This window comes from Actinomadura chibensis NBRC 106107, from assembly GCF_001552135.1.
Classification (GTDB): Bacteria; Actinomycetota; Actinomycetes; order Streptosporangiales; family Streptosporangiaceae; genus Spirillospora; species Spirillospora chibensis.
This window is the reverse complement of the sequence record NZ_BCQP01000017.1, coordinates 112,798-225,660: the sequence shown is the minus strand read 5'-3', so window position 1 is coordinate 225,660 and position 112,863 is coordinate 112,798. Positions and strand designations below refer to the sequence as shown.

Here is a 112,863-nt window from a genome sequence, read left to right as displayed (position 1 = left end):
GAGATGATGGGACACAGTCGGCTTTTCCCAAGTGACAGCGGAAGCGGGCGTCCGGCGCTGGGCGCGGAACTCGCGGGGCTCGTCGCGGCCGCCGAGTACGCGGAGCGCACCGGCGTGTGCGACACCCGGGAAGGCGTCGCGTTGGCGCGGGCGGTGCTGCTGAGCCGGGAGTCGGGTTCGCACGCGGACGTGGTCTGCACCGCGCTCGCGACGTCGGCCGGCCGGCCAAGCGCGGAATTCCGAGCCGTTTACGCGGGCGCGGCCGAAGCGTACGGCATCGATCCCGACGTTCCGGTCGACCAGGTGGCCGACCGGCTCGAAGAAAGGGGAACGGACCTCGGCCAGGTCACCGAAGCCGTCATCCGTTTCGAGAGCTGCAAGTACCTGGGAATGGTCTGGCGGATCAGCCGCCGACTCGCGATCGACTACGAGCGGGACGCCCGGGAGTTCGTCGGCGAGGGATGGCGCGGCCTGCTTCTCGCGCTCCGCAGATACGACCCCTCGCGCTGCGAGTTCTCCACGTACGCCGCTCACCGGATAGCGGGCACGATACGCGACAGCATCCGGGACGAGTCCCCGGTGCCGAAACGGCTCCTGACGATCATCCGCAAGACGGCCAGGGTCGAAGAGGAGCTCACCGTGCGGCTGGCGCGGCGGCCGACCGCCATGGAGACCGTCCAGGCGCTGGGCGAGCACGCGAAATACCTGCGGCTGCTGCCGCGGTTCGCGCCGCCCGCCTCGCTCGACGAGTTGGGGGAGGGCGGGGCGAACGGCCGCGAGCCGCCGTCCGAGCCCGTCGCGCCGCTCCGGCGGGACGCGGCCGACGCCGCTCTCGACTCGGTATGCCGGCAGGCCATCCACTCCGCCCTGTCCGGGCTGCCCGAAGAGGAGAGCACGGCTATTCGGATGCTCTATCTGGAAGAGCTCAGCGGCCCGGAGGCGCAGCACCGCAGCGGGGTCTCCGCCCGGCTGATCCGGGTGCGCGCCGGGCGCGGCCTGGACAAGTTGCGGTGCACGCCCGAACTCGCCGGCTGGCGATGACGTGAGGGAAGGCCGGGGACGCTCATGAAAACCGCGATTCTTCTCATCGGGGCACCCGCGACGGGCAAGAGCACGCTCGCCCGCACCCTCGCGCTGTGCTTCGGCCTGCCGGTGATCTCGATCGGCGACCTGATCCGGGAGAGGCGGCGGACCGATCCGGCCTTTCGGCGGATGACCGACCGGGCCTTTCACGGGCACGAGGCATTCGGGGGCGGCGCCTACGACGACCTCGTCGCTCCCGAGGTGGAAAGGCTGGCGGCGCTGTCGCCCGTCATCGTCGACGGCGGTCCGGGCATCGAGGGCGTGATCGACCGCGTCCGCGACGTGAGCTGGCCGGTCGTCGAGCTCACGGCTCCGGCGGGCCACCGGGAGTCGCGGCGGTCCGAGCGGTCGAAGGCCGAAGGCCGGCCGGACGACCGCGCCGACTGGTTCGAGCGCAGGGCGGCCGTCTACCGCCGCTGGCGCTCGGCGTTCCACGTCGGGCCCGACGCCCTAAGAATCGACACCGCGACCCACGACAGCGGCAAGGCGGCGCTCGTGGCGGCCTCCTGGATCTCCGTGCGGCTCGTCGGACGAAACGGCGGTAGCCGATTCGACCGCAACGGCCCTGCGAGACCCGGGAAGTGGAACGACCCGGTCCTTCTGGTGAAGCCGGGATTCCATTACCGCACCAATGACCTCATGGCGGCGATTGAGAGGGTTCTCCTTCAGTACGACCTCCATGTCACGGACACCAAGGTGTGGGAGGGCGGTACCCCGCAAACCCGGAACAGTTGGATCGCCCATCTCGGAGATCATTTCTTCTGGTCCTCCGCGGGGTCGAGGCTCGACCCCTCGGGAAAGGTCGGCGGTTTGGAGCGCGCACGGAGGCACTCCGTTGCCGAGGTGGCAGCGCGCTGGCAGAACGCGAGCCTTCGGACGAAGGTGGGGCTCGGCCGCTGGGAGGCGCTTCTGGAGACCGGGGAATGGATGGTCAACGGTCACGTCCCGAAGCTCTACGAGGAATTCACCTCGACCGGCTCCATAACCCTTGCGCTGCGGCTCACCCGTGGCGGGGAGAGGCACTGCTCCTGGCGGCGGCTGCGGCGGTCGCTGCTCGGCGCGACCGATCCGGCCGAAGCCGATGCGGCGAGCCTGCGCGGACTCGCGCGCGCGGGGCGAATTCCGCTGCACGGGCGTGCCGTCACCTTCGGCAACAACGCCTTCCATCTGTCGGCGGGACCGCTTGAGGCGGTACGGGAACGACGTATCTGGGGGCTCGAATCCGCGGAATCAGCAGCCGAACCGGAGTGGAACGGATTTCAACCCGACGCCGGCATGCGCTCGTGGTTCGAAATGAGTTACGAGTCGGACGCGGGCAGAGCCGAACTGCTGCGGCTGTGCGACGTCACAGCGTACGGGAGATAGGAAGAGGCCATGGCGGCGGAGAACATTCGTGACGCGGATTGGACGAAGGCGCACACCTATCGAGGAATGGGGCCCGGCACGCGGCTGACCCGACCCCGCAATATCGCCGACCACCTGGAGTACAGGGCGCGGAAGACGCCGACCGCGCCGTTCATCACCGAGCTCACCGGCGGCAACGCGACCGGCCGCACTTACCGGGACGTATGGCGCCTTTGCATCGCCGCGATGGGACGCATCAAGGCCGCGGTTCCCCCCGACGCCCGCATAGGAGTGATCACAAGGAACGACAGCCGAACCGTCGCCCACATCATGGCCGCACTCGCTCTCGGCAACAGCGTCGTGCTCATCAACCCGGCCGATCCGGTCTCACGCAGCACGGCCCAGCTCGACGCACTCGGCTGCGAAATGGTGGTGGACTGCGCCGGAACCGGCACGATCCCCGGCGCGGTCGCGGCCGATGACCTGGGCGTCCCGGACGGGTCGGCGGAACCCGGTCCCTTCGCGCCCGGCGGGGACCGTCCCGCCCTCATCTTTCATACGACCGGGAGCACCGCCACGGCGAAGCCGGTACTCCAGAGCCACTACAACGTGCTGGTCAACAGCGGGGCGCTCGCGGAACTCCACGGCCTTTCCACCAGGAAACTGTTCGGCTGCCTGCCGGTCTGCTACGCCAACGGCCTCGACCTCAGCGTCATCGCGACGATGATCGCCGGCGGTCATCTGGTCCTCGCGGACGCCTTCGACCCGTTCACATTCTGGCGTGCGGTCCATCGGCACGGCTGCGACATCGCGAGCGTCGTGCCGTCCATGCTCGACGCCCTCACCGAGGGCGGGCCCGCCGGGGCGCCCATCGGCCTCGGCTACTTCATCTCGGCCGCGTCCGCCCTCGAACGGTCCACCGCGGAGACCCTCTGGCTCCGGCACGGCCTCAAGGTCATCCAGGGGTACGGGCTCTCCGAGACGACGAATTTCTCGACCTCGCTCCGCCCGACGATCGGGGACCGCGACTACCGGACGCTCGTCACCGAAGCCGAGATTCCGTCCGTGGGCGCCGCCGTTCACGGCAACGAGGTGTTCGTCGCCCGAGAGGACGGCACGCTCGCCGCGGAACGCGAAATCGGCGAGGTCTGCATGATCGGGCACAACGTCATGACCGAGTACATCGGCAACCCCGAAGCGACGGCGCGGGCATTCGAGGGCGGCATGTTCCACAGCGGTGACCTGGGCTACCTGGAGACCGTCGCCGGAGAACCCCAGCTGACCTTGGTCGGCAGGAAGAAGAACATGGTCAAGGTCGGCGGCGCCGCGGTCGGGCTGGAGGAGATGGAGCGGACCGTGCTCCGGCTGCCGTCCGTGCGCGAATGCGCGGCCTACAGCTTTCCATGGCGGCCCGGGCAGATGCGCATCGGCCTGGCCGTCGTCCCCAATGGGCGCACCAGTAGGGAGGCCATCGAGAAGGAACTCGGGCGGTGGTTTCGGCGAGAGCTGATGCCCAGCCGAATCGAATTCGTGGCGGAGATTCCACGGACCGCCAACGGAAAGCTGCTCCGGCACGAGTTGGCCGCCCGGCCGATTCCGGAGACCGAGCCGGCCGAGTCGTGACCAAAGGGGGAGAGTTGCGCGCCACGGGTTCGTCTGACAGCACCATCTGCTTCGTCGGTCTGGGCACGTTCGGGCTGCCCATCGCACTTCATTGCATGAACGCCGGTTTCGAGGTGGTCACGCTGGACACCGGCCACGACCGTGCCGGACGAAAAGCGCTCGCGGACGCCGGAGCCGGTGTCCTGTCGCCCGCGTCCCCCGAGTGCGAGGCGATGGTGCTGTGCCTCCCGGACGCACGCGCCGCGCAGGACGTCGTCGAGCGGTACCGGGACCGGTTGCCCGCACTGATCGTGGACCTGTCGTCGCACAGTCCGGGAGCCGCCCGCCGGCTGCACGCCCTTTGCGCGCGGGCCGGCTCCACCTATATCGACGCACCGGTCTCCGGGTCGGTGCAGGACGCCGCGCAGGGCGGGCTCACACAATTCATCGGAGCCGACCGGGGAGCCGATGTGCTCGCCGACGCCATTATGGAGACCGTCGCCGACAAGAGGTTCTACTTCGGGCGGGTCGGCCATGGCCAGGGCGTCAAACTCGTCAACCAATTGGTCCACATCTCGAACGTGGCCGTCCTGGGCGAGGGGCTCCGGCTCGCCCGCTGCCTGGGACTACCGGCGAGCGGCGTCCTGGAAGCGCTCGCCCATGCCTCCGCGGACAGCGCCATGCTGCGCCGCTTCGGCGATCGCCTGGTGGGCCCGGACACGTCGGCGGCCGCCTTCAGGACGGCGCTGGCGGCGAAGGACATGCGCAACGTCGCCGCGGAGTACAGGGCCGCGAAAGGCGCGGACCTCCCCATCCAGTCGATCGTGCGGGAGGCGCTGGAGTCCGCCGAAGCCGCCGGATCGGCGCGGGAGAACTTCACCCGGCTGATCGAATTCCTGCCCGGAACGGCGGCCCGCCCTTAACCCGGCCGACTCCGTCGATCCGGAAATACTTGACCGTTGGGAGAGGAAGACGTGCTCCTTCTCGGCTACACCTATGAGACGGCACAGAGCGTGAGGGTCAGACTACGCGACGCTGCCGCGATGGCCGGAGAGCGGACCGCGGCGATTCGCCGCGACGCCGCCGCCCACCAGGTTCCCATCTCGTGCGGGGACCGGAGCCTCACCATAACCGCGTGCAGGGAACGGGCGGGCCAAAGGCAAGGCGACTCCCTGTTCGCCGCGCTCGACCGTTACGCCTGGATACTCGACGGAAGCGGCGCGGACGGAGCCGACCTGGAACGACTGGCGGCGGGCACGGAGCTTTCGGCGCACTTCCGGTCGCTGACCAGGTTCAACGAGCTCGAAATGGCTGACATCGCTCAGCTCAACCCCTTGATATACCGCGTGGCGGCCGACTTCGCCGGCCGGGAGTTCGGCAATGCCGCGGTGCTCATTCGTGATCACGCGCTGCTGGAGAAACTGAACCTGGTCCGCGCCTTGCTGAACCACGGGATACCGGCGCACCGGCTCTGCTTCCTCAGCAAGCCGGACAACACGCGGTACCGGGAACGCACGTTGAACAGCATGCGGGACCTCGGCGTCACCGTCGTCGAGAACGCGAACCGGACCGACTTCGCCGACGTGTGCGAACGCATGTTCAGCGCGCTCGAATCCGCCGGCCCCGGGCGCCTGATCGCCGTCGACGACGGCGGTGAGCTCATCGAATACCTGTTGGACGGCGGCCCCCGCCGGGTGCCGTTCATCTCGGTCGAGACGACGGCCAAGGGGATGAAGCTCCTCAGCCGCCGCGGCTACGGCGAGGCCGTCGTCAACCTCTCCGACTGCCACATCAAGAGCAGGCTGAGCAGGGCCATCGCCTCAAGCTGCGTCAACGCGTTCTGGCGGCTGATGGCCCACGAGCCCCTCGACGGTCAGTGGTGCCACGTCATCGGCTTCGGCCGGATCGGCAGCCAGGTCGCGAGCATGCTGAGCGCGCTGGGGATGAGGATCTCGGTGTCCGAGCCGCGCGCGGACAGGCGGGGCGAGGCGACGGCGGCGGGCTTTCTGGCGCGCGAGTCCGTCGAGGAGTGCCTGCGCGAGATCGACCACCGGTACGTCTTCGGCTGCTCCGGGGAAACGGCGATGGGGCCGACCGAGCTGAAACTGCTGGGCGGGCGAACGGTCATGGCGAGTATTTCCTCCCAGGACTTTCGCCTGTTGCGCGCCGAACTGGAGGGCGACGGGGCTCGGCTGGAGCCCATGCCGTACGGCGATTCCTACACCACGTCCGGCGGCAGGGAGGTGGTCGTCCTCGGAGACGGGCACGCGATCAATCTCTTCAGATCGGAGGGAGTGCCCGAGCCGGACTTCGACGCCTTCTGCGCGCTGGTTCTCGGCGTGTGCCTGGAACTGCTGTCGGCGGATCCGGCGTCCACCCAACTCGATCCCGAGGTCGTGGCCGAGCGAGTGGGGATCTCGTGATGGAAACGGATCCGCGTGAACCCGCCGCTGACCGGCGGTTCGTCGTCTGCATTCCCACCTACCTCGAAGCGGCGAGCATCGAGAGGGCCACAAGGCTCGTGGACAGGGCGATAGCCGGGTCCCGGTATCGCGATGCCTGCCTGCTGGTCAATGTGGACAACAACTCGCCGGACGGGACCGCCGCACTGTTCGCCGCCACTCCGACGCGAACGCCTCGCCGGGTCATTACGTGCGACGCCGCGGAAGCGGGAAAGGGACGCAACCTTTTCGCACTGTTCCAGTTCTGTGTGCGGGAGGGCGCCACCGCGGCCATGACGGTGGACGCCGACCTGGAAGAGGTCGGCGAGGAATGGGTGGACCGCTTCCTGGGAGAAGCCGGCGGAGCCGACATGGTGCTTCCCGTGTACCCGCGGAGGTGGTACGAGGGAAGCCTCACCAACCAGGTCGTCGTGCCCTTGATCTACGCGGCCACGGGAAACGCGATCCGTCAGCCGATCGCCGGAGAGTTCGCCTTCTCCGCCCGCTTCATGAAGCACATGACCGGGGTGCCATGGCCGGCCGACGCGTGGGCCTACGGCGTGGACGTCTTTCTGACGATGACGGCCTTGGCGACCGCCGAAGTCAGCCAGATCGGGCTTCGCACGGGCAAGGTGCAGCCTTGGCGCAGCCGCTCCGTTCCAGGGGTCGAACGCGAGTTCCCGCCCAAGTTTCGGCAGGTAGTGAACACCTTGCTGGCGTGTCTGGGCGATGCTCCGCGGGTCGGCCGCGGTCACGTGCCGATCCCGCCCGCCACCGCCGAGGCCGTGTTCGAGACCCAGGATTGCGACCTGGATTTCATGAGAAAGGTCTCCCGGAGCGCGGCCGCGCGCATGCGCGGAAAGCCGGAATGGACGGAACTCGGGATCGGATTCCTCGGCGAACTTGACGACCCGTCGTGGGCGCGAGTCCTGAACCAGGTACTGGAGTGGGCCCGGGCCGGACGGCTCACCGAGGACCGGCTATCGGCGTTCTGTGCGGCCCTCTTCGTGCGGATCGCACACGTGCAGCCTCGCCTCAAGGGGCTGTCGCAGGCCGAGATCGACGAACACGTCTGGAGCCTTGGCCGCGCGGTGGCCGATCACGCGCGGACGGTTTCACACGGTCACCACACTGCTTGAGACGGAGAGAGGAAACCCGTGAGCACCGTGCTGGGAATTCATGGACATCCGGACTTCGGACATGACGGCGGCGTGGCCGTCGTCAGGGACGGCGCCGTCCTGATAGCGGTCGAAGAGGAGCGAACGAGCCGGCGGAAGCGCGCTCGCAAGACGCTTCCCAGCACCGCACTGCGCGAGGCCCTGACGTGCACCGGCCTCGACATCAGGTCCGTGGACGTCGTCGCGTACCCGTGGCAACCGAAACTCTTCGGGGAGTCCGAGCGCGACTTCGTCGAGGTGATCCAGGCTTGGCTCGCCGACGCGTGCGACGTCCCGGCGCACGCCCTTCCGCCGCTCGTCTTCGTCGACCACCACCTGGCGCATGCGGGGGTCGGGATGGCGTATGCCGGAGACCACGGGAAGGCGGCGATCCTTGTGCTCGATGGGCGAGGGGAGTGCTGCTCCGGCGGGGCCTATGTCGCCCAAGGCGGGACCGTCGAAAAGGTGTACTCGGTCGACCTGCTCGGCTCGCTCGGCCTGTACTACGAGGCGCTGACCCAGAGCGCCGGCTTCACCTGGGGTGAAGAGGGGAAGACCATGGGGCTCGCCTCCTATGGCCGCGATCTCGGGAACCTGCCGGCGATTCCGGACGGACGGATCGAGGCCGATGTGGCGCCGGCGCAGAGCCGGGCGGACGCCAAGGCCGCCTACAACGCCGAGCGCCTGCGGCTGTCCCGGCGGATCCGTGCGGACTTCGGCGCCTGCGACACCTTCAGGCAGCGCGCTGACCTCGCCGCCACGGGTGAGGCGCGGGTGCTGGAGCGCGTGTCGGCCTGGAGTGAGGAGCTGCTCGCGTTCACGGCCGACGTGCCGACCCTGGTCCTGTCCGGGGGCGTGGCGCTGAACTGCTCGATGAACAGCGTCATCGGCCGGCTGGCCGCCCGACGGGGAACGGCCCTCGTCGTTCCGCCGCCGGCCGGTGACTCCGGCATCGCGCTCGGCGCGGCCTGCGCCGTCAGCGCCTCGCTGGGCGAGCCCGTGGTGCTGCGCGACGCCTACCTCGGCCGGTCCTTCGGCTCCCTGGAGACGGCGCGCCTGCTGCGCCGGCAGGGCGTGGAGGTCGCGGACGCCACGCCCCGCGAGATCGGGCAGCGGTTGGCCGCCGGCGAGGTGGGCGGGTGGTTCGACGGCGCGGCGGAGGCCGGGCCGCGAGCGCTCGGCCACCGGTCCGTCATCGCGGTGCCGAACTCCGAGGCGATCCGCGACAAGATCAACTATCTCAAGGGGCGCGAGTCCTGGCGGCCGCTCGCGCCGTCCCTGACCCGGCGGGAGTTCGACAGGTCATGCGACGGGACACCGAACGCCCACATGCTGATGACGGTCATGATCAAGGAGAGCGCGAAGGACGCCCTCCTCGGCGTCCGCCATGTCGACGGCAGCGCCCGCCCCCAGGTGGTCGACGACCTCGACGGCTCGGGGTACGGCACGCTGCTCCGGGAGATGGGCGAACTCACCGGGACCGAGGCCGTGACCTGCACTTCGTTCAATGCCGCCGGTGAGCCCATCGTCCACGGCCCGGAGGACGCGCTCGCGAGCGCCCGCGCGATGGACCTGGACTTCCTGGCGGGCGAAGGGTGGGTCGTGCCGCTGCGGTAAGGCGGCGCGGCGGCCCGCGGAGTGGCCGGCCGGTTCAAGAAAGCCGGGAAAGCAGCACCCTGAGCAGGTCCGCGGCGTGCCCGGCGAGTGCGCGGTCGCCGGAAACGTCGGCCAGTACCCGGTGGAGGAAGAGCACACGGAAGGCGGGGACCAACTCTTGGAGCCAGCCGCCCCACTCCGGGGTTCCGAGCGCGGCCGTGTAAGAGCGGAGAAAGGCTTGGCACTTCTCTTCCGGGACGACGGTGAACGCACCGCCGGCGTCCCGTTCCAGGGTGAACGAAGCCAGGTCCCACAGCGGCGAGTCGAGTCGGCTGAACTCGAAGTCGATCAGCACGGGACCGCCCGCTCCGCGGCCGTCGATGATCACGTTCTCGGAGTTCAGGTCGCCATGGATATATCGGATTCCGAACTCGGAGGCCCCGGCCAGGGAGTGCTCCCAGAGGCGGCCGAGGACCTCTTCCTCCGCCGCGGTCAGATGCCGGGCCGCGGCCCCCAGGTTCACTGGAGGGCGTAGCGGCGGGCTCGCGGGAGCGGGGATGGAATGCATGGCCGCCATTAGGCGGGCGACGTCGTGGAGGTGCTCCGGCCGGTCGGAGTCCAGCGGTTCGCCCACCACATAGGGGTAGCTGGTAATGACGATCGCGGCGCCATCGTGGTGAATCACCGTCTTGTCGAGGAGCCGGGCCGCACCGGTGAAGCCGGCGGCGTCCAGCGCGCCCAGCACCGCGGCCTCCTGGTCGGCCCTCGCCCGCTCCGACTCGGTTCTCCACACCTTGTGGACGAGCGCGTCGGCGTCGGAGTGCCGGCCCGCGCGAAATACCCGGCACGCTCCCCAGGACGATCGAAGCGGCGTCAATTCGCGGTCACCCGTGTAACCCCGCAGCAGTTCGGTGCTCATGCATTCGCCTTCATGTCGGCACCGTGCGCGCTGCTCTTCGCCCGGGGCCTTTCGCCCGGCCCGCCGCAGGATATGCAAGTAGGAAGTGAACACGCTCGCCCACTCTCGCACCCAGGAGAATGAAATGACGGAGTTCGCTGCGCAACTCGATAAGCTTATCGAAGTCATCAGGCTCCAGCAACAGTCGCTCGAACGCCTGATCCATATCTTGGAGAAGGCCGAAACGCAGACCGCGAAAGCGCCCGCCGCCGCGCCGTCGAAAGGGGCGGATCCGGGGCCGGTCGATTGGCTCGTCCTGAGCGGGCGGGAACGGCTTGAGACCTGGCGTGAACTGGCGGCGTTCGTGGCGCGGCTCGTCGACAGATACGGCCTGCAACTTGAGATACTGCCGTGCTGGTGGCAGCACAATGTCGCGGTGGACGAGCTCACCGCGCTGTGGCAGTTCCGGCGGGCGACATTTCGCCGGGGCGCGGACCCGAAGGCGCCGATGGGCTGGCAGGACGCCGTGAACAGAAGCCGCGATCGGATGCGGCCGGTTTTCGTTTCCTGCCGGGAAGGGCATGTCGATACCACCATGAAGGTGTGGATGCGCGACGACGTCCAGGCCGCATTTGATCGAGCGGTGGCAGAAGACGTCATCGAGCACAGCGGGGGTCAATAGATGGATAAAGGCCGGTTCCCGCCGGACCCTGCGGGATCGCCACGGTTGTTCGGCGTGATGTGCTAGCCTTCGGGGCTGTGACGCGATACAAGAGAGTCGTCGTGAAGCTCAGCGGCGAAGCCTTGGCCGGTGAATCCGGTTGGGGTGTGAGCCAGGAAGAGCTGCAGCAACTCGCAGATGAGATCATTGCACTGCACGATGCCAATATTCAGGTGGCGGCGGTTGTCGGAGGCGGCAACTACTTCCGTGGCAGAATGGCGGCCAGTTGGGGCATCCCGCGGGCCGAAGCCGATAATATCGGAATTCTCGGTACGGTGATGAACGCCCTGATGCTGCGGGGCACCCTGACCGCGCGTACCAATGCCGACATCCGGGTCATGACGGCGATTCCGATCCAGTCGGTCGCGGAGCCGTTCATCAGACTCCGGGCGGTCCGCCACCTTGACCACGGATGCATCGTGCTGCTGGCCGGCGGGATCGGGCAGCCATACGTCACCACCGACTACCCTTCGGTCCAGCGGGCGCTTGAGTTGGAGGCCGATGCCCTGCTGGTGGCCAAGCGCGGTGTCGACGGCGTTTACGACCGCGACCCCAACGAGCACGAGGACGCGACCAAGTACGAGACGCTGAGCTATACCGAGGCCATTGGACGCGGTATTTCCATCATGGACAGAAGCGCCTTCGTGCTGGCGTATGAGCAGAACCTCACGATGCACATCTTCGATGCGACGCTGCGAGGTGCGATGCTCGCCGTCTGCAACGGCGATGACATCGGGACGACCGTACGCGAGTAGAACGCGAGGAGAACCCGTTCGTTCACCGGCCGCCGTCGGCGCCGTCCGCGGGCGGTGCGGCGTCGATCGCTCTCAGTATGTCGACGGTCGAGCCGACCGTCGCGAAACTCGCGGCCGTGAGGTGCTCTTCGGGAATGTCCCGACACAGCAGTTCCTCCAGGCTGGTGACGAATCTCAGCAGGTCGATCGAGCTGACCCCGGCTTCGCGAATCGTCGTGTCGGGATCGAGTCCGGCACTCGGCCGACCGGTGGTGTTCTCAATGGCCCGTGCCACGAGTTCGGTGAGTTCTGCCTGATTCATCGGCTCGCCTTTCTGTGATCCTCGGTCAGCCAGTCGGCCAGCGGCCGGAAGACTCGTTGTGCCGCATCCCGGTGGGACAGGACGTCGCCATGCCTCCAGGTGACGGGCAGTTCGACGACGGTGCGTTCGGTTTCCGCCCCCGCAAGGTTCCGGACGGACGAAAGCACGCGCCGAGCGCGGGAGGCGGTATGGACCGCGAACAGTCGGCGTATCCCGGGCTTATGGAGCCGTGTCCCCTCGAATGAGCCGCTGTTCGCGATGGCCTGTAGCTCGTGCACTTGTCTTCCGGGCCAGAAGGTGTACATCGCGCGTAGATAGTCGAGTTGGAGATCGTCCTCGGGAGTGCTGAGGAACAGTCGGCGGAAACGACCGGTGCCGGCCGCTCCACCATCCGGCCCGCCGGGCAGGGCCGGGACCGGGTTCCGGAGTACGGCGGATGTCGGCGGGTCCCCAGCCGCGGTGGCGCCTGCCTCCAGGCCCCCGTCGAGTAACACCAGGGCGTCCGGATAGGCGGACGAGCGCGTGCGCACCGCGAGTGCGGCGAGCGCGGCGCCGAGACTGAACCCCCCTATTCCGAGGGCGGGCAGCCCAAGCGTCTCCGCGCTCCACCGCGTGCACACCGAAAGGTCGTCCAGCAGGTCCTTTGTGCTGACCTTGGTGAGCGCGCCCTGGTCGTCCTGGAGGTCGGCACAGCGGTATTCGAGGCAGACGGTGGTGACGCCGGCGAGCGCCAACTCGGTGCGGATATCCCTTCCCGGTTCGGTCGTCCAGGGCACGGCGCGCTGCCAGCGTCCCGGCAGGTAGTAGAAGCAACCGACGGGGGAGCGGTCGACCGCCCGGGTCACCGTGCACGCCACGTGCTCGGCGAGCCGGAAGGATTCACACACAACGGCGGCGGCGGTCGTCATTCTCGATCCGCGTGCGTGGATGCGAGGTCCAGCCCGAGTTCCCTCCGCAAGCCGGCCGTGACGTAGTCGGCAAGCCGTCGCGGCCATTCCGCGCCGCATGCCTTGGCCAACGCCTTCGCACGCCGGATGAAGTCGTCCGACATCATCCGCGTCACTTCGAGCAGGCTTGCGGGATCCGCGGACCACACCGGATACCGCCCGAGTGCGGCCATCTGCTCCGCCGTCAGGTACTTGCGCAGCCGCTTGTTCGTGTGGCGGGCGACGATGCCGTTCTCGGCGAGCAGCAGGGGTATGTACGCGTAGTCGCGGCGATTGCCGGAGTTCCGCGCCGCCAGCAGGTACTCCTCCCTTTTCATCAACACCTTGAAGCTGTAGAGCGAGTAGAAGAAGACCTGCACGGCGTGGTCCGGGAAATAGGGGATCCCGAAGTCTTCGAGACGCTTGCTTCCAACGCTGGGCAGCCGGAACTCTGTGCTGTCGGTGAGCGGGTAGAAGCCGTGCAGTTCCGCGCTCTTCACTTCACCGGCCCGGTAGGTGACGATATCGATGTGCTCCAGGTCCGGGGTGAGCACGTATCCGCCGTTCGGCGCCTCACCGGTATCGGATCTCGGAAAGTTTCCGTGGTAGGAGCCCGGGAAGAGGTCGGCGGCTATCGCGCGCCACGGCTCGACGCCGGCGTTCTCGGCGTCGATCACGCAATGCAGGTCGATGTCGCTTTCCCGGTCCCAGGTGCCGTTGGCGAGACTGCCGACGAGAAACGTCGCCAGGACGTACGGGTGGTCCACCAGCCTTTCTTGCGCGTGGCGGATGAGCTGCATCTTTCTCGGTGGGACCTCGTTGAAGTGCCCCGGATCCAAGCCGAATCGACGTCTGCGATCTGCCATCCGAATCCGCCCCGATCAGGTGGTCTTGAAACCGACGAGCTTGGACCACCGGCTCTCGTCCGCGCCGTCCGCGGCGGTGCGGAAGATCTGGTCCATCGCGTCGTACAGGCCGCTCCGCGTCACCGCGCGGTCCCTATCCGCGCGACCCATACCCGTGCGGTCCAGCGACACCAGGTCCTCAAGGCGCGGCGACCCCAGGATCAGCCCGGTGAGCCGCGCCGCCGCCGAGATCTCGGCGGTATGGCCGAGCAGCCGGACCACGTCGACCGACTCGGCGAACTCGTCGTCGTCGAGGTGATCGACCCAGCGGGCGAGGTCCGCGAACTTCACCAGATTCGAACCCATTCCCCAGTGCCGGAACGATTCGTCGGTGAACTCCCGGTAGATGTGCAGGCCGAGTTGGGTGAGGACCGCGGCTCGCTCGATCGCCCAGAAGCGGTTCCTGCGGACGCGGCCGTCGAGAAGGACTCCGGCCGGTCGGGTCTTGCCGGTCTTCGTGTCGCCGAGGTGGAACTGGACCTGGCAGATCGAGTGATCGATGAGCCGTGAATCGGCGACTTTCACGAAGTTCGGCAGGCCGCGGGAGTGCAGCAGCCAGTTCCGGAGGTCGTCCTTGCCGATGCCGCGCAGGGTCCTGGTCCGGCGATCGTAGGCGCCCATCTGGTAGCCGATTCCCCGAAGGGCTTCGATGACGGCCTCGGAATGGGAGCGGTCGGCGAGCAGGTCGACGTCGTACATCTTTCGCTCGTAGGGCGAGTAGATCTCGGGGATGAGCAGCGGCCCTCCCTTGCCCACCGCGTACCTGACGCCGTGCGCGGTGAGGGCGGCGTCGATCTGCTCCAGTTCGGCCGAATGGTTCGCGTGGCGCACCTGGTTGACCGCCACGAGTTGCGACCAGTGGTTGGCGAGCAGCAGCGGAAGCCGGCCACTGCCGATCGCCGTGTCGAGGAGACCCGTGGTGCGCAGGCGTTCGTACACGATGAACGCCACCTTGTGCCACAGCGCGAGCAGGAATGTTCTGTTCCAGTCCACATCGAGGGACGCTCGGTTGAGATCGTCCTCCTTCTCGCTGACCAGCGCGACGATCGTCTCGATTTCCTTCGTAGCCATGTCGCTTTCCCGGAATCGGGGCCCGGCGGGCTCGTGGCGAAACTATCGGATGTCGTTCGTCAGGCATTCCCTGGCGGTCGCCCGGTGCTCGGAAAGGAAGATCGTTTGTGCCATCATCCGCAGCCCGGTCATCTTCTCCCGGAAGACCTCGATGCTTTCTTCGGGGTGCACGGTGTCGATGACCGCGTTGCTCCCGATGGCGTTGAACTGGTGGGAGGTACCGCGGGGGACCTGCATGTCCACGATGCTGTTCGCGGGGACGATCAGGTTGTGGCGCGTCCGTTCGCGACCCGGCGGAGTGCCGGGCATGGAGTCCCGGTAGGTTCGCGGGACGATCGTGGTCACTCCTTTGACGAAGGTCATCAGGAGTGGGCTGAGGCTGGAGACCTGGATCACCGTCTCCGGGCCCGTCATCATGCGAACGAGCCGGGCTCCCGTGTGGAAGTGCATTCGCGAGCAGATGTCCCGTGCCTTGGTGTCGTAGAAGTCCATGAGGTAACGGCTGGCGCTGTAGCCGTCGAAGGGCTTCTCGGTCATGTAGACGTCGCCCTCCTCGAAGGTCTGGGCGCGAATGACCGCGTCCTCGTCGGGCACGAGCGCCACCGGCGAGGCGTGTCCGCGCCGCACCACGGCGGAAAGCGCGTTCACAAGTGCTTCCGCCGCGGCCGGCGGAAGGGACGCGACGGGCGTCACGACATTCTGGGCCGGGTCGACGAAGTCTTCGAGGTCGTGGATCTCGTTCTCGTCGTCCGCGTTCCTCTTGATCGCCTCAACGACCATGATTCCCTCCCGTATGTCCGCGCCCCGGCCGACGAACTGGTCCGGCTGGGACCTCCCGGTCTCACAATTCAGTTATCGGAACATCAGCACGAGAAACGACGTCACGGCGCCGGACGATGGGCGGCCCGCGCGATCGGCGGTGGATCGAGGCGCGCGAACCCCTCCTGCAACTGGGAAAGGAAACGCGGGTAGGGGGCGATGACCTCGCTGGCGGCGTCCAGCCTGGAGACGTGCTCCGGAGAGAGCGTCCAGGCCATGGCGCCGAGGTTCTCGCGGAGTTGGGCTTCGTCGCGGGCCCCGATGATGACCGACGACACGGTCGGCCGCTGGAGAAGCCAGTTGATGGCGATCTGGGACGCGCTCTTGCCGGTCTCGGCCCCGATCTCGTCGAGGGCCTCCACCACGGTGAAGAGGCGTTCATCGTCGACCGGGGGGCCGTATTTCGCGGTGCGGTGGAGGCGGCTCCGCGCCGGCAGCGGTCGTCCGCGGCGCAGCCTGCCGGTGAGCCGTCCCCAGCCGAGCGGGCTCCAGACGATGGTGCCCACCCCCTGGTCGAGGGCGAGCGGCATCAGCTCCCATTCGAAGTCGCGGCCGATCAGCGAGTAATAGACCTGGTGGGCGGCGTAGCGGGGGCGGCCGTCGCGGTCGGCGATGGCCAGCGACTTCATCAGCTGCCAGCCGGAGAAGTTGGAGACGCCGACATGGCGGGTCTTGCCCGCCCTGATCAGGTCGTCCAGTATCGCCAGCACCTCTTCGATGGGCGTCCCGGCGTCGAAGGCGTGCAGCTGGAACAGGTCGACGTGGTCGGTGCCGAGCCGTCGCAGGGCGTCCTCGCATGCCTTGGTCAGGCGCTGCCGCGCCGATCCGGCGGCCGGGCGGTCCTCGCCCGTCGGCAACCCGACCTTGGTGGACAGCATCACCTGGTCGCGGCGTCCCTTGATGGCCTGCCCGAGCACTTCTTCGGACGCCCCCGCCGAGTAGCTGTCGGCCGTGTCGAACATCGTGACGCCGGCGTCCAGGCAGATGTCGACCAGTCGGCGGGCCGCGTCCGCGCCGGTGTCGCCCCATGCGCCGAACAGGTCACCGCGGCCGCCGAACGTGGCGGTGCCGAAGCTCAACGCGGGGACCCGAAGCCCGGACGTCCCCAGTTGCCGGTATTCCATGACCCAACCTCTCGCCGACGAACTCCCTTCGTAGGAAAGGCGCCGCGCGCGAGATTGGTGACACTGCGGTCGCCGAAGATGGCCGCCATGGGACGCGGGCCCGGCGGTCCCGCCCGGATCGGGGGTGGCCGCTCGCAGGGAAATGGCATGCCGAATTCGGCCGATCTCCCCCTCCGAAGATCGGCCGAATTCATTTCCGGTTCACCGCCGGAGGATCAGAGCCTGGTGGTCGTGTACGTCACGAACGTCTGCCAGGGCGCGTTCAGCGTGTAGTAGCCCACCGTTCGCGTCCGGCAATTGCTGTAGACGTGGTAGACGTAGCCCTTGGCCTGCTGCATCCGCCAGCCCTGGGCCGCGGTCATCTTGTAGCCCTTGCGGATCTTGACGGTGCGCCCGTAGCCCTTCTTCACCGTGGACGTCCGGTCGATCCCGGCGTTCACCTTCGCCTTGACCTCGCGGAAGATGAAGTCCTTGAAGTTCGGCCCGATCCCGCCCGAGACCGAGGAACTTAAGGTGGTCGTCCGCTCGAAGTGGACCTTGCGGGTAACGGTGCTCCGGCTGCGGTTGACGATGACGTCCGTCTCGTTGACCTTCGTGTACTTCCGTTTCGTGACGACCTTGGCGACGTCGTGCGGGTCGCAGCGGGGGCTGGACCGCAGGGCCGGGGCCGCGTGTGCGGACGGCGCGGCGGAGGCCGAGGGGACGGCGACGGCGAACGCCGACAGGGACATTCCGGCGGCGGTCACCGCTGCCATGACTTTGGTACGCATAATCACCTTTCCGTGACCATGGGTTTCGGAGGCGATCGTGCCCCCGACTCGTTGATGGCGCCAGGATAACCACATGTTCGAGCGAATGGAAAGGGCCTGCCAGTGACGACCCAAACTGGGTATGCAAGGGGTTGAGGAGCGAATCGTCCAATCTTCAACGAGACATTTGGGGAAGGTGTTTCGTTTGGGTGGAGGAATGTCCTTTTAGAGCGCGCCAAAAGGGTCGGGCAGGTCACATTCCGGGGTGGGCTGGGGTGTTTAGGGGTGGGCGCAGGCCGCGCCGCTAGTGGAGGAGTTTGACGAGTTCTCCGGCGACGATGCCGTGGAACGGGTTGGTGAACGCGGTGACCGTGTCCGACCCGCTCCACGAGGCCCGCGCCCGCGAGGACCGCCATCGCCGCGCCGAACAGCGCGCGGCGAGCACGGCGGCGACCGCGAACCCGAGCGTGGCCGCCCGCCCCCGGTAGCCGTGCCGGACGGCGTAGAGGCCCTCGCCGATCCCGTCGGCGCACAGCCCGAGGGCCGCGACGGCGGCACCGAGCATCAGCCGTCGCTGCCCGCCGCCGCGTCCCGCCGCTCGTCGATCTCGCGGGCGCGGGCGGTTCGCGGGGTGCCGTCCCGGTCCCGGCCGAGCCTGCCCGACGCGACCGACGATGCCAGCACCTCGCAGATCAGCCGGACGCCGAGCAGGCTCGTCACGTCCGACTGGTCGTAGGGCGGCGACACCTCGACGACCTCCATGCCGAGCAGCCCCTCGGCGGCGAACCGGCGGACGAGCTTCAGCACCTCGCGCGGGTAGAGTCCGCCGGGCTCAGGCCAGCCCGTCCCCGGCGCGAAGCCGGGGTCGACGGCGTCGATGTCGAACGACAGGTACACGCCCTCGGCGCCGCCGCCCCAGGCGACCTCCAGGGCGAGGTCGGCGGCCTTCTCCACGCCGAGCCGCTCGACGTCCTCGGCCGTCATGACGAGGGAGCCGCCGTCGCGGGCGGGGCCGACGCCGGGCCGCGGGACCTGCCAGCCGCCGATCCCGATCTGCACGAGGTTGCCGAGGTCGAAGTGGTGCTCGTGCGCGGCCCAGTACCAGGGCGTGGTGTGCATCCGCTCGTCCAGGTCGCGCTTCTGGGTGTCCAGGTGCCGGTCGAAGTGCAGGACGCCGATCTTCTTGCCGAAGGCGTTCATCACGCCCCTCGCCGTGGGGAAGCCGATCGAGTGGTCGCCGCCGAGCACCACGGGGAACGTCCCGTGCGCGACGAGGTGCTCGACGCCCTTGGTGATCTGGTCGAACGCCTTCTCGATGTTCGCCGGGGTGATGAAGATGTCGCCGACGTCCACCACGTCGAGCTGTTCGCGGAGGTCGATGCCCTTCTCGAAGTAGTAGGGCGAGTAGAGGGAGGAGATGCGCCGCATCGCCTCGGGCCCGAACCGGGGCCCCGGACGGTACGTCGCGCCGGTGTCGAGCGGCGCGCCGACGACGGCGACCTCGTGTTCGCCGACGCGGTTGACGTCCTCCAGGAACGGCGCCTTCAGGAACGTGTTGATGCCGGAGAAGTGCGGCAGCTCGCCCCGCTGGAAGGTGGAGGCGAGCTCCTTGTCCTCGATGGAGTCGGCCGGGGGCAGGCCGAGCCGGTGGATGCGGCGCAGCTCCTCCCGGTACCGCCTGTCGGTGAGCTCCGCCTCCAGGTGCTTGGCCTTCTCGCCCTCCAGCCCCGCGCGCGGGTTGTCCTCGCCGCCGCCGCCCATGGCCCGCCTTCCCGCTCGGGTGATCGCGTTCCAGCGCCGTACTGCCCGGTGGGCGTGCCGGTAGAGCAAAGAGCGGGTAGGGCTTTCCCCAGGTCAGGGGAGAGGGCCGGGGGTCAGATGCGGCGGAGGCGGACGCGCTGGACGGCGTGCTCCCGGTCCTTGTGCAGGACGAGCGTCGCCCGCGCCCGCGTCGGCAGGATGTTGGACACGAGGTTGATCTCGTTGACGTCCCGCCACACGCCGTGGGCGAACGCGGCGGTCTCGTCCTCGTCCAGCTCCTTCGCGTACTTGTGGAAGTAGGAGCGCGGGTCGGTGAACGCGGTGCGGCGCAGCGCGAACAGCCGGTCGACGTACCACTGCCTGATGTCCTCGACCCGCGCGTCCACGTAGATCGAGAAGTCGAAGAAGTCGGACACGCCGAGCGTCCCGGGCGGCGGCGCCTGCAGCACGTTCAGCCCCTCGACGATCAGGATGTCCGGCCGCGTGACGGTCTGCTCCGCGTCCGGGACGATGTCGTACTCCAGGTGCGAGTACACCGGGATCCGCGCCTGCTCCGCCCCCGACTTGATCGACGACACGAACCGGACGAGCGCCCGCCGGTCGTAGGACTCGGGGAACCCCTTCCGGTCGAGGATGCCGCGCTCGGACAGCACGGCGTTCGGGTACAGGAAGCTGTCGGTCGTCACGAGCTCGACCGAGGGGTGCTCGGGCCAGCGGGCGAGCAGCGTCCGCAGCAGCCGGGACGTCGTCGACTTGCCGACCGCGACGCTGCCCGCGACCCCGATGATGAACGGGGTGGGCCGCACGGCGCCGCCGAGGAAGTCGCTGACGGTGTCGCGCAGCCGGCCGTCGGAGAGGAAGAAGAGGTTGAGGAGCCGCGACAGCGGGAGGTAGACGTCCTCGACCTCGTTGATGTCGATCGGGTCGCGCAGGCCGCGCAGTGCGTCCAGCTCACCGGGGGTGAGCGGCAGCGGAGTGTTCTCGCGCAGGGCCCGCCAGGCGTCCCTGGAAAGCTCCACGTAGGGGCTCGGCACGCTGTCCCATCCGGGTGTCATGGTCTGACACTAACGGGGGTTCGCGGCCGGTCATGGTCAATTCACCTGTCGTCCACGCCCGGGTCATCCGGCTACGTCCCATGCGGGTGGGCCCTTGGCGGGACACCGAATAGAGTTGCCGCCATGTGCGGAATCGTGGGGTACGTAGGTGCGAAGCCGGCGCTTGACGTGGTCGTCGAGGGGCTGGCGCGGCTTGAGTACCGCGGCTACGACTCGGCCGGGGTGGCCGTGCTGGCCGACGGGAAGCTGGCGACGGCGAAGCGCGCGGGCAAGCTCGGCAACCTCCGCGCCGCGCTGGAGGAGGAGCCGCCGCCGGGCGGGACGCTCGGCATGGGCCACACCCGGTGGGCGACGCACGGCCCGCCGAACGACCGCAACGCGCACCCGCACGTCGACTGCACCGGCTCCGTCGCGGTGATCCACAACGGGATCATCGAGAACTTCGCCGAGCTGCGCGGCGAGTTGGAGGAGGCCGGGCACGGGCTCGTCTCCGACACCGACACCGAGGCCGTCGCGCACCTGCTGGAGGACGAGCTGAAGGCGGGCGGCGGCCTCGCCGAGGCGCTGCGCCGCGTCTGCCGCCGGCTGGAGGGCGCGTTCACGCTGGTCGCGGTGCACACCGGCGACCCGGACGTCGTGGTCGGCGCGCGCCGCAACTCGCCGCTCGTCGTCGGCGTCGGGGACGGCGAGAACTTCCTCGCCAGCGACGTCGCGGCGTTCATCGCGCACACCCGGGACGCGATCGAGCTCGGCCAGGACCAGGTCGTCGAGCTGCGCGCGGGCGGCGTGCAGGTCACCGACTTCGAGGGACGCCCCGCCGAGGTGCAGGAGTACCACGTCGACTGGGACGTCTCCGCCGCGGAAAAAGGCGGCTACGACTACTTCATGCTCAAGGAGATCGCGGAGCAGCCGCGCGCGGTCGCCGACACCCTGCTCGGCCGGATCGGCTCGGACGGCCGCCTCCGGCTGGACGAGATGCGCATGTCCGACCGCGAGCTGCGCGAGGTCGACAAGATCATCGTGGTGGCGTGCGGGACGTCCTACCACGCCGGGCTGATCGCCAAGTACGCGATCGAGCACTGGGCCGGGCTGCCCTGCGAGGTGGAGCTGGCGAGCGAGTTCCGCTACCGCGACTCGATCCTGTCCCCGACGACGCTGGTCATCGCGATCTCGCAGTCGGGCGAGACGATGGACGCGCTGATGGCCGTCCGGCACGCCCGCGAGCAGAAGGCCAAGCTGCTCGGCATCTGCAACGTGAACGGGTCGACGCTGCCGCGCGAGTGCGACGGCGTCCTGTACACGCACGCCGGGCCGGAGATCGCGGTCGCGTCCACGAAGGCGTTCCTGACCCAGCTCGTCGCCGTCTACCTCATCGCCCTCTACATCGCGCAGGTGCGCGGCACCAAGTGGGGGGACGAGGTGTTCGCCATGGTGCAGCTCCTGGAGCGGATGCCGGAGAAGGTGGATAAGGTCCTGGAGACGATGGAGCCCGTCCGGGAGCTCGCGCGGTCGCTCTCGGGCGAGCGGTGCGTGCTGTTCCTCGGGCGGCACGTCGGGTTCCCGGTCGCGCTGGAGGGCGCGCTGAAGCTCAAGGAGCTGGCGTACATGCACGCCGAGGGCTTCGCGGCCGGGGAGCTGAAGCACGGGCCGATCGCGCTGATCGAGAAGGACCTGCCGGTCGTGGTGGTCGTCCCGCCGCGGGCGCGGGCCGTGCTGCACGACAAGATCGTGTCGAACATCCAGGAGATCCGGGCGCGCGGCGCGCGGACGATCGTGATCGCCGAGGAGGGCGACGAGTCGGTCGGCCCGTACGCGGACACGCTGATCAGCGTCCCGGCGGTGCCGACGCTGCTGCAGCCGCTGGTGACGACGGTGCCGCTGCAGGTGTTCGCGTGCGAGCTGGCCACGGCGAAGGGCCACGACGTGGACCAACCACGCAACCTGGCCAAATCCGTAACAGTAGAGTAACCCCCCGAAAAAGAGGCCCCTCCCACCCGGGGGCGGACCCGCTACCTCCATCGTCAACCACCCCGGCCAGCCGGTGAACCCGCCCCCGAGAATGTGGATAACTCCGGATCCGCCCCGGAACCCGGCGGCGGCGTGCCGCGTCCGATGAAGATCGGATTGGGCCCCGGCGGCGGGAGGCGGCGTGACCGCAGCGAAGCGAGGATCACGGCGCTCCCGCGCCGGGGGTCTGGGGGCGCGCCCCAGGAAGGCAGGGCGGCGTGGCGGGAGACGACGGCTGGACGAGGGACGGCCGTGCTGAAGACGACCAGGCCGAGGACGGCTTGGTGAGTGGTGGCGAGGCTGGGGACGCTCAGGTTGAGGATGGCCTAGCAAGTGGCGGCCGGGCTGGAGACGACCGGGCCGCGGCTGGCTTGGTGAGTGGTGGCCGTGCTGGAGATGACCAGGTCGGGGATGGCCTGGCAGGTGGCGGCCAGGCTGGGGACGATCGGGTCGGGGGCGGCTTGGTGAGCGGCGGCCGTGCTGGAGACGACCGGGCCGAGGATGGCTTGGTGGGTGGTGGCCGGGCTGGAGATGACCAGGTCGGGGGTGGCCTGACAAGTGGCGGCCGGGCTGGGGACGATCGGGTCGGGGGCGGCTTGGTGAGCGGCGGCCGTGCTGGAGACGACGGGGTCGAGGATGACTTGGTGGGTGGTGGCCGGGCTGGAGACGACCAGGTCGGGGGTGGCCTGACAAGTGGCGGCCGTGCTGGAGATGACCAGGTCGGGGGCGGCCTTGCAGGTGGCGGCCAGGTTGGCGATGAGCGGGCCGGGGGCGGCTTGGTGAGCGGCGGCCGGGCTGGGGACGGCTTGGTGAGTGGTGGTCGGGGTGGCGACGGCCAGGGCGAGCGCGGCTTGGTGGGTGGTGGTTGGGCTGGGGGTGGCTGGGCGGGTTCCGGAGAACTCGGAGTTGAGGCGTACGGGGTTGCGCGGAGGTTTGGGGCCGTGCAGGCGCTTGGTGGGCTTGATATCACCGTCCCGTACGGGCAGGTCACGGCCCTGGTGGGGCCGAACGGCGCGGGGAAGACGACGCTGCTGCTGATCCTCGCGACGCTGCTCGCGCCCGATGCCGGGACGGTCCGGATCGCGGGCCACGACGCGCGCCTGCATCCGGCCAGGGCGCGGGACGCGCTCGGCTGGATGCCGGACACGTTCGGCGTCTACGACCAGCTCACCGTCGACGAGTACCTCGCGTTCTTCGCCGACGCCTACGGCCTGCCGAAGGACGAGCGGCCGCGCCGCATCCGGGCGCTGCTCAGCCTCGTCCACCTGGAGGACAGGCTCGGGCAGCCCGTCCACGCCCTGTCACGCGGGCAGAAGCAGCGGCTCGGGCTGGCGCGGGCGCTCGTGCACCGGCCCCGCGTCCTGCTGCTGGACGAGCCGGCGTCCGGCCTCGACCCGCGGTCCCGCATCGAGCTGCGCGACCTCCTGCGGTCGCTGGCCGCGGACGGCGTCGCGGTGCTCGTGTCGAGCCACATCCTCAGCGAGCTGGAGGAGATCGCGGACCGGGTCGTCCTGGTCGACCGGGGCCGCACCGCCGGGGACCACGCGATGGCGGACCTCGCGGGCGCGGCGGCGCGCGTCCGCTGGCGGGTCCGGTCGCTGGACCCCGAGCGGCTGACCGCCGCCCTCGCCGCCGCGCTGGACGGCCGGACGGGCCTCGACCCCGTCGCCGAGCTGCCCGGCGCCGTCGAGGTCGGTCCGCTCACCGAGGCCGAGGCGGCCGGGCTGCTCGCCGAGCTGGTCGCCCGGAAGGTGCCGGTCAGCGGGCTCGCGCCCGCGGGCAGCGCGCTGGAGTCGGCGTACCTCGCGATGACCGAGAGCCGGAGGTGACCCCGCGATGACCGCGCGCGGAGCCGGGCTGGTGGCCCGGCAGGAGATCAGGACGCGGCTGCGGACCGGCCGCTGGAAGACGCTGCTGGCCGTCTGGTTCGTGATCGTCAACGGGCTCGGGCTGCTGTTCCGGCTGGCGCTGGAGGCGGGCGAGACGTCCGACTTCGGCTCGGAGGGCGTGCCGATGTTCGGCGGCGTCCTGCTCGGCGTGCTGGTGCTGACGCTGCTCGTCACCCCGGCGCTCAGCGGCCAGTCGATCAACGGCGATCGGGAGCGCGGGACGCTCGCCGCCCTCCAGGTCACCCGGCTCACGCCCGGCGAGATCGCGGTCGGCAAGCTCGCCGCCGCCTGGGGGACGGGCCTGCTCACCCTCGTGCTGACGCTGCCGTGCGTGCTGTGGCCGGTGGCGGAGGGCGCGGTCGGGGCGGGCCGCGCCGTGGTCGTCCTCGCGGTGATCGCGCTGCTCATCGGCGTGGTGTGCGCGGTGTCGCAGGCGTGGTCGGCGCTGGTGGCGCGGAGCGTGACGTCCGTCCTGCTGTCGTATGTGACGGTGTTCGCGCTGCTGGCCGGGACGCCGCTGCTGTACTCGATCGGCCTCCCGCTCACCGCCGAGCACCGCCGCGCGACCGACTACGAGTACACGGTGGACCACAGCGAGTGGGTCTGGTGGCTGCTGGCCCCGAACCCGGTGGTGGTGCTCGCCGACGCCGCGCCGCGGCTGCCGAAGCGCCGGATCGTCATCGGCGACCAGGTGTACGAGCGGGCGCCGTCGTCCGACCCGCTCGGCGGGATCAGCCGCGAGGTGCGCGACGCCCGCGAGGGGCGCCGCGACGGTCCCTATTACGGTTCCTCGAATGAGGAGCGCGACAAGGGCAGCGTTTGGCCGTACGGTCTGCTCTTCGACCTCGCGCTCGCCGCGGGGGCGTTGCGGCTGACCGCCGCCCGGCTCCGCACGCCCCTTTACCGGGTGCCGCGAGGCGTCCGCGTCGCGTGAAATGCGCACGCCATTGTGCGCAATTCTCCGACCGTTTGAGAATCTCAGTCGGGATGCAATTTGCAGAGATTGTTTCAAGGACGTCCGGGCGGCGGCGTCAGGGCTGGTCGAAACGTCCGTCCTTGGCGTCCTCGATGAACTTGCGCCATTCGCCCAGACCAAACGAGAGATGCTCGGTGATGTCCTCGGTGTCCCGGACGGATATCGCGCCCAGGTCGAGTCTCGCGACCTCGACACACCCATTCGTCGCGCCGCATCGGGCGCTCCTTCGCCATCGGGCGGGCGGTCTTCCCTGGAAACTCATGCCGGCTCCTGCCTCGAAAGTTGCATTGCCCGCGGCCGCGCTGCCGGTGCCAAGCACACGGTAACAAGATCGCAAAAAACTTCTGATCACACGCGGTCTGCACGGTGCGTCTGTGGCGGAAGTGACGAAGAAGCAGCAGAGTTTCCGGTGCGCAGACCACGAGCCGAGTCCGATGCGGACCCGGCTCGTTCGCTGCGGCGTCCCGGGCGCCCTCGTGAGGCGTCAGACGGGACGGATCAGGCTCTCATCAGCCCAAATCGAATTCGCCTTTCTTGGCTCGCTCGACGAACGCCCGCCACTCTCCCTGGGAGAACGACAGGACCGGGCTCTGCGCTCCGTGCTTGGCGTCGCGCGCCCCAATGGATTGGGACGAACCGGCCAATGTTGCGACTTCGACGCAGGTGTTGCTCGCCCCGCAGTGGGCGCTTCTCCGCCAACGCGGAGCAGGAGTGGCGAAAGGGGACACGGGGTGCCTTTCACAAGGATTGAGCCCCTTTGCGGACCCCTCACCAGGCGTCTCTGGCCTCGACGATGCGCCGCCGGGATTCGGTGGTGTCCAAGGCCTGGTCCGCCAGGCTTGTATAGGCGAGCCTGTACATATACGTAACAGCCTCCTCCGCAAAGTGGCTGATCGTCAGTGATTCGGTGTGCACGATATCAGGGAAAACGATGTCGTGCACCGGTGAGAATTCCAGCAGGATAAAGGATTCGGCCAACACCGAGTGCGCGACGTCCAAGGGCAGGATCTGTACCGTGACGTTCGGAAGGTCGGTCATCCGGCAGAGATGTTCGAGCTGCTCCCGCATGACCTTCTGATCGCCGATCCGGCGCTGCAGAACCGCCTCGTCGAGAACGACGGACAGTTCCAGCGGACGCGCCTGCGCGAGCAGCTCGCGGCGGCGCATTCGGACGTCCAGCCTGCGTTCCAGTTCCTGCGGCGGCAGTGTGGCGAGGTCGCTCCAGCCGCCGATCACATTCCGCGCGTACGCCTCGGTCTGGAGCAGACCGGGGAACACCGTGCTGCCCCATTCCCGCATGGCCGTGGCCTCGGCCTCCAGCGCGATGAAGTCGGCGAGCTCACTCGGCAGGTCGCGGTATTCCTCCCACCAGCCGCGCTGCGCCGCGTCGTGCGCGAGCGATATCAGATCCTCGCGCCGGCCGCCGTCGATCTGGTAAAGGTCGAGAAGGCGCAGGACATCGCCGATCTTCGCGCCGGTGCGCGCGTTCTCGATGCGCGACACCTTCGCGGTGGACCAGGCCAACCGGTCGGCGACCTCGTCGCCGGTGAGCCCCCGCCGCTCGCGGAGCCTGCGCAGCTCGGCGGCCAGCCGCCGCTGCCGGACGGAGGGACCACGGGAAGTGCTCATTTGCTGGGGCCTCTCCAGTCCCGGCGGACTGATCTGGGCGCATTCTGCCGCACCTGAGTGCCGCAGTGCGAATACTTCGGACCGGCTGAGGAAGATTCTACGGCCGATGATTCTTTCGCGCACATGACACCGAAAGTTGCAGCGCAACGTGCGAATTGTGGAAGCGTCCACCGGGAGAGGCGGGTTGGACGGGGCGTGCGCGTGGGACGCTGAGGGTGTGATCTACGTGGGGAGCCGCCGATGAGGTACGCGCACGAGGTCGGGAAGGTGCGGGCCGCGGAGGGGGCGCTGAGGGCCCGGCTCCCGGACGGCGCGCTCATGCAGCGTGCCGCCGCCGGGCTCGCCGCGGTGTGCGCCCGGCTGCTGCCCGCCGTGTACGGGGCGCGGGTCGTCCTGCTGGTCGGCGGCGGCGACAACGGCGGCGACGCCCTCTACGCGGGGGCGCGGCTCGCCCGGCGCGGGGCGCGGGTGCGGGCCGTCCAGGCGGGCTCCAAGATCCACGAGGGCGGGCTGGCGGCACTGCGCGCGGCGGGCGGACGCCTGGTCGGCGCGCCGGACGCCGAGGCCGCCATCGCCGCCGCGGACCTGATCATCGACGGCCTCACCGGCATCGGCGGGACGGGCGGCCTCCGCGACCCGCACGCCCGGTACGCCGCGCTCGCGTCGCAGGCGTCGGGCGTCGTCGTCGCGTGCGACGTGCCGAGCGGCGTGGACGCCAGCACCGGGCGCGTCGAGGGCGCCGCCGTCCAGGCCGACGTCACGGTCACCTTCGGCACGTACAAGCCGGGCCTCCTGATCGACCCGGGCGCGTCGTACTGCGGCGTGGTCGAGCTGGTCGACATCGGGCTCGGCCCCGACCTGCCGGACCCGGACGTCGTCGCCGCCCGGCCGGCGGACGTCCAGCCGCCCGAGCCCGGCCCCGAGTCCGACAAGTACCGGCGCGGCGTCGTCGGGATCATCGCGGGCGGCGACGCGTTCACGGGCGCCGCCGTGCTCAGCACCGGGGGAGCCGTGCACGGCGGCGCGGGCATGGTGCGGTTCGCGTCGGTGGCCCACCCGGTCGAGCTGGTCCGGCAGCGCTGGCCCGAGGCCGTCACCACGGTCCTGCCGCCCGGCCCGCACGAACCGAAGATCCTTGAGCGCGTCGGACGCGTCCAGGCGTGGGTGGTCGGGCCGGGGCTCGGCACCGGCGACGCCGCCGAGTCGCTGGTGGAGGCCGTGCTCACGACCGACCTGCCCGTCCTCGTGGACGCCGACGGGCTCACCGTCCTCGCCCGCCGCCGCGACCTGCTGCGCCGGGCCGCGCCGACCGTCCTCACCCCGCACGCGGGCGAGCTGTCCCGGCTGGTCGACGCCGGACGCGACGACATCGAGGCCGCGCGGCTCGACCACGTCCGGCGGGCCGCCGCCGAGCTGTCGGCGACCGTCCTGCTGAAGGGGTCCACCACGCTCGTCGCGGAGGCGGACCGGCCCGTCCGCGTCAACCCGACCGGGACCCCGCGGCTCGCCACGGCGGGCACGGGCGACGTCCTGTCCGGGCTGATCGGGGCGCTGCTCGCGGGCGGGATGCCCGCCATCGACGCCGCCGCCGCGGGCGCCTACCTGCACGGCCTCGCGGCCCGCCTCGCCTCCGCCCCCGTCCCCGGCCCGGCGTCCCCGATCAGCGCGTACGACGTGATCACGGCGCTTCCCCACGCGTACCGCGCGGTGCAAGGGGGCGAGCCCCTGCCGTCCGCGCCGGTCGGATAGCCGCGGGGTTTCGGTGGGTGGTACGGCCGGGTTGAACCTCGGGTCGGGTATTCGTGTCTTATTGGACGAGAGGGTCAACGATGGCGCTCTTGGAACGGACGAACCGGCCATGAGCTGGGCGATGATGCTCCGGGCATGGCCGCGAGGACGGCACACTTGGTGTTCATGAAGGTTCCAGCGGAGGCGCGCGTCGATCTCGGCGCCATCGCCGACAACATCCGGCTGCTGCGCGAGCGCGCGGCGGGCGCCGAGGTCATGGCCATGGTCAAGGCCGAGGCGTACGGGCACGGGCTGGCCGAGGCCGCGCGGGCGGCGCTCGCGGGCGGCGCGACCTGGCTCGGCGTCGCGAAGCTCGGCGAGGCGCTGCGGCTGCGCGACGCGGGCATCGCCGTCCGGACGCTGGCCTGCGTCGGCGTGCCCGGCGAGCCCTACGAGGAGGCCGTGGCCCGCGACGTCGACCTGATGGTGGGCGCGATGTGGACGCTCCGTGAGGTCGCCCAGGCCGCCGAGCGGGCCGGACGGCCCGCGCGGATCCACCTGAAGGCCGACACCGGCATGTCCCGGGGCGGCGCGCGCGGCGGCGACGACTGGGAGGAGCTCGTCGACGCGGCCCTGACGGCGGAGGCGCTCGGCCACGTGCGCGTGGTGGGCGTCATGTCGCACTTCGCCTGCGCGGACGAGCCCGGGCACCCGTCCATCGCGGCGCAGATCGGCGCGTTCACCGACATGACCGAGTACGCGGAGAAGGCGGGCGCGCGGTTCGAGGTCCGGCACCTGGCGAACTCGGCGGCCACGCTGACGCTGCCGGAGGCCAGGTTCGACCTGGTCCGGCCGGGGATCGCGATCTACGGGCTGACGCCCGTGCCGCGCCTTGGCGACTTCGGGCTGCGCCCCGCGATGACGCTGGTCGCGGACGCGGCGCTGGTCAAGCGCGTCCCCGCCGGGAGCGGCGTGTCGTACGGCCACACCTACACGACCGCCCGCGACACGACTCTTGCCGTGGTGCCCGTGGGGTATGGAGACGGGATACCCCGGCACGGGTCGAACCTGCTGGAGGTCCTGGCGGGCGGCCGCCGGCGGACGATCGCCGGCCGCGTCTGCATGGACCAGTTCGTCATCGACCTCGGCGACGACCCGCTGTCGGCGGGCGACGAGATCGTCCTGTTCGGCCCGGGCGACCGGGGCGAGCCGACGGCGCAGGAGTGGGCGGACGCGCTGGGGACGATCTCGTATGAGATCGTCACCCGCATCGGGTCCCGGGTACCGAGGGCGTACCCGGGAGGGGCGCTGTAGGGGGCGCGTGGATGGGCACGATCAGCAGGCGCGGGCTCGGCCTCGCGGGCGCGGTGGCGGGCGCCGGCGCGGCCGGCGTGGGCGCGGCCGTCGGGCTGCGGCACATCGCGGTCGGCCGGGTGCGGCTGCGTCCCGACCCGGACGCGGGCGAGCCGTTCGGCGAGCTGCGCGGCGAGGTCGTGCCGGTCGAGGCCGACGACGGCGTCCCGCTGCACGTCGAGGTGGACGGCCCCGAGGACGCCCCGCTCACCGTCGTGTTCGGCCACGGCTACACCCTCAACCAGGACTCCTGGCACTACCAGCGCCGCGACCTGCGGGGCTCGCTGCGGATGGTGTTCTGGGACCAGCGCAGCCACGGCCGCTCCGGGCGCAGCGACCCCGAGCGGGCGACGATCGAGCAGACCGGCGAGGACCTGCGCGCCGTGCTGGAGGCGACCGTCCCGCCGGACCACCCGGTGGTCCTCGCCGGGCATTCCATGGGCGGCATGTCGATCATGGCGCTGGCGGACCGGCGCCCCGAGCTGTTCGAGCGGCAGGTGAAGGGCGTCGCGCTGGTCAACACGTCCTGCGGGGACATGGCGGAGATGACGCTCGGGCTGCCGCTGGCGCTGGCGAAGCTCGTCCGGCCGCTGGCCCCGCGGACGCTGCGCGGCCTCGGCCGCCGCGCCGAGCTGGTGGAGCGGGCCCGCGGGCTCGGCGCCGACCTCGCGTTCGTCGTGACGCGCAAGATGGCGTTCGCCGACCCGCACGTGAGCCCCACCGTCGTCGGCTTCCTGGAGGAGATGATCAGGGGGACGCCGATCGACGTGATCGCGGAGTTCTACCCGGCGCTGATCGCGCACGACAAGGAGGCGTGCCTCGGCGTCCTCGGGTCGGTGCCGACGCTGATCCTCGCGGGCGGGCAGGACCGGCTCACCCCGGCCGTCCACTCCCGCCGGATGGCCCAGGCGCTCCCGGACGCGGAGCTGGTGGAGGTGGACGAAGCCGGGCACGTGCTGCCGCTGGAGTACCCGGGCGTGATCACCGGCGGGCTGCGGCGGCTGATCGAGAGCGTCCATCCCGGCGCCGGAGGCGCGAAGAATACTGGGGGCACGAAGAATACTGGGGGCACGAAGGGCGTGAAGGGTGTGAAGGGCCGCCGCTCCCCGCGGAAACGGCCCCGCTACGACGAGGAGGAGCGCACCGCGTGAAGGCGACGACGGTCACCGTGCCCACGGCGGAGGCGATGCGGGAGCTCGGCGTCCGGCTCGCCGGGCTGCTGCGGCCCGGCGACCTGGTGGTGATGACGGGACATCTCGGCGCGGGCAAGACGACGCTGACCCAGGGCATCGGCGAGGGCCTGAAGGTGCGCGGCCCGGTCACCTCGCCCACGTTCGTGATCGCGCGGGTGCATCCGTCGCTGGCCGCCGGGCCGCCGCTGGTGCACGTGGACGCCTACCGGCTGGGCGGGTTCGCGGAGTTGGACGACCTCGATCTCGACGCCTCTCTCGACGAATCCGTGACGATCGTGGAATGGGGAGAAGGGCTCGCCGAGGGCCTCGCCGACGACCGGCTGGAAATGATCATTTCGCGCGGGGACGGCCCCGGCGAAGAGCGCGAAGTAAGGATCGTCGGGGTGGGGCACCGCTGGTCCGACCTGGATCTTCACGCGGATTGACCCCTTCTGGCTAAACCACTTTACGACGACATGTCGTACTCTTTGCCGGAACGAACCTCACTTTCGCGACATATCGATTGCCGTAAGCAGGAGTGGGATCCGGTGAGTGGTAGCCATCGCAGCGGCGAGTACCGTACGGGGAGCCACCGGGTCGTCCGGAAGCGGCGGAGCGGGCATCGGCTCGCGGCCGTCCTGGGCGTCGTCGGGGTCGGCGTCGGGATCTGCGCGCTCGCGGTCTTCGTCGTCCTGAGCGGCGTGGGCGCGAGCGGGGACGACGACACGGGGCGGGTCGTCGGCAGCGGCGCGACCGACACGCCCCCGGCCAAGGGGGAGCGGACCGCCGTCCCCGACTCCTGCGCGATCGTCCCGCAGGCCCTCGTCGACCGGCTCGCGCCGAAGGCCGAGCGCACCGAGGCAGACAACTACCAGGGCGGCGACCAGCAGAACCAGTGCGTGTGGGGCGCGTACGCGGGGTCGGGGAAGCGGCAGCTCACCGTCGAGCTGCGCGCGATCACCGACACCGGCGGCGGGACCCGGTCGCCCACGGCGGCGGCGCGGACGACGTTCGCGGCCGAGCGGACGGCCGACGAGTCCGGCAAGGGCCTCCTCGCGGGCCAGGAGCTGACCGACAAGACCCGGCTGGACGGCGTCGGCGACGAGGGCTACGTCGTCTACAGCGCGGACGACAAGCAGGGCTCCGGCGAGGCGATCGGGAACGTCCGGGTCGGGAACGTCCTGGTGACGATCCACTACTCCGGTTCCGACGACGGCGACCCGCTGTCGTCGCGCGCGGCGATGGACGGCGCCGTCGAGGCGGCCAAGGCCGCCCTCCAGGGTCTCGACCAGTCGTGACGCGACCGGCCGCGCGGCCGGTAGGCTTTCAACCCGTGCTGGTCCTGGCTTTCGACACCGCTACCGCCGCGATCACCGTGGCGCTGTACGAATGGACGCCCGGCGAGGGGGCGGTCCCCCGCGCCGTGGCCGAGACCGTCGACCGCCGAAGGCACACGGAGCTGCTCACACCGTCCGTCGCGAAGGTGATGGCGGTGGCGGGCGCCGCGCCGGACGACCTCAGCGCCATCGCCGTCGGGGTCGGCCCCGGCCCCTACACCGGGCTGCGCGTCGGGCTCGTCACCGCGCGGTCGATGGGGGAGGCGCTGGCCGTCCCCGTCCACGGCGTCTGCACGCTGGACGTGATCGCCTGGGCGAGCGGGCGCGAGGAGCCGTTCGCCGTCGCGACGGACGCCCGCCGCAAGGAGGTCTACTGGGCGCGGTACGACTCGTGCCGCGAGCGCGCGACCGGTCCGGCGGTGGGCCCGGCGTCCGCCGTCCTGGACGGCGCCCCGGCCGGGCTGCCGGTCATCGGCGAGGGCGCCGCGCTCTACCCGGACGTCCTCGGCGGCTCCGGGCACGAGCCGCTGCTGCCGGGCGCGGGCGCGCTCGCGGAGCTGACGGTCGCCCGCCTCTCGGGCCGGAAGGGCCCCGCCCTCCTGCCGCCCGAGCCGCTGTACCTGCGCAGGCCCGACGCTCGTGAGCCGGGGCCGCGTAAGAGGGTGACTCCGGTATGAGCGAAGCGAACCGGGGGGTGTGGGGGGTCGTCCCCCCACGAGGTGCCGGTATGAGCGAAGCGAACCGGGGGGTGTGGGGGGTTGACCCCCACGAGGTGCCGGTATGAGCGAAGCGAACCGGGAGGCGCGGGGCGTCGTCCTGCGTGCGATGGACCGCGCGGACCTTCGGGCCGTCCACGAGCTGGAGAAGGCGCTGTTCCCCGAGGACGCGTGGAGCATGGAGCTGCTCGGCGGGGAGCTCGACGACCAGCCGCGGACGCGGCACTATGTGGTCGCGGTGGAGCCCGGCGGCGAGATCGTCGGCTACGCGGGCCTCGCCGCCGCGGGCGGGCAGGCCGACGTGCAGACGATCGGCGTCCGCGCCGACCGGCGCCGGTCCGGCGTCGGCGCGCTGCTGCTCACCGAGCTGCTGGACGAGGCGGCCCGCCGCGACAGCGAGGCGGTGTTCCTGGAGGTCCGCGCCGACAACGACCCGGCCAGGCGGCTCTACCGCCGGTTCGGGTTCGCCGAGGTCGGGGTCCGCAAACGCTACTACCAGCCCTCGAACGTGGACGCGGTCGTCATGTGCCGCCAGTTGCGCGAGCGTCCGCCGATGGGCTTCAACAAGGAGGCGCTGTGACCGCCGCGAAGCGCGCGCGCCTCCCGCTGGAAGGTGGGAACAGGTGATTCGGGACGAGCCGCTGGTGCTCGGCATCGAGACGTCCTGCGACGAGACCGGCGTCGGCGTCGTGCGCGGGCACACGCTGCTGGCCGACGCGATCGCGTCCAGCGTGGAGGAGCACGCCAGGTTCGGCGGGGTGGTGCCGGAGGTGGCGTCCCGCGCGCACCTGGAGGCGATGGGGCCGACGATCGAGCGTGCCCTCGCCGACGCCGGGGTGGCGTTCACCGACGTCGACGCGTTCGCGGTGACGGCCGGGCCGGGCCTGCCGGGCGCGCTGATGGTGGGGGTGGCCGCCGCGAAGGCGTACGCGCTGTCGCTCGGCAAGCCGCTCTACGGCGTGAACCACCTGGCCGCGCACGTGTGCGTCGACCAGCTCGAACACGGGCCGCTGCCGAAGCCGTGCGTGGCGCTGCTGGTGTCGGGCGGGCATTCGTCGCTGCTGCTCGTCCCGGACGTGGCGGGCGACGTCCGGCCGCTCGGCGCGACCGTGGACGACGCGGCGGGCGAGGCGTTCGACAAGGTCGCCCGCGTCCTCGGGCTCGGCTTCCCGGGCGGGCCGATCATCGACCGGTCGGCCCGCGACGGCGACCCGGCCGCGATCGCGTTCCCGCGCGGCAAGTACGACGACGGCACCTACGACTTCTCCTTCTCCGGCCTGAAGACGGCGGTGGCGCGCTGGGTGGAGGCCAGGGAGCGCGCGGGCGAGCCGGTTCCGGTCGCGGACGTGGCGGCGTCCTTCCAGGAGGCCGTGGTGGACGTCCTCACCCGCAAGGCCCTCAAGGTCTGCAAGGACAACGGCGTCCACGACCTGCTGATCGGCGGCGGGGTGGCGGCGAACTCGCGGCTGCGGGCGCTCGCCAAGGAGCGCTGCGACGCGGCGGGCGTGCGGCTGCGCGTCCCGCGCCCGAAGCTGTGCACCGACAACGGCGCGATGGTCGCCGCGCTCGGCGCCGAGCTGGTCGCCACCGGGGCGGCGCCGTCCGACCTCGAACTCCCGGCCGACTCCAGCCTCCCCATCGAGTCCGTCACCCTCTGATCCCCGTACTCGGAATTCAGTAGCCCGAATGCCTTGACTGGCAGGACGACGCGACAGGGGGTCTCCGGAAAGCCTGGTGTGGTTCCCAACACCAGATTCGGAGATCCTCCATGGCGACCTTCCTGTACCGGCTTGGGCGCGGAGCCTTCAGATGGCGCCGCTGGGTGGCGCTGCTGTGGCTCGCCGCCCTGGCCGCCGCGTTCGCCGGCGCGCAGGGCGCGGGCGAGGCCCCGTCCGAGTCGTTCTCGATGCCGGGGATCGAGTCGCAGCGGGCCTTCGACCACGTCAACGCGAAGTTCCCGGGCGCGGCGGCGGACGGGGCGGACGCCCGGGTCGTGTTCACCGCCCCGCCGGGGCAGAAGATCACCGCGGCCGGGAACCGCGCGCCCGTCGACGCGCTGGTGACCCGGGTGGCCAAGGGCCCGCAGGTCGCCGGCGTGGAGAACCCCTTCAAGGAGGGGACGGTGAGCAAGGACGGCTCCACGGCGTTCGCCACGGTCGTCTACAAGGTGACGGCCGACGACCTCACCGAGGCGAGCAAGGACGGGCTGAGGGCCGCCGTCGAGCAGGCCCGGGCGACGGGGCTGACGGTCGAGGTCGGCGGGTCGGCGCTGGAGACCGACCCCGCGGGCGGGGCCGGCGAGATCCTCGGCATCGGCGTCGCCGCCGTGGTCCTGCTGATCACCTTCGGGTCGCTGGCCGCCGCCGGGCTGTCGCTGGTCACCGCGATCATCGGGGTGTTCGTCAGCCTCATGTCGATCACGGCGCTGCAGAACGTCTTCGACCTGTCCCCGTCGACGGGCGAGCTGGCCATGATGCTCGGCGTGGCGGTCGCCATCGACTACGCCCTGTTCGTGGTCTCCCGCTACCGGGAGGAGCGCGGCAAGGGCCACGAACCCCGGGAGGCGGCCGGGCTCGCCGCGGGCACCGCCGGTACCGCCGTCGTGTTCGCCGGGCTCACCGTCGTCATCGCGCTGATCGGGCTGTCGGTGGTCGGCGTCCCGATGCTGACCAGGATCGGCATGGGCGCGGCGGGCGCGGTCGTCGTCGGCGTACTGGTCGCGTTGACGCTGGTCCCGGCGCTGCTCGGGTTCCTGCCGGACTCCGTCCTCGCGCGCCGTGCCCGCAAGGGGCGCGTCGCCGGTGGGGGCGAGGGGTTCGGGGCGCGCTGGGCTCGGTTCGTCGTGCGGCGGCCGGTGCCGGTGCTGCTCGTCGCGGTCGCCGCGCTGGGCGCGGTCGCGCTGCCGTCGCTGGACATGCGGCTCGGCATGCCGGGGGACGAGGCCAAGCCCACGTCGACCAGCGAGCGGCGCGCCTACGACGCGCTCGCGAAGGGCTTCGGCCCCGGGTTCAACGGCCCGCTGACCGTCGTTGTGGACGCGGCCGCCGCCCGCGACCCGCAGGCCGCCGCCGCGGCGATCGGCGCGAAGCTCGCCGCGACCGAGGGCGTCGTCTCGGTGTCCCCGCCCCAGTTCGACGAGGCGGGCACGACCGCCGTGCTGACCGCGACGCCCGCCACGGCGCCGACCAGCCAGGAGACCAAGGACCTCGTCCGGGACATCCGGGCCGGGCGGCCCGCGATCGAGTCCGCCGCCAGCGCGACCTTCGAGGTCACCGGCGCCACCGCGCTGAACATCGACGTCGGCGCGAAGATGCAGAAGGCGCTGATCCCCTACCTCGCGACGATCGTGGGCCTGGCGTTCCTGCTCCTGCTGCTGGTGTTCCGTTCGGTGCTGGTGCCGCTCAAGGCCGCGCTCGGCTACCTGCTGTCGATCGGCGCGGCGTTCGGCGCGATCGTCACGGTGTTCCAGAACGGCCACGGGGCCGGGATCTTCGGCGTCGACCAGCCCGGACCGATCATGAGCATCCTGCCGATCTTCCTGGTGGGGATCAGCTTCGGGCTGGCCATGGACTACCAGGTCTTCCTGGTCTCGCGGATGCGGGAGGCGCACGTCCACGGGGAGGCGCCGGGCCGGGCCGTGGTCACCGGGTTCCGGCACAGCGGCCGGGTCGTGACGGCCGCCTCGCTGATTATGATGGCGGTCTTCAGCGGGTTCATGACCGGCGCCGGGATGATGGTCAAGATGGTCGGCTTCGGCCTCGCCGCCGCCGTGCTGTTCGACGCCGTCGTCGTGCGGATGGTGATCGTGCCCGCGGTCCTCGCCCTGCTCGGCGGGCGGGCCTGGTGGCTGCCGCGCCGGCTCGACCGGGTGCTGCCGCGCGTCGACGTGGAGGGCGAGTCGTTGCGCGACCGGGTGCCGCCGCTCGCGCCGGTCTCCGCCGAGCCGCCGACGGCGCGCGTCTGACCTGGCCCGACGTGGGGGCCGGCCGCGGGGTCGGCCCCCACCCGTCCGATGGGAGTACAGGGAATCCGGGAGAGGACCTCATGACCACAAGTTGGCGGCGGTTCGCCGACCGGCATCCCCGCGTCGCCGAGGCGGGCTTCCTGCTGCTCGTGTACACGATCACCATCGGGCAGTACATCGACACCGCCGCTGGCTGGTGGCCCGGCACGCTCCCCGCGACCGCCGCCTGCCTCTCCCTGGTGTGGCGCGACCGGCATCCGGGCGCGGTCGCCTCGTTCGTCGTCTTCTGCACGGTCGTCACCGGCGGCACGGGCTATCCGGTGACCCACAAGTACATGATTCCGCTGGTCGTCGCGTTCTACGCGCTGGGCGTCCGCGTTCCCGAGCGGGTCGCGCGAGTGTACGGCGTGATCGGCATCGTGGTGTTCGCGGCCGCGGCGCAGTGGGCCGTCGAGGACGACCAGGCCCAGAAGGTCGCGACGTTCGCCCCCGCGTTCTGGATCATCGTGGCGCTCGTCTCCGGCGCGGCCGTCCGGGGCAGGCGCGCCTACCTGGACGCCGCCCACGCCCGCGCCGAGCACGCCGAACGCACCCGCGAGGAGGAGGCCAGGCACCGGGTCGCGGCGGAGCGCGTCCGCATCGCCCGGGAGCTGCACGACGTCGTCGCCCACCACATGGCCCTCGCCAACGCGCAGGCGGGCACCGCCGCGCACATCGTCCGCACCGACCCGGAGCAGGCCGGGGAGATCCTCGGCGAGCTGAGCCGGACGACCGCCGCCGCGCTGCGCGAGCTCCAGGCCGCCGTCGGCCTGCTGCGCCGGTCCGACGATCCCGAGTCGCTGGAGCCGTCCCCCGGCCTCGGGCGGCTGGACGAGCTGGTCTCCGCGTTCGACTCGGCCGGGCTCCGCGCCACCGTCACGGTCGACGGGGAGCGGCGGCCGCTCTCACCCGGGGTCGACCTGGCCGCGTTCCGCATCGTGCAGGAGGCGCTCACCAACGTCGCCAAGCACGCCGGTGCGGACACCGCCGAGGTGAGGCTCTCCTACGACGGCGACACGCTGACCGTCACGGTCAGCGACGACGGCGGCGCAGGGCCCCGCCCCGCGGCCTCCGGCGGCGGGTTCGGCCTGATCGGGATGCGGGAGCGCGCGCGGTCGGCCGGGGGACGCCTCCGCGCGGGCCGTCGTCCCGAGGGCGGCTTCGCCGTCACAGCCGAACTACCCATCCATTCATAGGGAACTCGATGACCATCCGTTTGCTGCTCGCCGACGATCAGACTCTGCTGCGGGCGACCTTCCGGATCCTGATCGACTCGTCCGACGACATGGAGGTCGTCGCCGAGGCCGCGGACGGTGGGCAGGCCGTCGAGCTGGCGCGCGTCCATCGTCCCGACGTCGTCCTCATGGACATCCGCATGCCGGGCTCGGACGGCCTCGCCGCGACCGAGGCGATCTGCGCCGACCCCGAGCTGGCGTCCACCCGCGTCCTGATCCTCACCACGTTCCAGACGGACGAGCACGTCGCCCGCGCGCTGCGCGCCGGGGCCAGCGGGTTCCTCGGCAAGGACGTCTCCGCGGACGGCCTGCTCGCCGGGATCCGCACGGTCGCCGCCGGGGACGCGCTGCTGTCCGGCACGGCGACCCGCTCGCTGATCACCCGGTTCCTCGCCGTTCCCGAGCCCGGCGCGGGCCTCGCCTCGCCGGACGACCTCGCCGCCCTCACCGCGCGCGAACGCGAGGTGACGCTCCTCGTCGCGGACGGGAAGTCCGACGCGGAGATCGCCGCGGAGCTGTTCATCAGCCCGCTGACCGCGCGCACCCACGTCCAGCGCGCCAAGACGAAGCTCGGCGCCCGCGACCGCGCGCAACTCGTCGTCATCGCCTACCAGACGGGCCTCGCGCGCCCCGCACGCTAGGCCCGGGCACGCTAGGAGTGGCCTCGCTAGGCGTGGGCGAGGAGGTTGGAGAGGTAGTCCTCGTAGAGGGGGACGTGGGCCTCGTCCATGACGCGGTCGCCGTCCTCCGGGAGGAGGTCGAGGACGCTGCGGACGTCCCAGTACGGGTCGTGCGGGTGGCCGCCGGAGACCTGGTCGAACGCGGCGAGGAAGCGGTCGGCCACGGACGTGCCGTAGCGCAGGGCGAGGCCGCGGCGCATGCGGGCGATGTCGACGGCGATCGGGCCGGACGAGGCGTCCGACCAGTCGACCACGCCGGTCAGCTTGCCGTAGGACCACAGCGTGTTGTCGGCGTGGTAGTCGCGGTGGATGAACCGGGCGGGCGCCTCGGGCGCGGGCCGGGACGCGACCTCGAAGGCCCGCTCCCACAGCCGCGGGCGGAGCGCGTGCCGCGGCGGGACGCGGGCGTCCAGCCGGTTGTGCGGGACGTAGGGCGGCATCGTGGCCGCGCCGTTCAGCGCGTGCACCGCGAGCAGGGCGGCGGCGAGCTGGATGAGGTATTCGGGCAGGTCGTCCGGGGACGGCCGGGGCGGGTGCCCGCCCAGCCGGGTGATCAGCAGCGCGGGGACGTCGCAGTAGGCGCCCGCCGGGTCGGCCGCGACGAGGGCCGGGGTGGGGATCTCGCACCCGGCGAGCAGCGCCAGCGCGGCGATCTCGCGTTCCGGGGAGAACTCGGAGCCGTGCCGCCGCGCGGGCGCGGGCTCGCGGGCCGTCCAGCGGCGCAGGACGAGCCGGTGCGCCTCGCCAGAGCGGCTCTTCACGAGCAGCGCGTGGTTGGCGTGCGCGGCTCCGCCCGCGAGCGGCCGCACCATGCGGACCTCGGCGCCCCGGCCGAGACACTCCTCGACCCAGCGCAGCGTGCTGCGTCCGGGTGGGGCGCCGGTCGGCAGGCAGGGAGCCGGTGTGTGCGTCACCTGATCCATGAAAACGGATTCCGAAGGGTATTGGGAGTGATTTTGCGAAGACGGAACGTAACAAATTGCACGTCATCGCGGTGCCGTGACGGAATAGTTTTGGTGGTCTCACCCGAATGCCGGACAAACGTCGCGGATCCCGATGGGTATCGCGGCGCGGCACGCGCCGCCGCCCGGCCCGTCCGGCCCCGCCAGGACGCGTCCGGGCGGGGCCGCCTGAGCGGCCCCGCCCGTTCGTCGCGCCAGGCTCGCGCCGGTCAGTCCTTGGTGTCGCGGCGCGGCCGCAGCAGCGCCTCGGCGAGGGCGAGCATCGTCTCCTCCAGGTTGGAAAGACGCTTCAGCACGTCCTCGTGCACCGCGTTGACCTGCTTGGACACGTCGTCGTGGACGCCGTCGACCTTGCGTCCGACCTCGTCCTCGACGTGCGAGACCCGCTTGGCGAACTCGGCCTGGGCGGCGTCGGCGCGGCGGCCCGCCTCGTCCTGCATGCCCTCCACGCGGCGCGCGAACTCCTCCTGGACGCCGCCGACCTGGCGGGCCACGTCCTCCTGCATGGTGCCGACCTGCTTCGCGACGTCCTCGTGGATGACGCCGACCTGCCGGGTGACGTCGGCGTGGATGTCGCCGATCCGCTTGCCGACCGTCTCGTGGACGCCGCCGACCTGCCGCGACACCTCCTGGTGCACGGACTCGACCTGCTTCGCGACGTCGGCGTGCACCGACTCGACGCTGCGGGACACGAGGTCGACCTGCGCGGTGAACTCCTCAAGCGCGCCGTCGATCCGCGTCGCGACCTGCTCGTGGATGCCCTCGATCCGCTTGCGGACGTCCTCGTGCACGTCCTCGAAGCGGCGGGAGAACTCGTCCATGCGGCGCGCGACGTCGCTGTAGGCGGTCTCGGCGATCTCCGACATCGTGGCCTTGACCTCGTCGCGGTCCGGCCGGGCGCGCAGCTCCTCGATCAGCGGGTCGACGGCCTCGGCGAGGTGCTTCTCCAGCGCGTCGAACCGGTCGCCGTAGTCGGCCGCCGGGCGCCGCGCCAGCTCGCCGAGCAGCCGGTGCAGCTCCGCGATCTCCAGGGTGGCGGGGAGCCGGTTGATCCGCTCGGTGACGCCGTCGAGGCGGCCGTCGATGCCCTCGAACCTGCCGTCCAGGCCGTCGAGCTTGCCGGACACGCCTTCGAGGCGGCCGTCGACGCCGTCGAGCCGCCCGTCCAGGCCGTCGAGGCGGCCGCCGACGCCCTCGACGCGCCCGCCGATCGCGTCGAGGCCCTGCTCCATCCGCTCGGCCATCTCGCCGAGCGCCTGGTCGACCCGGGCCGTGACGCCGTTCACGGAGTGTTCGAGCCGCTCGGAGCGGTGGCCGAGCTCGGCGAGCGACTTGTCGAGCCGGTTGAAGCGGACGGACGCGGCCTCCATGCTGCCCTGGAGCTTGTCGAGCCGCTTCGTCATCTCGTCCATGCGCTGGGACGCCTGCTGGGTGGCGTCCGTGATCGCCTGCGCGGAGTCGAGGACGGCCTGGATCCGGGTCAGCCCCTCGTCGACGTTCTCGGCGACGACGCCGACGTCGGCCCACAGCGCGGGCAGCTCGGCGACCGGCTTGACCCGCTCGCCGAACGTCTCGATGTGCTCGGCGAGCCCCTCCGCCCACTCGGGGGGCTTGCCGACCATCTCGTCCACCTGCCCGCGGACGGTGTCGACCTGGCCGCGGACGGTGTCGAGCTGCCCGGTCAGCCCGGTCAGCTCCCGCTCCCGGACCTCGCGCAGCAGCCACTCCATGCCCTCCAGCCGCTGGCGGATCTCGTCCAGGACCTGGCCCTGGGAGCGCTGTTCATAGACGTGGTCCTGCGCCGCCCGGGCGAGCAACTCCCGCATCCGATCCGAGACCGGTTGACCCCCCGTCTGCAGGAAGTTGTGATTCGTTTCCACCCGACGCTCCTTCGTGTGCCGGCGCGACGAATTGACGCACGGCAATGAATCTCTGGAGAGGCCACTGTAGTGCGTGCGGAGGGCGCCGATAACGGCTAGCAGAGAACATTGTGAGTTCGGTGGAATGCGCCTGTTATCCAGCTGGGGCGGTTGGAGAGTCTTGGTGTTGGATCAGACTTATTCCCGCTTCGCGGCTATTGCGGTGATTACGTGGGTTATGTCCCTGGATGGGGGGTGGACGGGACGGGCATGCGACGGCGATCTATCCGTACATCTCGTCCAACGTCGGTCGTTCGCGGGGCGCCCCGGGATACGCGCGGCCGGCGGGCGCCGGATGGGCGGAGCCGCCGCGCGGCGCGTCCCCGGCCATTTTCGGCGGCGCATTCGGGGACGCCGAAGTGCCGCCGCTGAACCTGCCTTGGTGTTTCCCGGTCCGGCCGATCCCGGCGCGCCGATTCCGGCGCCCGGCGGGGGCCTTGCCCGCCGCCCGCAATCGCCGGTCAACGCAATGCCGAAAAGGCCGAGGATTTGCCCGGGCATGGCGCGTCGCGCGGCCCCGCTTGGCGTGCTCCGGCCGCGGGGAGATCTTTGGACTTGATCGGCGTCCGGCGCCGCTCCGGGCGGGTCAGCCCGGCGGCGCCTGCGGCACGGGACGCGCCAGCAGCGCGACCGGGTCGCGCCCGACCCGCGTCACCACCAGCGTCAGCTCGGCCGCGCCGTGGCCGGGGCGCCGCCCGCCGAAGCCCAGGTCGCGGCGCAGGCGCTCGACGTCCACCGCCGACCCGCGCTTCTTCACCGTGAGCACGCCGACCTCGCGGCGGCGCAGCTCCGCGCGCAGCCGCTTGACCGAGAACGGCACGACGTCCTCGACCTCGTACACGGATGCGAAAGGCGTGGGACGCAGCGCGTCGGACGTGATGTAGGCGATGTGCGGATCGGCGAGGCCGCCGTCCACCGACGCTGCGACCTCGCCCACCAGATGGGCGCGAATGACGGCCCCGTCTGGCTCGTACAGATAACGTCCCCATTCGCGTACATCGGGGACGTCCTGGCCAGACGGAGTCAGCGTCCACACCTGCGGATCGACGTCAGAGGTAAGCAGCGTGGCGCGGCGCCCCACGTCCCCGGCGAATTCGCCAAGCCACAGGGCCGCCTCCTTGACGTCGCCCCCGACCGACACCCATTCCGCTTCGGCGCCGTCCGGGACGGCCTCATGCGGTATCCCCGGAGCGACCTTGACGCAGGCGGCCCTCACCCGTCCGGCCTTCTCCAGGACGGCGTCCAAGGGCGGCTCGTAGGAACGCGGGTCGAACACCCTGCCCCGCGCGGTGCGTCGTCCGGGGTCGGCGAAAACGGCGTCGTACCCGTCCGGGTCTTCCTTGGTCGCGTCACCCACGCGGACGGACGCGAGGCCGTCCAACCCCAGCGCGGACACGTTGGCCCTTGCCACCTCGGCCGTCAGCGGGTCGATCTCCACACCGTCGCCTGGGAGACCGTCCCGTGCCCGTGCGATGAGGTCCGCGCCTATGCCGCACCCCAGTTCCAGGACACGTCCCCCAGGCAGACGGTCGGCGAACCGTCGCGCACGGTGGGAAGCCACGCTCGCACGGGTCGACTGCTCCAGCCCGTTCTGGGTGAAGTACATGCGGTCGGCGTCCGCGCCGAACTTGACCCGCGCGCGCTGCCGCAGCCGCACCTGGGTCAGCGCGGCGGCCACGAGCGCGGGGTCGTGCCGCTCGCGCAGCCGGGACGCCGTCGCGAGGAGGCCGCCCTCGCTCACGTCCGCTCCGGACGCCTCCGCGAGGACCGCCCGGCCGGACGGCCCGCGCAGGGCCGCGAACGACGCGATGTCCATGCGCCGAAGTTAGCGGCCGGTGAACGCGCAGGAACGGCTGACGTGTGCGTCCGTGTCCATGTTGACGGGTTACCGGGCACGGAATAGTCTCCATGACTGGCACTCTCCATACGAGAGTGCCAATACAGCGACGAAGGTCGGTCTGGCACCCGCGACGGCAGGCCGGTCCAGGGTCGCCTCTTCTGTCACATGTGCTGGCCGGCCCGATGTGGTCGGCCGAGGACCAATCGAAGGGGAGGTCAGATCGTGACGACCGCCACCAAGGTTGTTCTCAAGCCGCTTGAGGACCGTATCGTCGTCCAGCCGCTTGAGGCCGAGACCACCACCGCTTCCGGCCTGGTGATCCCGGACACGGCGAAGGAGAAGCCCCAGGAGGGCACCGTCATCGCGGTGGGCCCCGGCCGCGTCGACGACAAGGGCGAGCGCGTCCCCGTCGACGTCAAGGTCGGCGAGGTCGTGCTGTACAGCAAGTACGGCGGCACCGAGGTCAAGTACAACAACGAGGAGTACCTCGTCCTCTCGGCCCGCGACGTGCTCGCGGTCATCGAGAAGTAATCACCGAGAACGTGATGCACCCGCCCCGGTCGGCGCCGCCTTCGGCGGGGCTGCCGGGGCGGATCGCGTGAAAGAGGAGTATCCGCATGGCGAAGATCCTGGAGTTCGAGGAGGACGCTCGCCGGGCTCTTGAGCGCGGCGTCAACGCTCTCGCGGACGCCGTCAAGGTGACGATCGGCCCGCGCGGCCGCAACGTCGTCATCGACAAGAAGTTCGGCGCGCCGACGATCACCAACGACGGCGTCACGATCGCCCGCGAGGTGGAGCTGGAGGACCCCTACGAGAACCTCGGGGCCCAGCTCGCCAAGGAAGTGGCGACCAAGACCAACGACATCGCGGGCGACGGCACCACCACGGCGACCGTCCTCGCGCAGGCGCTGGTCCGTGAGGGCACCCGCAACGTGGCCGCGGGCGCGTCCCCGCTCGCGCTGAAGCGCGGCATCGACGCGGCCGCCCAGTACGTGTCCGACCAGCTCCTCAAGTCGGCCCGCGAGGTCGAGGAGAAGGGCGAGATCGCGCACGTCGCGACCATCTCCGCGCAGGACCCGAAGATCGGCGAGCTGATCGCCGAGGCGTTCGAGAAGGTCGGCAAGGACGGCGTCATCACCGTCGAGGAGGCCCACACCATGGGCCTCGAGCTGGAGTTCACCGAGGGCCTCCAGTTCGACAAGGGCTACCTGTCGCCGCACATGGTGACCGACGCCGAGCGCATGGAGGCCGTCCTGGAGGACGCCTACGTGCTCATCGTCGACGGCAAGATCTCCAACGTGCAGGAGTTCCTGCCGCTGGCCGAGAAGGTCGCCCAGACGAAGAAGCCGCTGCTCGTCGTGGCCGAGGACGTCGAGGGCGAGGCCCTCGCGCTGCTGGTCGCGAACAAGATCCGCGGCACCTTCCTGTCCGTCGCCGTCAAGGCGCCGGGCTTCGGCGACCGCCGCAAGGCGATGCTCGGCGACATGGCCACCCTCACCGGCGGCCAGGTCGTCAGCGAGGCGATCGGCCTCAAGCTCGACTCCATCGGGCTGGACGACCTCGGCCGCGCCCGCCGCATCACCGTCGACAAGGACGCCACCACGATCGTCGACGGCGAGGGCTCCGCCGACGACGTGAGCGCCCGGATCAACCAGATCAAGGTCGAGATCGAGAACTCCGACTCCGACTGGGACCGGGAGAAGCTGCAGGAGCGCCTCGCCAAGCTGGCCGGGGGCGTCTGCGTGCTGCGCGTCGGCGCCGCCACCGAGGTGGAGCTGAAGGAGAAGAAGCACCGCCTGGAGGACGCCATCTCGGCGACCCGCGCGGCCATCGAGGAGGGCATCGTCTCCGGCGGCGGCAGCGCGCTCGTGCACGTCGCCAAGGAGGGCTTCGACACCCTCGGGCTGTCCGGCGACGAGGCCACCGGCGCGGAGGCCGTCCGCAAGGCGCTCGCCGAGCCGCTGCGCTGGATCGCCGAGAACGCCGGCCAGGAGGGCTACGTCGTCGTCTCCAAGGTGCAGGCGCTGAACCCGGGCAACGGCTACAACGCCGCCACCGACGAGTACGGCGACCTGGTCGCCCAGGGCGTCATCGACCCGGTGAAGGTGACCCGCTCCGCGGTGACCAACGCCGCCTCGATCGCGGGCATGCTGCTCACCACCGAGGCGCTCGTGGTCGACAAGCCGGAGGAGGAAGAGGCCCCCGCCGGCGGCGGCCACGGCCACGGCCACGGGCACGGCCACTGATCCGCGTCCGATCCGCTTGTGATCACCGCGCCGGGCGCGGGCGAGCGGCTCGTCCCGCCTGGTGATCGTCGGCAGACCCCCGTCCGTCCGGACGGGGGTCTCGTCGTTTCCGCGGGCGGCCCGTGTTTCTGTGGGTAGCCTGTGGATAACCGGGCACGGGGCGCAGCGGACAGACCGCGATGCGTAGTATCCCCAGGGTTCATCCAGCACTGTGACCATTCTGTTGTACTCGGCGGTGGAGACACGCCCGAGACTGCTGGGCATCATGCTTGACGTGACCGAGGGAAGCTACGCCGGGACCATGACCGCGCGCACTGCCGAACCCTCGGGAGGGCTCGCCCCTCCACCCCACGACACCGGCCGTGGGATTCGGGTGCTGCGCGCGGCGAAGGCCGCCGACGGCGATCTCAGGGAATTGACGAACCTCGCCGTCCAGGGCGACCCGGGGGCCATCGAGGCCCTCATCGGCGAGGTGCGGCCGATGATCGTCCGGTACTGCCGGGCCCGGCTCGGCCGGGTGTCCGGGCAGTACCACATCGCGGACGACGTGGCCCAGGAGGTCTGCATCGCCGTCCTGTCCGCCCTGCCCCGCTACCGGGACATGGGGCGGCCGTTCGCGTCCTTCGTCTTCGGCATCGCCGCCCACAAGATCGCGGACGCGCTGCGCAGCGCCGTCCGCGCGGCCGTGCCCACCGAGGACCTCCCGGACGGCCCGGACGACCGGCCCGGGCCGGAGGAGACGGTCGTCCGCTACATCGAGGCGCAGCGCGCCCGCGACCTGCTCACCCGCCTGCCCGAGCACCAGCGCGAACTCGTGCTGCTGCGGGTGGTGGCGGGCTTGTCCGCCGAGGAGACGGGGAACGTCCTCGGCATGTCCGCGGGGGCGGTACGGGTCGCGCAGCACCGGGCCCTCGCCCGGCTCCGGGCCATGGCCAGAGAGGAGTCGATCGCTTGACGGAGCGAGGCCCCCGAACCGGCTCCCGGGGCGCGCCGATCCTCCCCACCGCCGACCTCGGCGCGGTACGGCGCAGCGACGCGATCATCGAGTCCCTGGCGGCGCGGCGGATCGCCGTCCCGTCGGCGGCGGTTCCGGAGGCGGCCGCGCCGGCCGAGGCGTCCGGTCCCGCGACGCCCTGCGGTTCGGCCCCGGCCCCGGCCGGTGGCGCGGCGGAGCGTTCCGGAGGCGAGTGCGGGCGCGGACGGCAGCAGGCCGACGAGCCCGATCCCGCCGTGCGGCTGCTGCGGGCACTGATCATCGACGTGGACGACCAGGGCGCCGGGTGCGAGTCCGGGCCCGAGCCCGCGCCGCCGCCGCCGTCCGGTCCCGGGCCGGGCCCGCGGCGGCGCGGCCCCCGCACGATCGTGGCGCTCGGCGTCGCCGGCGCCGTCCTCGCGGGCAGCGGGGTCGCGGCGGCGGGCGGCGCGGCCGCCGACCACCCCGACGCGGCGGCGCGGGCCCCGCGCGTGACCGGGGTCGCCGACGGGACGGACAAGCACGCCGGCGCCGACATCGAGGCCGTGGCCGAGCGACGGCGCCCGCCGGTCGTCCGCCCCCTGCCGGAGCGGCCCACTGCGCGCAAGCAGGGCGGCGAGACGCGCGAGTACGAGCCGTTCAGGGGACGCCAGCGGCACCCGTTCCCGTTCCCGGACCGTCCGCGCCCGCGGCGCCCGGACGACGAGGGCCGCCCCCCGCTCACCGGGACGACCCCGCTGCGCGGTTCGGACGACCCGTACCCCGGCTACAACGGCTGGCCCGGCTTCACCGGCCCGGGCGAACGCCCCCAGAAGCGCTTCGACCAGTACCGCGACCCCTACGCGGACCCCTACGCCGACCCGTACTCCGGCCGCGACTGACCGCGCGACCCGGCGCGCGGGTCAGTTCTCGTCGTGGCCCTCTTCGCTGTCGATCACGCCGTCGACGTAGCCGCGCGCGTACTCCCAGCTCACGTAGTCGACGGGGTCGGGGGCGAGGGCGGGCTCGTGGACGCGGGGGAGCCCCTGGTCGAGCAGGTGGCGCAGGTTGCCGTGCAGGAGGTCCCAGTCGATGTAGTGGAGCTTGCCGCAGTCGCCGCAGTCGACGGTCAGCCCGCGCACCCCGAGCGGCTCCAGCAGGGCACGGAAGACCTCCAGGTCGGCGAGGTCGGCCAGCACGTCCTCCCGCTCCGTCACGCTGAGCGGAGCGGTGTCGTCGCCGAGGTCGCCGAGCGCCGCCGCCGGATCCTCCGGGTCTCCGGCGAACGGGTCGATCGGAGCGTCGTCGTGCACACCCCCACGCTACTGCCACGCGCCCGGAGTGGTGCACCCCCCTGTCCCCTCCGTGCGCCGGCGATCACGCGGAGTCAACGCCGGAAAGGGACGGGCGGGGGGAATCGACAGGACCGTCCCGCGTGTTGCGGGATGTCACGAAGACCACGCGCCCGCGCCGCGCAACGACCCGTCCGGGCCCGGGGAGAGCCCCTACCATGGGAACAGGGTCCACCATGACCTGGCCCGATGCCGCCACCACCACGGGAAGGTACTCATGAACCCCGCCGCCGAGTCCGACAAGTTCCTCCCGCAGGGCCTGACCTTCGACGACGTGCTCCTGCTGCCGGGGTACTCCGACCTGCAGCCCGGCGAGGCCGACACCTCGACCCGGCTGACCCGCCGGATCTCGCTGCGCATCCCGCTCGTCTCGGCGGCCATGGACACGGTGACCGAGGCCCGCACGGCGGTCGCGATGGCGCGCCAGGGCGGCATCGGCGTCCTGCACCGCAACATGCCGATCGAGGAGCAGGCCGACCAGGCCGACCGGGTGAAGCGCTCCGAGGCCGGGATGATCACCAACCCGGTGACCTGCCTGCCGGACGCGACGCTCGCCGACGTCGAGGAGCTGTGCGCCCGCTACCGGATCTCCGGCGTCCCGGTGACCGACGTGCGGGGCGTGCTGGTCGGCATCGTGACGAACCGGGACATGCGCTTCGAGTCCGACCCGGCCCGTCCGGTCCGCCAGGTGATGACGCCGATGCCGCTGGTCACGGCCCCGGTGGACGTGACGCGCGACGAGGCGTACCGGCTGCTCGCGGGCAACAAGGTCGAGAAGCTCCCGCTGGTGGACGCCGACGGACGCCTCAAGGGCCTGATCACCACCAAGGACTTCACCAAGAGCGAGCAGTACCCGCACTCCACCAAGGACGCGGACGGGCGCCTGCTCGTCGCCGCCGCGGTCGGCGTCGGCGAGGACGCGATCGCCCGCGCCCGCGCGCTCATCGAGGCGGGCGCCGACGTGATCGTGGTGGACACGGCGCACGGCCACTCCAAGGGCGTCGCCGACACGATCGCGACGATCAAGGCGGGCTCCGGGGTCGAGGTCGTCGGCGGCAACGTCGCCACCTACGCGGGCGCGAAACTGCTGGTGGACGCGGGCGCCGACGCGGTCAAGGTCGGCGTCGGGCCCGGCTCGATCTGTACCACCCGGATCGTCGCGGGCGTCGGCGTCCCGCAGCTCACCGCGATCTCCGAGGCGGCCCGCGCGGCGCGGGAGGCGGGCGTCCCGGTGATCGGCGACGGCGGCCTCCAGTACTCCGGCGACATCGCGAAGGCCCTGGTCGCGGGCGCGGACACGGTGATGCTCGGGTCGCTGCTCGCCGGGGTGGAGGAGTCGCCGGGCGAGCTGATCTTCGTCCACGGCAAGCAGTACAAGTCGTACCGGGGCATGGGGTCGCTCGGCGCGATGCGCAACCGGGAGCGCGGCGCGTCGTTCTCCAAGGACCGGTACGCGCAGGCGGACGTGTCCGCCGAGGAGAAGCTGATCCCGGAGGGCGTCGAGGGCCAGGTGCCCTACCGCGGGCCGCTCGCCAACGTCGCGCACCAGCTCGTCGGCGGCCTGCACCAGTCGATGTGGTACGCGGGCACCCGCACGATCCCCGAACTGCAGGAACGCGGCCAGCTCATGCGAATCAGCGCCGCCGGCCTACGCGAAAGCCACCCCCACGACATCCAAATGACCGTAGAAGCCCCCAACTACCAGGGCCGCTAACCCCAACCCCCAGACCCACCACGCCCAAGCACCAAGCCGCCAGGCCCGCCGCCGCGTCCAACCGCCGAGCTGTCGGGGTCGAGCGCGGGGGGCCGTTGGCGGCCCCAAGCCCCGTGCCGCCGCCGCATCCAAGCGCGCCAGAGCCGCTGAGGCCGCTCGCGGGGGCCGCTGGCGCATCCGAGCACCAGGACGGCCGCCGCGTCCAAGCAGCAGGACCGCCGCGTCCAAGCGCCGGAGCCGCTGGGGCCCGATCGCCGGGGGGCTGGCCGTCCAAGGGCTAGGACGGCCGCCGCGTCCAAGCGCCGGGGCCGTTGGGGGACGATAGCCGGGGCCGTTGGCGCGTCCAAGGGCAACGCTGGCGCTCCTGGGTCTTGTGGGCCTTTCGTGGGGCCTTGCGGCCGTCCCCGCGGGATGGCTGGTCTTTTCGCGTCCACGCGGGCTTGCGGGTTTTTGCGTTCGGGCGGGGTTGTGGCGGCCGGTCGGGCGTCTGGGGAGGCGCGGTAGCTCGGTGCGGGTGGGGCTGACGTAAGCTCGTCCGGGGCTCGTTCCCGCCGCCTGCGGGAACACCGGACCACGTGGAGGAAGGGCGCAGTGGCTGCTGAGGTGGAGATCGGCCGGGGCAAGAGCGGCCGACGGGCGTACGCCTTCGACGACATCGGCATCGTGCCGTCGCGGCGGACGCGCGACCCCGAGGAGGTCAGCGTCGCCTGGCAGATCGACGCCTACCGGTTCGACATCCCGCTGGTCGTCGCGCCGATGGACAGCGTCGTCAGCCCGGCCACCGCGATCGCGGTCGGACGGCTCGGCGGGCTCGCCGTCCTCGACCTCGAAGGGCTGTGGACGCGCTACGAGAACCCCGAGCCGCTGCTCGCCGAGATCGCCTCGCTGGACACCGTCCGCGCCACCCAGCGCCTCCAGGACATCTACACCGAGCCGATCAAGGAGGAGCTGATCGGCCGCCGGATCGCGGAGGTCCGCGAGGCCGGGGTGACCGTCGCGGCGCGGTTGTCGCCGCAGCGCACCGCCCAGTTCCACAAGGCCGTGATCGACGCGGGCGTCGACCTGTTCGTCATCCGCGGGACGACCGTGTCCGCCGAGCACGTGTCGAGCCGCGCCGAGCCGCTGAACCTCAAGCAGTTCATCTACGACCTGGACGTCCCCGTCATCGTCGGCGGCTGCTCCACGTACACGGCCGCGCTGCACCTGATGCGCACCGGCGCGGCGGGGGTGCTCGTCGGGTTCGGCGGCGGGTCCGGGCACACGACGCGGACCGTCCTCGGCGTCGCCGTGCCGATGGCGACCGCCGTCGCGGACGTGGCCGCCGCCCGCCGCGACTACATGGACGAGTCCGGCGGACGCTACGTCCACGTCATCGCCGACGGCGGGATGGTCAACAGCGGCGACATCGCGAAGGCGTTCGCGTGCGGGTCCGACGCGGTCATGGTCGGGTCCCCGTTCGCCCGCTCCACCGAGGCGCCGGGACGCGGCTACCACTGGGGCAGCGAGGCGCATCACGGCGACGTCCCGCGCGGCACCCGCCTCGAACTCGGCACGATCGGCACGATGGAGCAGATCCTGTTCGGCCCGTCCCGGGTCGCCGACGGCTCGATGAACCTGATCGGCGCGCTGCGCCGCGCGATGGCGACGTCCGGATACACGGAGCTCAAGGAGTTCCAGCGGGTGCAGGTCGTCGTGGCCCACCGCAAGTCGAGCGACTGAGGACGGCTGAGAGCGAACCCACGCAGAATTGGTCGTTCCCAGTGTGGGGCCTTCCCTACTCTTGGGTAGGTAACGCTCGGAAACCGACCGCTGTGGGGGGAATCGCGATGACGGGATCACCTGTGACGGGGCTGGGGACCTCCCGGCTGGGTCCGGCCGAACGGGCGGCGTCGCTCGATCGGATGGCCCGCGAGGAGTTCGACGTCGTCGTCGTGGGCGGCGGCATCGTCGGCGCGGGCGCGGCGCTCGACGCGGCGACGCGGGGCCTGTCCGTCGCGGTGGTCGAGGCGCGGGACTTCGCCTCGGGGACGTCGTCGCGGTCGTCCAAGCTGATCCACGGCGGGCTGCGGTACCTGGAGCAGTACAACTTCGACCTCGTCCGGGAGGCGCTCACCGAGCGCGGCCACCTCCTGCAGCAGATCGCGCCGCATCTGGTGCGCCCCGTCCCGTTCATCCTGCCGACGACGCACCGCGTGTGGGAGCGCGCGTACTTCGGCGCGGGCGTGGCGCTGTACGACGTGCTGGCGTTCCAGATGGGCAACACGCGGGGCGTCCCGCACCACCGGCACCTGACCAGGCGCGGCGCGCTGCGGCTCGCGCCGTCCCTGCGCAAGGACGCCTTCGTCGGCGCCATCCAGCTCTGGGACGCGCAGGTCGACGACGCCCGCTTCGTCATGACGGCGCTGCGCACGGCCGCCGAGTACGGGGCGCAGATCGCGTCCCGCACCCAGTGCCTCGGCTTCCTGCGCGAGGGCGAGCGGGTGACGGGCCTGCGCATCCGCGACCTGGAGGGCAACACGACCAGCGAGGTGCGCGCCAAGCAGGTCGTCAACGCCACCGGCGTCTGGACGGACGACATCCAGCAGCTCGTCGGCGGCCGCGGGCAGATCCACGTGAAGGCGTCCAAGGGGATCCACCTCGTCGTCCCGAAGGACCGCATCCACTCCGCGACCGGCATCCTGCTGCGCACGGAGAAGTCGGTCCTGTTCGTGATCCCGTGGGGGCGGCACTGGATCATCGGCACCACCGACACGGCCTGGGACCTCGACAAGGCCCACCCCGCCGCGTCGAAGGCCGACATCGACTACGTGCTGGACCACGTCAACTCCGTGCTCACCACACCCCTCACCCACGACGATGTCGAAGGCGTGTACGCGGGGCTCCGTCCGCTCCTCACCGGCGAGACCGAGGAGACGTCGAAGCTGTCCCGCGAGCACGTCGTGGCGCATCCCGTCCCCGGGTTGGTGCTGGTCGCGGGCGGCAAGTACACGACGTACCGGGTCATGGCGAAGGACGCCATCGACGCCGTCGCGCACGGCCTCGACGGCAAGATCCCGGAGTCGTGCACGGACCGCGTCCCGCTCGTCGGCGGCGACGGTTTCCAGGCCATGTGGAACGCCCGGCACCGGCTGGCGTCCCGCTCCGGCCTGCACGTCGCCCGCATCGAGCACCTCCTGCGCCGCTACGGGACGCTCGTGGACGACCTCCTCGCGCTGATCGCCGAGAAGCCCGACCTCGGCAAGCCGCTGGCCGGGGCCGAGGACTACCTGCGGGCCGAGATCGTTTACGCCGCGTCCCACGAGGGCGCCCGCCATCTGAACGACGTCCTGGCCCGCCGTACCCGCATCTCCATCGAGACCTGGGACCGCGGCGTCGGCGCCGCCCAGGAGGCCGCCGACCTGCTCGCCCCCGTCCTCGGCTGGTCCAAGAAGCAGCGCGACCGCGAGATCGAGTACTACCGCAAGCGCGTCGAGGCCGAACGCGCCTCCCAGACCCAGGAAGACGACCAGGAAGCCGACGCCCGCCGCCGCGGCGCCCCCGACATAGTCCCCACCACGGCCCCGTAGCCGCGCCGCCGCCCCCGCAGTGAGTGCTTGATGTGGGGAGCACTCAACACAGGGTGTTCGGCGTGGGGGCGGCGGGGTGGGTGTTCGAGGTGGGGGCCACCGCCGTCTCCACCGCGCTCGACACCACGACCGGGAGCCCGCACGCCTCCGCCACCCGCAGCGCGGGTCAGGGGGTGCCGAGCATTAGGGTTTTGCCGGTTTTGTAGAGGTCGGCGGGGACGCGGGCCGGGTCGAGCAGGTGTTGGAAGGCGAGGCCCAGGTCGAGGGCCACGGCCAAGGCGGCGCGGTCGTCGGCGGCGATGCCGTCGGCGGGTTCGAGTTCGCTCGCCATCTGGGCGCGGCGTTCGGCGTACCAGTCGGCGATGCGCCAACCGGCCGCGTAGTCGCGCATGCCGTAGAGCCAGAACTCGACGAGGAGGAGGGCGAGGCGGCGTGGACGGTCGTCGGGGGCATGGCGGTTGGGACGGTCCGTGGGGTCGGCGTCCTCCTCCGCTGTGCGGATCTCGTCGCAGACGTCGCTGCAGGACGGATCGCTGGTGAAGCGCTCCATCAGGGCCAGGAGCAGGTCGGTCTTGCCCGCGAAGTTGGAGTAGACGGCGCCCTTGGTGAGACCCGCGGCCGCCGCGATGTCGTCGAGAGAGGCGCCGTGGATTCCGCGTTCCGCCCAGAGGCGCTCGGCGGCGGTGAGCAGGGCGGTGCGGGTCTGCTCGCGGCGGTCGCGGCGCGGCGGAGTGCCGCCGCCGGACGATCGCGGAGTGCGGTGGTCGCCCGCCCCGGTCGAGTCACCCTCGGGCCGGTTGTCACCGTGGGCGTCCGTCATGTGCTGTCCCTCCCAGTGTGGCCTGTGATACGCCCCTCGCCCCCTTGCGCCGCGCCCCCCGGATCCCCGCCGCCCCCGCTTCTTCCAGTCCCCCCAGCCGCCTCCGACCCCCGGGACGCCGCTCCTCCAGGCGGGAGTCCCCCGCGCCGTGTCCCGGACGCCTGCCTCAGGTCGGATGGGCTGGTCCTGATCGTGCTCCACCCTCCGATCAAGCCCCCGCCATCTCCAGTGGGAAGGACCCTTGGGCTTTGGGCCGGTCTTCGGGCCTCTGGGGTGGTCGGCTGGGCCTGGTGGCTGGGTGGTGTGTCGTGGTTGGTGAGCTTTGGTTCTCCTGGGACGGGGGCGGGTGGCGTGGGTGTGGGGCGAGAATCTCTCTTCGGAATACACCGGGCGGGCATGGTCAGTCCGTAGGTTGCGTAATTCGACCTGGGTTGGAACGGTCCGGTCACGGTGCGGTGTCAGCGCGGGGCCGGGACCGCCTCGGCGAGTGGGGCACATCACTTCCCGGGCTGCGTTACTTGCGGGTAGCCAAGAGTGGGCGGGGGGTCATACGCTGCCTGTATGGCAACCCCGACGGTCTCCGCCGAAGGCGCGGCGGAGCGCACGCTGCCGCAGACTCTGATCGACCGGCTGGTCTCGCATGTGGTGTCGGACGGAGCCGATACCGCGACGATCTCCGCGCCGTTCACCGGTGCGCCTCTCGCGACCGTTCCGCTGTCCAGCGCCGACGACGTCCGGAAGGCGTACGAGCGGGCGCGGGCGGCGCAGCGCGCCTGGGGGGCGCTACCGGCCGCGGAGCGGGTCAAGCCGTTCCTGCGGCTGGCGAACGCGCTGGTCGACCGGCGCGCGGAGATCCTCGACGTCATCCAGTTGGAGACCGGCAAGGCGCGCCGCCATGCGATGGAGGAGTTCCTCGACGTGGCGCTCTGCTCGCTCTACTACGCGCGGCGGGCCCCGAAGCTGCTGAAGCCGCGGCGCAGGCAGGGCATGATGCCGGGGCTGACGCGCGTCCACGAGTTGCGGCATCCGAAGGGCGTCGTCGCGCTGATCGCGCCTTGGAATTATCCGTTCGCGCTGGGGGCGAGTGATATCGCGCCCGCGCTGATGGCGGGGAACGCGGTGATCCACAAGCCGGACACGCAAACCTGCCTGTCCAGCTTGTGGGTGCTCGACCTGCTGATCGAGCTCGGGCTGCCGCGTGATCTGTGGCAGATCGTCGTGGGCGACCCGGCCGACATCGGCGACCCGCTGGTGGAGAACGCCGACTACGTGTCGTTCACCGGGTCGACGCGCGGCGGGAAGGCGATCGCGGAGAAGGTCGCGCCTCGGCTCGTCGGGTATTCGCTGGAGCTCGGCGGCAAGAACCCGATGATCGTCCTGCCGGACGCGGACGTGGAGCGCACCGCGCGGGGCGCCGTCCGCGCGTGCTTCACCAACGCCGGGCAGCTCTGCATCTCGATCGAGCGGATGTACGTGCACGAAGACATCTACGACCGGTTCGTCGCCCGGTTCGTCGAGCTGGTGAAGGGGATGCGGCTCGGCGCCGGGCTGGACTTCGAGGCCGAGATGGGGTCGTTGACCTACCAGCGGCAGTTGGACGCCGTCACCCGGCATGTCGACCAGGCCGTGGAGGCGGGGGCGACCGTTCTGGCCGGGGGCAAGGCCCGTCCGGACATCGGGCCGCTGTTCTACGAGCCGACCGTCCTCGCGGACGTCGACGGCGATATGGATCTCTGCGCCAACGAGACGTTCGGGCCGGTGGTCGCGGTCTACAAGTACCGGGACGAGGACGAGGTCGTCGCGCGGGCGAACGACACGCCTTATGGCCTCAACGCGTCGGTGTGGACGAAGGATCTGGCGAAGGGCCGCCGTCTCGCCGCCCGCATCCAGGCGGGGACGGTCAACATCAACGACGGGTACGGCGCGGCCTACGCGTCCTACGACTCGCCCATGGGCGGGATGAAGCAGTCCGGTGTGGGACGGCGGCACGGGGCCGAGGGGCTGCTGAAGTTCACCGAGGCGCAGACGGTCGCGAGCCAGCACATCATGGACCTGGAACCGCCGGGCGCGATCGGCTACGACAAGTTCGCCGACATGATGGCGACCGGGATCAAGCTCATGAAGAAGCTGCGGATCAAGTAGGGATCTCCCGTGAAGCATGACTTCGACGTGCTCGTGATCGGGTCGGGGTTCGGCGGCAGCGTGTCGGCGCTGCGGCTGACCGAGAAGGGCTACCGGGTCGGGGTGATCGAGGCGGGCCGCCGCTTCGACACGAACCCGTCCGGGGCGCCGGGGTCGCGGTATCCGGCGCTGCCCAAGACGAACTGGCGCATCGCCCGCTACCTGTGGGCGCCCGCGCTCGGGTTCACCGGCATCCAGCGGATGCACCTCATCCGCGGGGCGAAGTCGAGCCGGGTGCTGGTGCTCGCCGGCGCGGGCGTCGGCGGCGGCTCGCTCAACTACGCCAACACCCTGTACGTCCCGCCGGAGCCGTTCTTCAAGGACCGGCAGTGGGCGCACATCACCGACTGGCAGGACGAGCTGGCCCCCTACTACGAGCAGGCGAAGCGCATGCTCGGCGTTGTGCGGAACCGGACGACCACCGAGGCCGACAAGGTCATGAAGCGCGTCGCCGACCGGATGGGCAAGGGCGACACGTTCGTCAAGACGCCGGTCGGCGTGTTCTTCGGACGCGGCGCCGGGGTGGAGAGCGCCGACCCGTACTTCGGCGGCGCGGGCCCGCGGCGGCGCGGCTGCCTGGAGTGCGGCGAGTGCATGACGGGCTGCCGCCACGGCGCGAAGAACATGCTCACGGAGAACTACCTGTACCTGGCGGAGAAGGCGGGCGCGCGGGTGATGCCGCTCAGCCGCGTCACGTCCGTCAGGCCGCGGCGCGGCGGCGGCTACGAGGTCGAGATCGTCCGGACGGGTTCGTTCGGCCGCAACCGCAAGACGCTCACCGCCGAGCAGGTCGTGTTCGCCGCCGGGACGTACGGGACGCAGAAGCTTCTGCACAAGCTGAAGGCGACGGGCGCGCTGCCGCGGCTGTCGGACCGGCTCGGCGCGCTGACCCGCACCAACTCGGAGGCGATCCTCGGCGGCGGGCGGGCGAACGGCAAGCCGGGGCCCGACTTCTCCAAGGGCGTCGCGATCACGTCGTCGTTCCACCCCGCGCCGGACACGCACATCGAGCCCGTCCGGTACGGGCGCGGCTCCAACCTGCTCGCCGGTCTGCAGACCCTGCTCGTGGACGGCGATCGTCCGGGCGAGAGGCACAAGCCCCGCCTGCTGAAGTTCGTCCGCGAGGCGGTGCGCCGCCCGCGCGACCTGATGCAGCTCGCGGACCTGCGCCACTGGTCGGAGCGGACGGTCATCGCGCTGGTCATGCAGACCCGCGACAACTCGATCACGCTGCGCCCGAAGAAGGGCCCGTTCGGCTGGGACGTCCACGCGTCCGCCGGGCACGGCGAGCCGAACCCGACGTGGATCCCGGAGGGGCACGAGGCGACCCGGCTGATCGCCGACGAGATCGGCGGGATGGCGGGCGGCACCTGGGGCGACCTGTTCGACGTCCCGATGACGGCGCACTTCCTCGGCGGGTGCGCGATCGGCGACTCGGCGGAGACCGGCGTGATCGACGCCTATCACCGCGTGTACGGGCACCCCGGCCTGCATGTCGTGGACGGCTCCGCCGTCTCCGCAAACCTGGGCGTCAACCCGTCGCTGACCATCACGGCGCAGGCCGAGCGCGCCATGTCGCTCTGGCCCAACCGGTCGGAGGACGACCTCCGCCCCGCGCTGGGCGAGCCGTACCGGCGGCTCAGCCCCGTCCCGCCGAAGAACCCGGCCGTCCCGGCCGACGCGCCGGGGGCGCTGAAGCTCCCGATCATCGACATCACCTGACGCCGCCGTCCCCGCCGTCCCCGCTGACTCCGCCATCGCCGCCGCCTCCCCGAGCCGAACCCAACTCCTGAATTCTCGGCGGGGCGGCGACGGCACGGCACTAGAACGAGATTCTGTGGACAACGGGCCAACGGCCCCTGCGGAAGCGCAGCGCCAGGACCAAGGCTGACCGCCCAAGGGCTGCCACCTCCAAGGTCGTCGAGTTCGGCGGCAGCGTCTACGTCCCGCGTTAAGCCGCGCCCCTGGCGACAGGCGTACGCCGACCAGGGGACGCCCCAGGCCGGGCCCGTACGGGACGTACGCACAGCTAGCGCAGAACGGGCCGGGTGGGCTCGTTGGGCCCACCCGGCCCGTTCTACCGGGGGTTGATCGGTCGGACGGTCAGGGACGCCCGGCCGGGACGCGGGTCAGCTTCCTGACGCGCGGTACGCGGACCACTGGCTCTGCATGCGCGCCGTCTGGCCCGCCGTGAACTCGGTCATGCACGAGTCGTAGCTGTAGTCCATGTAGTTGTGGATCGGGTCCACCCCGGGCGAGGTGCAGGTGTCGCGGCCGGTGGGGCAGCCGGAGGCCGGGCTCTGCTCGGCGGGCGTGTCGGAGACCTCGTCTCCAGCGCCCGTGCAGCCGCCCTGGAACGTGTGGTACAGCCCCATCCAGTGACCCACTTCGTGGGTGCCGGTGTCGCCTTCGTTGTAGTTGCTGAGGGAGCCGCCCGGCACGCTCTGGTAGTGGATGACCACGCCGTCCATCTTGGGCTGCGAGCGGTAGCTGCTCGGGAACGTGGCCCAGCCGAGGAGGCTGTTGCCCAGGTCGGCGGTGTAGAAGTTGAGGTCCTGGGCGTTGCCGACATGCAGGGCGTTCTTCATGGCGGCTTCGTTGGCCTGCGGGTCGGAGAACCAGGCGGCGTTCTGCGTCCGCTTGATCTCGGCCAGGGTGAACGTCACACCGCTGCCCGCGTAGGCCTGGTTCATGACGTCGATCTGCTTGTTCAGGGTCGCGTCGGGCACGTTCCCCGCACTGCCGTAGACGACCTGGAAGTGCACGCGGACGGTGATGGCCGAGGTCTTCTTGTTCCGCAGCTTGCTGAGGCGGTTCTGGAAGTCCTTCTCCATCGCCGCGACCTGGGCCGTCCCAGGCTGGTTGGGTTCGACGGCGTGGGTCCCGGCGCGGACGCGGGCCGCCGACGACTGGTCGGCGCACAGGTTGGACGGTGCCGAAGGCGCCGCGAGGGTGGCGGGGGCGGTGGGGGCGTACGTCGTGACGGCTGCGGCCAGACCGAGAACGGCCGCGATTCCGGCGCGTTTCATGAAACTCCTTGGGGGTGACGCGAGCGGGAGCGCGCGCAGGGGAGCGGAGTCATCGCTGGAACCAGCCTGGATGCGAACAACCGAGGCGTCTTTGGCAAACCTGAACGAATCGGGTCGCTCAACGCTGAATGCGGCAACCTAGCGTCGCCGCGTAGCGTGACCCGCATGGACGTCGACGGGGAAGTGGAACGACTCCTGGCCGAATTTCGGGCACAGGCCGACCCGGTGCGGGCAGAGAGCGAGAAGCGCTATCTGAAGAGTGACTTCACCCATATCGGCGTCCCCGTCCCGGCCCTGCGGAAGGTCGCGCTGTCGGCGGTGAAGGCCAGGCCGACGCGGGACGAACTCGTCGCGCTGGCGGAGAGGCTCTGGGACGTGACCGACCAGGGCCGTCCCGTGCATGAGGCGCGCATGGCCGCGATCGTGGTTCTCGTCAAGCGGGCGGCCCTCCTGGAGCCGCCCGACCTGGCCCTGGGCGAACGCCTTATCCGTGACTCGTCGGGCTGGGTGTACGTGGACTATCTGGCCGAGAAAATCGTCGGCGGCCTGGTCGTCCGGTATCCCGACCTGGGGACGGTCCTGGACGCCTGGGTCAGCGACCCCTACATGTGGATACGCCGGACGGCGATGCTGGCCCTGCTCGCGGGCGTCCGCGCGGGAACCCCGGATCTGGACAGGATCGACCGGTTCGGGGACGCGCTCATCGGCGAAAAGGAGTTCTTCATCCGCAAGGCCCTCGGGTGGGTGTTGCGGGAGCTGTCGAAGAAGGACCCGGAGTGGGTGGCGGCCTGGGTCGAGCCACGCGTGGACGTCATGTCGGGCGTCACGCTAAGGGAGGCAGTCCGAAGACTGCCTCCCGAAGACGCGAAACGCATCACCGACCGGAAGAAGCGCTAGGCGCGGTAGGCCGTCCACACGTTGTGGATACGGCCGCCCTGCCCGGCGGTGAAGGACGTCATGCACGTGTCGTAGCTGTAGTCCATGTAGTTGTGGATGGGGTCCTCACCACTGGACGGGCACGTGTCCTTACCGGCGGGGCAGCCGTTGGTGGGGTCGCGCTCGGCGGGGGTGTCGGCGACGCGGTCGCCCTGGCCTCCGCAGCCGTCCTGGAACGTGTGGTAGAGCCCGAGCCAGTGGCCGACCTCGTGCGTGGCGCTGAACCCCTTGTTGAAGTTCTCGATGGATCCGCCCGGCATGCTGCCGTAGTGGATGGTGACGCCGTCCATCTTGGGCTCGGACTGGTACTTCCAGGGGAAGGTCGACCAGCCGAGGAGGTCGCCCCCGATACGCGCGCTGTAGAGGTTCAGTGTGTTCTTGCCGCCCTGCCGCAGTCTGGGCTTGTACGTCCTCTCGTAGCGTTCGGGGTCGTTGAACCAGTCCGCGTTGTCGGTACGGGTCACGGCTCGCAGGGTGAACGAGACGCGGGTGTTCGCCCCTCCGTTCCGTCCGCCGTAGGACGCGTTCATCGTGTCGATCTGGCTCGATATCGTCGCGGCGGACACGTTGCCCGCCGAACCGTCGTGCAGCACATGGAAGTAGACGGGAATGCTGATCGCCGCGGCGCCGCGCAGGTCCCGGCCGGTCGACTGCCCGCGCGGGTTCTCGGTGGGGGCGAGGCCGAGGCCGTCCAGGATCCGGTTGAGGTTCTGCTCCACGTCGGCGGCCTGCTCCAGGGAGAGGTCGTTGCGGTCCCTGCCGTGCGCGCCGGGCCGCAGCCGCGCGTTGGCGGGGGACGCGTCGGCCTTGACGCAGTCGCCCCTGCGCGCCGCCACCGGCCCCGGGGGCGAGGCGGTGGTGGACGGCAGCGCCGGTACGGCGGCGGCGAGCAGGACGGTTGCGGCGAGCAGCTTCACGGCACTCCTAGGGAGGACGCTTGCGGACGGGAACGAAATGAACACAGCGCGTCATCAACAGGTATCAGAGCGAAGTCCTGCCGCGAGTGTGATCAAGGTAAATGGATGCCGACCGTTATAGGACGATCGCACCATGTGATGGTCTCGTCCGAGACGTGCTCATGGTCCGCCCCGCCCGCCCCGACCGGGACGGGCGGGGTCGGCGCAGGCCGGGGGCCCGTAGACTGGGGGAATCGTTCCGGCCCGTGCGAAAGGCGTTCTTGGTGGCCGCAGACCAGTCCTTCGACACCGTTCTCGTCGTCGACTTCGGCGCGCAGTACGCGCAGCTCATCGCCCGGCGCGTCCGCGAGTGCCATGTGTACAGCGAGATCGTGCCGTCCACGATGACGGCGGCGGAGATGCTCGCCAAGCGGCCGAAGGCCATCATCCTGTCCGGCGGGCCGTCGTCGGTATATGAAGAGGGCGCCCCCGTCGCACCGGACGGGCTGTTCGACCTGGGCGTCCCCACGTTCGGCATCTGCTACGGGCACCAGGTGATGGCGCAGGCCCTGGGCGGGACGGTCGAGAACTCGAATGTCGCCGAGTTCGGTGGGGCGACCGTAGCCGTGACGTCCCCCGGCATGCTGTTCGCGGGGTTGCCGCATGAGCAGGCGGTGTGGATGTCCCACCGCGACTTCGTGAGCCAGGCGCCGTCCGGCTTCACGGTCACCGCCAGTACGGACGTCACCCCGGTCGCGGGCATGGAAGACATCGAACGTGGGTTCTTCGGTGTCCAGTTCCACCCCGAGGTGATGCACACCGAGCACGGCATGGAGTTGCTGCGCCGGTTCCTGTACGAAGGGGCGGGCTGCCGTCCCAACTGGACGATGGTCAACATCGCGGACGAGTCGATCGAGGCCGTCCGGCGGCAGGTCGGGCAGAAGCGGGCGATCTGCGCGCTGTCCGGCGGGGTCGACTCGGCGGTCGCCGCCGCGCTCGTCCAGCGGGCCATCGGCGACCAGCTGACCTGCGTGTTCGTCGACCACGGGCTGCTGCGCAAGGGCGAGCCCGAGCAGGTCGAAAAGGACTTCGTTGCCGCGACCGGGGTGAACCTGCACGTCGTGGACGCGCAGGAGCGCTTCCTCGCCGCCCTCGACGGCGTCGCCGACCCCGAGCAGAAGCGCAAGATCATCGGCCGCGAGTTCATCCGGGTCTTCGAGGAGGCGGCCCGCCAGGTCGTCGGCGAGGACGCGGCGGAGCCGGTGGAGTTCCTCGTCCAGGGCACCCTCTACCCCGACGTCGTCGAGTCGGGCGGCGGTACGGGCGCGGCCAACATCAAGTCGCACCACAACGTCGGAGGTCTTCCGGACGACCTCCAGTTCCAGTTGGTGGAGCCGCTGCGCACGCTCTTCAAGGACGAGGTCCGCGCGCTCGGTGAGCAGCTCGGTTTGCCGTCCGAAATCGTCTGGCGGCAGCCTTTCCCTGGGCCGGGCCTCGGGATCCGCATCGTCGGCGCCGTCACCAGGGAGCGCCTCGACATCCTGCGCGACGCCGACTTCATCGCCAGGACCGAGCTGAGCAACGCCGGTCTCGACCGTGACATCTGGCAGTTCCCGGTGGTCCTGCTTGCGGACGTCCGTTCCGTAGGGGTCCAGGGCGACAGCCGCACCTACGGCCACCCCATCGTGCTGCGTCCGGTGACCAGCGAGGACGCGATGACCGCCGACTGGGCGAAGCTCCCCTACGACCTGCTCCAGCGCATCTCCACCCGCATCACCAACGAGGTGAGGGAGATCAACCGGGTCACGGTGGACATCACGTCCAAGCCCCCGGGCACCATCGAGTGGGAATGACGGCATGAAAAAGGCCCGGACATCGTCCGGGCCTTAGCCTTCCGTCGTCAGACGGTGGCCGGGGCCAGCGCGGCCTCCGCGTCGAGCGTCGCGGCGGCGGCGTTCACCACGGCGGCTATGCGCAGCGCCTCCTGCACGTGCTCACGGGACAGGCCCGCCTCCCGGACGACCTTCTCGTGCGACTCCAGGCAGCGTCCGCACCCGTTCACGGCGGACACGGCGAGGCACCACAGCTCGAAGTCGGTCTTGTCCACGCCGGGCCGCCCGATGATGGACATGCGCAGCTTCGCAGGAAGGGTCGCGTACGTCTCGTCACCGATCAGGTGGGTGGCGCGGTAGTAGACGTTGTTCATGGCCATGATGGACGCGGCGCCCTTCGCGGCCTCGAACGCCTCGGCGGACAGGTGGTCGCCCGCCTCCTCGGCCAGTTCCCTGATGACGACCGTGCTTCGGGTGGCGAGCGCGCTGGCCAGGACGGCGCCCCACAGCTGCTGGTCGGTGAGCTGCGAGGTGGACGTCACCGAGCCCAGGTTGAGCTTGGTGTCCTTCGCGTATCCCGGGAGGGCGCTCTTCAGCGCGTCAACGCTCATTCTCATGCGTCCTTTCCAAGCGGATCCGTGCGGATCCGGGTGCTTGCGTGCGAACGGCCGGTCGCGCGCCCGCGCAACCGGCCGCCGTCCGTTCGGGTGGGTGGGGGCCCGTCAGGCTCCGGCACCGGCGAGCAGTTTGGTGGCGTCGAGCGTGTCCTCGCCCTTGTTCCAGTTGCAGGGGCACAGCTCGTCGCTCTGCAGCGCGTCCAGGACCCGCAGGACCTCCTTGACGTTCCGGCCCACGGAACCGGCCGTCACCATGGAGAACTGGATCTCGTTGTTGGGGTCGACGATGAACGTCGCGCGCTGGGCCACGCCGTCCGCGGTGAGGATGCCGAGCGACTCGCACAGCTCGCGCTTGACGTCGGCCATCATCGGGAACGGGATCTCGCGCAGGTCCGGGTGGTCCTTGCGCCAGGCGAAGTGGACGAACTCGTTGTCGACGGACGCGCCGAGCACCTGGGCGTCGCGGTCGGCGAAGTCCTCGTTCAGCCGTCCGAACTCGGCGATCTCGGTCGGACAGACGAACGTGAAGTCCTTGGGCCAGAAGAACACGACGCGCCACTTGCCCTCGTAGGACTTGTGGTGGATCGTCTCGAACGCGTTCTCGGGGTCGAGCGAGACGCAGGCGGTGAGCTCGTACTCGGGGAACTGGTCACCGACAGTAAGCACGCATGCTCCTTCGTCATGAGTTGAGGGGCGCCTCCGCAGGTGAGGCGCGCGAAAGCCGCGTTTGCTCCGAGCGGCTGATGTCACTCAGCGTGCCTCGACCCGGCTGAAAAGAGAAATCGATATGTCTCATCCAAGCGATAGGCAACGCCTATCAATGGCGTGCGCGACGCTGTGACCAGGGATGAGACCGAGTCATGACCGAAGGGCGCGGTTCGGTGGGTAGATGCAAATCACATTGATACGCCCAAAACGGACTTCGATGTCCGTGGCGGGCAAGTGTAGCGGCTCGCACGGTGACGCGGTATAGGGCGGCACGGCCATGGTCGTGCCGCCCTTCGGCCCGGGGATGGGTCAGTCGATGACCGGGATGATGTCCCACAGTTGGCCGTGCTCGGCGCCCGCGGGCTCCAGCACGGCCCTGTCCTCGTCCTGGGTCCAGACCAGGTTCCGGCCGGGCAGCCCGATGATGTACCGGCCCTGGGCGACCCGCCGCAGGGACCAGGTCGTCGTTCCTTCGTGGAGGCCGACCAGCCGACCGTCCCGCACGACCGCGCGGTTGTCCGAACCCACGTTGACGATGGTGTACGCGTTCTCCGTCCCGGTGATGCGCCAGACCTCGTGGTCGCCCGCGTGCTCGCGGTCGACGACTATCGGTGTGGGCGCGGCGGGGTTGATCCCGGGGAAGTTCTTCGCCGACTCGCCCTCGTCGGCGTTCACGATCCGGTAGGTCTGCGGGGCGCGGGCCAGGGCGTCCGGGCAGCCCATGGCCAGGGTGCTCACCAGGATGAGGGCGGCGGTCAGGAGTCTTCCGGCGGTGCGTACGGTGGCGCGCATGATCGTCCTCCAGTTCTGAGCGGAGATGCGTCACCGCCTGACATTACCCTCTGTATTTCGATCATGACTCTCAGTTTGCATAGCTGGCCGAGGCCCGCGCCGCCGCGAGGACGCGCCGCACCCACGTCCCCTAGGGCGAGACTCCGTTTTCGTGGGGCGGGTCTATGTCGAGTACGGCCCACACGCATTTTCCGTCGTGTTCTGGGCGGCAGCCGTAATACTTGGACAGGGAGGCAATGATGCCTAGGCCCCACCCCCCTGGGTCGGACGCGTTATCCGGAATGCGTTGGGTCGGCATGCTCAGGTCTGGGGCGGACGTCTTCGGTCTTTCCGGGGACGTGTCCCAGACCCCGATACGCAGACCCTCCTCCACGAGGGCCATGCGGAGACTGATCGGTGCATTCGGTGTGGCGCGGACGGCGTTCGTCAGCAATTCCGACGCGATCAGGACCGCGTCGTCCACCGTGCCCTGGGGGAGCTCCCATTGGAGGGTCTGCGCCTCCACGATGAGACGTCCTTGCCGTATGACGTCGGGTGTCGCCAGGAACCCGCGACGGAGTGCCAGGGGCCCGGCGGACGTCCCCTCGACCAGGGCCCTCACCACCCGCTCTCCCGTGCCAGGGCGTCCTGCTCGGCCATGAGGCCGCCCAGCGTGAACAGGTCGCCCGCGGTGAGCGTGGCGACCAGACGGCTGTCACGCATCCGGATGGACTCGGGGTTGCGGAGGTGCACCGTCCACAGGCCGTTCTCGTGGGCCTGATAAGGCTCCGCCCATCGCCCGCGCGGCGGCCCGACGGCCGGAAGGGGGTCCGATTCGTCTATGAAGTCATCCTTGCGGAATTTGTCGATGCCCATTCCGTGATCGCCTCTGCCATCGGTCATTTCTGTGATTTCGCGCAACAGATTGACGGCGACGACTTATGGTTGTCATCATTGCCGCGGACATCAGAAAAACGAGGAAGTGCGGAGGTGCCCCGACCGTGGTCCGCCCATCCCCCGACCCGCACGAGTCCATCCATGGCTTCTTGGCTTACTACCTACGGTTCCTGCGCACTCGGCACAACGCGACCCAGGCCGACGTGGCGAAGATCCTGAGCTGTTCGATCGGCCAGGTTTCCAAGTACGAGTCAGGCGACAAGCAGCTCGGCACGAACGAATGCAAGGCCCTGGACGCCGCCTGGAACACCGGCGGCGTCTTCAAGATCTGGCTCGGCTACGCCAAGCTCGGCATCGACGCCAACGCCCCGTCCCGGCTCCTGCGCTACCAGCGCAAGGCGATCGAGCACTGCATCTACTCCGCCAACGTGGTCCCGCTCCCGTTGCAGACGGAGGACTACACCAGGAGCTTGTTGGAGGCCGGGTACTCGGCCGGGCTCATCACGGACCTCGAGAAGACCCTCGCCCTGCGCATGGAGCTTCAGGACGCGATCCTGGACGGCCAGCCCGACATCTGGATCGTGATCGACCAGATAGCCCTGCGGCAGATGGCAAGTCCCCAGGTCATGGCCGCGCAGCGGGCCTGGCTGGTCGAGATGGGCAAGTTGCTTCACATCTCCGTCCGTATACTTCCGCTGTCGGCTGCGCCGCATACAGGCGTGGATGGTTCGTATTGGTCCTTCGTACTGCCAGGTCGGCGCATGGCGGCTTATTCCGGCAACGCGCTGGGAGTGGGCCGAGTCATCGACGACCAAGCGGAGGCTATCGGCGTGATGTCGCGCTTCCAGCGACTCGCGGCGCGCGCCTGGAACGAGGACCAGTCGCGTGAACTCCTAGAGCGAATGGGCGAGTCCTATGACGGCATGGCGCAAGAGTAGCTACAGCCAGTCTCACGGAACCTCTGACTGCGTGGAGTTGGCTGACTTGTCGCGGGGTATCGGTGTCCGTGACAGCAAGAACCCCTCCGCGCCTCACCTGGTGCTGAGTCGGGAAGGTCTTGCCGCGCTCCTCGGAAAGATCAAGGGCGAGGGGCAGTCGCGCTGATTCCAAAATAGGTGGGTGTGAAGCATGGCGGTCTGGCGCAAAAGTAGTTACAGCGGCGGTCACGGAGCCGAGGACTGCGTGGAGTTGGCTGAGCTGGCGCGGGGGGTCGGTGTTCGGGACAGCAAGGACCCTGAGGGGCTGCCCTTGATCGTGAGCCGGGAGCAGTTGGCCGCGTTGGTCGTCCAGATCAAGAACGGCGGCTTCGCCACCTCCTGAGCGTCCGCCCGTGGTGGGTTGGGGTGGTGTGGGGGGTGCGAAGGGGTGTGGGTAAAGTCGCTGGTGGGATGGTTAACAGTAGACCTACGGTGGCGCAGTTGCGGGCGTTTGTGGCGCTCGCGGAGCATCTGCATTTTCGGGATGCGGCCGCCGCGCTGCGGATCAGTCAGCCCGCGCTGTCCGGGGCCGTCGCCTCGTTGGAGGAGTGCGTCCGCGCGCGGCTCGTGGAGCGGACGACGCGGAAGGTCCTGCTGACGCCCGCCGGGGAGCGGGTCGCGCGGCGGGCGGAGGTCGTGCTCGCCGAACTCGACCGGCTGGTGGACGAGGTCAACGCGGTGCGGGGCCCGCTTGTCGGGCCGTTGCGGGTGGGTGTGATTCCGACCGTCGCGCCGTATCTGCTGCCCGTGGTGCTGCCTAGGCTCGCCAAGGAGTTCCCGGATCTGGAGCTTTCGGTGCGTGAGGAGCGGACCGATCCGATCGTCGCGGAGCTTCTTGCCGGGCGGCTCGACGTTGTTGTGCTTGCGTTGCCTACGCCTGCGGCCGGGGTTACCGAGTTGGCTCTCTATGACGAGGACTTCGTGCTCGTCGCGCCCGCCGACTTCGACCTCGGCGACCTGGAGCGGCCGGACGGCGTGCACCGGGAGGCGCTGTCGCGGCTGGACGTCCTGCTGCTCAACGAGGGCCACTGCCTGCGCGACCAGGCCCTCGACGTGTGCCGGGACGTCGGCGCCCGTCCGGCGGCGGCCACGTACGCCACGAGCCTCGCCACGCTGGTGCAGCTCGTGTCGGGCGGGCTCGGGGTGACGCTCGTCCCGGAGACGGCGCTGCCGGTCGAGACGCGCCGCGCCCCCCACCTGGGGCTGCACCGGTTCGCCTCGCCCGCGCCGTTCCGGCGGATCGGGCTCGGCTTCCGGTCGGCGTCGCCGCGCGCGGACGAGTTCGGGACGCTCGCCGCCAGCATCCGGACCGCCGTCGCGGAGGCGGGGCTCGCGGAGGGCGTCCGTCCCGCCTGAGCCCGGTTTTTCGGACCGCGCGGACGTTCAGCGGCCGGTAAAGCGCGGCCATGCAGGGTCAAGTCTGTGTCAGAGGACGGCCTGGCAATCGCGATGCGCTTTCGGGTGACCGCATCGCGTCACCATGCTCGTGGGGCGAGGAGGAGGCCCCATGTCCCCGAAGCTCAGCGTCGTGGTCCCGTTCCACAACACGGAGGAGTTCTTTCAGGAATGCCTGGAGTCCCTGGCGGGGCAGACGCTGCGCGACCTTGAGGTCATCCTGGTGGACGACGGTTCCACCGACAACGGCGCGGTTCTCGCCAAGGAGATGTGTGCGCGGGACCCCCGTTTCCGGCTCGTCACGCGGGACAACGAGGGGCCGGGCCCAGCGCGCAATGCCGGAGTGCGTCAGGCGAAGGGGGAGTACCTCGCTTTCGCGGACGCCGACGACGTCGTGGAACGCGACGCCTACGCGCGGATGGTCGGATCGCTGGAGCGGACGGGGTCCGACATGGCGTCGGGCAACGTCCACCGCATGGACGCCGACCGGACGTGGCAGTCGCACCTGCACGACCGCGTTTTCACGGACTCGTGTTCGCGGACGCACGTGTCGTCCAAGCCGCTGCTCATGCGCGACCGGACGCCGTGGAACAAGGTGTACCGGCGCGAGTTCTGGGACCGCAACGCCCTGGAGTTCCCCAGGGGCTACTACGAGGACCCGCCCGTCACGATGCGCGCCCATGCGCTGGCGCGTTCCGTAGACCTGCTTAGCGAGGTCGTCTACTTCTGGCGCAAGCGGCCCGGGTCGATTACCGAAGACCGCTACGACTGGGACAACATCACCCAGCGTCTTGCGTCCGCGCGTGCGTTGCGTGAGGGGATGGCGGAGTACGCGCCCCGGCTGCTTAACGCCTATGACGAGCACGCCCTCGTCCCCATCGAATTGCGTGTGCTGTTCGAGGCCCTGCCTAGGACGGACGACGAGAACCGTGAAGAACTCGTCGAGATCGGAGCGAACCTCGCGCGGTGCGTCTCCCCGCGTGTGGTGAAGCGGTTCCCGGCCATCACGCGCCTGCAACTGCACCTGTTGTGCCGGGGGATGCTGCCCGAGCTGCTGGAGGTGCTGAGGTTCGCCCAGCTCAAGAAACCCGGGGACGCGCCGCGCGTACGGCGCGGCCTGCGGCGGCGCTGGTACGCGGAGTATCCGTTCTTCGAGGACGAGGAGCGGGCCGTCCCCCGGCACGTGTACGACGTGACGGCCGAGCTGCGCCCGGTCGCGGCGATCGACCGGTCGGCCTGGGTGGACGGGCGCCTGCGCATCGAGGGCCACGCCTACATCCGGCACCTGGACTCCTCCACCGAGGACGGGTCGCGCATCCGGGTGTGGCTGCTGGCGTCGAACAGGCGGGGGCTGAAGCGCGTCCCGGTCACGCGGGTGCGCAGGCCGGACGTGACCGCGCGGTCGCGGCAGTCGGGGGTGTCCTACGACTGGTCCGGGTTCGTCGCGGACATCGACCCGGCGTCGCTGCGGATGTACGGGCGCTGGCGGGACGTCGACTGGGTGCCGTGCGTCGAGATCGTCAACGGCGGGACGCGGCGGCGGGCGCGGTTCGGCAACCCCCGGCTGACTCACCTGCTGTGGCCGCGCGACCGGGAGTGCGCGCCGGGCGTCCGCGTCCAGGGCGTCGCGGGCCGGCACCGGTTCGTGCTCCAGGTCAGGCGGACGGCGGCGGCGATCACCGGCGGCCGGGTGGAGGACGGCGAGCTGTGGCTGGACGGCTGGAGCCGCGCCCCGCTGAGCGAGCGTCCCGAGATCATCGCCGCGCCGAAGGCCGGCCGGGGCGCGGTGACCGGCCCGATCGAGCCGGTCGGCGGCGGCGGCCGGTTCCGGGCCAGGCTGCCGCTGGACAGGCTGGCCCAGCGGCCCGGCGACTGGGACGTCACCCTCCCGGGCGGTATCAAGCCGCACCTGGACGAGGACGCCTCGGGCGCGGTCTTCGCCACTCCGAGCGGGAAAGTGGAATTGGCGAGGTCGCGGCGGAGCACCATGCGGATCGTCGTCCGGGAAAAGGTTCTGGTCGTCGACGAAGTGTCGTGGTCGCCGGACGGGGCGCTGCTTCTCGGCGGCTCGTGCGCCGATCCGCTGGAACGGCCGGAAGCGATGATCCTGCGGCGGCGGCGGTCGTCGGAGGAGCACACGGTCACCCTGCATTGGGCGGGCAGCCGGTTCGCCGCCAAATTCTCGCCCGCGCGCATGCGGGTGCTGGGACTGACGCGTCCGCTCGTCTCCGGCCGCTGGGACGCGGTCACCGCGATCGACGGCCGGGAACGGCCGGTCGTCATCAGGCGGCACACGCTCCGCGACCTTCCCGAGCCGTTCGAGGCGGGACTGCACATCGTCACGATCCGCGCGCAGCGGACCGACCAGTTGCAGTTCTGGGTCGAGACCGCGTTGGACGACGACGAGCGCGGCGCCTACGCGCAGAGCCGGATCCAGTCCGGCCATTACCGGCGGCACCGGAACCTGCCGGTCCGCGAACTCGCGGTGTTCGACGCGTACAAGGGACGGCAGTTCTCGTGCAATCCGCGCGGCATCTACGACGAGCTGCGGCGGCGCGGCACCGACCTCGAATGCGTGTGGGTCACCGAGAACGGCCAGTTCGGCAAGCCGGTCGGCGCGCGGACCGTGCTCGCCGGGACGCGGGAGCACTACGAGGCCCTCGCCCGCGCCCGCTACATCTTCGGCAACTGGTCGCAGCACGAATGGTTCGTGAAACGCGACGACCAGACGTACGTCCAGTGCTGGCACGGCACGCCGCTGAAGAAACTCGGCTACGACGTCAAGCAGATGCCGTACAAGCGGACCGAGGGCGTCGACTGGATGGAGTACGACGTCCCCCAATGGGATCTGCTCCTCTCGCAGAACGCGTTCTCCGTCCCGCTGTTCCGGCGCGCCTTCGGCTACAACGGCGAGATCCTCGTGAGCGGATATCCCCGTAATGACCTGCTGAGCAGCCCGCGGCGCGCGGAGATCGCGGCGGCGGTGCGGCAGCGGCTCGGCATTCCGGACGGGAAGAAGGTCGTCCTCTACGCGCCGACGTGGCGGGACGACTTCCACCACGCGATCGGCAAGCGCGCGTTCCGGCTCGAATTCGACCTCGACCGGTTCAGGGCGGCGCTCGGACACGACCACGTCCTGCTGCTGCGCACGCATTACCTCGTCACCGACAAGCCGAGGCTGCGGCCCGGCGACTGCGTCATCGACGCGTCCGTCTACCCCGACATCTCAGAACTGTTCCTGGTCAGCGACGTGCTCGTGACGGACTATTCGTCGGCCATGTTCGACTTCGCCGCCACCGGGCGGCCGATGGTGTTCTTCACCTACGACCTGGAGCGGTACCGCGACCACGTCCGCGGCTTCTATTTCGATTTCGAGGCGGAGGCCCCGGGGCCGCTGCTCAGCACCACGCAGGAGGTCGTCGACGCCCTGCGCGAGCCGGTCGCGCTCGACGCGGGATACCGCAACGCCCGCGCCGCCTTCGCCGCCCGGTACTGCCCGCACGACGACGGCCAGGCGGCCGCCCGCGTGCTGGACCGGGTCGTCCGGCCCGCCCACTGAAAGAACCCCATCACGGAGCCACAGTGTCACCTCAGCGCAACCCCGCCAAGATCAGCATCGTCGTCCCCTTCCGCGCTACCGGGGACCATTTCGAGGAATGCCTGGAATCGCTCGCCGGGCAGACGCTACGCGACGTCGAAGTGCTCCTGGTGGACGAGGAACCCGAAGACGGCGCGGACGTGGGCAACGCGGCCGTCGCGAAGGAGTTCGCCGAACGGGACGAGCGGTTCGCGCTTCTCCAGGCGTCCGGTGAACTGTCGGCCGCCGACACCGGAGTGGAGCAGGCGAAGGGCCGCTATCTCGCCTTCGTCGAAGGCGAGGACGCGCTTCCGCCCTACGCGTGCGAACTGATGGTCGGCACGCTGGAGAAGACCGGTTCCGACCTCGTCGGCGGGAACGTCATGTACGTGGACGGGAACCAGTCGCGCCCTTCCCCGCTGCACGCCGCGCCCTATGCCGCGACGATGAAATCGACGCACGTCACCCGCCACCCCGCCCTTCTCCAGGACAGGACGGTGTGCAACAAGGTCTTCCGCCGCGCGTTCTGGGACGCGCACCGCTTCGACCTCCCGGCGACGACCCATGACGCGCTCACCGCCGCGCAGGCGCAGGTTCTCGCCTCGGCGGTGGACGTCCTCGACACGACCGTCTACCACCGGCGGGACCGCACCGGAACGGCCACCCGCGCCCGGCACGACCCGGCGGACATCACCGAGCGGATGAGCCTCATCACGGCCGTCCGGAAATTCCTCGGCGACCACGCGCCGGAACTGCTTCCCTTCCACGACAGGTACGCGCTGGATCTGGACGTCCGCGCGCTGATCCTCGCCCTTCCCGAGGCCACCTGGCAGGAGCGCGAGCGCCTCGGCGAACTGGGCGCCGCGTATGTCGAGACCGCCGGTCGCCAGGCCGCCGCCGGACTGGCGTCGATCAGGCGGCTGGAGACCTATCTGCTCGGCGAGCGGATGCTGCCCGAACTGCTGGAGGTGGTCCGGTTCGAGGAGGCCGGTCTTCGGAACGTTCCGCTGGTGCGGCGGGGGCGGGTCCGGCAGCGCTGGTACGCCGAGTACCCGTTCTTCGAGGGCGCGAAGAATGACGGTGTGGAACGCGACATTCCCGCGGACGTGTACGACGTCACCGACGAGCTCCGCCTTTTCGCGGACGTCGACCGCGTCGAATGGGACGTCGACACCCTGATCGTCGAAGGGCACGCGCATTTCGACAGGTTCGACGCGTCCTCGGTGAGCGACTCGCGGATCCGCGTCTGGATGCGCGACGTGAAGACCGGCAAGGAGATCCGGCTTCCGGTGGAGCGGATCGCCTGCCCGGAGGCGACGATCCGGTCCGACCAGCCGTCCGTCTCCTACGACGAGTCCGGCTTCTCGGTCCGGGTGGAGCCCGAATACCTCCTGGACGGCGACGAATGGCGCACGGCCACCTACGAATTGTTCGCCGAGGTGGCGGCGCAGGGGCGCAAGGCCGTCCAGCGGCTGCCCGCGACCGCTCCGGCCGTGCGCTGGACGGCCGCCCGCCAGGTGGACGAGCACGTCGCCGTCCAGCCCGCGGCGGGGGACGACGACGTGTTCGTCGTCCACGTGAAGCGGGCCAAGGCCGTCGTCACCCGTGTCCGGCGGGACGGCGACGTACTGGAACTGTCCGGATGGACGCGAAGGGCACTCGGCACCGGGGCCGCCGTCGTCGCGGCGCGGCGGCACGGCGGCGGCGGTGCCGAGGTTCGCGGTGAGGTGACGGTGCGCCAGTCGTCCGTGCTGCGCATGGCGGGCGGCACCGGATTCGACTTCACCGCCACGCTTCCCATGAAGTCCCTCGTCTCCGTGCCGGGCGATGCCGGGAGTCCAGGACGTCCGCATCTGCGCGACCTCATCGACTGGGACATCAGGCTCACCGGTGAGGGCGGGCCGATGCGCCTGACCGTCGCCAGCAACGTCGCCGCCGTGCGTTACCTCCTCCCAGGGGGCGGACGTGAATTCGCGTTGACCCGCACCGCTTTCGGCAACCTGCGTGGGGTCGAGCGCAGCGTCCGTCCCGTCGTGACCAAGGCGGAGTGGGACGAGCAAGGGCTCCTCACCCTCTCCGGTGACTTCGCCTGCCCCAAGACCAAGCCGGACTACTTCGTCCTGCGCCGCCGCCGGTCCGGGGACGAGCACCGCGTGCCCGTCACCTGGGACGGCCTCCGCTTCACCGCCGCCTTCACCCCGGCGACGATGACCGTGTTCGGGACCGACCTCCCCCTGAGCACCGGAACGTGGGACGTGCTGGCGCGCGCGCAGACCGGCGAGGTGTCGGTCGTGGTCGAACGCGAGAAAATCCCCAACCTTCCTGAGTGGCACCGTGCCGGGACACACGAATTCGACGTCGGCGTCCACCAGAAGGACGCGCTGTTCCTGCGCAGCCGTCCCGGGCTCGACGAGGACGAGCGCGGTGCGCGCGCCCAGGTGCTCCTCCAGCAGCACGACTATCCGGTGTACCTGCGGAGCCCGATCGCCGACGTCGCGGTGTTCGACAGCCACGGCGGTACGCAGTACAACTGCAACCCCAAGGCCGTCTACGAAGAACTGATGCGCCGCAAGCCCGAACTGGAATGCGTGTGGGTCTCCCAGGACGGACAGTTCGCCGTGGACGGGAAGGCCAGGACCGTCCTGTCCGGAAGCCGTGAGCACTACCGGGCCCTCGCCCGCGCGCGCTACGTCGTCACCAACCACGGGCTGCCGCCGTGGTGCGCCAAGCGCGAGGGGCAGACGTTCGTCCAGACGTGGCACGGCACACCGCTGAAGCGTCTCGGCTACGACCTCAGGGACATGCCCTACCGGCGGACGGAGCGGTTCGACCTGGTGGAGCAGGAGGTGGCGCGGTGGGACGTGCTGCTGTCCCCGAGCCCGTTCGCCACCCAGACCATGCGGCGCGCGTTCAGGTACGAGGGCGAAGTCCTGGAAACCGGATATCCGCGCAACGACGTGCTCAGCACGCCCGAATGGGAGAGCGTCGGCGGCGAGATCCGCAAGCGCCTGGGGATCCCGGACGGGAAGAAGGTCGTCCTCTACGCGCCGACCTGGCGGGACGACCGGTTCCACGCGCCCGGCGTGCAGGGCTTCTCCCTTGAACTCGACATCCGCACGATGCGGGACGTCCTAGGCGACGACCATGTGCTGCTCATCCGGGCACACCATTTCGTCACCGATCGGGAGCGTCACGCAGGGGACGGGTTCGTCATCGACGTGTCCCGTTACCCCGACATCGCCGAGCTGTACATGGCGTCGGACGTCCTGGTCACGGACTACTCGTCCGCCATGGTCGACTACGCCGTGCTCGGCCGTCCGATCGTCGTGTACGCCTACGACCTGGAGCGCTACCGCGACCATGTCCGCGGCCTCTACCTCGACCTGGAGACCGACGCGCCCGGACCGCTCGTGACCACCTCGGCGGACGTCGCCGAGGCCGTCCGCGAGGCCCCGGACGGCGAAGACCGGTACGCCGACGTCTACGACCGCTTCTTCGTGAAGTACTGCCCGCACGACGACGGGCAGGCGTCGTCGCGGGTCGTCGACCACGTCTTCGGCGATGTCCTCGGCGGGTGACCGCTTTGACACGCGCCGGGGCGTTCCCCAACCATCGGGAGGATGGCTTCCGGAACCGCGACCGGTGATCTCGTCCGCGCGTCCAACGCCCTGACCGCCCGCTGGGCGCGGGACGCCTGCGACGGCACGACGACCGTGCTGTCCGGGGCGGGGGCGTGGCCGCTGCTCGCGTTCCTCGCCGCCGCCGCGCGCGAGCCCGGGCGCGGCGAGCTTCAGCGGGCCGTCGGCGTCGACGCCACCGGGGCGGAGCGGCACGCGCGCGACCTCCTCGCCCTCCTCGCGGGCGGCACGGCCGCGACCGCCGCGCTCGGCGTGTGGACGCTGGCCGACCTGCCCGTCGAGCAATGGTGGCGCGATGCCGTCCCGGCCGAGGCGCGCGGGGAGCTGACCGGCGACCCGGCCGCCGACCAAGCCCGGCTGGACGAATGGGTCGCGCGGAACACCGCCGGGCGGCTGACCGCGATGCCGGTCGAGGTGCGCGACGACACCGGCCTCGTCCTCGCCACCGCGCTGAGCATCGCCACGCGCTGGCGGGAGCCGTTCGAGGACGTGCCGCTCGTCCCGCGGGACGGCCCGTGGGCGGGGCGCGACCGCCCGGCGGCGGGACTGTTCGCCAGCACGGCGGAGGTCGACCGGCTGGCCTTGGCGGAGGCCACTCCGGCGGGTCCGGTCACGCTCCTCGCCGTGCCCGGCGAGGACGACGTCGACGTGATCCTCTGCCTGGGCGAGGAGGGACGACCGGCGGGCGAGGTCGTCGCGGGCGCCCTGGCCGCCGCGGACGGGCGGCACGGACTCCGCCAGGGCGCCGGGCTGCTGTCGAAGCCGGAGGCGGCGCCCGGCCTGCGCGTCCGGACGGTCGCCGCGTTCCAGCCCGGCACCAGGCTCGACGTCACCGCCGCGCGCTTCGACGTCGCCGCCTCGCACGACCTGCTCGCCCGCGCCGGGCTGTTCGGGCTGGCCACCGTCTCGACCCCGGACCCGCGCGGCCACCTCCCCGGGATCAGCCCGGCGCCGCTGGCGGTCGCGCAGGCCGTCCAGGACGTCAACGCCGCGTTCAGCGCCGAGGGGTTCCGGGCCGCCGCCGTCACGGCGATGTCCGCGGCGGTCATGGGCGCGCCGATGGCGGAGGCGCGGGCGCTGGACGTGCGCTTCGACCGGCCGTTCGGGTTCTTCGCCCGGCACCGTCCGAGCGGGCTCGTCCTGCTCGCGGGATGGGTGGCCGAGCCGCGGGACTGGCCGGACGGCACCGGCTGACCGGTCAGCCGGGGCGGCGGGCCCGCGCGAACAGGCGCGTTCCCGGCCAGCCGCACAGCGGCGGGCACCGTTCCAGCACGGCCGCCAGCCGCAGTGCCTCGTTGACCAGCGGATGCAGCGGCGCGAGGTCCTCCCGCCGCGCCGTGCGGTGCCTGCGCAGCCGCAGGACGGGACGCAGCAGCACCCCCCGGCTCCACACCCGCTCCACCACCAGCCCGGCGCCCTCGACCAGGTCGACCAGCGCGCGGCGCGAGTACCGGCGGACGCGGCCGAGCGCCACGTCGTGCGCCGACCACAGCGCCATGTCGCAGGCGACCGACACGAGCGCCGTGCCGCCGGGGCGCAGCACGCGGGCGATCTCGGCGGCGGCGCGCCCGTCGTCCTCGACGTGCTCCAGGACGTCCAGCGCGAGCGCCAGGTCGTACGCCTCGGGCGGAAGCGGCAGGTAGCACGCGTCGCCCTGGTACGCCTCCACGCCGTGCGCGCGGGCCAGCTCCACGGCCGCCGGGCTCAGGTCGATCGCCGTGGCGTCCCAGCCGTGCTCGGCGAGGACCCGGCAGGCCGTCCCGGCGGCCGCGCCGATGTCGACGGCCGTCCCCGGCACGCTGAACCGGAGCAGCTCGGCGGACAGCGCCTCGCGGCGCGTCCGGTACCACCAGTTGCCGTCCTCGATCCGCGCGATCCGGCGGAGCTCGATGGTGTCCACGGGACAAGCCGACGGCACGCGCGGCGGCGCGGGCCACCGACGCCGCCGTCCGGCGGCGGATCGTTGACCCGCGCTTTCCGTTCTCTTCGGCCGCCCTCCCGGCCGGGCGTCAGCGCCTGCCGCGCCGCCCGCCGCGCCGCCTGCGCACCAGGAACCGGACGGCCAGCAGCAGCGCGACGAGCCCGCCGACCGCGGGCACCGCCCGCTTGGCGACCGAGGGGCCCGCGACCTCCAGCAGGTCGATCGCGTCGTCGTCGCGGGCGACGCGCAGCGGACGCTCCGGCCTCCGCTCCACCGGGGCGGCGGGTTCGGGTTCGGGCTCGCGCTCCGGCGGCGTGATGTCGGAGACGGGGGCGAGGGTCTCCGCGGTGGCCGGGCCCGGCTTGTCCGCGGGCTTCTCCGCAGGCTCCTCCGCCGGGGCCTCCGCGACCGGGGAGGGCGCCTCGGGCGCGGCCTCCGGCGGGGCCTCGGCCTCCGGCGGGGCCTCGGGCGCGGGCGCGGTCTCCGCCTCGCCGGACGACTCCAGCTCCTCCGCCAGCGCCTTCGCGAACCGCGCGATGACCTTGGAGCCGACCTCGGACAGGATGTTGCGGCCGAACTGGGCCGGCCGCCCCGTCACGTTCAGCTTCGTGTGGACGGTCACGCGGGTCGTGCCGTCCTCGTCCTCGTGCAGCTTCGCCTGGACGGTCGCCGCCGCCGTCCCCGAGCCGCGGGCCTCCTTCGCGGACGCCTCCAGCGTCACCGTCCGGGACGACTCGTCCGCCGACACGATCCGCGCCGCGCCGCGGTAGGTGATGGTCATCGCGCCGACCTTCACCTTCATCCGGCCCTTGTACTCCTCGCCCTCGACCGAGTCGAGGGTCGCGCCCGGCATGCACGTCGCGACGCGCTCCACGTCGAGCAGCACCGACCAGGCACGCTCCACCGGTACGGGGACGGCGAAATCGTGGTCGAGCTCCATGATCGTTGTCCTTATCGTCCGGAGAACTTGCCCGTCCCGTGACCTTACGGCGGTGGCCGGGCAGCCCGCCAGTCGGGGCCGGGCACCCGAACGGGTACCCGGCCACGCGACGTGCAATCAGGCGGCGGCGGCCGCCGCGAGCGCCCGCGCGGTCAGCACCGTCGCGAGGTGCGACCGGTACTCCGACGACCCGTGCAGGTCGGACGGCGGTTCCGTCCCTTCGGCGGCGCGCCCGCCCGCGGACCGGAATGAATCATCCGAAATCGGACGGCCGCGGACGGCCTCCTCCACCGCGCCGGCCCGGACGGGCGCCGGGCCCATGTTGGTCAGCGCGACGCGGGCCTCCGCGACCGCGTCCCCCTCGCGGCGCACCGCGCACGCGACGCCGACGATCGCCCACGCCTGCGCCGTCCGGTGGAACTTCTCGTAGTGGACGCCCCAGCCGGGCCCGAGCTTCGGCACGCGGACGCCGACGAGCAGCTCGTCCGGCTCCATCGCGGACGTCATCCAGTCGACGAAGAACTCCGCCGCCGGGATCTCCCGCTCGCCGCGCGGGGACCGGACGAGCAGGACCGCGTCCAGCGCCAGCGCGACGGCCGGGAGGTCGCCCGCCGGGTCGGCGTGCGCCAGCGACCCGCCGAACGTCCCGCGGTGCCGGACGGCCGGGTCCGCGACGGTCTCGGTCGCGCGCGCCACCAGCGGCAGGTGCGCGCGGACGAGCGGGTCGCGGATCACCTGGTGGTGGGTGGCCATCGCGCCGATGACCACGGCGTCGCCGTCGTCGCGGATCTCGCGGAGCGCCGCGATCCGGCCGAGGTCGATCAGCGCGTCCGGGATCGCGAGCCGCAGCCGCAGCAGCGGCATGAGGCTCTGCCCTCCGGCGAGGACCTTCGCGTCCTCGCCCGCGTCGGCCAGCGCCCGGACGGCCTCGTCCACCGAGCGGGGGCGCGCGTAGTCGAACGCGGCGGGGATCACTGCGCACCTCCGGCGGATCCGAGGCCGCCGCCCGCGCCGGGCTCGGCGGTGTCCGGTTTCCGCTCGGCGCGGAGGGCGCGCCAGACGCGCTCGGGCGAGCACGGCATCGGCACGTCCTTCACGCCGTAGGGGCGCAGCGCGTCCACGACCGCGTTGACGACGGCCGGGGTGGACGCGATCGTGCCCGCCTCGCCGACGCCCTTCACGCCCATCGGGTTGGACGTCGCGGCCGTCTCCGTCCGGTCGGTGGTGAACTCCGGCAGGTCCGCGGCGGACGGGACGAGGTAGTCCGCCATGGTGGTCGTGGTCAAGTTCCCCTCCTCGTCGTACACGGCCTCCTCGAAGAGGGCCTGCGCGATGCCCTGCGCCAGGCCGCCGTGCACCTGCCCCTCGACGATGAGCGGATTGACGACCTTCCCAACGTCGTCCACGGCCACGTACTTGCGGATTTTCACCATTCCCGTCTCGGTGTCGACTTCGGTGGCGCACAGGTGCGTTCCGTGTGGGAAGGAGAAGTTGTCCGGGTCGAATGTGGCCTCTGAGTCGAGGGAGGGCTCGATACCCTCTGGCAGGTCGTGCGCCGTCCATGCGGCGAGCACGACCTCCTGGATCGTTTTGCCCTCCTGCTGGACGCCGCGCACGCTGAACCGTCCGTCGGAGAACTCCAGGTCCTGTTCGGCGGCCTCCAGCAGATGCGCCGCCACCTTCCGCGCCTTGTCGACGACCTTCTCGCACGCCGAGTAGAGCGCGACCCCGCCGACCGTGAGCGAACGCGACCCGTAGGTATCCATTCCCCTCGGCGAAATGGCGGTGTCGCCGTGCAGGACCCGCACGTCCTCGAACGGGACACCGAGCCTGTCCGCGGTGATCTGCGCCCAGGCCGTCTCGTGGCCCTGCCCATGCGCGGACGAACCCGTCACCACCTCGACCTTGCCGGACGGCAGTACGCGCACCGACGCGTGCTCCCAGCCGCCCGCCCCGTACGACAGCGAACCGAGGACACGGGACGGGGCCAGCCCGCACATCTCCGTGAACGTCGACACCCCGATGCCGAGCTGGACCGGGTCGTTCCTTTCACGGCGCTCGGCCTGCTCCGCGCGGAGCTTGTCGTACTGGAAGAGCTCCAGGGCCTTGTCCGTCGCCGCCTCGTAATTGCCCGAGTCGTAGGTGAGCCCCGCGATCGTGTCGTACGGGAATTCGTCGTGCGCGATCCAGTTGCGCCGCCGTACCTCGATGGGGTCGAGGTCCAGTTCGGCGGCCAATTCGTCCATGATGCGCTCGACGGCGTAGGTCGCTTCTGGACGGCCCGCACCCCGATAGGCGTCCGTCGGCGTTTTCGTGGTGAAGACGCCCGTACAGGTGAACGAGTACGCGTCCATCTTGTAGATGCCGTTGAACATGAACGCGCCCAGCAACGGGATGCCCGGCGTGACGAGCATCAGGTACGCGCCCATGTCGGCCAGCAGATCCACCTTGAATCCGCGGATTCGTCCGTCGCGCTCTGCGGCGAGCGTGAGCCGCTGTATCTGGTCGCGCCCGTGGTGGACGGTCATGTTGCCTTCGCTGCGCGACTCCGTCCATTTCACGGGACGTCCCAGCCGCCGCGCCAGCAGAAGCGCGAGAACCTCTTCGCCGTACACCTGGAGCTTGGAGCCGAACCCGCCGCCGACGTCCGGCGCGACGACCCGGATGCGGTGCTCCGCGATTCCGGTGACGGTCGCCAGCATCAGCCGGAGAATGTGCGGGATCTGCGTGGCGGAGTACAGCGTGAAATCGTCCGCCTCCGGCACGCACAGGACCGACCGCGGCTCCATCGCGGACGGGATCAGCCGCTGCTGCACGTACTCGCGTTCGATGACGACCGGCGCGTCCCTGAGCGCGGCGTCGATGTCGCCGTTCTCGAAGACCCACGTGTAGGACTTGTTGGTCCCGAGGTCCTCGTGGACGAGGTCGGCCCCGTCCGCGACGGCCTCCTTCATGTCGACGACCGGCGGCAGCGGCTCGTAGTCGACGTCGATCTCCTCCAGCGCGTCGGCCGCCGCGTACTTGTCGCGGGCCACCACGCACGCCACCGGCTCGCCGACGTACCGGACTTCGCTCACCGCCATCGGCGGGTGGTCCGGATGCTTCATGTCCTCGGTCACGACCCACGCGCAGGGCAGCGAGCCCTGTTCCTCGGCGAAGTCCGCGCCGCTGAACACCGCGACGACGCCGGGGCTCCGCGCCGCCTCCGACGTGTCCACCCGGGTGATCCGCGCGTGCGCGAACGGGCTGCGCAGGAACGCCACGTGCAGCGTCCCGGCCGGGGCGAGGTTGTCGGTCCAGCGGGTCTGGCCGGTGATGAGCCGCGCGTCCTCCGACCGTTTGCGCGGAGACCCGACCTCCGCCCTGCCCTCCTGCACAGTCACGACCTCCTCCTTTCCTGGGGGGCGACCCCCAGACCCCCGGCGGGGTGACGCCATGATCCTCGCTTCGCTCCGGTCACGGCGTCACCTCCCGCTCCGCCGGTTCCCGCATTTCCTTGGCGGCGCGCCGGACGGCCTTGACGATGTTCTGGTAGCCGGTGCACCGGCAGAGGTTGCCCTCAAGCCCCTCCCTGACCTCGTCGTCGGACGGGTCGGGGTTCTCCCGCAGCAGATCCAGCGATGCCATGATCATGCCGGGCGTGCAGTAGCCGCACTGGAGCGCGTGCTCCTCGTGGAAGGCGCGCTGCATCGGGTGCGTCGTCCCGTCGATGCCGAGGCCCTCGACGGTCGTGACGTCGCCGCCGTCCGCCTGGACGGCGAGCACGGAGCAGCTCTTGACGCTCTCGCCGTCCAGCAGGACGGTGCAGGCTCCGCAGTTGCTGGTGTCGCACCCGACCGGGGTTCCGACCTTGCCCAGCCGTTCGCGCAGATAGTGGACCAGTAGGAGGCGAGGTTCGACGTCGTCCTCGTACGTCGCGCCGTCGACCTCGACACGGATACGTGGCATGCGTTTCTCCCAGGGACGTCTCGGGGTGGACAGAGTCCGTTCGACGGAGAGACGCCCCTGGGGAGGGGCACGCTGGTCCGGCCATGTCATCGAGGCCACCTCCACGGAAGGCGACCATACGAACCTATGCCGGGGTTGAATTCTGTACTAGTCCTCGGACCGCTTATTTACCGAGGTGTGCCCAAGTGCTGGCGGCTCCGGCACGCGGGCGAGAACCACCAGGTCAGACGGCGTCCTTCGGTGCGCCGCCGTGCGCGAGGAACAGCGCGCGGGCGGTGTGGTCGCCGTATTCGCCGTCCGCCGAGAGCTTGTCGCCGTTCTCGTCGCGGTGGTCCTTCTGGAAGTCGACGACGGCCGTCTTGGTGTCGCGGCCGAACTCGCCGTCCACGTTCAGGTCGGAACCGAGGCCGTTGAGGGCGTCCTGGAGCCATTTCACGCGGCCCCCGCCGGACCCCTCGCGCAGGACCGGCGACCCCCACGGGATCCGGACGCGCCGGTGCGCGACGGTGGACTGGACGTCCCAGTACGTCGGCTTCGGCGGCGCGGACGGGCCGTAGGCCGGACGCCCCAACCCGGCGATGACCCCGGCGGCGCGGACGCGGCGCTTCACCGCGTCGTCGGTGTTGGCCTCGATCGTCTGGAGCCGCCCGCCGCCGAGGACCTTCTCGACCACGCCGACGTGGTCGATCGCGGAGATGCGGTTGGTCGCGCCCCAGTCGAAGAACACGATGTCGCCGGGCTTGGCCCTGTCGACGTTGGCCGTCGTGCCCGCGTGCCAGCGTCCGGCCTTCTTGAAGTCCTCGGCGTGCCAGACCGTGTAGGCGCGGTCGCCGCCGGGCAGGACGGCGGCCGCGTTGCCGCTGTGCCGCGCCCAGTAGGTGATGGCCATGTCGCACCAGGACGCCGAGGCGAACTCGGACCCGTGCTTGTCCGCGTACTCCTTGGTGATCTTGTTGGGGCGGCCGGACAGGCCGAGCGACTTGCGGGCCTCCCTGATCATTCCGGCGGCGCTCATCCGGCGTCCTCCTCGTCGGACCCGTCGGACTCTTCGGACTCGTCGTCGGCCTCTTCGTCGGCGTCCGCGCCACGGTAGATGCCGTCGGCGTCCGGAGCGCCGTACAGCTCGGTGAGGACCCGCTCTTCGTCGGACTCGGTCGCGTGGTGGACGGCGGGGTTCACGTCTACCTCGTCCATATGGGCGGCTTCTGTCGTTTCTGTACCGTTTTCGGGGGTCATTGCTCCTCCTGGAGCGTTCCGCCTTGTCCGCCCCGTTCCGTGGGCGGCTCCCAACAGACGGTAATGGCCGCGCGTCAAGGTATTCCGGGTTTCGCCGGAATACGTACCGGTTTGCTGGGCCACCGTTCCCGCTGGGTAAGGCGGGGGTCATGGCCCGTTCACGATCGCCCGGCCCCGCCATTTTCGGGGGGTATGGGGCATCGCATGTTGTTCTTCTCGTCCCGGCTGGGATGTCTGGGATCACTCGTGGTGACCCTCGTCCTCACCTGGATCGCGTTCCTGATCCTCAACCGCTGAGGGTCAGCGGCGGGGGACGAGCGTCTCGGTGTGCAGGGCGCGGCCGTCCAGGTCGCGCAGCCGGACGGTCAGCGCCGCCGAGTCCCCGTCGATCTCGACCTCGCCGAAGAACTGGAAGCCCTCGGCCGGGGACGTGTTCGCGTGCGGCGGCGCCTGCACGAACCGCGCCACCGGGCCGAACGTCCCGTCGAGCTTGTTGGGGCCGAAGGCGCCCGCGTTCAGCGGGCCCGACACGAACTCCCAGAACGGGTCGAAGTCCTTGAAGGACGCCTTGGCCGGGTCGTAGTAGTGCGCGGCCGTGTAGTGGACGTCCGCCGTCAGCCACACCATGTTGCGGACGCGGTGCCGCCGCGCGTACGACAGCAGGTCCGCGATCTCGCGCTCGCGGCCGAGCGGGACGCCGTCGTCGCCCTGCGCCGCCGCCTCCTGCGCGGTGCCGTCCGGGACGACGAGCCCGATGGGCAGGTCGGCCGCGATCACCTTCCAGGTGGCGCGGGAGTTCCGCAGCTCCCGCTTGAGCCAGGCGGACTGCTCCCGGCCGAGCAGGCCGTCCCGCTGCGTGGGGGACGTGTCCGCGTCGTTCGGCGACTTGTAGGTGCGCATGTCGAGCATGAAGACGTCCAGCAGCGGGCCGTAGGAGACCTTGCGGTAGAGGCGTCCGCCGCGTGCCGCGCGTACGGCGGTCGGCGTGTACTCGAACATCGCGCGGCGGGCGCGGGCAGCGAGGACGTCCACGCGCTTCTCGGTGTACTGCGGGAGGTCGAGGATCTCGCCGGGGTACCAGTTGTTGAGGGTCTCGTGGTCGTCCCACTGGTAGAGCATCGGGACGTGCGCGTTGAACGCCCTGAGGTTGGCGTCCTCCAGGTTGTAGCGGAACTGGCCCCGGTATTCGGCGAGGGTCTGCGCGACGGCCGACTTCTCAGGGGTGACGATGTTGCGCCAGGTACGCCCGTCCGGAAGCTTCACCGTCTCGGTCAGGGGGCCGTCCGAGTAGACGAGATCGCCGCTGCACAGGAAGAAGTCGGGGTCCACGCCGGACATCGCCTTGAAGATGCGGTAGCCGCCGAACTCCGGGTTGATGCCCCAGCCCTGCCCGGCGAGGTCGCCCGACCAGACGAAGCGGACGTCGCGCGCGCGGGTCGAGGCCGTGCGCAGGCGTCCGGCCACCGGCTCGGACGCGAGGCCGCGGTCGAGGTCCGCCAGCCGCACCCGGTAGTGCAGCTCCTCGCCTGACGGCAGGCCGCGCAGGAACGCCTTGCCGGTGAGGTCGGTGTCCGGGGTGAGGACGGGGCCCGGCAGCGTCCGCGCGTCGCGGAAGTCGGGACGGCGGCCCACCTCCACCAGCATCCGCGCGGGCTGGTCCGACCGCGCCCACACGACCGCCTCGCGCGCCGTGACCTCGCCGCTCTGCACGCCGTGCGTGAGGCGCGGGCGCCCGCCGCGCAGCAGCGCGGGGGCCGAGCGGCCGGCCGCCAGCGCCGTCGGGCCGCCGGTCAGCAGGGCGAGCGCCGCCCCGCCGGTCGTGACGAGCCCGCCGCGCAGCACGCCGCGTCGATCGACTCCCCGGTCCGTTCGCCGGTCCATGGGTCCCCGCCCTTCGTCAGCCCCTTGATCAGGGTGTTCCTTGATCCGCTACCGGACGCATGGTCCGCGCGCGGGGCGGCCTCCGGATGGACGCGCGGTGATCGGCTTGACAAGGTTCGGTGACCGCGTGTCTCCTTGTACGCATGCTCGCGCGCAATCTCTTCGAGAGCCCCGCGGCCCTGGGCCGCGTGGCCAGCGCGCTGTGTCCTTCGTGTTGTCGCTGAACCCGCTCCCGCTTTCCAGCCGACATCCGTACACGAAGGACCTCCGATGGTTCCCGATCTCTTCATGCGCGGCCAGGACGATCCGCACGGCCGCGTCGTCGCCGTCCGCCCGCCCACCGTCGGGCAGCTCGCCGCCCGCGTCAGCGACCTCGCCGGACGGCCCGAGCCGTGGTGGCGGCTCGTCCGCTTCGACGCGGCGGGCCCGGTACACGTCCCGTTGGACGGGACGACCTGGCTCACCACCTGGCCGCCCGGCTCGGGCGCGACCGTCCACGCCCAGGTCGGCACGCTGATCGCGGGCGAGCTGGCGGAGGTGACGATCGCGGAGTGCGGCGTCACCGAGCGGGCGTTACGGGCCAACCGGGTCAGGGTGCACGCGGGCCCGCACACGCTGACGAACCCCGGCCCGGCGTTCGCGGTCAGCCTGCACGCGGGCGGGACGGCCCCGGCCGCGCCGGGTCAGCGGTCCTCCGCCAGGTAGGGGGACGCCGCCTCCCGCCCGATGACGGGCAGCAGCGCGAAATAGGTGAGGGACGGCAGCAGCGACGGCAGCTCCGCCGCCTCGCCCGTCTCCATCTGCACGTGGATCGCGCTGTAGACGCCGCCGACGATCGCGTCCACCACGGCGGTGGGAATGGAGGCGGGGGACGGCGGGGCGAAGAAGGCGCGGAAGCGGGTGAGGTTGTCGATGCGCGCCTGCCTGACCTGCGGGCCCGCCGCGTTCACCTCGACCAGCGACGCCCGCGCGAACCGCGGCTCCCGGGCGAGGAGCCCGAGCATGGTGCGCAGCGCGGCGTGCACGCCGTCCGGCCAGGTCGGCGCCTCCTCGTACGCCTGCGTCATGCGGCGCAGCAGGATGCCCATGCCGCGCTCGTAGGCGGCGAGGAAGCACTCGTCCAGGTCGGCGAAGTGGGCGTAGAACGTCTTCTTGGTGACGCCCGCCGCCTCGGTGACCCGGCTGATCGTCGTGTGCCCGAACCCGCGCTCGGACACGACCTCGACGAACGCGTCGATCAGCCGCTCGCGCTGGATCCCGGCGACGGTCTCGGGGGACAGCCCGTGCCGTCCCGGCTTGATCGCGCGCTCCGGGTCGAGCGCGGACCGGGAGCCGGGCAGCACGTCGGCGCCGTCCGCCTCCGGCGCGCCGGGCTGACCTGACATCGCACCTCGTTCCGGCCGGTCACCTGCCGTCGGGGTCAGGCTACTCGGCGTCGACGCGGCGCGGCCGGGCGGCCCGCGGGGGACGTCAGCGGAGGTCGCGGCGGCGCCCGCGGGTCAGCACCCGGACCGTCCCGACCAGGCCGAGCCCGATCAGCACCACCGGGAGCAGGACCGTCGCGCCGAGCGGGCGCCCGTCCGACAGGCCGTCGGCGAGGAACACGCCCGCGAGGGCGAGGAAGAACAGCCCGGTGACGGGCCCGGCCGGGTCGAACCGGCGGCGGCGCCCGCCGCGCGCGGGCTCGCGGGGGTCAGCCACGGCGCACGTCCACGTCCCCGACCCTCCCGCGGATCCGCAGGACGATCACCGGCGGCTCGCCGGTCCCCCTGACCTCCGGCTCCAGCGTCTGGACGGCCTTGGCGTACGGGCCGCTCGTCGTCCGCTGCTCGATCCGCAGGTCGCCGAGCGAGATCCGGGCGTCCAGCAGGACGCGCGCGGTCGGCGGCACCGTCACCCGCAGCCCGCCGAGCGCCACCCGGGCGTCGATCGAGACCCGCTGCCCGGCGGCCATCGGCAGCGCGGTGAGGTTCAGCTCGCCCTGCCCGACGCCGACCCGGTACACCTGGTTCGTCTGCGCGACGTCGGTCGGCCGCCACTCGATCTCGCCGTACTCGGCGTTCCTCGGCGCCTCGCCCGCGACCGACGTGGACAGCAGGGCGAGGGTCAGGACCGTCCCGGCGGTGGCGAGGCCGCGGGTCCGGAACCAGCCGCCGAGGACGAGCCCGAACCCGACGACGGCGAGCGCGGGCGCCATGACGATCAGCCAGGAGTCCGGGGCGGGGTAGCCCTCGGCGACCGGGATCATCGCGGCCCCGGCGGCCATCGCGGCGAGCAGCGCGATCGCGGAGACCGGCGAGGCGCCCCGCCCGCCCCGCCGCCGCTCCGCCGGAACGGCCCCGGCGGGCGCCGCCGTGCCGGCCCGCGCCCGGGCCTCGGCCTGCGCGGCCGCCTGCGCCGTCCCGTACGCGGCCAGGTCGATCATCCCCCCGGGGAGGGAACCCGGCGGCGTGTCGGCGGGCGGCGTGTCGGCGGGCGGCACGTCCTTGTACAGGGAGACGCCGCCGAGCGAGACGGACTCCGGCCGCGTCCCCCACGCGGCCGGCTCCGGCGGGTGCCCGGTGAGCCGCTCGGGCACCGACCGCGCGGCCGCCACGAGGTCGACGCCGCGCGAGCGCGCCACGAGCAGCACCAGCCCGAACACCACGAGGACGGCGATCGCGTCCGTGGACATCCCGCCGAACAGGCTGAACACGACTCCGGCGCACAGCAGGGCGCCGAGGACCGACAGGACGGCCTGCGCGTCGAACCAGCGCTTGAAGAACTGCTCCGCGAGCGACGACTCGTCCGGCTTGCCCGGCATCAGCAGCACCGCCGCGACGTACAGGAAGACGCCCTGCCCGTGCGCGAGGACGAGGACCGCGAACCCCACGCGGAACACGACGGGGTCGATGCCCGCGTACCGGCCCAGCCCCGTGCACACCCCGGCGAGCACGCGGCGGTCCGCGTCGCGCGCCAGCCTGTCGTAGGCGGTCCGGTCGTGGGTGGTCCGGTCGTAGGTGGTGGCGTGTCCGCCGCCCGCGGCGGTGGCGCCCGGTTCCGTTCCGGCCTGTCCGGTGTCCATGCCGCCAATGGTGGCGTGCCGGGCCGGGGCGGGGGTATCCGGGAGGTCCCTGATCCGACCCTGAGTCAAGCCGGGGGTCGGCCCCTGATGCGGATCACCGGCGGCCGTGTGACGATCGGTGACGTGGGAGAACCGTGGAAGGGACGGCGATGAGCGAGGAGGCGGCCGGACGGCCGGGCGGAGCGTCGGCGGCGCCCCCGCCGCCGCCCCCGTCCCAGCCCGCCGCGCCGGTGGCCGGGCCGTCCGACCCGCCGCGGCGGCTGGAGCGCGCCGCGGACGGCAAGCTCATCGCGGGCGTGGGCCGCGGCCTCGCCGAACACCTCGGCGTGGACGTGCTGATCGTCCGCGCCGCGTTCGTGCTGCTCACGATGGCGAGCGGGCTCGGCTTCGCCGCGTACGCCGCGTTCTGGCTGCTGGTCCCGAAGGCCGAGCGGCCGGAGCGGGACGCCGGACGGCGCACCGGCCGCGACTGGGGCCAGCTCCTCGCCTACAGCGCCGTCATGCTCGGCCTGGTCGCGCTGCCGTGGGGCGCGGGCGGCGGGCTCCTGCAGTTCGCGCTGTGGCCGTTCGCGGTCGGCGGCGTCGGCGCCGCGATCCTCTGGCAGCAGGCCGACCGCGACCAGCGGCAGCGCTGGACGCTCCCGCTCCGCCAGCGGTGGCTGCGCAGCCTGCTCGGGCTGCTGCTCGTCGTCGGCGGCATCGGCGGGTTCGTGGCGCAGAAGGTGGAGGCGGCGCAGGCCCGCTCGGTCGTCATCGCGATGCTGATCATCCTCACCGGGGTCGCGGTGATCGTGACGCCGTGGGTGGTGCGGCTCTGGCAGGACCTCGACGCCGAGCGGCACGAGCGCATCCGCTCCCAGGAGCGCGCCGAGCTGGCCGCGCACATCCACGACTCGGTGCTGCACACGCTGACCCTCATCCAGCGGAACGCGCACGACACGCGGGAGGTGCAGCGGCTCGCCCGGTCCCAGGAGCGGACGCTGCGGACCTGGCTCTACCAGCCGCGCGCCGACCCCGACCAGACGTTCGCCGCCGCGATCAGGGAGGTCGCGGGGGAGGTGGAGGACGACCACGGCGTCCCGATCGAGATCGTCTGCGTCGGCGACACGGCGCTGGACGACCGGCTCGGCGCCGCGCTGCAGGCCGCGCGGGAGGCGATGGTGAACGCCGCGAAGTACGCGGAGGCCCCGTCGGTGTCGGTGTACGCGGAGGTCGAGGGCGACGAGATCGCGATCTTCGTCCGGGACCGGGGCAAGGGGTTCGACCTCGACCAGGTCCCGGACGACCGGATGGGCGTCCGGGGGTCCATCATCGGACGTATGGAGCGCAACGGCGGCAAGGCCACCGTCCGCACCGCGCCGGGCGAGGGCACGGAAGTGCGGTTGGAGATGAAGAAGTCGTGAGCGACGGACTGAAGAAGGTCGTCCTGGTGGACGACCACCAGATGTTCCGGACCGGCGTCAAGGCCGAGCTGGGCGGCGGCGTCGAGATCGTCGGGGAGGCGGGCGACGTCGACGAGGCGGTGTCGGTGATCAAGGCGGCGCGGCCGGACGTGGTGCTGCTGGACGTCCACCTGCCGGGCGGCGGGGGGATCGAGGTGCTGCGGCGGCTGCACGGGTCGGTCCCGTCGAAGTTCCTCGCGCTGTCGGTGTCGGACGCGGCCGAGGACGTGATCGGCGTCGTCCGGGGCGGCGCCCGCGGCTATGTCACGAAGACGATCTCCGGCCCGGAGCTGACCGACGCGATCGGGCGGGTCGCCGACGGCGACGCGGTCTTCTCGCCGCGGCTCGCGGGGTTCGTGCTGGACGCGTTCGCCGCGACCGACGTCCCCTCCGTGGACCCCGAGCTGGACCAGATCACCCAGCGGGAGCGGGACGTCCTGCGGCTGATCGCCCGCGGCTACGCCTACAAGGAGATCGCGAAGGAGTTGTTCATCTCCGTCAAGACGGTCGAGACGCATGTCAGCAGCGTGCTGCGGAAGCTGCAGCTGTCCAACCGGCACGAGCTGTCGCGCTGGGCCGCCGCCCGCCGCCTGGTCTGAAGCCAACGTGCTTTATTGCCCGCTGTCCTCCGGGTGTTAAACCTGGACTTGGACAAGTGTGAGCAAATCGTCATATCCGATTCTGGTCATGATGATCGTTGAGCGCGCCGGGGTGTGCAACAGTCCCTCTTCATGACGTATCCACCACCCGGTAATAATCCGCCTCCGATCCCCGGCCAGCCGGATCTGAGCAAGCAGTCGCCCTATTCGGCGCCCCCGCCCCCGCCGCCGCCTCCCATGCCGGGCGGCCCCGGCGGAGGCTCCGGCTACGGGCCGCCGTCGCACGGCGCGCCGCGCGGCGACAAGACCAGCGGGCTCGCGATCGCCGCGTTCGTGACGGGGCTCCTCGGCTGCTTCGGCATCGTCGGGCTCGTCCTCGGGTTCGTCGCGCTGCGCAACATCTCCCAGACCGGCGCGAAGGGGCGCGGGCTCGCGATCGCGGGCATCGTCCTGTCGTGCCTGTGGCTCGTCGGCGGCATCGCGGTCTACGCGCTGCGCGGGGACGGCTCGTCCTCGACCGACGGCGGGAAGTCGCCCAGCACGTCCGCGACCAAGCCGCAGAAGATCGACGCGAAGAAGATGAAGGCGGGCGACTGCATCAACGACGACCAGGGCTCGTCGAACACCACCGCGACGGGCGAGCCGGTCGAGGTGGAGAGCGTGAAGATCGTGCCGTGCAACGGGCCGCACGACGGCGAGGTGATGGCCGTCTTCAAGCTCCCCGACGGGGCCATGCCCACCGACAAGACGATGGCCACGGTCGCCTCGGCCCAGTGCAAGCGGCTGATGGCGCCCCGGATCAACCGCGACCCGGCGCGGAACGGGCTCGCGACGTCCTACTACTACCCGACCGCCGACTCGTGGCGGGCCGGTGACCGCGAGGTCACCTGCGTCGCCGTGGCCGCCACCGAGGGCAAGAAGCTCACCCGCAAGCTGCACGCCTGACGGCCGGGCCCGCTGGGCGGCCGGCCCGCCGCCCGGTCCGCGGTCCCGGCCGCGCAGGCCGCGCCCGCCGAGATCACGGCCGTGAGGTGCGCAGCGTGCCGACGACCATGTCCGCCATGTGCTCGACCGTCGCGACGCCCGCCTCCATCGTCGGGCTGTCGCCGCTGCACACCGCGACGAGGAAGTCGTGGTCCGGGCCGGTGATCCGGCCCACGCTGTTCACCGCCCACCCGTGCCCCTGGTGGCGGACGGGCGTCCAGCCGTTCTTCAGCGCCACCCGCTCCCCGGCGCGCGCCGCCGCGCTGACCCCCCACGCCTGCTCGCGCAGCACCGAGCCCATCAGGCCGAGGATGTAGCCGCGGCCGGGCGCGCCGATCGGGCTCGTCTCCGACACCAGCGTCCGCAGCAGCAGCACCTGGTCGGACGGGCTGGTCAGCGACGACCCCCACGACCCGGAGAACGGCGTCGTGTCGCGCAGCCCAAGCCGCCGGTTCGCCTTCCGCACGCCGTCGCTGCCCCCGGCGGCGGAGTACAGGGCGTCCGCCGCCGAGTTGTCGCTCTCGCGGATCATGTGCCCGGCCAGCTCACGCTGATCGGCCGACAGGCTCCCCCGCCCGCCCTGCCGCTGCAGGACGAGGCTCGCCAGGATGTCCACCTTCATGACGCTCGCCGTGACGAAGTCGCCCTTCTCGTTCTCCCCGAAGGACAGCCCGGTGCGCAGGTCGGTGGCCATGACCCCGGCCTTGCCCGGACGTCCCCGGACGTACGCGCGGACGCCGCGCCGCAGCCCCGCCGCGTCGAACGGGCGCAGCTCCGACTTCGCCGTCCCGTGCCTGGCGGCGGCGCGCGCCGACTCCGTCGCCCCCGCGACGACCCCCTGGTGCCGCGGTTCGTGCGGGACGATCCGGTGGACGGTGAAGCCCAGCCCCGCGGCGCCCGCCGCGACGGCGAGCACGATGATGTGACGTCGCATCGATCCCCCCGAACTCGTGCGACTTCCCCGATGAGGGGTGCGGCCGGAGGCGCGCGCGGTCGGCGCGCGTCCGGACGGCGCGTCAGAGCGCCCCTGGAAGGCGGGCCGGGCAGCCCGGCTCGCAGCGCTCGGCGTGCAGCGCGACCCGCCGCGCGTACGCGCGGAGCCGGCGGCGCAGCACCGCCCGCGTGAACGGCCCGGTGCCCGGGAACCCGTCGAACGCGCCGCGCCAGCGGATCAGCGTCATCCCGGCGGCGTGCGGTTCGAGGGTCACGTCCGCGCGGAGCCCGCGCGGCGGCGGCCCGGTCAGCACGACGTAGCCGTAGTGGCGGGGCGGGTCCCAGGCGACGACCTCCTCGCGCCGCGGCCGGACCCGCCGGACGGCCCCGACCCCGTTCGGATGCTCCGTGCCCGCGGCCTCCCGCCGCGCCGCCCGCACCCAGAACCCGCCCCACTCGTCCCAGCTCTCCGCCACGCAGAGGTGCTTGAAGATCACGTCGGGCGCGGCCCGGGACGTGGCGGTGGCCTCGATCTCATGCGGCATGACAACCCCCCGTGTCCTGTCACAGGGGGCCACATGCCCGGTCTTGGGTCGATTACGGCATGTGAGGGAATGTATTTGGACCGTGAGGTCTCAATACTGGTTCAAGCCGATTAAGGCGGAATCTACGCGCGATTCCGCGGACCATTTCCGCGGGCGGTTTCCGCGGGCGGTTTTCTCAGGCGGTGTTGACGACCTGGAACGCCTCGGCGAGCCGTCCCTCCGGGAGGCCCCCGGCGGCGGCGTTCGCCGACAGCCAGCCCCGCAGCATGGTCGGCAGGCCGTCGCCCATGTGCGCGGTCTGGCTGGCGTGGGCGCGCAGCGCGTTCAGCTTGCGGTCGAACCGCTCGGTGATGTCGACGTAGTGGTTCACGGCCGGGCCGCCGCTCAGCCAGACCTCGCGGGCCGTCCAGGCTTCGAGGCCCTCGTCGGCGAGGAGCTCCGGGAACGCGTACGGGTTGCGCGCGTCCGGGTAGACGGCGTCGAGCGCGGCCGAGCCCACCGCCCGGTGGTCGGGGTGGCTCGGGTGGATCCGCTCGTAGTTGCGTTCCGGGCTCGGCATCACGACCCGGTCGGGCCGCACCCGGCGGATCTCGCGGGTGATGTCGCGGCGCAGGTCCAGCGTCGCTTCGACCCGGCCGTCGGGGTAGCCGAGCCAGCGGACGTCGGACACCCCGACGCACTTGGCCGCGGCGCGCTGCTCGTCGCGGCGCAGCGCGGCCATCTCGGCGCGGGTGACGCCGTCGTCGAAGCCGCCCGCGTCGCCGTCGGTGACCATGAGGTACACGACCTCGATCCCGCGGTCCGTCCAGCCCGCGACCGTCCCGGCGGCGCCGAAGTCGACGTCGTCGGGGTGTGCCATCACTACCAGGATCCGCCGCAGCTCGCCGTCGTCCAGAACAGTGGTCACGACTTCAACCATAAAGTCTGTGAACAGTCGGCGTGACCGGCGCCCCGGGCCCCGGCGGCGCCCCCGGTGACATCCCTGGCGATGTGCGCACTATCAGGGGATTCGTAGGAAGATCGGGGATTAGGTCTGGGATGCTGGCGTTAGCCAGGGTAGAGCTGAGACATGCGCAAACTCATCAACGCCCCGGCGGACGTGGTCTCCGACGCGCTGCGCGGCCTGGCCGCCGCGCATCCCTCGCTGCGCGTCGATCCGGAGAGCGGGACGGTCGTGCGCGGGGACGCGCCGCGCGCCGGGAAGGTCGGCCTCGTGTCGGGCGGCGGGTCCGGGCACGAGCCGCTGCACGCCGGGTTCGTCGGCCACGGGATGCTGGACGCCGCCTGCTGCGGCGAGGTGTTCACCTCCCCCGTGCCGGACCAGATCATCGCCGCGACGATGGCGGTGAACGGCGGCGCGGGCGTGCTCCTGATCGTCAAGAACTACACCGGCGACGTCATGAACTTCCAGCTTGCCGCCGAGCTGGCCGAGGACGAGGACATCGAGGTCACCTCCGTGCTCGTCGACGACGACGTCGCCGTCGAGGACAGCACGTTCACCGCCGGGCGGCGCGGCACCGGCGCCACCCTGTTCGTCGAGAAGATCGCGGGCGCGCTGGCCGAGGAGGGCGCGGCGCTCGACGCCGTCGCCGCCGTGGCGCGCGAGGTGAACGAGCGCAGCCGGTCGTTCGGGGTGGCGCTGTCGTCCGTCACCGTCCCGGCCGCCGGGACGCCGACGTTCGAGCTCGGCGAGGACGAGATGGAGCTCGGCATCGGCATCCACGGCGAGCCGGGCCGCGAACGCGTCAAGATCGGCACCGCGACCGAGATCGTGGACGCCGCGCTGACCGCGATCGACGCGGACATGCCGCTGTCCGGCTCCGAGGTGCTCGTGCTCGTCAACGGCATGGGCGGGACGCCGCTGATCGAGCAGTACGTCGCCTACGCGGCGGCGGCCGAATGGCTCGCGGGGCACGGCGCGACCGTCGTCCGTCCCCTGGTCGGGCCGTACGTCACGAGCCTGGAGATGGCGGGCTGCATGATCAGCGTGTGCCGGGCGACGCCCGAGCTGGTCCGGCTGTGGGACGCCCCCGTCGAGACCCCCGGGCTCCGGTGGGGACGATGAGGAGCGCCGACCTCGCGGACTGGATCGGGCACGCCGCCGACCTGGTCGCCGCCGACGCCGACCGCCTCTCCCGCCTGGACGCGGACATCGGCGACGGCGACCACGGCCACAACCTCGACCGGGGCTTCCGCGCCGCCGTTGGAGCGCTCCCCGGCGACGACGCCCCGCCCGGGAAGGTGCTGATCGCGGCGGGCCGGGCGATCGTGTCGAAGACGGGCGGCGCGTCCGGCCCGCTGTACGGGACGGCGCTCCGCCGCGCGGGCAAGGCCCTCGGCGACGCCGCGGACGTGGACGCCGCCGCCCTCGGAACCGCCCTCCGCGCCGCGCTCGACGGCGTCCAGGAGCTGGGCAAGGCCGAGCGGGGCGACAAGACGATGGTCGACGCGCTCGCCCCGGCCGCCGACGCCTACGACGCGGCGCTCGCGGACGGCTCCGACCTCGCCGGATGCGTGCGGGCTGCGGCCGACGCGGCGGCGAAGGGGGCGGAGGAGACCGTCCCGATGCAGGCGCGGAAGGGGCGGGCGAGCTACCTCGGGGCGCGCAGCGTCGGGCACCTGGACCCGGGCGCGGCGTCCACGGCCCTGATCCTGAGCGCGCTCGCCGACGTCGCCGGGGAGGGCTGACCGTGGTCGGGATCGTGATCATCTCGCACAGTCGGACGCTCGCGGACGGCGTCGCGGAGGTCGCCCGCGCGATGGGCGTCGGGCAGGCCGTCGTCGAGCCCGCCGGAGGCGACGCCGAGGGCGGGCTCGGCACGAGCATCGACCTTGCCGAGGCCGCCGTCGCGGCGGCGGACGGCGGCGACGGCGTCGTCCTGCTCGCCGACCTCGGCAGCTCCGTCCTCACCGCCCGGACGCTGATCGAGGACGCCGAGCGCGCCGACCTCCTGCTCGCCGACGCGCCGCTGGTCGAGGGCGCGGTGGCGGCGGCGTCCATGGCCGCGACGGGGGCGGACCTCGCGACCGTCCACGCCGCCGCCGAGTCCGCGTTCGAGCACCGCAAGACCCGCTGAGCGGGCGCGGGTCAGCCGTCCGGCCCCGGCCCCGGCTCCGGTAGCAGGTCGCCGAGGACGGACGGCGCGCCCGCGGTCGGGTCGCCCCGCACCTCGAAGACGCGGGGCTCCCCGGCCGCGTCCGGCTCGGAGACCGTGATCCGGTAGGCCGGGAGGTCCGCGCCGATCTCGCCCTCGTCGCCGCGTTCCCGCGCGGCGGCGAGCGCGTCCACCGCCGCGCGGACGCGCCCGGCCCGCGCGGCGGGAAGGTCGGCGGTGTCGTACTGCGCGACGACGGTGTCCCGGCCGGTGAAACCGCCGGTGCTCTCGACCTTCACGCGCATGCCGCCCGCCGCCTTCCCACCGTCCCGACCGTCCGCCGTGCGCTACTTGAACGCGCGGCGCAGCTCGTCGAGTTCGCCTCGCAGGATGTCATCGTCCTCCAGCGGCCCCCGCTTGGCCAGCCGCTCCGGCGCGACGACCTGGTACTCCGGCATCTGCATCGTGCCGCAGCAGCGCGACCTGTCCTGCTCGGCGCGCAGGCTCGCGGACAGCTCGTCGTGCGCCTCGACCTCGGTGACGTCCCGCCCGTCGCCGGTGTACTCGGCGTCGGTCATCCGCATCACCCCGCTCATCAGGTCGGTCAGCGGGGTCGCCGCCGTCGTGATCTCCCGGACCGCGAACCGGTTGCGGATGAACGTCCGGTAGATCGCGGGGTCGCCGCGGCCCGCCGAGACCTGAAGCATCTTGTTCGCGACGTCCACGTACCTGGCGCCGGTCGCCGGGGACGCCACGATCGCGTCGAACAGCAGCCGGCACAGCCGCGCCGCGACGTCGATCAGCACGATCGACGGGTCCTCGGTGCGCCGCCTGCGCCCGAGCTCGAACGCGTAGACGTCGGCCAGCACGTCGTACACCGCGCCGGTGAACACCTGCGAGATCGCGTGGACCTCGTTGCTGACCTGGCTCAGCGTGAGGTCGTTGTCGGCGTTGCGGAGGCCCGCGGGCATGCCGAGCGCCTTGCCGAACTCCTCGGCGAGCGCGGGCAGGAACGACTTGTCGTGCAGGTTGGCCTTGGTGAGCGCGACGAACGCCTCCGCCTGGTCCGGCTGCGCCAGCGTCAGGAAGATCGCGGTCAGGTCGCCGAACGACTCGTGCAGGCCGCCCGTCTGCGGCGGGTTGCCCGCCGACAGCCAGCCGGGCTTGAGCCCGTCCAGGATCGCGTGGCCCGTCTCGTGGGAGACGATGTCCAGCGACCGGCACGTGAACACCGCGTTCGCGGGCGGCTGGCCCTGCGGCGTGAAGAAGAGGAACTTCAGGGCCTTGGCCGTCCTGCTGTAGAACGCGTTGGCGCCCGTCCCCGCGTGCGGGAACACCGTGATGCGGTCGGTGTTGCCGTTCACGTTCCACGCGAACGGGATCGGGTCGCCGCCGTTGTGCCGCTCGTACATCGCTAAGGTCTGCCGGACGACCGCGAACGCGTGCGCGCAGTCGAACTGCGGCGTGTTGGGCGTGAAGACGAAGTCGCCCCCGGCGTTGCGGGCGACCGGCGTGACCCCGGCGAGGTCGGTCTGGACGCGGGCGTCCGCCGGGCCGTTCAGCACGACCGTCGGGACGAACACCGGCCGGACGCCCAGCTCGGTCACGGACGGGTCCTGCTTGTAGATGAGGAACCTGTGCCCGGTCGGGCTCGGCACCGGGATCGGCACCGGCCGCTCGGCCGGACGGTCGGCGGCCTCGGCCGCCCCTTCGACGCGGAACCGCGGCGCGAGCCGCCCGGCGTGCCCTTCGGGGACCTCCGTTCCCCGTGCCGGACGGCCTTGCGATAGGTGGGACTGCTCCTGGTGGACCGTCATCGACTCCACCTCTCCCATCACCGTGCGTGGGCCCCTGCTGGCCCTACGCGGTCGCGGAAGGGCATGCGGCACCGGGGTGATCCGGTCGTGGAAGCTCCGGGCCGCCGCGTCCCGGCGCGGGACGCGGACCTCTCCGCGCGATTAACGCTCCGCTGGTCACAAGACCGAGTCAAGCGGGAAAGGGCTTTCCTGACGGGGTTGTCCTCATCCGGACCGGTGACCTTGGGAACGCCTCCGGCCACGCGTGGGAACGGGACGCGCCCAAAAACGTCGGCCGAGCGCCGTAGACTCGCACATGATGTCGAAGACCGAAGCCAACCCCTTGCTCGACGGCCTCAACCCGCAGCAGCGCGACGCCGTCCTGCACTCCGGCGGCCCCCTGCTGATCGTCGCGGGCGCGGGCTCCGGCAAGACGCGGGTACTCACGCACCGCATCGCGCACCTGCTCGGCGAGCGCGACGTCCACCCCGGCCAGATCCTCGCGATCACCTTCACCAACAAGGCCGCGGCCGAGATGAAGGAGCGGGTGGACGCCCTGGTCGGGCCCCGCTCGCGCGCCATGTGGGTGATGACGTTCCACTCGGCGTGCGTGCGCATCCTGCGGCGCGAGGCCAAGCGGCTCGGCTTCCCGACGACGTTCTCGATCTACGACCAGGCCGACGCGAACCGGCTGATGGCGCTCGTCTGCCGCGAGCTCGACCTCGACCCGAAGCGGTACCCGCCGAAGTCGTTCAGCGCGCAGGTGTCGAACCTGAAGAACGAGCTGATCGACTACGAGACGTTCAAGGCGCGGGCGTCCACGCACATGGAGCAGACGCTCGCCGAGGCGTACGAGATGTACCAGGCGCGGCTCCAGCAGGCCGGCGCCATGGACTTCGACGACCTGATCATGCTCACGGTCAACCTGCTCCAGGTCTTCCCGGAGGCGGCCGAGCACTACCGGCGCAGGTTCCGGCACGTCCTCGTCGACGAGTACCAGGACACGAACCACGCGCAGTACGAGCTTGTCCGCGAGCTGACCGCCCCGGTGGAGGGGATCGGCGCGGCGGAGCTGTGCGTCGTCGGCGACGCCGACCAGTCGATCTACGCGTTCCGCGGCGCCACGATCCGCAACATCCTGGAGTTCGAGCGCGACTACCCCGACGCGACGACGATCCTGCTTGAGCAGAACTACCGCTCCACGCAGACGATCCTGTCGGCCGCGAACGCGGTCATCGAGCGCAACGCCGACCGCAAGCCGAAGAAGCTCTGGTCCGACCAGGGCGAGGGGCACAAGATCGTCGGCTATGTGGCCGACAACGAGCACGACGAGGCCGCGTTCGTCGCCCGCGAGGTCGACCGGCTGTCCGACGACGGCGAGGCCCGTCCGGGCGACGTCGCCGTGTTCTACCGCACCAACGCGCAGTCCCGTGTCTTTGAAGAAGTGTTCATCCGCGTCGGGCTGCCGTACAAGGTCGTCGGCGGCGTCCGGTTCTACGAGCGCAAGGAGATCCGCGACGCGCTCGCCTACCTGCGCTGCCTCGCCAACCCCGAGGACGCCGTCTCGCTGCGCCGCATCCTGAACGTGCCGAAGCGCGGCATCGGCGACCGGGCCGAGGCGTGCGTGGAGGCGTACGCGTCCCGCGAGCGCGTGTCGTTCTGGCAGGCGCTCCGCGTCCCGGACGAGGTGCCCGGCCTCGCCACCCGCTCGCTCAACGCCGTCCGCGACTTCGTCGCCCTGCTGGACGAGCTGCGCGCCGCCGCCGAGACCCTCACCCCCGCCGACCTGGTCGCGGAGGTGCTGAAGGCCAGCGGCTACCTCGCCGAGCTGCAGGCGTCCAAGGACCCGCAGGACGAGACCCGCGTCGAGAACCTCCAGGAGCTCGAAGCCGTCGCCCGCGAGTTCGAGGAGCGGCTCGACGGCGAGCCCGCCGAGGGCAGGCTCCCCGAGTTCCTGGAGCAGGTCGCGCTGGTCGCCGACGCCGACTCGATCCCCGGCGGCGCCAAGGGCGGGCCCGTCCCGCCCGGCGAGCGGCCCGAGCAGACCGACGACGGCGTCGTCACGCTGATGACGCTGCACACGGCGAAGGGGCTCGAATTCCCCGTCGTCTTCCTCACCGGCATGGAGGACGGCGTCTTCCCGCACCTGCGCGCCATGAGCAACCCCAAGGAGCTCGAAGAGGAGCGCCGCCTCGCCTACGTCGGCATCACGCGGGCGCGGCAGCGGCTCTACGTCTCGCGGGCCGCGATGCGCAGCTCGTGGGGCGCGCCGCAGGTGAACCCGCCGTCCCGGTTCCTCGGCGAGGTGCCGAGGCCGCTGGTCGAGTGGGAGCGGGAGGCGTCCTCGACGTCCGGGTCGGCCATGTCGCGGGTCGCGGCGCGGCCCGGGGTGCGCTCGCCGGGGAACCGCCCCGTCCCGGCGCTGTCGCCCGGCGACAAGGTCACCCACGACGCGTTCGGGCTCGGCACGGTCGTGTCGGTGTACGACGACGGGCAGAAGGCGAGCGTCGACTTCGGCGGCGACTACGGCGTCCGCACGCTCGTGCTGCGGTACGCGACGATCGAGAAGCTCTAGGGGCGCCGGGCGAGCAGGTTCGCCGGGAGGGTGTGCAGGACGGTCCGGTCGTCCTGGTTGAGCAGCTCGGCCCGCGTGCGGACGATCCCGCGGTCCGGCTTGGACCGCGACGCCCGCGCCTCCAGGACGGCGACGCGCAGCCGCAGCGTGTCGCCCGGCCGGACGGGCGCGGGCCAGCGCAGCTCGTCCACGCCGGGGGAGGCGAGGCTCGCCACCCGCGACAGGAAATGGTCCGCGAACAGCCGCATCATGATCGAGCCGGTGTGCCAGCCGCTGGCGATGATGCCCCCGAACGGCCCGGTGGCGGCGAAGCCGGGGTCGATGTGGATGGGCTGCGGGTCGAACCGGCGGGCGAACTCGACGATCTCGGCCTCGGTGAGGGTGACGTGGCCGTACTCGTACGTCGCGCCGGTCTCGTAGTCCTCGAAGTAGCGGTCGGTGATGGGGGAGGGGAAGTCGCCGCCGAGGGCCCGCGTGCTGGTCGTCATGCGTCCAGGATGCCGGGTCCGCCCGCGCGCGGGGTGACCGGGAGCCGACGAAACGGCCATACGGTATACGGCAGACGATCAGTCCATAACCCCTGGGGAGGCCCTCCATGTTCGCTCACCGGCTCGCCGACGACGCCGAGCTGCGCCCGCTGGAGCCGTGGCAGGCCGCCGAGTTCGCCGAGCACGTCGGACGGGTCCGCGACGACATCATCGAGTACATCCCGTGGGGACACGCGATCGTGGACGAGGACACCGCCCGCGCCTACCTCGACTCCTACGCCGAGAAGCAGGCGAGGGACGCGGGCCGCATCTTCGGCATCTGGGTGGACGGCGTCCTCCAGGGCGGCACGCTGTTCCGCACGTTCGACGCCGCGATGGGGGTGTGCGAGCTGGGCGTGTGGCTGTCGTCCGGGGCGCGCGGCCGCGGGCTGATCACGACGGCCGCCCGGCACATGATCGACTGGGCGTTCGAGGCGCGCGGGATGCACCGGGTCGAGTGGCACTGCGACCGGCGCAACACCGCCAGCGCGGCGGTGGCGCGGCGGCTCGGGATGACGCGCGAGGGCCTGCTCCGGGAGTCGTTCCTGCTGGGCGGCACCCGGCGCGACGTGGAGATCTGGGCCGTCCTCGCCAAGGAGTGGCAGTCCGCCTGACCGCCTCCGGGGAGGGAAGAGGGGAAGCCCCGCCGTGCACGTCGAGCAGGTGCTCGTGCTGCTGGCCGCCGTCGTCTACGCGCGCAAGGCCAAGCCGGACCTGCCGGTCGCGCTTGTCGCGGGCGGGATCGCGGTGTGCTGCGCGGCGGGCGGGGCGCTGTGCGCGGCCGTGATCTCGTCCGCCGCGCTCACCCCGGTGATCATGGTGGTGCTGCTGGCGACCGCCGCGCTCGTCGTGCTGAAGCCCGATCTCGGCCGGGCCCCGCGGCTCGTGCTGCGGACGCGGGCATGGACTTCGTGGACGCCGCCGCCACCGCGAAGATCATCAACGCCGGGACGAACCTGGGCGCGCTCGCCGTCTTCGCCGTCCAGGGACACGTGCTGTGGGCGCTCGGCCTCGCCATGGGCGCCTGCAACATCGCCGGGGCCCAGCTCGGCGCCCGCATGGCGATCAACCGGGGCGCCGGGTTCGTGCGCGCCGTGCTGCTGTGCGTGGTGTGCGCCATGGTCGTCAAGCTCGGCTTCCAGCGCCTCGGCTGACGCTACGGCGGGGGGACGGGCAGCGGCCGCTCCATCGCGGTCAGGCCGAGCAGGACGATCGACGCCGTCCAGCCGAGCGGCGCCGGGCCCGCGGGCTTGCCGGTCGCGCCGACCTTCTCCGGCAGGACGCCGAGCGAGGTGCGGTGCGCGGAGAGCCAGCTCAGCCAGGTGACGGCCTCGTCCGTCCGGCCGGAGGCGGCGGCGTTCAGGCCGAACAGGGCGGTCTCGGGCGTCCAGGCGACGTCCGGGCTGCCGGACCAGCCCTCGCCCGGCAGCACGCCCCCGTTCGGCAGCATCTGCTTGGCCTGCGCCTTCGCGATCGCGGCGGTCACGGTCGCGTCGGCGGGCGCGAACGGCGGCGCGATGAAGGTGACGGAGGTGTCCATCGGGCTGCGCGGGACGGGCGAGCGCGGATACCCGTAGGGCGCGAACTGCCTGGCCACGGCGTCCGACACGCGCTGCGCCGCGCGCCGCCACTCGGCGGCGCTGGCGGGCTCGCTGCGCGTCCGCGCGAGGTCGGCCGCCGAGCGCAGCCCCGCGAGCACCGGGCCGACGACGCCGAGGGTCGGGCGGCGCGGGTCGCGCTCGCGCCGGTGGTCGCGCTCCCAGTAGTCGGACGAGGCGGGCGGCAGCCCCTCGGCGTCCAGCGTCCTGGACAGGTGGTCGGCGGCGCGGCGCACCATCGGCCACAGGTCGTCCGGCATGGTCCAGCGCGCGTCGGACGACCGGGCCTGGACGCTGAAGAACCACGTCGCCCACAGCACCCAGCCGAGCGAGTCGAGCTGCGGGGCGCGGCCGTCGGCGACGGCCGTCCCGTCCGGGTTGTAGCGGGCGGCCCACATGCCGCTCTCGTTCTGCGCGCGGGACAGGAACCGCAGCACCCGCCGCGCCTCCGCCGGATGCCCGGTGACGGTGAACGCGGCGACGGCGAACGCCGAGTCGCGCGGCCAGCAGTACCGCCACTTGGCGTACCAGGAGGCGAGCGACGCCCCGTTCGGACGGGTCAGCAGCCGCAGGTCGAGCAGCGCCCGCGCGGCCATGTCGCGGTAGCCCCGGTCGGACCCGGTGGCCGGGTCGGGCCCGCCGGTCGGGATGCCGCCCCGCGCCAGCCACGCGCTGTCGGACCGCACCGCCCGCTCGACCCTCGGGTCGGACGGGTCCACGGTGATCGGCGTCTCCCCGCCGGTCGGGATGAGCCGGATCCGCCCGTCGGCGAGCCGGACGACCGAGCTGTCCGGCAGGTAGGAGGCGCCCTCGCCCTGGTCGGGCGGCAGCGGGACGCCCGCGAACGGCCAGCCGCCCCCGCCGACGAGCCCCGGGCTCGCCCAGCCGGAGCCGCCGCCGTCCGGCACGTTGGCGCCCGCCGTCGCGATCATCGCGGCGGCGATGAGGAGGGCGGTGACGCGGCGGACCGTCCGCGCGCCGCCGCGCCGCCGGGGCCGTCCGTCCGCCGGGGGGCGCCGCCCCGCGCGCGGCTCGGGAGGCGTCGGCGGCGGAACGAAAACGGCCGCCTCCGCGGAGGCGGCCTTGGCGGGGACGGGCGCGTCGGCGGGGACGGGCGCGCCGACGGGCGCGTCGCGTTCCTCCGCCATCGCCATGTGTTCGCCCCCCTTTACCGCGTTCGCCGCCCGCACTTCATCGTCGCAGCGAGAATAAGTACATCAAACTACGTCATTCGGTTCATCCTCCTCACGTGCCACTCGTGCCCTCCCCCTAGGAGGGACACACCCGCGGTTTGGTAACACTCCCTGACAACGGGACCCGGCGGCCTCACCACGGAAGAGGGTTGACTAGGCTGCATCGACGGAGCGGACCGCAGAGTGCCGGCCGCACGGACACCCGTGTGCAACCCCCACTCGCGTGGTCATTCGGCTGTCGATCCGTTAAAGGACGCCTCGTGGACCTGTTCGAACATCAGGCGAAGGAACTCTTCGCCGAGTACGGGGTACCGGTGCCCACCGGCAAGGTCGCCCATACTCCCCAGGAAGCCCGGGCCATCGCGGCGGAGCTGTTCGCCGCGGGGAGCTCGAAGGTCGTGGTCAAGGCCCAGGTGAAGACCGGTGGCCGCGGCAAGGCTGGCGGCGTGAAGCTGGCCGACTCGGCGGACGAGGCGCAAGCACTCGCCGACCAGATCCTCGGCATGGACATCAAGGGCCACACGGTCCACAAGGTCCTCGTCGAGGAGGGCAGCGCGATCGCGCAGGAGTACTACTTCTCCTTCCTGCTCGACCGCGCCAACCGCACCTTCCTCTCCATCTGCTCCGTCGAGGGCGGCGTGGAGATCGAGGAGGTGCCGCACGACCGGCTCGCGATGGTGCCGGTCTCCCCGCTGGACGGCGTCGACCGCGCCAAGGCCCGCGAGATCGCCGAGAAGGGGCGGCTCCCGCGGGAGGCCCTGGACGGCGCCGCCGAGCTGATCGAGCGGCTGTGGGCCGTTTTCGTCGACGAGGACGCCTCCCTCGTCGAGGTGAACCCGATGATCCTCACCGCCGACGGCCAGGTGAAGGCCCTCGACGGCAAGGTCTCCCTGGACGACAACGCCGCGTTCCGCCAGGACCACGAGAAGTTCGAGGACAAGGCCGCCGCCGACCCGCTGGAGGCCGCGGCGAAGGAGAAGGACCTCAACTACGTCAAGCTCGACGGCAGCGTCGGCATCATCGGCAACGGCGCGGGCCTCGTCATGTCCACGCTGGACGTCGTCGCCTACGCGGGCGAGAAGTTCGGGGGGCAGAAGCCCGCGAACTTCCTCGACATCGGCGGCGGCGCGTCCGCCGAGGTCATGGCGAACGGGCTGGAGATCGTCCTGTCGGACGCGGACGTCAAGTCGGTGTTCGTGAACGTCTTCGGCGGGATCACGGCCTGCGACGCGGTCGCCAACGGCATCGTGTCGGCGTACAAGCTGCTGGCCGACCGGGGCGAGACCGTCAACCGCCCGCTGGTCGTCCGGCTGGACGGCAACAACGCCGAGCTCGGACGCAAGATCCTCAACGACGCGGCGCTGCCCGGCGTCCAGCAGGTCGACACCATGGACGACGCGGCCTCGCGCGCCGCCGAACTCGCGGCAGGTGCATGAGCAATGGCCATCTGGCTCACCGAGAACAGCAAGATCATCGTGCAGGGCATCACGGGCTCCGAGGGCACCAAGCACGGGCGCCGGATGCTCGCGTCCGGCGCGCAGGTCGTCGGCGGCGTGAACGCCCGCAAGGCCGGGCAGACCGTCGAGTTCGACGGCACGACCCTCCCGGTGTTCGGCACCGTGAAGGAGGCCATGGCCGAGACGGGCGCGGACGTGTCCGTCGTGTTCGTCCCGCCGAAGTTCACCAAGGACGCCGTCGTCGAGGCCGTCGACGCCGAGATCCCGCTGTGCGTCGTCATCACCGAGGGCATCCCGGTGCACGACACCGCCTACTTCTGGGCGTACGCGGAGAAGAACGGCAACAAGACGCGGATCATCGGGCCGAACTGCCCCGGCATCGCGTCCCCCGGCAAGTCGAACGCGGGCATCATCCCGGCCGACATCACCACGCCCGGCCGCATCGGGCTCGTGTCCAAGTCGGGCACGCTGACCTACCAGATGATGTACGAGCTGCGCGACATCGGCTTCTCCACCTGCGTCGGCATCGGCGGCGACCCTGTCATCGGGACGACCCACATCGACGCCCTCCAGGCGTTCCAGGACGACCCCGAGACCGACGGCATCGTCATGATCGGCGAGATCGGCGGGGACGCCGAGGAGCGCGCCGCCGCCTACATCGAGCAGCACGTGACGAAGCCGGTCGTCGGCTACGTCGCCGGGTTCACCGCGCCCGAGGGCAAGACGATGGGCCACGCGGGCGCGATCGTGTCCGGCTCCGCCGGGACCGCGCAGGCGAAGAAGGAGGCCCTGGAGAAGGTCGGCGTCCGCGTCGGCAAGACCCCGAGCGAGACCGCCGTCCTGATGCGGGAGATCATGAAGAACCGCTGAGCGTCGGAACGCGTCGAAAGACGCCCGAGCCGGGATGGTCCGGCCGGGCGTCTTTCGCGTTTCGGCGGCCCCGTCCGGGGCCGGGGGCGGCGCACGAAATGACAAAGGCGACACGCCGGGCGGGCGGCCCGCCGGGAACCGGCCGTGGTGCCAGCATGGACCGGTGACCGACACGACCCCCGGGCAGCGCCCGAAGCGGGAGCCGCCCGCCCGGATCCCGGACCGGAGCACCGGCGGAGCGGAGGCGGCCGGACGGTCCGCCCGGCGCGCGGAGACCGGGGGCCGCGAGGGGCCGCGCGGACAGGCGCCCGGCGCGGCCCGGCCGCTGTATGTGACGGGGCTCGTCGCCGCGCTGTGGTGCATCGGGATCGGGCTCGCCGTCCTCACCACGGTCACGCTGATCGGCTGGATCGCCGCGCCGAAGACCGCGCTCGGCCACGGCATGCCCGGCGTGTTCCGGACGGCCGTCAACTTCTGGCTCGTCTCCCACCACGCGGGCTTCTCCTACGGGCACGGCCGCGTCGGGCTGCTGCCGCTCGGCGTCCTCGTCCTGCCCGGGGCGCTCCTCTACCGGGGCGGCGGGTGGATGATCAGGGCCGCCGGGCTGCCGCACCGGCCGCGGACCGAGGTCGTGCGCGTCGCGGTGGCGCTGGCCGTCCCGTACGCGGCGCTCGCGGGGCTGCTCGCGCTGGCGGCGGCGTCCCCGGAGGTGCGTCCCTCGGCGTGGCAGGCGCTCGTCGCGTGCTTCCTGGTCGCGGTGATCGCGGGCGGGCTCGGCGCGGCCCGCGCGGTCGTCGCGGCGCAGGTCGCGGCGGAGGCGCGCGGGCAGCGGGTCAGGTCCGGGCTCGGCGCGCTGCTGCGGCTGCTGCCGGACCGGCCGCGCTCGCTCGTCATCGGCGTCGCCGGGTCGCTCGGCGTCCTGCTCGCGTCGGGCGCGGTGCTCGTCGGGGCGTCGCTCGCCGCGCACACCTCCGAGGCCGATCACCTCTACGACATGCTCGCCCCCGGCGTGGTCGGCGGCGTCCTGCTGGTGCTGGTCGAGCTGGCCTTCCTGCCGAACGCGGTGATCTGGGGGATGGCGTACGCGGTCGGCCCCGGGTTCTCGGTCGGCGCCGGGACGAGCGTCTCCCCGACCGGGGTGTTCCTGAACGCCGTGCCCGCCTTCCCGCCGCTCGCCGCGCTGCCGGAGCCGGGCCCGGCCCCCGCCGTGTCGCTGCTCGCGCTGGCCGCGCCGTTCGCGGCGGGCGCGGTCGGCGGCGTCCTCACGATCAGGTCCATGCCCACGCCGGTGTCGGAGGGCGCGCCGCTGTGGGGCTTTGTGTCCGGGGCGCTGACCGGCGCGGTGGCGGCGCTGCTCAGCGCGCTGTCCGGCGGCCCGCTCGGGAACGGGCGGATGGAGACGGTCGGGCCGTCCGCCTGGCAGGTCGGGCTGCTCGCGGCGCTGGAGGTCGGGATCTCCGCGGCGATCGCGGCGTGGGTGGCGAACTGGATGGTGCTGCGCCGCCCGGCCGACGCGCCGCCCGCCAGGCGGAAGCGCAAGAAGGCCGAGAAGCGGGCCGGGAAGAAGGCGGAGAGGCGGCGCGCGAAGGAGTCGGCGGAGCGGACGGGGGTGCGGGAGCTTCCGGCGCCGATGCCGATGCCTATGCCGCTGTCCGCGCCGGTCCCCGGCGACTACCCGGAGCCGCCGAAGCCCGCGCCGAAGGCGCCGTTCGGGCATGATCCGCTGGAGTTCGAGGAGGCGGAGCCCGTGCTCGCGCCGCGGCGGCGGCCGCGCCGCCCGCGGGACGCGCCCGACCCGCTGCCCGACCTCGCCGAGGAGGAGCGGCCCGCGCCCGCCGCGCCGCCCAGGGACGGCACGGTCGTCCTGGAGGGCCACCTCATGGACGAGCCGGACGAGCCGGACGAGCAGGTACCGGAGGCGCCGTCCGACCGCGTCCCGCCGCCGCGCGAGGACCCGAGCCGCACCGAGAACCGGGGCGGCGCGATCTACGTCCTGCGCGAGGAGCCCGCCGAGCGCCCGGACGACTAGAGCGGCGGGCCAGAGCACCGGGTTAGAGCAGGTCGCCGTACTTGTCCATGCTGCCGGCGGGCAGGTCGAGCTTCTTCTCGATCCGCGGGTAGTACTCGTCCTGGCACGCCTGCTTGTCGGCGGTCGTGTTGGACCCGCTGACGCAGCTCTGGTAGCCGCTCAGCTCCGACCACAGGTACGCGGTCAGCGACACCGACAGGATCGAGAACACGAGCCCGATCGACCCGAGCACGATCCCCGGGACGGCCCCGGGCGCGGCCCCCCGGGTGCGCCGCGCCGCCCGCCGGGCGCGGATGCCGACGACGAGCGCGGCGATCCCGAGCACCAGGCCGAGCGGGTAGAAGAAGAACGCGGTGACCAGCGCGATGCCGCCGAGCCACAGCGCCCGCCACCCGGTGCGGTGCCGCGGCTGCGGCGGGACGAGGTCCGGGCCCGCGGGCGGCTCTCCCACCGGCCGCCCACCGGGGCGGTCTTCGGGCGGGGCCGGACGGCCCTGGTGCTCGCTCACGTCTCGTCTCCTCCTGGCGCTTTCATCCGTTGGCGCGGCCTTCGTGCCCGGACGCCGTATGCGGCCGACGTGGGTTCGGGCGCCGTCGGGCCCGCCCGATAGGCTGCGTGGTGTCCCAAGCTACGTCCACTGGGGAGTCATGGTGTCCGCCCGGCTCGTCGTCCTCGTCTCCGGCGCGGGGACCAACCTACAAGCGCTGCTCGACGCGTGCGCGGATCCAGCCTACGGGGCGACGGTCGTGGCCGTGGGGGCGGACCGCCCCGATATAGGGGGGACCGAGCGCGCCGAGCGCGCCGGCCTGCCCACCTTCACGGTCCGGGTGCGCGACTTCCCGTCCCGCGCCGACTGGGACGCGGCGCTCGCCGAGACGGTCGCGAAGTACGAGCCCGACCTCGTCGTGTCCGCCGGGTTCATGAAGATCCTCGGCCCGCTGTTCCTTGCGAGGTTCGGCGGCCGGACGGTCAACACCCATCCCGCGCTGCTGCCCGCCTTCCCCGGCGCCCACGCCGTACGGGAAGCCCTGGCGTACGGCGTGAAGGTGACGGGCTGTACGGTGCACTTCGTCGACGAAGGAGTGGACACCGGTCCCGTCATCGCCCAGGAGACCGTCCCGGTGCGGTGGCATGACGACGAGGACTCCCTGCACGAGCGGATCAAGCAGGTGGAGCGCCGGCTCCTCGTGGACGTCGTCGGGCGGCTCGCCCGCGACGGCTGGACCGCGCACGGCAGGCGGGTCTCGATGAAGTGCGGGACCTGTGGCGACGCGAGCGGCGGGGATTCGTCCGCGGAATCCGATCAAGAGGGGAGCTCGGCCGGTGAGTCGGGTGGCGATTAGGCGCGCGCTGATCAGCGTGTACGACAAGTCCGGGCTGGAGGAGCTGGCCCGGGGCCTGCATGAGGCGGGCGTGGAGATCGTCTCGACCGGGTCGACGGCGGGCCGGATCTCCGCCGCCGGCGTCCCGGTGATGAAGGTGGAGAAGCTCACCGGGTTCCCCGAGTGCCTGGACGGCCGGGTCAAGACCCTGCACCCGATGGTGCACGCGGGCCTGCTCGCCGACCGGCGCAAGGAGGACCACCTCCAGCAGCTCGACGACCTGGCCGTCGAGCCGTTCGACCTGGTCGTCGCGAACCTGTACCCGTTCGCCGAGACGGTGCGGTCGGGCGCGACGCCGGACGAGTGCGTCGAGCAGATCGACATCGGCGGCCCGACGATGGTGCGGGCGGCGGCGAAGAACCACGAGAGCGTGTCCGTGGTCGTCGACCCGTCCGCCTACGGGACGGTGCTGGACGCCGTCCGCGCGGGCGGCTTCACCCTGGACGAGCGCCGCCGCCTGGCCGCGCTCGCGTTCGCGCACACCGCGTCCTACGACGTGGCCGTCGCGTCCTGGTTCGCCAGTGCCCACGCCCCGGACGAGACGGCCGCCGACACCGGCTGGCCCGACTTCCTCGGCGCGACCTGGGAGCGCTCGAACACCCTCCGGTACGGCGAGAACCCGCACCAGCGCGCCGCCCTGTACCGCACGCCCGGCGAGTCCGGGCTGGCCGGGGCGGAGCAGCTGTACGGCAAGGAGATGTCGTACAACAACTACGTCGACACCGACGCCGCGCGCCGCGCCGCCTACGACTTCGCCGAGCCGTGCGTCGCGATCATCAAGCACGCCAACCCGTGCGGGATCGCGGTCGGCGCCGACATCGCCGAAGCCCACCGCAAGGCGCACGAGTGCGACCCGGTGTCGGCGTACGGCGGGGTGATCGCGGCGAACCGCCCGGTCACGGCGGCGATGGCGCGGCAGGTCACCGAGAGCTTCGCCGAGGTCGTCGTCGCGCCGTCCTTCGAGGACGAGGCGGTGACCGTCCTCAAGGGGCGGTTCAAGAACGTCCGGCTGCTGGTCTGCCCGGACGCGCCCGCCGGGGCGACCGAGTACCGGCGCATCGACGGCGGCGTCCTGCTCCAGGGCGTCGACCGGGTGGACGCCCCCGGCGACGACCCGTCCGCGTGGGAGCTGAAGACCGGCGAGCCCGCCGACGAGGCGACGCTCGCCGACCTGGCGTTCGCGTGGCGGGCGATCCGCTCGGTGAAGTCCAACGCGATCCTGCTGGCCGCGGGCGGCGCCACGGTCGGCGTCGGGATGGGCCAGGTCAACCGGGTCGACTCCGCCAAGCTCGCCGTCGCGCGGGCGGGGGAGGAGCGGGCCGCGGCCGCCGTGGGCGCGTCCGACGCGTTCTTCCCGTTCCCGGACGGCCTTGAGGTGCTGACGAGGGCGGGCGTCCGCGCGATCGTCGAGCCGGGCGGGTCGGTGAACGACGACAAGGTGATCGCCGCCGCCGAGAAGGCCGGGATCACGCTGTACTTCACCGGCGTCCGGCACTTCTACCACTGATCGACGGGCACACCCGGTGTGGCGGGGAACACCGCCGCACCGGGTTTAGCCCGGGATTTTTTACTTTTCCGTCCGGGTAGCCTCGGCGCGAGCCGCGCCTCCGCACGACCGTGCCCCCCTGGCGCGGGTGGTGAGTGTTGGAGGCGCGATGGATCTGCTGATGTCCCTGATGCTCGGCTCGGTGTCCCAGGCGAACGCGCTGCTGATGGAGTCCCGGCAGGTCATCGGGCTGGTCGCGGCGATCCTCGCGGCGATGCTGGCCGCGCACCTCGGCTGGCACGGCACCGACCGCGTGATCGCCTGGCGCGGCCGCTCCGAAGAGGACTGACCCGCCCTCAGCGCAGCCGGGCGCGCAGCGCCGCGGCGGCCCCCGGCCAGTCGTCGTCGGTCATCGCGTACGCGGCGGTGTCGCGGACCGAGCCGTCCACTCAGGCCGCCATCTCCGCGACGGTCGCGGGCCGCGCCGGTTTCGGCGAGCCACTCCTCGCGATGGCCCATTACGATGGGTGCTCACGCGACTGGCGCGGTCAAGGTGGGGCACCACCGGGGAGCGAACCACAGTCCGTACACCGCGCGCCTGGGTGGAGGACGGGACCTGCCACGCGGAGGAACGCATGACCGCACAGATTCTGGACGGCAAGGCCACGGCCGCCGAGATCCGCTCCGACCTGAAGGCCCGCGTCGAGGCGCTGCGCGACCGCGGCGTGGGCGTCGGGCTCGGCACCGTGCTCGTCGGCGACGACCCCGGCAGCCACTCGTACGTGAACATGAAGCACCGCGACTGCGCCGAGGTCGGCATCGAGAGCATCCGCCGCGACCTGCCCGCCACCGCGTCCCAGGACGACGTCGAGCGCGCCGTCGCCGAGCTGAACGCCGACCCCGCCTGCACGGGGTACATCGTCCAGCTCCCGCTGCCGAAGGGCCTGGACGAGCAGCGCGTGCTGGAGCGCATCGACCCCGCCAAGGACGCCGACGGCCTGCACCCCACCAACCTCGGACGGCTCGTCCTGATGCAGCCCGGCCCGCTGCCCTGCACGCCGAAGGGGATCATCGAGCTGCTGCGCCGGTTCGACGTCCCGATCAGGGGCGCCGAGGTCACCGTCGTCGGGCGCGGCATCACGGTCGGGCGCTCCCTCGGCCTGCTGCTCACCCGCCGCACCGAGAACGCGACCGTCACCCTCTGCCACACCGCGACCCGCGACCTCGCCGCGCACACCCGCGCTGCCGACATCGTCGTGGCCGCCGCCGGCGTCCCCGGCCTGATCACCGCGGACATGGTCAAGCCCGGCGCGGCCGTCCTCGACGTCGGCGTCTCGCGGGTGGACGGCAAGCTCGCGGGCGACGTCGCCGCCGACGTCCGCGAGGTCGCCGGATGGGTCGCGCCGAACCCCGGCGGCGTCGGCCCGATGACGCGCGCGATGCTGCTCGCCAACGTCGTCGAGGCCGCCGAGAACAGCCTCGCCTAGAGGGCGGGCGCGAACGA

The 112,863-nt window shown here is 71.6% G+C and carries 105 protein-coding genes and 1 riboswitch; of the genes, 58 read left to right on the top strand and 47 right to left on the bottom strand.

All coding sequences use genetic code 11. From position 1 onward, the window contains the following. Positions 1-3: 3 nt before the first annotated feature. The 7 genes from ACH01S_RS11420 to ACH01S_RS11390 are packed head-to-tail and all read left to right on the top strand — an operon-like array spanning position 4 to position 9,244. Positions 4-1,041: a sigma-70 family RNA polymerase sigma factor gene (locus ACH01S_RS11420; RefSeq protein ID WP_083980566.1), complete on the top strand. Its 1,038-nt coding sequence runs from the start codon at positions 4-6 to the stop codon at positions 1,039-1,041. 24 nt (positions 1,042-1,065) lie between these two features. Next, positions 1,066-2,448: an AAA family ATPase gene (locus ACH01S_RS11415; protein WP_067889086.1), complete on the top strand. Its 1,383-nt coding sequence runs from the start codon at positions 1,066-1,068 to the stop codon at positions 2,446-2,448. Between the two features lie 9 nt (positions 2,449-2,457). After that, positions 2,458-4,050, top strand: coding sequence for a class I adenylate-forming enzyme family protein (locus ACH01S_RS11410; protein ID WP_083980565.1), 1,593 nt, complete (start codon positions 2,458-2,460; stop codon positions 4,048-4,050). Between the two features lie 14 nt (positions 4,051-4,064). Then, positions 4,065-4,952, top strand: a complete 888-nt coding sequence (locus ACH01S_RS11405; RefSeq protein ID WP_169809248.1) for an NAD(P)-dependent oxidoreductase — start codon at positions 4,065-4,067, stop codon at positions 4,950-4,952. A 36-nt stretch (positions 4,953-4,988) separates the two neighbouring features. After that, entirely contained in the window at positions 4,989-6,452 is a 1,464-nt protein-coding gene (locus ACH01S_RS11400; RefSeq protein ID WP_148344093.1) for an NAD(P)-dependent oxidoreductase, read from the top strand. Beyond that, entirely contained in the window at positions 6,452-7,609 is a 1,158-nt protein-coding gene (locus ACH01S_RS11395) for a glycosyltransferase (RefSeq protein ID WP_148344092.1), read from the top strand. The genes ACH01S_RS11400 and ACH01S_RS11395 overlap by 1 nt, the downstream gene beginning before the upstream one ends. A gap of 18 nt (positions 7,610-7,627) precedes the next feature. After that, positions 7,628-9,244 carry a carbamoyltransferase C-terminal domain-containing protein gene (locus tag ACH01S_RS11390; RefSeq protein WP_083980563.1) on the top strand — a complete coding sequence of 539 codons (1,617 nt, stop codon included), beginning with the start codon at positions 7,628-7,630 and terminating at the stop codon, positions 9,242-9,244. Positions 9,245-9,278: 34 nt separating this feature from the next. Here the strand turns inward: ACH01S_RS11390 and ACH01S_RS44375 are convergent, their stop codons facing one another. Then, positions 9,279-10,142 carry a phosphotransferase enzyme family protein gene (locus ACH01S_RS44375; RefSeq protein WP_067889068.1) on the bottom strand — a complete coding sequence of 288 codons (864 nt, stop codon included), beginning with the start codon at positions 10,140-10,142 and terminating at the stop codon, positions 9,279-9,281. Positions 10,143-10,266: 124 nt separating this feature from the next. On the opposite strand from ACH01S_RS44375, the gene ACH01S_RS44370 reads away from it, so the two are divergent. Further along, positions 10,267-10,803 (top strand): hypothetical protein, encoded by a 537-nt coding sequence (locus ACH01S_RS44370; protein ID WP_067889065.1) that lies wholly within the window; start codon positions 10,267-10,269, stop codon positions 10,801-10,803. A 59-nt stretch (positions 10,804-10,862) separates the two neighbouring features. Further along, entirely contained in the window at positions 10,863-11,597 is a 735-nt protein-coding gene (gene pyrH / locus ACH01S_RS11375) for a UMP kinase (RefSeq protein WP_306303239.1), read from the top strand. A gap of 22 nt (positions 11,598-11,619) precedes the next feature. Here the strand turns inward: pyrH and ACH01S_RS11370 are convergent, their stop codons facing one another. From ACH01S_RS11370 to coaA, 10 genes are all read right to left on the bottom strand, one after another. Then, complete coding sequence (locus ACH01S_RS11370) at positions 11,620-11,898, bottom strand: acyl carrier protein (protein ID WP_067889062.1); 279 nt, start codon at positions 11,896-11,898, stop codon at positions 11,620-11,622. Continuing rightward, a complete protein-coding gene (locus ACH01S_RS11365; RefSeq protein WP_067889059.1) occupies positions 11,895-12,806 on the bottom strand; it encodes a hypothetical protein in 912 nt (303 codons plus the stop codon). The genes ACH01S_RS11370 and ACH01S_RS11365 overlap by 4 nt, the downstream gene beginning before the upstream one ends. Continuing rightward, positions 12,803-13,624, bottom strand: coding sequence for a nucleotidyltransferase domain-containing protein (locus ACH01S_RS11360; RefSeq protein ID WP_067889057.1), 822 nt, complete (start codon positions 13,622-13,624; stop codon positions 12,803-12,805). The genes ACH01S_RS11365 and ACH01S_RS11360 overlap by 4 nt, the downstream gene beginning before the upstream one ends. An 81-nt stretch (positions 13,625-13,705) precedes the next feature. Further along, a complete protein-coding gene (locus ACH01S_RS11355; protein WP_067889054.1) occupies positions 13,706-14,800 on the bottom strand; it encodes a nucleotidyltransferase family protein in 1,095 nt (364 codons plus the stop codon). Positions 14,801-14,842: 42 nt separating this feature from the next. Beyond that, positions 14,843-15,580, bottom strand: a complete 738-nt coding sequence (locus tag ACH01S_RS11350) for a hypothetical protein (RefSeq protein WP_067889051.1) — start codon at positions 15,578-15,580, stop codon at positions 14,843-14,845. A gap of 101 nt (positions 15,581-15,681) precedes the next feature. Further along, positions 15,682-16,743 (bottom strand): aldo/keto reductase, encoded by a 1,062-nt coding sequence (locus ACH01S_RS11345; RefSeq protein ID WP_067889048.1) that lies wholly within the window; start codon positions 16,741-16,743, stop codon positions 15,682-15,684. A gap of 215 nt (positions 16,744-16,958) precedes the next feature. Further along, positions 16,959-17,498: a hypothetical protein gene (locus ACH01S_RS11340; RefSeq protein WP_148344091.1), complete on the bottom strand. Its 540-nt coding sequence runs from the start codon at positions 17,496-17,498 to the stop codon at positions 16,959-16,961. Between the two features lie 298 nt (positions 17,499-17,796). Continuing rightward, positions 17,797-18,057 carry a hypothetical protein gene (locus ACH01S_RS11335; protein ID WP_067889043.1) on the bottom strand — a complete coding sequence of 87 codons (261 nt, stop codon included), beginning with the start codon at positions 18,055-18,057 and terminating at the stop codon, positions 17,797-17,799. Then, the gene (locus ACH01S_RS11330) at positions 18,057-19,253 is read right to left on the bottom strand and encodes an agmatinase family protein (protein WP_067889040.1); all 1,197 of its coding nucleotides are present in this window, start codon (positions 19,251-19,253) and stop codon (positions 18,057-18,059) included. Before ACH01S_RS11330 ends, ACH01S_RS11335 begins: the two co-directional genes overlap by 1 nt. A 113-nt stretch (positions 19,254-19,366) precedes the next feature. Continuing rightward, positions 19,367-20,308: a type I pantothenate kinase gene (coaA, locus tag ACH01S_RS11325; protein WP_067889037.1), complete on the bottom strand. Its 942-nt coding sequence runs from the start codon at positions 20,306-20,308 to the stop codon at positions 19,367-19,369. Between the two features lie 123 nt (positions 20,309-20,431). Between coaA and glmS the strand changes: the two genes are divergently transcribed. Next, entirely contained in the window at positions 20,432-22,276 is a 1,845-nt protein-coding gene (glmS, locus tag ACH01S_RS11320; protein ID WP_067889034.1) for a glutamine--fructose-6-phosphate transaminase (isomerizing), read from the top strand. 365 nt (positions 22,277-22,641) lie between these two features. Here the strand turns inward: glmS and ACH01S_RS45800 are convergent, their stop codons facing one another. Next, positions 22,642-23,406: a hypothetical protein gene (locus ACH01S_RS45800; RefSeq protein ID WP_246236438.1), complete on the bottom strand. Its 765-nt coding sequence runs from the start codon at positions 23,404-23,406 to the stop codon at positions 22,642-22,644. Between ACH01S_RS45800 and ACH01S_RS11315 the strand changes: the two genes are divergently transcribed. Together ACH01S_RS11315 and ACH01S_RS11310 are read left to right on the top strand one after the other, a co-directional pair. Continuing rightward, entirely contained in the window at positions 23,314-24,144 is an 831-nt protein-coding gene (locus ACH01S_RS11315; RefSeq protein WP_246236437.1) for an ABC transporter ATP-binding protein, read from the top strand. The two genes, ACH01S_RS45800 and ACH01S_RS11315, sit on opposite strands and share 93 nt — an antisense overlap. Before the next feature lie 7 nt (positions 24,145-24,151). Further along, complete coding sequence (locus tag ACH01S_RS11310; RefSeq protein ID WP_067889028.1) at positions 24,152-25,138, top strand: ABC transporter permease; 987 nt, start codon at positions 24,152-24,154, stop codon at positions 25,136-25,138. Between the two features lie 97 nt (positions 25,139-25,235). On the opposite strand, the gene ACH01S_RS42015 is transcribed toward ACH01S_RS11310, so the two are convergent. From ACH01S_RS42015 to ACH01S_RS11305, 3 genes are all read right to left on the bottom strand, one after another. Beyond that, positions 25,236-25,499, bottom strand: a complete 264-nt coding sequence (locus ACH01S_RS42015; protein WP_255220178.1) for a DUF397 domain-containing protein — start codon at positions 25,497-25,499, stop codon at positions 25,236-25,238. A gap of 190 nt (positions 25,500-25,689) precedes the next feature. Next, positions 25,690-25,908, bottom strand: coding sequence for a DUF397 domain-containing protein (locus ACH01S_RS42010; RefSeq protein ID WP_083980559.1), 219 nt, complete (start codon positions 25,906-25,908; stop codon positions 25,690-25,692). 40 nt (positions 25,909-25,948) lie between these two features. Then, on the bottom strand, positions 25,949-26,809 hold the full coding sequence (locus ACH01S_RS11305; protein WP_067889025.1) for a helix-turn-helix domain-containing protein: 861 nt from the start codon (positions 26,807-26,809) through the stop codon (positions 25,949-25,951). A 240-nt stretch (positions 26,810-27,049) separates the two neighbouring features. On the opposite strand from ACH01S_RS11305, the gene ACH01S_RS11300 reads away from it, so the two are divergent. From ACH01S_RS11300 to ACH01S_RS11250, 11 genes are all read left to right on the top strand, one after another. Then, on the top strand, positions 27,050-28,558 hold the full coding sequence (locus ACH01S_RS11300) for a bifunctional ADP-dependent NAD(P)H-hydrate dehydratase/NAD(P)H-hydrate epimerase (RefSeq protein ID WP_067889022.1): 1,509 nt from the start codon (positions 27,050-27,052) through the stop codon (positions 28,556-28,558). Positions 28,559-28,723: 165 nt separating this feature from the next. Next, on the top strand, positions 28,724-29,851 hold the full coding sequence (gene alr / locus ACH01S_RS11295; protein ID WP_067889776.1) for an alanine racemase: 1,128 nt from the start codon (positions 28,724-28,726) through the stop codon (positions 29,849-29,851). A gap of 11 nt (positions 29,852-29,862) precedes the next feature. Continuing rightward, on the top strand, positions 29,863-31,041 hold the full coding sequence (locus ACH01S_RS11290) for an alpha/beta fold hydrolase (RefSeq protein ID WP_067889019.1): 1,179 nt from the start codon (positions 29,863-29,865) through the stop codon (positions 31,039-31,041). Then, positions 31,038-31,508 carry a tRNA (adenosine(37)-N6)-threonylcarbamoyltransferase complex ATPase subunit type 1 TsaE gene (gene tsaE / locus ACH01S_RS11285; protein ID WP_067889016.1) on the top strand — a complete coding sequence of 157 codons (471 nt, stop codon included), beginning with the start codon at positions 31,038-31,040 and terminating at the stop codon, positions 31,506-31,508. Before ACH01S_RS11290 ends, tsaE begins: the two co-directional genes overlap by 4 nt. 102 nt (positions 31,509-31,610) lie before the next feature. Beyond that, complete coding sequence (locus tag ACH01S_RS11280) at positions 31,611-32,360, top strand: hypothetical protein (protein WP_067889013.1); 750 nt, start codon at positions 31,611-31,613, stop codon at positions 32,358-32,360. A gap of 35 nt (positions 32,361-32,395) precedes the next feature. Next, complete coding sequence (tsaB, locus tag ACH01S_RS11275) at positions 32,396-33,076, top strand: tRNA (adenosine(37)-N6)-threonylcarbamoyltransferase complex dimerization subunit type 1 TsaB (protein WP_067889010.1); 681 nt, start codon at positions 32,396-32,398, stop codon at positions 33,074-33,076. A gap of 103 nt (positions 33,077-33,179) precedes the next feature. Further along, positions 33,180-33,695 (top strand): ribosomal protein S18-alanine N-acetyltransferase, encoded by a 516-nt coding sequence (gene rimI / locus ACH01S_RS11270; RefSeq protein ID WP_067889007.1) that lies wholly within the window; start codon positions 33,180-33,182, stop codon positions 33,693-33,695. Between the two features lie 46 nt (positions 33,696-33,741). Beyond that, a complete protein-coding gene (tsaD, locus tag ACH01S_RS11265) occupies positions 33,742-34,773 on the top strand; it encodes a tRNA (adenosine(37)-N6)-threonylcarbamoyltransferase complex transferase subunit TsaD (protein WP_067889773.1) in 1,032 nt (343 codons plus the stop codon). Between the two features lie 110 nt (positions 34,774-34,883). After that, entirely contained in the window at positions 34,884-37,079 is a 2,196-nt protein-coding gene (locus ACH01S_RS11260) for an MMPL family transporter (RefSeq protein WP_067889004.1), read from the top strand. Between the two features lie 80 nt (positions 37,080-37,159). Continuing rightward, positions 37,160-38,314: a sensor histidine kinase gene (locus tag ACH01S_RS11255; protein ID WP_067889001.1), complete on the top strand. Its 1,155-nt coding sequence runs from the start codon at positions 37,160-37,162 to the stop codon at positions 38,312-38,314. A gap of 8 nt (positions 38,315-38,322) precedes the next feature. Next, complete coding sequence (locus tag ACH01S_RS11250) at positions 38,323-38,994, top strand: response regulator transcription factor (protein WP_067888998.1); 672 nt, start codon at positions 38,323-38,325, stop codon at positions 38,992-38,994. 26 nt (positions 38,995-39,020) lie between these two features. Here ACH01S_RS11250 and ACH01S_RS11245 read toward each other — a convergent pair whose 3' ends face one another. The 3 genes from ACH01S_RS11245 to ACH01S_RS11235 form a co-directional block, all read right to left on the bottom strand. Continuing rightward, positions 39,021-39,956, bottom strand: coding sequence for an aminoglycoside phosphotransferase family protein (locus ACH01S_RS11245; RefSeq protein ID WP_067888996.1), 936 nt, complete (start codon positions 39,954-39,956; stop codon positions 39,021-39,023). A gap of 248 nt (positions 39,957-40,204) precedes the next feature. Further along, positions 40,205-41,875: an apolipoprotein A1/A4/E domain-containing protein gene (locus ACH01S_RS11240; protein WP_083980558.1), complete on the bottom strand. Its 1,671-nt coding sequence runs from the start codon at positions 41,873-41,875 to the stop codon at positions 40,205-40,207. 625 nt (positions 41,876-42,500) lie between these two features. Continuing rightward, a complete protein-coding gene (locus ACH01S_RS11235; RefSeq protein ID WP_067888990.1) occupies positions 42,501-43,730 on the bottom strand; it encodes a DUF8688 domain-containing protein in 1,230 nt (409 codons plus the stop codon). Between the two features lie 246 nt (positions 43,731-43,976). Here ACH01S_RS11235 and groES point away from each other — a divergent pair, with 246 nt between their 5' ends. The 4 genes from groES to ACH01S_RS11215 all read left to right on the top strand — a co-directional run bounded on the left by groES (position 43,977) and on the right by ACH01S_RS11215 (position 47,854). Continuing rightward, complete coding sequence (groES, locus tag ACH01S_RS11230) at positions 43,977-44,285, top strand: co-chaperone GroES (RefSeq protein ID WP_067629509.1); 309 nt, start codon at positions 43,977-43,979, stop codon at positions 44,283-44,285. Between the two features lie 86 nt (positions 44,286-44,371). Beyond that, the gene (gene groL, locus ACH01S_RS11225) at positions 44,372-46,000 is read left to right on the top strand and encodes a chaperonin GroEL (protein WP_067888986.1); all 1,629 of its coding nucleotides are present in this window, start codon (positions 44,372-44,374) and stop codon (positions 45,998-46,000) included. A 367-nt stretch (positions 46,001-46,367) separates the two neighbouring features. Continuing rightward, positions 46,368-46,955, top strand: coding sequence for a sigma-70 family RNA polymerase sigma factor (locus tag ACH01S_RS11220; protein ID WP_067889770.1), 588 nt, complete (start codon positions 46,368-46,370; stop codon positions 46,953-46,955). Beyond that, positions 46,952-47,854, top strand: a complete 903-nt coding sequence (locus tag ACH01S_RS11215) for a hypothetical protein (RefSeq protein ID WP_067888983.1) — start codon at positions 46,952-46,954, stop codon at positions 47,852-47,854. The genes ACH01S_RS11220 and ACH01S_RS11215 overlap by 4 nt, the downstream gene beginning before the upstream one ends. A 21-nt stretch (positions 47,855-47,875) precedes the next feature. Here the strand turns inward: ACH01S_RS11215 and ACH01S_RS11210 are convergent, their stop codons facing one another. Beyond that, on the bottom strand, positions 47,876-48,265 hold the full coding sequence (locus tag ACH01S_RS11210) for a DUF5319 domain-containing protein (protein ID WP_067888980.1): 390 nt from the start codon (positions 48,263-48,265) through the stop codon (positions 47,876-47,878). Positions 48,266-48,521: 256 nt separating this feature from the next. Here ACH01S_RS11210 and guaB point away from each other — a divergent pair, with 256 nt between their 5' ends. From guaB to glpD, 3 genes are all read left to right on the top strand, one after another. After that, complete coding sequence (guaB, locus tag ACH01S_RS11205) at positions 48,522-50,018, top strand: IMP dehydrogenase (protein ID WP_067888977.1); 1,497 nt, start codon at positions 48,522-48,524, stop codon at positions 50,016-50,018. 603 nt (positions 50,019-50,621) lie between these two features. Further along, complete coding sequence (locus ACH01S_RS11200; RefSeq protein ID WP_067888974.1) at positions 50,622-51,737, top strand: GuaB3 family IMP dehydrogenase-related protein; 1,116 nt, start codon at positions 50,622-50,624, stop codon at positions 51,735-51,737. 107 nt (positions 51,738-51,844) lie between these two features. Next, positions 51,845-53,584: a glycerol-3-phosphate dehydrogenase gene (gene glpD, locus ACH01S_RS11195; RefSeq protein ID WP_067889767.1), complete on the top strand. Its 1,740-nt coding sequence runs from the start codon at positions 51,845-51,847 to the stop codon at positions 53,582-53,584. Between the two features lie 166 nt (positions 53,585-53,750). Here the strand turns inward: glpD and ACH01S_RS11190 are convergent, their stop codons facing one another. Then, entirely contained in the window at positions 53,751-54,404 is a 654-nt protein-coding gene (locus ACH01S_RS11190) for a TetR/AcrR family transcriptional regulator (protein WP_083980557.1), read from the bottom strand. A gap of 561 nt (positions 54,405-54,965) precedes the next feature. On the opposite strand from ACH01S_RS11190, the gene ACH01S_RS11185 reads away from it, so the two are divergent. Both ACH01S_RS11185 and ACH01S_RS11180 read left to right on the top strand, forming a co-directional pair. Continuing rightward, complete coding sequence (locus ACH01S_RS11185; protein WP_067888971.1) at positions 54,966-56,546, top strand: succinic semialdehyde dehydrogenase; 1,581 nt, start codon at positions 54,966-54,968, stop codon at positions 56,544-56,546. 9 nt (positions 56,547-56,555) lie between these two features. Continuing rightward, a complete protein-coding gene (locus ACH01S_RS11180) occupies positions 56,556-58,307 on the top strand; it encodes an FAD-dependent oxidoreductase (protein ID WP_067888968.1) in 1,752 nt (583 codons plus the stop codon). A gap of 407 nt (positions 58,308-58,714) precedes the next feature. Here ACH01S_RS11180 and ACH01S_RS11175 read toward each other — a convergent pair whose 3' ends face one another. Further along, positions 58,715-59,614, bottom strand: a complete 900-nt coding sequence (locus ACH01S_RS11175) for a zinc metalloprotease (RefSeq protein ID WP_067888966.1) — start codon at positions 59,612-59,614, stop codon at positions 58,715-58,717. A 165-nt stretch (positions 59,615-59,779) separates the two neighbouring features. Here ACH01S_RS11175 and ACH01S_RS11170 point away from each other — a divergent pair, with 165 nt between their 5' ends. Further along, positions 59,780-60,511, top strand: coding sequence for a DNA alkylation repair protein (locus tag ACH01S_RS11170; protein WP_067888963.1), 732 nt, complete (start codon positions 59,780-59,782; stop codon positions 60,509-60,511). Here ACH01S_RS11170 and ACH01S_RS11165 read toward each other — a convergent pair. After that, entirely contained in the window at positions 60,508-61,467 is a 960-nt protein-coding gene (locus ACH01S_RS11165; protein ID WP_246236436.1) for a zinc metalloprotease, read from the bottom strand. The genes ACH01S_RS11170 and ACH01S_RS11165 overlap by 4 nt on opposite strands. A gap of 263 nt (positions 61,468-61,730) precedes the next feature. Between ACH01S_RS11165 and guaA the strand changes: the two genes are divergently transcribed. Continuing rightward, positions 61,731-63,299 carry a glutamine-hydrolyzing GMP synthase gene (gene guaA / locus ACH01S_RS11160; protein WP_174564869.1) on the top strand — a complete coding sequence of 523 codons (1,569 nt, stop codon included), beginning with the start codon at positions 61,731-61,733 and terminating at the stop codon, positions 63,297-63,299. Between the two features lie 47 nt (positions 63,300-63,346). Here guaA and ahpD read toward each other — a convergent pair whose 3' ends face one another. The 5 genes from ahpD to ACH01S_RS11135 form a co-directional block, all read right to left on the bottom strand. Beyond that, on the bottom strand, positions 63,347-63,889 hold the full coding sequence (gene ahpD / locus ACH01S_RS11155; protein ID WP_067888956.1) for an alkylhydroperoxidase, AhpD family: 543 nt from the start codon (positions 63,887-63,889) through the stop codon (positions 63,347-63,349). A 111-nt stretch (positions 63,890-64,000) separates the two neighbouring features. After that, positions 64,001-64,561, bottom strand: coding sequence for a peroxiredoxin (locus ACH01S_RS11150; protein WP_067888954.1), 561 nt, complete (start codon positions 64,559-64,561; stop codon positions 64,001-64,003). A gap of 351 nt (positions 64,562-64,912) precedes the next feature. Further along, entirely contained in the window at positions 64,913-65,395 is a 483-nt protein-coding gene (locus ACH01S_RS11145) for an RICIN domain-containing protein (protein ID WP_067888951.1), read from the bottom strand. A gap of 130 nt (positions 65,396-65,525) precedes the next feature. Then, complete coding sequence (locus ACH01S_RS46745) at positions 65,526-65,996, bottom strand: ATP-binding protein (RefSeq protein ID WP_370671564.1); 471 nt, start codon at positions 65,994-65,996, stop codon at positions 65,526-65,528. Beyond that, positions 65,993-66,250, bottom strand: coding sequence for a hypothetical protein (locus ACH01S_RS11135; protein WP_067888945.1), 258 nt, complete (start codon positions 66,248-66,250; stop codon positions 65,993-65,995). The genes ACH01S_RS46745 and ACH01S_RS11135 overlap by 4 nt, the downstream gene beginning before the upstream one ends. Positions 66,251-66,474: 224 nt before the next feature. Between ACH01S_RS11135 and ACH01S_RS11130 the strand changes: the two genes are divergently transcribed. From ACH01S_RS11130 to ACH01S_RS11105, 7 genes are all read left to right on the top strand, one after another. Then, positions 66,475-67,209 carry a DUF5753 domain-containing protein gene (locus tag ACH01S_RS11130; protein WP_148344090.1) on the top strand — a complete coding sequence of 245 codons (735 nt, stop codon included), beginning with the start codon at positions 66,475-66,477 and terminating at the stop codon, positions 67,207-67,209. Then, positions 67,187-67,375 carry a DUF397 domain-containing protein gene (locus ACH01S_RS42005; RefSeq protein WP_083980556.1) on the top strand — a complete coding sequence of 63 codons (189 nt, stop codon included), beginning with the start codon at positions 67,187-67,189 and terminating at the stop codon, positions 67,373-67,375. Before ACH01S_RS11130 ends, ACH01S_RS42005 begins: the two co-directional genes overlap by 23 nt. Positions 67,376-67,399: 24 nt before the next feature. Further along, positions 67,400-67,591: a DUF397 domain-containing protein gene (locus tag ACH01S_RS11125; RefSeq protein WP_067888939.1), complete on the top strand. Its 192-nt coding sequence runs from the start codon at positions 67,400-67,402 to the stop codon at positions 67,589-67,591. Positions 67,592-67,680: 89 nt separating this feature from the next. Then, a complete protein-coding gene (locus tag ACH01S_RS11120; RefSeq protein ID WP_246236435.1) occupies positions 67,681-68,604 on the top strand; it encodes a hydrogen peroxide-inducible genes activator in 924 nt (307 codons plus the stop codon). Positions 68,605-68,755: 151 nt separating this feature from the next. Further along, positions 68,756-72,202 (top strand): bifunctional glycosyltransferase/CDP-glycerol:glycerophosphate glycerophosphotransferase, encoded by a 3,447-nt coding sequence (locus tag ACH01S_RS11115; protein ID WP_067888934.1) that lies wholly within the window; start codon positions 68,756-68,758, stop codon positions 72,200-72,202. Positions 72,203-72,225: 23 nt separating this feature from the next. Beyond that, positions 72,226-75,798, top strand: coding sequence for a bifunctional glycosyltransferase/CDP-glycerol:glycerophosphate glycerophosphotransferase (locus ACH01S_RS11110; RefSeq protein WP_067888931.1), 3,573 nt, complete (start codon positions 72,226-72,228; stop codon positions 75,796-75,798). A 42-nt stretch (positions 75,799-75,840) separates the two neighbouring features. After that, a complete protein-coding gene (locus tag ACH01S_RS11105; protein WP_067888928.1) occupies positions 75,841-77,052 on the top strand; it encodes a serpin family protein in 1,212 nt (403 codons plus the stop codon). Between the two features lie 4 nt (positions 77,053-77,056). Here ACH01S_RS11105 and ACH01S_RS11100 read toward each other — a convergent pair whose 3' ends face one another. The 8 genes from ACH01S_RS11100 to ACH01S_RS11065 form a co-directional block, all read right to left on the bottom strand. Continuing rightward, the gene (locus tag ACH01S_RS11100; protein WP_067888925.1) at positions 77,057-77,758 is read right to left on the bottom strand and encodes a class I SAM-dependent methyltransferase; all 702 of its coding nucleotides are present in this window, start codon (positions 77,756-77,758) and stop codon (positions 77,057-77,059) included. Between the two features lie 109 nt (positions 77,759-77,867). Beyond that, positions 77,868-78,719 carry an SRPBCC family protein gene (locus tag ACH01S_RS11095; protein ID WP_067888922.1) on the bottom strand — a complete coding sequence of 284 codons (852 nt, stop codon included), beginning with the start codon at positions 78,717-78,719 and terminating at the stop codon, positions 77,868-77,870. Positions 78,720-78,836: 117 nt separating this feature from the next. Then, positions 78,837-79,694 (bottom strand): FAD binding domain-containing protein, encoded by an 858-nt coding sequence (locus ACH01S_RS11090; protein ID WP_067888919.1) that lies wholly within the window; start codon positions 79,692-79,694, stop codon positions 78,837-78,839. After that, positions 79,691-82,102, bottom strand: a complete 2,412-nt coding sequence (locus ACH01S_RS11085) for a xanthine dehydrogenase family protein molybdopterin-binding subunit (protein ID WP_370671563.1) — start codon at positions 82,100-82,102, stop codon at positions 79,691-79,693. Before ACH01S_RS11085 ends, ACH01S_RS11090 begins: the two co-directional genes overlap by 4 nt. A gap of 73 nt (positions 82,103-82,175) precedes the next feature. Next, positions 82,176-82,667 (bottom strand): (2Fe-2S)-binding protein, encoded by a 492-nt coding sequence (locus tag ACH01S_RS11080; protein ID WP_067888914.1) that lies wholly within the window; start codon positions 82,665-82,667, stop codon positions 82,176-82,178. 223 nt (positions 82,668-82,890) lie between these two features. Continuing rightward, complete coding sequence (locus ACH01S_RS42000; RefSeq protein ID WP_425458309.1) at positions 82,891-83,556, bottom strand: peptidoglycan-binding protein; 666 nt, start codon at positions 83,554-83,556, stop codon at positions 82,891-82,893. Between the two features lie 122 nt (positions 83,557-83,678). Further along, the gene (locus tag ACH01S_RS11070) at positions 83,679-83,903 is read right to left on the bottom strand and encodes a hypothetical protein (RefSeq protein ID WP_067888912.1); all 225 of its coding nucleotides are present in this window, start codon (positions 83,901-83,903) and stop codon (positions 83,679-83,681) included. Between the two features lie 300 nt (positions 83,904-84,203). Then, positions 84,204-85,784: an alkaline phosphatase D family protein gene (locus tag ACH01S_RS11065; protein ID WP_067888909.1), complete on the bottom strand. Its 1,581-nt coding sequence runs from the start codon at positions 85,782-85,784 to the stop codon at positions 84,204-84,206. Between the two features lie 270 nt (positions 85,785-86,054). Between ACH01S_RS11065 and ACH01S_RS11060 the strand changes: the two genes are divergently transcribed. Next, a complete protein-coding gene (locus ACH01S_RS11060; RefSeq protein WP_067888906.1) occupies positions 86,055-86,489 on the top strand; it encodes a cupin domain-containing protein in 435 nt (144 codons plus the stop codon). Here the strand turns inward: ACH01S_RS11060 and ACH01S_RS11055 are convergent. From ACH01S_RS11055 to ACH01S_RS11045, 3 genes are all read right to left on the bottom strand, one after another. Continuing rightward, positions 86,468-87,169, bottom strand: a complete 702-nt coding sequence (locus ACH01S_RS11055) for a TetR/AcrR family transcriptional regulator (protein WP_067888903.1) — start codon at positions 87,167-87,169, stop codon at positions 86,468-86,470. The two genes, ACH01S_RS11060 and ACH01S_RS11055, sit on opposite strands and share 22 nt — an antisense overlap. Before the next feature lie 85 nt (positions 87,170-87,254). Further along, on the bottom strand, positions 87,255-87,485 hold the full coding sequence (locus ACH01S_RS11050; RefSeq protein WP_067888900.1) for a hypothetical protein: 231 nt from the start codon (positions 87,483-87,485) through the stop codon (positions 87,255-87,257). Then, positions 87,478-88,848 (bottom strand): PspC domain-containing protein, encoded by a 1,371-nt coding sequence (locus ACH01S_RS11045; RefSeq protein ID WP_067888897.1) that lies wholly within the window; start codon positions 88,846-88,848, stop codon positions 87,478-87,480. The genes ACH01S_RS11050 and ACH01S_RS11045 overlap by 8 nt, the downstream gene beginning before the upstream one ends. Positions 88,849-88,997: 149 nt before the next feature. Between ACH01S_RS11045 and ACH01S_RS11040 the strand changes: the two genes are divergently transcribed. From ACH01S_RS11040 to ACH01S_RS11030, 3 genes are all read left to right on the top strand, one after another. Continuing rightward, positions 88,998-90,251 carry an ATP-binding protein gene (locus ACH01S_RS11040; RefSeq protein WP_083980552.1) on the top strand — a complete coding sequence of 418 codons (1,254 nt, stop codon included), beginning with the start codon at positions 88,998-89,000 and terminating at the stop codon, positions 90,249-90,251. Further along, on the top strand, positions 90,248-90,889 hold the full coding sequence (locus tag ACH01S_RS11035) for a LuxR C-terminal-related transcriptional regulator (RefSeq protein WP_067888894.1): 642 nt from the start codon (positions 90,248-90,250) through the stop codon (positions 90,887-90,889). Before ACH01S_RS11040 ends, ACH01S_RS11035 begins: the two co-directional genes overlap by 4 nt. Positions 90,890-91,126: 237 nt before the next feature. Further along, positions 91,127-91,834, top strand: a complete 708-nt coding sequence (locus tag ACH01S_RS11030; RefSeq protein WP_067888891.1) for a DUF4190 domain-containing protein — start codon at positions 91,127-91,129, stop codon at positions 91,832-91,834. A 73-nt stretch (positions 91,835-91,907) separates the two neighbouring features. Here the strand turns inward: ACH01S_RS11030 and ACH01S_RS11025 are convergent, their stop codons facing one another. The 3 genes from ACH01S_RS11025 to ACH01S_RS11015 form a co-directional block, all read right to left on the bottom strand. After that, positions 91,908-92,807: a serine hydrolase gene (locus tag ACH01S_RS11025; protein WP_148344089.1), complete on the bottom strand. Its 900-nt coding sequence runs from the start codon at positions 92,805-92,807 to the stop codon at positions 91,908-91,910. A gap of 82 nt (positions 92,808-92,889) precedes the next feature. Further along, the gene (locus ACH01S_RS11020) at positions 92,890-93,351 is read right to left on the bottom strand and encodes an SRPBCC family protein (protein WP_067888885.1); all 462 of its coding nucleotides are present in this window, start codon (positions 93,349-93,351) and stop codon (positions 92,890-92,892) included. A 175-nt stretch (positions 93,352-93,526) separates the two neighbouring features. Further along, entirely contained in the window at positions 93,527-94,270 is a 744-nt protein-coding gene (locus tag ACH01S_RS11015; RefSeq protein ID WP_067888881.1) for a PIG-L deacetylase family protein, read from the bottom strand. 150 nt (positions 94,271-94,420) lie between these two features. Between ACH01S_RS11015 and dhaK the strand changes: the two genes are divergently transcribed. The 3 genes from dhaK to ACH01S_RS11000 are packed head-to-tail and all read left to right on the top strand — an operon-like array spanning position 94,421 to position 96,428. Continuing rightward, positions 94,421-95,416, top strand: a complete 996-nt coding sequence (gene dhaK, locus ACH01S_RS11010) for a dihydroxyacetone kinase subunit DhaK (RefSeq protein ID WP_067888879.1) — start codon at positions 94,421-94,423, stop codon at positions 95,414-95,416. Beyond that, positions 95,413-96,039 (top strand): dihydroxyacetone kinase subunit DhaL, encoded by a 627-nt coding sequence (gene dhaL / locus ACH01S_RS11005; RefSeq protein WP_067888876.1) that lies wholly within the window; start codon positions 95,413-95,415, stop codon positions 96,037-96,039. The genes dhaK and dhaL overlap by 4 nt, the downstream gene beginning before the upstream one ends. A 2-nt stretch (positions 96,040-96,041) precedes the next feature. Beyond that, positions 96,042-96,428 (top strand): PTS-dependent dihydroxyacetone kinase phosphotransferase subunit DhaM, encoded by a 387-nt coding sequence (locus tag ACH01S_RS11000; RefSeq protein WP_218010222.1) that lies wholly within the window; start codon positions 96,042-96,044, stop codon positions 96,426-96,428. Positions 96,429-96,439: 11 nt separating this feature from the next. Here the strand turns inward: ACH01S_RS11000 and ACH01S_RS10995 are convergent, their stop codons facing one another. Next, complete coding sequence (locus ACH01S_RS10995; RefSeq protein WP_067888873.1) at positions 96,440-96,751, bottom strand: protealysin inhibitor emfourin; 312 nt, start codon at positions 96,749-96,751, stop codon at positions 96,440-96,442. A gap of 42 nt (positions 96,752-96,793) precedes the next feature. Next, entirely contained in the window at positions 96,794-98,263 is a 1,470-nt protein-coding gene (locus ACH01S_RS10990) for a gluzincin family metallopeptidase (RefSeq protein WP_148344088.1), read from the bottom strand. Positions 98,264-98,561: 298 nt separating this feature from the next. Between ACH01S_RS10990 and pcrA the strand changes: the two genes are divergently transcribed. Continuing rightward, complete coding sequence (gene pcrA, locus ACH01S_RS10985; RefSeq protein WP_083980612.1) at positions 98,562-100,817, top strand: DNA helicase PcrA; 2,256 nt, start codon at positions 98,562-98,564, stop codon at positions 100,815-100,817. On the opposite strand, the gene ACH01S_RS10980 is transcribed toward pcrA, so the two are convergent. Then, positions 100,814-101,305: a MaoC family dehydratase gene (locus ACH01S_RS10980; RefSeq protein ID WP_067888867.1), complete on the bottom strand. Its 492-nt coding sequence runs from the start codon at positions 101,303-101,305 to the stop codon at positions 100,814-100,816. The genes pcrA and ACH01S_RS10980 overlap by 4 nt on opposite strands. 107 nt (positions 101,306-101,412) lie before the next feature. Between ACH01S_RS10980 and ACH01S_RS10975 the strand changes: the two genes are divergently transcribed. Continuing rightward, positions 101,413-101,958, top strand: coding sequence for a GNAT family N-acetyltransferase (locus ACH01S_RS10975; protein ID WP_067888864.1), 546 nt, complete (start codon positions 101,413-101,415; stop codon positions 101,956-101,958). 75 nt (positions 101,959-102,033) lie between these two features. Here ACH01S_RS10975 and ACH01S_RS45795 read toward each other — a convergent pair whose 3' ends face one another. Further along, a complete protein-coding gene (locus ACH01S_RS45795; RefSeq protein ID WP_255220173.1) occupies positions 102,034-102,162 on the bottom strand; it encodes a hypothetical protein in 129 nt (42 codons plus the stop codon). Positions 102,163-102,246: 84 nt separating this feature from the next. On the opposite strand from ACH01S_RS45795, the gene ACH01S_RS45790 reads away from it, so the two are divergent. Beyond that, on the top strand, positions 102,247-102,498 hold the full coding sequence (locus ACH01S_RS45790; protein WP_067888861.1) for a TSUP family transporter: 252 nt from the start codon (positions 102,247-102,249) through the stop codon (positions 102,496-102,498). 2 nt (positions 102,499-102,500) lie between these two features. On the opposite strand, the gene ACH01S_RS10965 is transcribed toward ACH01S_RS45790, so the two are convergent. Continuing rightward, positions 102,501-104,096: a glycoside hydrolase family 15 protein gene (locus tag ACH01S_RS10965; RefSeq protein WP_246236434.1), complete on the bottom strand. Its 1,596-nt coding sequence runs from the start codon at positions 104,094-104,096 to the stop codon at positions 102,501-102,503. A gap of 299 nt (positions 104,097-104,395) precedes the next feature. Between ACH01S_RS10965 and sucC the strand changes: the two genes are divergently transcribed. From sucC to ACH01S_RS10950, 3 genes are all read left to right on the top strand, one after another. Further along, positions 104,396-105,571 carry an ADP-forming succinate--CoA ligase subunit beta gene (gene sucC, locus ACH01S_RS10960; RefSeq protein WP_067888858.1) on the top strand — a complete coding sequence of 392 codons (1,176 nt, stop codon included), beginning with the start codon at positions 104,396-104,398 and terminating at the stop codon, positions 105,569-105,571. 3 nt (positions 105,572-105,574) lie between these two features. Continuing rightward, a complete protein-coding gene (gene sucD / locus ACH01S_RS10955; RefSeq protein WP_067888855.1) occupies positions 105,575-106,462 on the top strand; it encodes a succinate--CoA ligase subunit alpha in 888 nt (295 codons plus the stop codon). A gap of 163 nt (positions 106,463-106,625) precedes the next feature. Beyond that, positions 106,626-108,491 carry a cell division protein PerM gene (locus tag ACH01S_RS10950; RefSeq protein ID WP_246236433.1) on the top strand — a complete coding sequence of 622 codons (1,866 nt, stop codon included), beginning with the start codon at positions 106,626-106,628 and terminating at the stop codon, positions 108,489-108,491. Positions 108,492-108,513: 22 nt separating this feature from the next. Here the strand turns inward: ACH01S_RS10950 and ACH01S_RS43360 are convergent, their stop codons facing one another. Next, a complete protein-coding gene (locus ACH01S_RS43360) occupies positions 108,514-108,999 on the bottom strand; it encodes a hypothetical protein (RefSeq protein WP_067888852.1) in 486 nt (161 codons plus the stop codon). Positions 109,000-109,138: 139 nt separating this feature from the next. On the opposite strand from ACH01S_RS43360, the gene purN reads away from it, so the two are divergent. From purN to ACH01S_RS10925, 4 genes are all read left to right on the top strand, one after another. Continuing rightward, positions 109,139-109,834, top strand: coding sequence for a phosphoribosylglycinamide formyltransferase (gene purN, locus ACH01S_RS10940; protein WP_067888849.1), 696 nt, complete (start codon positions 109,139-109,141; stop codon positions 109,832-109,834). Beyond that, a complete protein-coding gene (purH, locus tag ACH01S_RS10935; protein ID WP_067888847.1) occupies positions 109,815-111,380 on the top strand; it encodes a bifunctional phosphoribosylaminoimidazolecarboxamide formyltransferase/IMP cyclohydrolase in 1,566 nt (521 codons plus the stop codon). Before purN ends, purH begins: the two co-directional genes overlap by 20 nt. A gap of 148 nt (positions 111,381-111,528) precedes the next feature. After that, positions 111,529-111,708 carry a hypothetical protein gene (locus tag ACH01S_RS10930; RefSeq protein WP_067888844.1) on the top strand — a complete coding sequence of 60 codons (180 nt, stop codon included), beginning with the start codon at positions 111,529-111,531 and terminating at the stop codon, positions 111,706-111,708. Positions 111,709-111,884: 176 nt separating this feature from the next. Further along, a riboswitch (ZMP/ZTP riboswitch) is annotated at positions 111,885-111,970 on the top strand. A 24-nt stretch (positions 111,971-111,994) separates the two neighbouring features. Then, a complete protein-coding gene (locus ACH01S_RS10925; RefSeq protein WP_067888841.1) occupies positions 111,995-112,846 on the top strand; it encodes a bifunctional methylenetetrahydrofolate dehydrogenase/methenyltetrahydrofolate cyclohydrolase in 852 nt (283 codons plus the stop codon). The last annotated feature ends 17 nt before the right edge of the window (positions 112,847-112,863 follow it).

What these genes read in the sequence shown, in the direction of transcription:
- ACH01S_RS11420 (WP_083980566.1), top strand. Translation starts at nt 4, where the DNA reads ATGATGGGACACAGTCGGCTTTTCCCAAGTGACAGCGGAAGCGGGCGT.
- ACH01S_RS11415 (WP_067889086.1), top strand. Translation starts at nt 1,066, where the DNA reads ATGAAAACCGCGATTCTTCTCATCGGGGCACCCGCGACGGGCAAGAGC.
- ACH01S_RS11410 (WP_083980565.1), top strand. Translation starts at nt 2,458, where the DNA reads ATGGCGGCGGAGAACATTCGTGACGCGGATTGGACGAAGGCGCACACC.
- ACH01S_RS11395 (WP_148344092.1), top strand. Translation starts at nt 6,452, where the DNA reads ATGGAAACGGATCCGCGTGAACCCGCCGCTGACCGGCGGTTCGTCGTC.
- ACH01S_RS44375 (WP_067889068.1), bottom strand. Translation starts at nt 10,142, where the DNA reads ATGAGCACCGAACTGCTGCGGGGTTACACGGGTGACCGCGAATTGACG.
- ACH01S_RS44370 (WP_067889065.1), top strand. Translation starts at nt 10,267, where the DNA reads ATGACGGAGTTCGCTGCGCAACTCGATAAGCTTATCGAAGTCATCAGG.
- ACH01S_RS11370 (WP_067889062.1), bottom strand. Translation starts at nt 11,898, where the DNA reads ATGAATCAGGCAGAACTCACCGAACTCGTGGCACGGGCCATTGAGAAC.
- ACH01S_RS11365 (WP_067889059.1), bottom strand. Translation starts at nt 12,806, where the DNA reads ATGACGACCGCCGCCGCCGTTGTGTGTGAATCCTTCCGGCTCGCCGAG.
- ACH01S_RS11360 (WP_067889057.1), bottom strand. Translation starts at nt 13,624, where the DNA reads ATGCAGCTCATCCGCCACGCGCAAGAAAGGCTGGTGGACCACCCGTAC.
- ACH01S_RS11355 (WP_067889054.1), bottom strand. Translation starts at nt 14,800, where the DNA reads ATGGCTACGAAGGAAATCGAGACGATCGTCGCGCTGGTCAGCGAGAAG.
- ACH01S_RS11350 (WP_067889051.1), bottom strand. Translation starts at nt 15,580, where the DNA reads ATGGTCGTTGAGGCGATCAAGAGGAACGCGGACGACGAGAACGAGATC.
- ACH01S_RS11345 (WP_067889048.1), bottom strand. Translation starts at nt 16,743, where the DNA reads ATGGAATACCGGCAACTGGGGACGTCCGGGCTTCGGGTCCCCGCGTTG.
- ACH01S_RS11340 (WP_148344091.1), bottom strand. Translation starts at nt 17,498, where the DNA reads ATGGCAGCGGTGACCGCCGCCGGAATGTCCCTGTCGGCGTTCGCCGTC.
- ACH01S_RS11335 (WP_067889043.1), bottom strand. Translation starts at nt 18,057, where the DNA reads ATGCTCGGTGCCGCCGTCGCGGCCCTCGGGCTGTGCGCCGACGGGATC.
- ACH01S_RS11330 (WP_067889040.1), bottom strand. Translation starts at nt 19,253, where the DNA reads ATGGGCGGCGGCGGCGAGGACAACCCGCGCGCGGGGCTGGAGGGCGAG.
- coaA (WP_067889037.1), bottom strand. Translation starts at nt 20,308, where the DNA reads ATGACACCCGGATGGGACAGCGTGCCGAGCCCCTACGTGGAGCTTTCC.
- glmS (WP_067889034.1), top strand. Translation starts at nt 20,432, where the DNA reads ATGTGCGGAATCGTGGGGTACGTAGGTGCGAAGCCGGCGCTTGACGTG.
- ACH01S_RS11310 (WP_067889028.1), top strand. Translation starts at nt 24,152, where the DNA reads ATGACCGCGCGCGGAGCCGGGCTGGTGGCCCGGCAGGAGATCAGGACG.
- ACH01S_RS11305 (WP_067889025.1), bottom strand. Translation starts at nt 26,809, where the DNA reads ATGAGCACTTCCCGTGGTCCCTCCGTCCGGCAGCGGCGGCTGGCCGCC.
- ACH01S_RS11300 (WP_067889022.1), top strand. Translation starts at nt 27,050, where the DNA reads ATGAGGTACGCGCACGAGGTCGGGAAGGTGCGGGCCGCGGAGGGGGCG.
- alr (WP_067889776.1), top strand. Translation starts at nt 28,724, where the DNA reads ATGAAGGTTCCAGCGGAGGCGCGCGTCGATCTCGGCGCCATCGCCGAC.
- ACH01S_RS11290 (WP_067889019.1), top strand. Translation starts at nt 29,863, where the DNA reads ATGGGCACGATCAGCAGGCGCGGGCTCGGCCTCGCGGGCGCGGTGGCG.
- rimI (WP_067889007.1), top strand. Translation starts at nt 33,180, where the DNA reads ATGAGCGAAGCGAACCGGGAGGCGCGGGGCGTCGTCCTGCGTGCGATG.
- ACH01S_RS11260 (WP_067889004.1), top strand. Translation starts at nt 34,884, where the DNA reads ATGGCGACCTTCCTGTACCGGCTTGGGCGCGGAGCCTTCAGATGGCGC.
- ACH01S_RS11255 (WP_067889001.1), top strand. Translation starts at nt 37,160, where the DNA reads ATGACCACAAGTTGGCGGCGGTTCGCCGACCGGCATCCCCGCGTCGCC.
- ACH01S_RS11250 (WP_067888998.1), top strand. Translation starts at nt 38,323, where the DNA reads ATGACCATCCGTTTGCTGCTCGCCGACGATCAGACTCTGCTGCGGGCG.
- ACH01S_RS11245 (WP_067888996.1), bottom strand. Translation starts at nt 39,956, where the DNA reads ATGGATCAGGTGACGCACACACCGGCTCCCTGCCTGCCGACCGGCGCC.
- ACH01S_RS11235 (WP_067888990.1), bottom strand. Translation starts at nt 43,730, where the DNA reads ATGGACATCGCGTCGTTCGCGGCCCTGCGCGGGCCGTCCGGCCGGGCG.
- groL (WP_067888986.1), top strand. Translation starts at nt 44,372, where the DNA reads ATGGCGAAGATCCTGGAGTTCGAGGAGGACGCTCGCCGGGCTCTTGAG.
- guaB (WP_067888977.1), top strand. Translation starts at nt 48,522, where the DNA reads ATGAACCCCGCCGCCGAGTCCGACAAGTTCCTCCCGCAGGGCCTGACC.
- glpD (WP_067889767.1), top strand. Translation starts at nt 51,845, where the DNA reads ATGACGGGATCACCTGTGACGGGGCTGGGGACCTCCCGGCTGGGTCCG.
- ACH01S_RS11190 (WP_083980557.1), bottom strand. Translation starts at nt 54,404, where the DNA reads ATGACGGACGCCCACGGTGACAACCGGCCCGAGGGTGACTCGACCGGG.
- ACH01S_RS11185 (WP_067888971.1), top strand. Translation starts at nt 54,966, where the DNA reads ATGGCAACCCCGACGGTCTCCGCCGAAGGCGCGGCGGAGCGCACGCTG.
- ACH01S_RS11175 (WP_067888966.1), bottom strand. Translation starts at nt 59,614, where the DNA reads ATGAAACGCGCCGGAATCGCGGCCGTTCTCGGTCTGGCCGCAGCCGTC.
- ACH01S_RS11170 (WP_067888963.1), top strand. Translation starts at nt 59,780, where the DNA reads ATGGACGTCGACGGGGAAGTGGAACGACTCCTGGCCGAATTTCGGGCA.
- ahpD (WP_067888956.1), bottom strand. Translation starts at nt 63,889, where the DNA reads ATGAGCGTTGACGCGCTGAAGAGCGCCCTCCCGGGATACGCGAAGGAC.
- ACH01S_RS11145 (WP_067888951.1), bottom strand. Translation starts at nt 65,395, where the DNA reads ATGCGCGCCACCGTACGCACCGCCGGAAGACTCCTGACCGCCGCCCTC.
- ACH01S_RS11135 (WP_067888945.1), bottom strand. Translation starts at nt 66,250, where the DNA reads ATGGGCATCGACAAATTCCGCAAGGATGACTTCATAGACGAATCGGAC.
- ACH01S_RS42005 (WP_083980556.1), top strand. Translation starts at nt 67,187, where the DNA reads ATGACGGCATGGCGCAAGAGTAGCTACAGCCAGTCTCACGGAACCTCT.
- ACH01S_RS11125 (WP_067888939.1), top strand. Translation starts at nt 67,400, where the DNA reads ATGGCGGTCTGGCGCAAAAGTAGTTACAGCGGCGGTCACGGAGCCGAG.
- ACH01S_RS11115 (WP_067888934.1), top strand. Translation starts at nt 68,756, where the DNA reads ATGTCCCCGAAGCTCAGCGTCGTGGTCCCGTTCCACAACACGGAGGAG.
- ACH01S_RS11105 (WP_067888928.1), top strand. Translation starts at nt 75,841, where the DNA reads ATGGCTTCCGGAACCGCGACCGGTGATCTCGTCCGCGCGTCCAACGCC.
- ACH01S_RS11095 (WP_067888922.1), bottom strand. Translation starts at nt 78,719, where the DNA reads ATGGAGCTCGACCACGATTTCGCCGTCCCCGTACCGGTGGAGCGTGCC.
- ACH01S_RS11080 (WP_067888914.1), bottom strand. Translation starts at nt 82,667, where the DNA reads ATGCCACGTATCCGTGTCGAGGTCGACGGCGCGACGTACGAGGACGAC.
- ACH01S_RS42000 (WP_425458309.1), bottom strand. Translation starts at nt 83,556, where the DNA reads ATGGCCATCACCTACTGGGCGCGGCACAGCGGCAACGCGGCCGCCGTC.
- ACH01S_RS11070 (WP_067888912.1), bottom strand. Translation starts at nt 83,903, where the DNA reads ATGACCCCCGAAAACGGTACAGAAACGACAGAAGCCGCCCATATGGAC.
- ACH01S_RS11065 (WP_067888909.1), bottom strand. Translation starts at nt 85,784, where the DNA reads ATGGACCGGCGAACGGACCGGGGAGTCGATCGACGCGGCGTGCTGCGC.
- ACH01S_RS11060 (WP_067888906.1), top strand. Translation starts at nt 86,055, where the DNA reads ATGGTTCCCGATCTCTTCATGCGCGGCCAGGACGATCCGCACGGCCGC.
- ACH01S_RS11055 (WP_067888903.1), bottom strand. Translation starts at nt 87,169, where the DNA reads ATGTCAGGTCAGCCCGGCGCGCCGGAGGCGGACGGCGCCGACGTGCTG.
- ACH01S_RS11045 (WP_067888897.1), bottom strand. Translation starts at nt 88,848, where the DNA reads ATGGACACCGGACAGGCCGGAACGGAACCGGGCGCCACCGCCGCGGGC.
- ACH01S_RS11040 (WP_083980552.1), top strand. Translation starts at nt 88,998, where the DNA reads ATGAGCGAGGAGGCGGCCGGACGGCCGGGCGGAGCGTCGGCGGCGCCC.
- ACH01S_RS11030 (WP_067888891.1), top strand. Translation starts at nt 91,127, where the DNA reads ATGCCGGGCGGCCCCGGCGGAGGCTCCGGCTACGGGCCGCCGTCGCAC.
- ACH01S_RS11025 (WP_148344089.1), bottom strand. Translation starts at nt 92,807, where the DNA reads ATGCGACGTCACATCATCGTGCTCGCCGTCGCGGCGGGCGCCGCGGGG.
- ACH01S_RS11020 (WP_067888885.1), bottom strand. Translation starts at nt 93,351, where the DNA reads ATGCCGCATGAGATCGAGGCCACCGCCACGTCCCGGGCCGCGCCCGAC.
- ACH01S_RS11015 (WP_067888881.1), bottom strand. Translation starts at nt 94,270, where the DNA reads ATGGTTGAAGTCGTGACCACTGTTCTGGACGACGGCGAGCTGCGGCGG.
- dhaK (WP_067888879.1), top strand. Translation starts at nt 94,421, where the DNA reads ATGCGCAAACTCATCAACGCCCCGGCGGACGTGGTCTCCGACGCGCTG.
- dhaL (WP_067888876.1), top strand. Translation starts at nt 95,413, where the DNA reads ATGAGGAGCGCCGACCTCGCGGACTGGATCGGGCACGCCGCCGACCTG.
- ACH01S_RS10995 (WP_067888873.1), bottom strand. Translation starts at nt 96,751, where the DNA reads ATGCGCGTGAAGGTCGAGAGCACCGGCGGTTTCACCGGCCGGGACACC.
- ACH01S_RS10990 (WP_148344088.1), bottom strand. Translation starts at nt 98,263, where the DNA reads ATGACGGTCCACCAGGAGCAGTCCCACCTATCGCAAGGCCGTCCGGCA.
- pcrA (WP_083980612.1), top strand. Translation starts at nt 98,562, where the DNA reads ATGTCGAAGACCGAAGCCAACCCCTTGCTCGACGGCCTCAACCCGCAG.
- ACH01S_RS10980 (WP_067888867.1), bottom strand. Translation starts at nt 101,305, where the DNA reads ATGACGACCAGCACGCGGGCCCTCGGCGGCGACTTCCCCTCCCCCATC.
- ACH01S_RS10975 (WP_067888864.1), top strand. Translation starts at nt 101,413, where the DNA reads ATGTTCGCTCACCGGCTCGCCGACGACGCCGAGCTGCGCCCGCTGGAG.
- ACH01S_RS45795 (WP_255220173.1), bottom strand. Translation starts at nt 102,162, where the DNA reads ATGATCACCGGGGTGAGCGCGGCGGACGAGATCACGGCCGCGCACAGC.
- ACH01S_RS45790 (WP_067888861.1), top strand. Translation starts at nt 102,247, where the DNA reads ATGGACTTCGTGGACGCCGCCGCCACCGCGAAGATCATCAACGCCGGG.
- ACH01S_RS10965 (WP_246236434.1), bottom strand. Translation starts at nt 104,096, where the DNA reads ATGGCGATGGCGGAGGAACGCGACGCGCCCGTCGGCGCGCCCGTCCCC.
- sucD (WP_067888855.1), top strand. Translation starts at nt 105,575, where the DNA reads ATGGCCATCTGGCTCACCGAGAACAGCAAGATCATCGTGCAGGGCATC.
- purN (WP_067888849.1), top strand. Translation starts at nt 109,139, where the DNA reads ATGGTGTCCGCCCGGCTCGTCGTCCTCGTCTCCGGCGCGGGGACCAAC.
- ACH01S_RS10930 (WP_067888844.1), top strand. Translation starts at nt 111,529, where the DNA reads ATGGATCTGCTGATGTCCCTGATGCTCGGCTCGGTGTCCCAGGCGAAC.
- ACH01S_RS10925 (WP_067888841.1), top strand. Translation starts at nt 111,995, where the DNA reads ATGACCGCACAGATTCTGGACGGCAAGGCCACGGCCGCCGAGATCCGC.